This is a genomic window from Rhodospirillales bacterium, assembly GCA_020638175.1.
Classification (GTDB): Bacteria; Pseudomonadota; Alphaproteobacteria; order Micavibrionales; family Micavibrionaceae; genus JACKJA01.
In genome coordinates this window covers 1,887,607-2,000,052 of sequence record JACKJA010000002.1, presented here as the reverse complement: position 1 = coordinate 2,000,052, position 112,446 = coordinate 1,887,607, and the positions used below count along the sequence as shown (strand labels likewise).

The following is a 112,446-nucleotide window of genomic DNA, read 5'->3' as shown; positions in this document are numbered from 1 at the left end:
GCGGCGTAATAAAAAAACGGTTGGGGTGGATCACTTCGATTATGTGGCGGATGACCGGGCTGGGCAGGATGAAAATATGGAGGCGGACGAACGGCAAGAATATCTGGAACGCGCCATTCAGGATCTGCCGGATAAACAGAAAACAGCTCTTAACCTTTGTTTTTACGAGGGGCTGAGCAACAAGGAAGCGGCCGATATTATGGGGGTCAAGATCAAGGCGCTGGAATCGCTATTGATGCGGGCCAAGGCCGGGATAAAAGACCGGTTGATCCGGCAAGGCTTAAGGGAGGTTTGAAATGAACGAACAAAATAACGACAATCTGGATACGATCTTGATGCAAAGGCGTGTGCCTGTGATGGCCTCGCCGGGACTGGCAGGGCGGATCATTGCTCAGGCCGTGGCCCGGAAGCAACCGTCATGGTGGGAGGAGCTGGCCGATATGTTTGCGTTGCCACGTCCGGCTGTGGCGTTTGCGACGGCCCTTGTTCTTGTTGCCGGGCTGGCGCTGGGGTGGGAAGCCGAGGGATTTTACTGGTTAACACAGGAAGACTGGGGCAGTTTTCTGTATATAAATGAGGAATGGATATGAGCCGGACATTCAAAATCATTTTTACTCTATCAGTGGTGCTGAACTTGCTGCTTGTTGGGGCGGTCGGCAGTTTTGCCCTGAAAATGGCCGGGCGTATGCCGGGGCACGATCCGGCTTTCAAGGAAGATTTAACCCCGGAGACCCGGCATTTGATGGCCCGGACGTTCCGGGAGCGTCATGATGAAATTAAAACGCACATTAAAAAGGGACAAGACAGCCGCAAAGCCTTGATGGATGTTATGGCGGCTGAAAAGTTTGATCCGGAGGCCTATGATCGCGCGGTGGAGGATCTGATTGCCGTGAAAGGCGAAATGATGCGCGGTTTTGCCGGTACTGTGCGTGAGTTGGCCAAGGATTTGCCGGTGGAGGAGCGAAAGAAGCTTGGGCGGCATCTGGCCGATTTCGGACGTCCGGGCGGACATCGTCACCAGCAGCGTAAAATGCGCTCCGATCAACCGGTGCCGGATACCACCGGAAAAGAATAAAAAAGCTTGGAAAAAGCCTTGAAACCCTGCATGGTAGCGCTACATGAGGTTTTTACTGATATTTTGAAAGACACAAGAAGGAGAAAAATATGCTTGGTGTTGGCGATTTGATGCCCGAATTTGAAATTACCGGGGTTAAGCCCGGATTTATGGCCCACGAGGAAGGCGGCGAGTCCGCATTTGAAACAATTACGCAAGACAGCTTTGCCGGTAAGTGGAAGGTTTTCTTCTTCTACCCGAAGGACTTTACGTTCGTTTGCCCGACGGAAATCATTGAATTTGCCAATCTGGCGCCGGAATTTGAAAAACGCAACTGCGTGGTTCTGGGCGGCAGCTCTGACAACGAATTTTGCAAACTGGCATGGCGCCGCGAACACCCGGGTCTGCGGCAGCTGAACCAGTGGGCGTTTGCCGATACCAACGGTTCTCTGATTGACGGGCTGGGCGTTCGTGATTACGAAGCCGGCGTGTGTCTGCGGGCGACGTTTATTGTTGATCCGGATAATATCATCCAGCACGTTTCCGTTAATGGCCTGAATGTTGGCCGGAACCCGGAAGAAACACTGCGGATTTTGGATGCGGCGCAATCCGGCGAACTGGCGCCCTGTGCGCGTCCGCTGGGCGGGGCGACGATCGACCCGCATGCCGAAGCCGAGAAAATTAACAAGGCGGCATAATAAAGCAAGCCGATTGACGAACAAGAAAGGACGGTGTACCGAAAAGGGCACCGTCCTTTTTTATTGTGCTACGGAGGAAATAGAGAAATGGCATTAAAAAATCTGATAGACGCGCTTCCCGATTATGCGGAGGACGTGAAAACCAACCTGTCCCGGATTGTTGAGGAAGATACTCTGACACCGGCGCAGCTCTACGGTACGTTGCTGGCGACGGCGCTGGCGGCACGTAATCCGGTTGTGATCCGCGAAATCGAGGAAGAATGCCGGGCGCATTTGTCACCGGCGGATATCAAGGGCGCCAAGGCAGCGCATGCGATTATGGCCCAGAATAATACTTACTACCGGTTTTACGGCATGGTGCGTGACGATGAATATCGCGGCATGCAATCAGGGTTGCAGATGAATATCATCGCCGATCCCGGTGTCGACAAACACGATTTCGAGCTGTGGTCGCTGGCAGTTTCAATCATCAATAGCTGTAAGTATTGCGTCGATGTTCATGACAAAAAGTTACGTCACGGCACGATGGAAAAGGAACATATCTGGACGGCGGCGCGGATTGCGGCTGTGATGCATTCCGTGTCTGTCGTTCTGGCGGGGGAAACGGCACTGGTCTGATAACTAACCTTTAAAGTGCAAGGCTGTATCTGCGATTTGCCGAGGGGGTGTTCCCTCGACAAAGCGGATGATCCTGTCATCGGTCGGGGTGCCCGGCGGCAAATTACTGCCGATGATAACGTCGGCTTCGATGTCGGATGATCTGCTGAAAGCTATATGAAGCGGTTTACTGCCGGGCTCTATTCCGTTCAGGAAAACCTTATCGGGTGGCGATAGCCGGGCAATATGCTCGCATCCGGTTTCAATCAAATCATCAAGTGTTTCCAGTATGTCTGATGAGGATAGGCGGTCATTCATCATTTCGATGCGTATTCTGGGATCGCTTTCTTCAAGCATTTTCGCGGCGGCAACCAGATTTCGGTCAAAACCAATGACAGCCACCGTAAACGGTGACTGTAAGTTCTCTTGTCCATTACTAAATCGCATTTCAGCCATGATTTTTATGCATAGCACTGAAGGTGCAGAACTGGCAACTAAAATGGTAGCCAATCTGCAAAAAATTTGGGGGCTATTTGTACACAACCGGTATAAGCATCATTGGGCCGTTTTCAGGAGTTATGTGCTTTAGGGGGAGTCGCATATCCATATTTTGGGATATTTATGAAATTGCCGATTCCTGTAAATGTACGACCCGTTGCGGGAACGGTATCTTGATGCCGTGTTCCTGAAATGTGTCCCACAGGGCGAGCATCACAGCGCCGCGCATATTGGTGACACCTTTTTCGGCATCCTTGATCCAGAAACGCAGCTTGAAATTCAGGCTGCTTTCGCCAAATTCAACCAGGTGACAGACTGGCGCCGGGTCTGCTACAACGCGTTCCGGCGTTTTGGCGGCTTCCTCAGCCAGGTCTTTGACTTCATGGGGGTTGTGTTCATAGGACACGCCGAAGCTGACTTCGATCCGTACCAGCGTATTGCCGTGCGACCAGTTAACGACCTGTTGGGTGATGAAGTCTTCGTTCGGTATCAGAAACGATTTATTGTCGCGGGTGACGATTTCGGTGTAGCGGGCGCCCATATGTTCGACCCAGCCAAAAATGCCGCCCTGCAGTTCCAGAATGTCGCCGGGTTTAATGGATTTATCCATTAACAGCAACATGCCGGAAAACAGGTTGGATATGACTTTCTGCAGGCCGAAGCCGACCCCCAGACCGACCGCGCCGCCAAAGACGGCAAACAAAGACAGGTCGACGCCAGCCGCCGTGATGGCGATTAGCAAGGCCACGCCAATCAGGGTGATGCGGATGATTTTGCCGATCAGAACGCGTGAGGATACTGTCAAGCCTGTGATCCGATTGATCCGGCGCTCCGCCATGCCGGAGAGCAAAATCGCGCCGTAGACCAGAACAAAGACGGCAATCAGACCTTTGATAACGGTCAGGGCCGATAAGCGGAATTCGCCGATATTCATGCCCAGCGTGTCGAGGGCGGCTAATGTCTGGTCGAGAATGCCCAGAATTTCCAAGGCGGCCAAAATCCAGATCGTCAGGGCGATCATGTTGCGGGATAACGGATTTTTGATGAATTGCACGACGATGCGGATGGCGATCCATGCGACCAAAAGGGCCATAATCGCCTGGGCAAAGCTGACGTCCATATTGCCGGCGATGCTGGAGCTAGCGACGGATGTGGCAATCAGCAAAACCAGCAAGGCGACAATTTGCAAGACCAGCTTGGCCAGATTGTTCAGTATGGCTTTGCCGCGCCAATGAAACGGTGTTTTTTCTATGGCGGTATTCAAATAAGGCGTCAGCAGTTTGCGGGCAAAGAAACCGATCGCCAACGACAATAAAATTATGCCGCTTTGTACCATTATGGCCGGGTCGAGCAGGTAATCCTGCAGCCAGTCCAGACCGGTTTTCGTCAGAGCGTTCATGTCAATCGTTTGATTCATGACAATAACGATAACCGATTAACCCGATATAGGGTAGGGGGAAATACGCCCTTAGTTTTTCAAAGCGACCATTGCCTGCCGCGGGAAGTTTTCGGCGAAGAAATTATCGATTGCCGACTCACCACTCAGAACACGCAGGAACAACGGCCCCATCATCATGTCGATGGCGATGGTTGTATCGATATCCTTGTTGAACAGTCCGGTTTTTTTGCCTTCTTCGATTTTCTCGTAGAGGATTTCCACGCGCTCTTTCAAAAACGCTTCGTACAGCAGGTCGAGAATCTCTTCGTTCGACTGGCTTTCAGCGATAATCCCGGCGATGATACGGCCGTTCTGACCGCGAAGCTGACGCAGCAGGCTTTCCAGAAGATGAATAATGGCCGCATCTGGCGTTGCTGTTTTGGGAACGACATTCATGATTCCCGGCTGTTCCAGAAAGGCTTCCATGGCGACGGCGGCCTTGTTCGGCCACCAGCGGTAAATCGTGGTTTTCCCGACCTTGGCTTTTTTGGCGATGGCCTCGATCGACAATTCATCCATGCTCATGTGTGTCAGCAACCGGCGCGTAGCGTCCAGGATTTTCTTGCGGGCTTTCTCGGAGCGGGGACGGCCGGCTTTACCGGTGTTCTCGTCGGTTTCGTTATTGTCTGCAGACACATCCATAGCCATTTCCGCCGTCATGGTGAAAGCTCCTTTTCAAAAAGCGGTTATTTTCATACGATGCGTGTCGTTATAGTGATCCCTGCGGACGAAATCAAGAGGCTTTTCTAAAAAATTTTAATTTTGGTTCCTGATGTGCTAAATAAAGGACGCTTTAGTAAATGTTAAAGGCCTTGTGTTATGATAATAGGCTGGAAGTGCTGAAAAACAGCGAAATTTGGAAAAATTGGCAACTTGGTGTATGACTGTTTTCTGATATAGTTTTGCAAGAGCGAAAAATAGAGAAAAACCAATAACGCGGAACAAGCCGCGAAACGCTCGGTAACAAGAGGTGGCAAACGCTAGCTTATGGAAGTTTGGTTAATTTACGGCGACGATATCGAATCGATGGCTGATCTGGCCTATGAAGTGCGCCGCTTCATGACGGAAGCCCCGAAACTGGGGATTGACCTGAAGGTGTTCAAACCCTCTCAGTTCGATCTTCTGGTGGATGAGGATGATCGCGATTCTATCCTGATTGACGGCAATCCTGTGTCGCTGCCCGATTTCGTGTTCCCCTATATGGATCACAACAACCGCGGTTATTTCCCGCTGGCGATCGTCCGGCAGCTCGAGCGGCTGGGTGTGAACATCTTTAACAATGCCGCGACGATTGAAACGGTGGCGGATAAGCTTCACACGCACCAGATTTTGGCGGAAAGCGCGTTGCCAACCCCGACGACGATGCTGGCGAAATTTCCGGTGGACCTCGATTTGATCGAGCGTACGATTGGTTTCCCGGTGGTGGTAAAAACTCTGCTGGGCTGTAACGGCAGCGGCGTGTTCCTGATTGACAATGCGGATGCGTTCAAGGATCTGATGGACTTGATCGGGGAAACCAATCCGAATATCCAGATTATCTTCCAGAAGTTTATAGCCAACAGTAAAGGGCGGGATTTACGCCTGTTCGTTGTTGATGGCGAAGTTGTCGCTTCTATGGAGCGCCGGGCCAAGGACGGCGGGTTTAAAGCCAATTTCAGTATGGGCGGATCTGTCTTGGAATTTATTCCCGATGAAGAAGCCCGCGCTCTGGCGGTTAAAACGGCGGATGTCCTGAATATTCAGGTGGCCGGGATTGACCTGTTGTTTACCGATGGGGGCTATACGATTTGTGAAGCGAACACGTTCCCCGGTTTTAAAGGACTGGAAAAGGCCTGCGATATCAATATTCCGCAAAAGATTTTCGAAGCGATGCAAAAACGTCTGGAGCAGGCCGATGAAAAGCCGACCACTGTCCGCTTTGAAGATATCAAGCCGCAGGACGCTTTTCTTTCAACGTCGGCGTCACCTCAGACGGGCAAGCTTTTATAAGCCAACCTTTTAAAGAATATTTGTTATCGTCCGGCTACGCTCTGGAAGGTGCGCGGCGCCGGATCGATTTCTTTTATCATCCCGTTTTTGAACTCCAGGACGGCTAATCCCCGTTCAACCAGGCCGTCGGGACGGAACCTGAAAATCCCGTCTATCCCGGCAAAACCGTTAGGATTGGTCAGATCAGTGTGGCTGAATGATGGCCGCCCGTAAGCGGATTGACTGTTGCGGGCCAGCACGGCGGCGAGCGCCGTGGCGTCATAGGCCAGAGATGCCAGCCGGGGCGGCACCAGACCATATGTATCGCTGTAATGCCGTTCAAACTCAGCGCGGGCGCTGGGCGATGGGGCGGCAAACCATCCGTTTTTCAAGGCCGGGTCGGTGGCAAGGGCGTTATCGTCCCACAGACCCGTTCCCAGACGTTTGACGGCGTTCGGTCCCAGGTCGTAATAGCTGAGCATGCCTGCGACGGAGCGCGCCTGTTCCCCGCCGGTTGCTAACAAGATGGCGTCGAAAGGCGGGGTGATCGGGCTTTGGGCCATGTCTTCTGTTTTGGCGGCTTCCCGGGCATCATAGTTGGAGAATGTCCGCACGATGTTTGATATGTCGCTACTGTTTGCGGTATAGCGCGCGATGCTGGCCGGCGGCAGGTTCCGGCGATAGGCCATGGAGTTATAAGCGGCGATCACGGCGTTGCCGTAATTATCGCTCGGGGCCAGAATGCCGATATGGCGGTAGCCGTTTCTATAGGCGTATTCCGCGACGCGCTGGACCTGGGCAAAGGGCAAAAAGCCCATGATATAGGTATTGCCGCCCGCCAGTGTCCAGTCGGTGGAAAAAGCGACGACGTTGATATTATAGCGTCCGGCAACCGGCTTTACGGCCCGGACAGAATCGGCGAATAACGGCCCCAGGATGATCTGGGCGCCAGCATTAATGGCCGAGGCGGCGGCTTCCTGCGCGCCGGACGATGTGCCTTTGGTGTCGCGGGTAATCAGTTCCATGGAGTTGAAGCCGATGTCGAACAGTGCCAGTTGCGCGGCCTGAAGCAAAGCTTCACCCAGATCGGCGTGCTGACCGCTCAGGGGCAGCAACAGCCCGACCTTGACGGGGGCCATAACCGGGGCGCGGTCAACAGGGGGGTAACCGGCGGCGGTCTGCATGGTTGGCGGCAGGCCGCCTTCATTCGGGATTTCATAGCGGGATGACATGGCTTCCTGTTCGGTGCCAACAGGCTGCGGCGGCTGTGAGTGGGCAATCGTTTCCGCGGACAGCGAACTTGGCGCGCTCTGGGCGGTGGTCGTATGGACGTTACGATCCCACGGGTTCTGGTTAGAGACACACGCAGACAGCAGCAGGATCGTCAACAAAGAGAACAGGTGTTTCATTATGGGCCTCATCATCGCTTGCATTGGCACTACAAACCGTTTTATGCAGGAAAGATGACTCATTTACAACAGCAAGACATCGTTTTATCGCCGGGCCTGTATCTGATTGCAACTCCGATCGGCAATTTGCGGGATATGTCGCTGCGGGCGCTTGACACGCTGGCGGCGGCCGATGCCGTTTTGTGCGAGGACAGCCGGATGACCGGCAAGTTGTTGCAGATGTTTGGCCTGAAAAAGAAAATGATGGTCTATAACGATCACAGCGACGAAGCGCAGCGCGGAGGGGTGATTAAAATGCTGGCCGAGGGCCGGGCGCTGGCGCTGGTCAGTGATGCCGGTATGCCGCTGATTTCCGATCCCGGTTATAAACTGGTGCGCGATTGTCTGGATCGGGGGCTTTCTGTGACCTCCGTTCCGGGGGCGAACGCGCCCTTGACGGCGTTGCAGCTTTCGGGATTGCCGACGGACAAGTTTTCATTTCTGGGGTTTATGCCGGCAAAAACAGAAGGCCGCAAAAAAATGCTTACGGCATGGAAAAACGTGCCGGGGACGCTGGTCTTGTTTGAAAGCGGCCCGCGGCTGGCGGCTTCACTGGCTGATATGGCGGCGGTTCTGGGGGATCGTCCGGCGGCGGTGGTGCGTGAGCTGACCAAAATGCATGAAGAGGTCCGGCGGGGCGCTCTTGCGGCACTGGCGGCGGGTTATGAGGCCGAAGATGCGCCGCGCGGGGAAATCGTCGTGGTCATTGGTGAGGCGGCAGCGACAGACTGGGACGATGCGGCGCTGGATGATGAGCTGCGGGCGGCGCTGGCCACCATGCGAATCAAGGATGCGGCGGCGTTTGTCGCCGATAAAACCGGCCTACAAAAGACAAAGCTTTATGACCGGGCATTGGCCCTGCGGGATCGTGATGCCTCGTAAAACGTCCTATCAGACCGGATTGTGGGCCGAGGAGCTGTCGGCCTGGTATCTGCGTTTAAAAGGTTACCGGATTTTAAAGCGGCGCTATAAAACCCCGGTTGGGGAAATCGACCTGATCGCCCGGAAGGGGAACATGATCGTGTTTGTCGAGGTTAAAGACCGCCGGGCGCTGGACGATGCTTTACGGGCAGTTACGCCGCAGATGCGCCAAAGAATTACCCGCGCCGCCCATTATTTTGTATCGCGTCACCCGGCAGCGGATAAAGATTTGCGGTTTGATTTGATTGCCTGTGCGCCGCCTTTTTCGATTCGTCATCTGGACAATGCCTGGCAGGACGATCAATATTACAGATAACGTTTAAATGATTCTCAAAAGGCGGAGAAAATCCTATGGTTTCCAGAAATGTTCTTTCCCTTGTTTGTCTGATGCTGTTGGCGGCGATGGCGTTGCCGGGCTGTTCGCCGATTGGTCTGGCCGCCGGAACCGGTGCGGCGGTCGGTATTGCTTCGGCACAGGAGGGGGGATTGTCGAGCGCGGCTAGCGATATCCGGATCAAGACACAGATCAGCGAGCGCTGGTTTCAATATGATGTCGATACATTCAGAAAATTACACCTGACGGTCGATCAGGGCCGGGTTTTGATTACCGGGATGGTTGAAAATCCGGATAACCGTGTTGAGGCCGTTCGATTGGCGTGGCAGGTCAAAGGTGTCCAGCAGGTGATTAACGAGGTTCGCGTGGCCCAAGGAGAAGGCTTGCCGGGCTATGTGCGGGACCAGTGGATTACCACGCGGCTGCGGACGGCGTTGACTCTGGACCGCGAAGTGCAGTCGATTAACTATTCCATCGATACGGTGGACGGCGTTGTATACCTGATGGGTGCGGCGCAGAATCAAGCTGAACTCAACCGCGTGATTGAAATTGCCCGGACGCTTTCTAACGTCAAACAGGTTATCAGCTACGTCAAGATGATCGGTGAAGAACCTGTGGCGGCTGTGGAGGAAAACCTAGCTCAATGATAAGCGCGTCTTTGCCGGAGGATTGCCGCAAGGCTTTGAGCGCTTTCGGGCATGAAGAAACCCCGGCGCTTAGCCCGGCGGAGATCGCAATCTGGGCGGCTTTACCCGATCACCCGGGGCTTTCACCGGGGCGGTATTTTCACCATTTATCTGAGCTGGCCGCGGCGCTGGCCGCGGCGTATGAAGCGCTGCAGGCTGCCGGGCATGATGACGAGCCAGAAACACAGCGTTTGGCACTGAAGAGTGCGTTCATCGACGATCATGGCTATGACGTGGATGCCGCAATGCCCGGCGATTTGCAAAATTATGATCTGGTCCGGGTGATTGATCGCCGGCGGGGCAGCAGCGGAGCGCTGGCGCTTTTGTCTGCGCATGCCGCGCGGGCTCTGGGCTGGGACATGTCTGTGCTGGATATGGCGGGGGCTTTTGTTTTACGGCTGGGGCAGGGGCTTTTGTTTGCTCCCGGTGATGGCTGTAAAATCCTGCAGGCGCCTGATTTGCGGAGGCTGGTCAAGGACAGGCACGGACCGGCAGCGGAATTGTCGGCGACGTATTACAAGCCTTTATCGCCGCATGAATTGCTGGTGAGTTTTTTTAATACGCTTAAATTTCGTCAGATCGAAGAAGAGGATTATGAAGCGGCGCTGCAGACGGTCAGCCGGATGAAGCTGATGGCACCGGATGAGTACCGTTTGTGGCTTGATGAAGGTGTTTTGGCTATGCGCACCGGTCAGCCCCGGTTGGCGCAGCGGGCGTTGGAAGCCTATATCGAGCAGGCACCGGACCCCCGCGACCAGCATGATGCGAGGCTTTTGCTGCAACAAGTGGCCCTGATGCCCGATGCCTGATTTTTTCCATGTGGAAACATCGAAGATTGGGACTGGACTTGGACAGATTCGGGCTATATTGCTGTAGAAGAATCATGCTTACACAGAGGAACCTTAAGGAGTAAAGCACATGTTCTTTCGTATGTTTTTGATGACAGCAGTTGTTTTGGGCGTTAGTGCCTGTTCTTCGACCAAGGATCAAGCCGGCAGCGGCGAAATCATGGTTGATGACCGGGAGGACATTACCGCAGGTCCTCTGGACGGGACCGAAGTTTATGGCTATGAAGAGCAAAGTCTGGGCGGTCCGGCTCCCGGCACGCAACAGGATCTGGTCGTAAATATTGGCGACCGGGTGTTCTTCGGCTATGACCGTTACGATCTGAGCGCCGAAGGCCAGAACGTTCTGCAAATGCAGGCACAGTGGTTGCAGCGCTATCCCAGCGTAACCGTTACGGTTAAAGGTCACGCCGATGAGCGCGGGACCCGTGAATACAACCTGGCTCTTGGCGAACGCCGGGCCAATTCCGTTAAAAACTTCCTGGTTGCTTTAGGTGTCGATCCGCGTCGGATCAACGTCATCAGCTTCGGGAAGGAACAGCCGGCTGTGCTGGGTTCCAACGAAGCGGCCTGGGCGCAAAACCGCCGGGCAGTAACGGAAGTTGACTAAGTCTATTGTGTATGGCGGAGGGGTGATTATGAGCATTTTTATGACGCCCGTGCGCCGTACACTTTTTACGTTTGGTTTTTTGATGATGGCGGCTGTTCCCGCGTTCGCACAGGACACGGACAGCCGCCTGAATCGTTTGGAAAACGAAATCCAGACATTGAGCCGCGCTGTTTTTAAAGGGGAGCGTCCGCCGCCATCGGCTATACCTTCCTATGATGGCGGAGGATCGGCGGCACAGCAGGCTGCTACCGAGGTTCGCCTGTCCCAGATGGAACGTGAGCTGGCTGCTCTGACCGGTCGTTTGGAAGAGCAGGACTATCAAATTCGTCAATTGCAGGAAAAGCTGGACGACGCTCTGGCGCAAATGGCCCGTGCTTCCGCACCGGCTTTGACTGGCGGAAATGCCGGTGTTGTTCCTGTTCATCCGATGGGTTCCGGGGTGGTTGCCGCTCCTCCTTCTTATACTCCGCCGCAGACGCTGGGGACGTTGACGCAGCCCGTGGAGAGCGGCGCGGTGACAACTGCGGCACCGGCCAATGATCCTGACGGGATGTACGGGCAGGCTTTTGCGCTGATACAAAAAAATGATTATGCCGGGGCCGAGCAGGCGTTTCAGGCCTTCCTTGACCGTTATCCCGATCATAATCTGGCCGGGAATGCGCAATACTGGCTGGGGGAAACCTTTTATGTCCGCGGGCAGTATGACAAGGCTGCGCGGGTTTTTGCCGAAGGATACCAGAAATACCCCAAGGGCCAGAAAGGGCCGGATAATTTGCTGAAGCTTGGTTTGACACTGGCAGCGCAGGGCAAAAAAGATGATGCGTGCCTGACGTTTGGCCAGCTTTTGAAGCAATATCCCACCGGGGCCAATCCCATTCTTGAGCGGACAAAACGCGAAAAAGACAAGCTAAGCTGCCCTTAAACTTAAGGCTTCTATCATGACCAAAGGCGAACCGATCAGTCCTGACGTGCTGGATGGATTTATGCGTTCTTACGAAGGCAATTCTGTGGCGATTGCCCTGTCCGGCGGGCCGGACAGCATGGCGCTGTGCTGGCTGCTTTCGCAGTGGGCGGCCCGGAACGGCGGGCCGGATATTCACGCTTTGACGGTCGATCACGGTTTGCGGCCTGATGCGCATGAGGAAGCGGCAAAGGTGGCTGGCTGGGTTGGCGGCTGGCCGCATGTAACGCACACCATCATGAATCGCGATATGACGGGAATGGGCAAAACCCGGATTATGGAGGAAGCCCGCCATGACCGTTATGCTTTGCTGGCGTCTTACTGTCACACGCACCGGATTGGCGCGCTGTTTGTGGCGCACCATCGGGACGATCAGGCGGAAACCTTTTTATTCCGGCTGGCCAAGGGAAGCGGTCTGGATGGTTTGTCGGCCATGCGTCCGCTTCAACCTTATAACGAGGAAATAAAAATTGTGCGCCCGCTTTTGGGGTATCCCAAGGATGATCTTCTGGCGACCTGCGCGGCGCATGATGTGCCGTTTGTCAGGGACCCCAGCAATGACGACACGATGTTTGCCCGTGTGCGGCTTCGGAAGTCGGCGGCGATTTTGGCGGAAGAGGGGTTGAGTTCTAAACGTCTTTCAGTAACGGCGGCCCGGTTGGCGCGGGCGCGGGAGGCCCTTGATTTCTATGCGGCAGAGGTCATGAGGGAGGGGGTGGTGGATACAAATTCGGATCGTATCGAATTTAATTATGGCATGCTTTTGGAGGCGCCCGAGGAGATGCGGCTGCGGGTTTTGCAGATGGCGATGGAGCTGATGTATATGGCCGATCGCGGCGGTTATGGTCCCCGTATGGAAAAGCTGGAAGGGTTGGTTCAGCGTTTGTTTGCAGAGACTCCTTTCAAGCGTGAAACTCTGGCCGGTTTTATGTTTTCCCGCGACGATACCCGGAAACGGCTGATTCTTGAAAAAGAACATTCGCCGGAAGAAACCGCATAAAATTCCCTTGTTTGCTTGGACAAACGCCCTATCTTCCCTTACACTGTAAAGAGATATATTTCCGGCTTGTGGTTAGAGATAAAGGGAACACACGTGAATAATTTTGGACGGAATCTGGTTTTTTGGCTGGCGATCGCTTTGGTGCTGGCCTTTTTGTTTGGTATTTTTCAGGATGCGCAGATGCGTCAGGAACCCGGAGTTGAAGCTCTGGCTTATACCGATTTCATGGCGGAGGCTTCGGCGGGGCACATTTCGGATGTCACGGTAAAAGGCCAGGAAATCAAGGGGCATTTTACCGGCGATGGCCGTGTGTTTACTACGCTGGTTCCCGAAAATGAAAATGTTGTTGATCGCCTGACTCAAACGGGCGTGCGGATTACTGCAGAAAAAGATGAAACAGAGCAAATCAGTCTGTTTAGCGTTTTGTTGTCCTGGTTCCCGATGTTGCTGCTGATCGGTGTGTGGATTTTCTTTATGCGCCAGATGCAGGGCAAAGGCGGCGGTGGGGCTATGGGCTTTGGCAAAAGCCGCGCGCGTCTGCTTAATGAACAACATGGCCGGGTGACGTTTGATGATGTGGCCGGGATTGATGAGGCCAAACAAGAGCTGGAGGAAGTTGTTGAATTCCTGAAGGATCCTCAAAAATTCCAGCGTCTGGGCGGTAAAATTCCGAAAGGCGCGCTTCTGGTCGGTCCGCCGGGGACCGGTAAAACGCTGGTGGCTCGCGCTGTGGCGGGTGAGGCCGAAGTGCCGTTCTTTACCATTTCGGGGTCCGATTTCGTTGAAATGTTCGTCGGGGTCGGTGCCAGCCGGGTGCGCGATATGTTCGAACAAGCCAAGAAAAATGCGCCCTGTATTATCTTTATTGATGAGATCGACGCCGTTGGCCGTCATCGGGGCGCCGGTCTTGGCGGGGGTAATGATGAGCGCGAACAAACCCTTAACCAGTTGCTGGTGGAAATGGACGGGTTCGAGGCGAACGAAGGTGTGATCCTGATCGCCGCGACCAACCGTCCTGATGTTCTGGATCCGGCTTTGCTGCGTCCGGGCCGGTTTGACCGGCAGGTTGTCGTGCCTTTGCCCGATATCAAGGGCCGGGAAAAAATTCTGCAGGTTCACATGAAAAAAGTGCCTTTGGCGGCTTCGGCGAATGCCCATACGCTAGCCCGTGGGACGCCCGGTTTTTCCGGGGCTGACCTGGCTAACCTTGTGAATGAAGCGGCGCTTTTGGCGGCGCGGCGCGGCAAGCGCGTTGTCGGTATGGATGAATTCGAAGGTGCCAAAGACAAGATCATGATGGGCGCCGAGCGCAAATCCATGGTGATGACCGATGAAGAGAAAAAACTGACGGCTTATCATGAGGGGGGGCACGCGATTGTTGCCCTGCATGAGCCGGAATCCGATCCGATCCACAAGGCGACGATCATTCCGCGGGGCCGGGCACTGGGGCTGGTGATGCGCTTGCCGGAAGGTGACCGGATTTCCATGTCGATGGCCAAGCTGAAGGCTGATCTGGCTGTGGCAATGGGCGGACGGATTGCTGAAGAAATGATTTTCGGCAAGGAAAAAGTGACGACGGGAGCGTCCAGCGATATCAAGCAGGCCACCGATATCGCCCGGCGCATGGTGACCGAATGGGGGATGTCCGACAAGCTGGGGCCGCTTCATTACGGGGCGGATCAGGAAGAAGTTTTCCTGGGGCATTCCGTGGCGCACTCCAAGAACATGTCTGATGAAACGGCGTCGACGGTTGATTCTGAAGTGCGCCGGATTGTTGAAGATGCTTATGCCCGGGCCACTCAAATCCTGTCGGATAACATTGAAGAACTGCACAAGCTGGCCAAGGCTTTGCTGGAATATGAGATGCTGTCCGGGGACGAGATCAAGGATTTGCTGGCCGGCAAGCCGATTATCCGCGATGAACCGGAAGAGCCGACCGGCGGCACGCCCAAGGCCTCGGTTCCGACCGTTGGCGGCGATGAACCATCCGGCGGCGAGTTGCCGCAAGGGGCTTAGGCCGTTAGCCGGCCATAGGCAATATCCCATGTGATTGGGCCGTCCGGGTGGCGACGGTCGAATTCACGGCAGGCTTTTAATATGTCTTTGTGAGAGAGCGGCTTGTGGCCGGGACGGGCACTGTGAGTGCCGGTGTCCGCTAGGCTTCTCAGGAAGGCGCGGGCCGATCCGTATGGTATTTTGATTTTATCCCGCTGATAAATACCCGGCAAGTTGTCCTGTACATCTATCATGCCATTTTGCAGGTCGAGGCTTTCCAGTGTTTCCCGCCATTCTGGCCAGTAATCCGACCCCAGCGTTGCGTAAAAAAGCTCTCCGCCCGTGGTCAGGAATTTTCGTAGTCGTTCCAGCCCTGCGGCAGTGTTTTCGAACCACTGGACTGTCATGCTGGTGGCGATCAGGTTAAAGACCGGCTGTAAAGAGTAGGCTTTTTCCGGATATTCACCGTTGACCAGCGCAAAGGCCGTATGGGGGACGGCGGCATGTTTTGCGCGGTTGGCTTTTAGTTTTTCAGGCGATAGATCGGAAATTACCAGTGTTCCAAAATCACCATAGGTTCTTAAAATTTCTGTTGTCAGAAGCCCTGTGCCGGCCCCGATTTCAAGGATATTCGGGCGCTGTTTCTCTTTGAATTTTTTTGCCAGCCTTTGGGCGACGATACGCTGCAGATGTCCTGCCTTTTCGTAGGTCGTGGCTGCGTCCCCGAAGGTTTCGGCAATTCGGTTCTGGCGGGGGGTGGGCGGTGCGTTTGTCATGGTGCGTGATCTATAGCAGGGGAAAACAAGGTAATCAATATTTTTCATAAAAAATTGACGGCGTGGGGCGAATATATTACAGTCCTGCCATTATGCGCAAAAGACGATCCAGAAATACGCAGAATTTTGAATCGATGTTGCTCTGTCATGAGATCTATCTGGACCCGCTTATGAAGGATGGGGTGCAGCTGGATGCTTATGATTATAAGGTGCAGGAGGCTCTTTATAAAAACCGCGCTCTTCTTAAAAACAGGATTTTATGCTCGGCTCTTCTGGCCAAGGTGCAATTACCAATGGCTGATTTGTCGGGATCTGATATCGCCTATGCTGATTTCAGGCGCGCCGATTTATCGTATGCCGATGTAAGGGCCAGAAATTATACGCGGACAAATTTTCGCGGAGCGGATTTATCCCATGCCCGGCTATGTGTCCGGCCTTCCTTGTTTAAGGCTGTTTTTGATACAGAAACCTATTTTCGCAAGACCTCGCTTTACAACAGGGACGGTATGCTGCTGGCGGCGGAAGTGGCGTGGACCAAAGAAAACGGGTTGGTGCTCCGGCCTTTATCAAAATGGCAGGAGATGAAATTCAGGTTTACCGCTTTGTCTCAAAACGTACCCTTGTTACCGTTTGCCAGCGCGGAAATCCTTTTTAACCAGATAAAGGACCGCGCTCGTTTCGAAGATGCGCGGCAGGAATGGATACATGAAAAGGACAGCAGGGGTATAGGAGGACAGGCAACAGCCGGGATGACGGCAAAGGTTCACTGCTTGCGACCGCCATCATGCTAAAAACCTTTGCCTATTCCTGTCTTCACGGGTAAAACCATTTCTATGACACGTAAATATTTCGGAACGGACGGCATTCGCGGCAAAGCCAACACTTACCCCATGACGGCAGACATGGCGCTGAAGGCGGCTATGGCGACGGCGCTTGTTTTAAAACAGGAAGGCCGGGCGGGCGATCATAAAAACCGGGCGGTGATCGGTAAAGATCCCCGTTTGTCGGGTTATATGCTGGAACAGGCCATGACGGCCGGTTTCCTGGCGATGGGGATGGATGTATTTTTGACCGGGCCGTTGCCGACGCCGGCGATTGCCCGTCTGACACGGACGCTGCGGGCTGATGTCGGGGTGATGATTTCCGCCTCCCATAACAATTATCAGGATAACGGGATCAAGCTTTTCGCGGCTGACGGCTATAAGTTGCCGGACGAAATGGAGCTGGAGATCGAGCGCTGGATGGACCGGGATATGAATGCCGAACTTCCGGGGCCGGCGGCCCTGGGTAAAGCGACCCGGATTGACGATGCGCAGGGGCGTTATGTTGAATTTGTGAAACGGTCTTTTCCGCGGGAATTTACGCTGGAAGGCATGAAAATCGTAATCGACTGCGCGAACGGCGCGGCATACAAAGTGGCGCCGCAAGTGCTATGGGAACTGGAAGCGGAAATTATCCCGATCGGGGTGTCGCCGAACGGACGCAATATTAATGCCGGTTGCGGGGCGACCGATACGGCGCTGCTTCAGCAAAAAGTGGTCGAAGAGGGCGCTGATATCGGGATTGCGCTGGATGGTGATGCGGATCGCCTGATCGTCATTGATGAGAAAGGCAACCGTGTTGACGGTGACCAGATCATGGCGTTGCTGGCTGTGACCAAAAAAGAGCAAGGGTTTTTGCAGGGCGGCGCGATTGTTTCGACGGTAATGTCCAATCTTGGGCTGGAACGGTTTTTGAAGACGCAAGACCTCGATTTGATCCGCACGCCGGTTGGGGACCGCTATGTTGTGGAAACCATGCGGGAAAAAGGCTGTAATATTGGCGGAGAACAGTCCGGCCATATGATCCTGTCCGATTTTTCAACGACCGGTGATGGTTTGCTGGCCGCGTTGCAGGTTTTGGCCGTGGTTAAGGAAAAAGGGTGTCCGGCTAGCACGGTTTTGCACCTGTTTGACCCTTTACCGCAAATTTTGAATAATGTCCGGTTCGAAGCCGGCGCGCCGCTGGAAAGCGAGATCGTGAAAGCGGCGATCAGGCGGGCGGAAGAAACGCTGGCCGGCGATGGCCGTGTGCTGGTGCGAGCTTCGGGAACGGAGCCGTTAATCCGCGTTATGGCCGAGGGAGATGATCTGGCCCGTGTGGAGACGATCGTAAATGATTTGTGTTCGGTGATTGAAACCGCGGCCAAATCGGCTTAGTCTAGTATCTCTGATTGTAAGCCGTTTGGGAAAAACGGTTCTTTGTTTCCGGGAGAGAGACATTCATGACAAAGCAAATTCTATGTATCGGCCAATCGGATAGCTGCGCCGTTGCCGGCGTTCAGGCGGATCTGAAAACTATTCATGCGCTGGGCGGCTATGCCGCAACCGTATTGACGGCCGTGTCGGCCAAAAACACGCAAGGGTATCGCGATACGATGGTGTTGCCTGAGGATATTGTGTCCCGGCAAGTCGAAGCTGTTCTGGATGATCTTGATATTTCCGTGATTAAAACCGGGATGATGGCCAGCACCGGCATGATTAATCTGGTGGCGCCCTATATTGAAAAAGCCCGTACCGCCGGGGTTAAAATTGTCATTGATCCTGTGATGAATACGCGCTTTGACCGCGTGATCTTGAACAAGGAAGCCAAGGATGCCTTGAAACGCGTGATGCTGATTCATGCGGATGTCCTGATCCCCAATGTGAAAGAAGCTGAAGAGCTGACGGGGATGAGTATCCGCGATATTGACGATATGAAGCATGCCGCCGAGATGTTGACGACGCTGGGGCCGAAGGCGGTTATCTTGCGCGGCGGGGATATGATTTCGGGCGATCAGGTGATTGTTGATGTTCTGGTTGACGATGACGGGGCCGAAGTTTGCCAGTCCGATCGTAGCGCGACATCCGAAAAAGACGGTGTGGGGGCGACGTTAAGTTCCGCCATTGCCATATCGTTGGCGCAGGGAATGACCTTATCGGAATCTTATGTACGGGCGCGGACGTTTGTGAACAAGGGTATGGCTAAGGCTGAGCCCATCGGTAAAGGGTTTGGTCCGTTAAATCATTGTGTAGACGACCAATAATAATCGTTTTCTGCTCTTGATCTGGCCGGTTTTTTCGGGCAAGCCTGTCGGGTTTGAATGCGCGGGTGTGTCTTGAACGTTTTTTACAGGGGATGAAAATGGGTAACGTTGCTGTTATTGGCTCCCAGTGGGGAGATGAAGGCAAAGGAAAGATTGTTGACTGGCTGTCGAGCCGTGCCGATGTCGTGGTGCGTTTCCAAGGCGGGCATAATGCCGGCCATACGCTGGTGATCGACGGGGTGGAATACAAGCTTCATTTATTGCCTTCGGGCATCGTGCGCCCCGGAAAGATATCCGTAATCGGTAACGGCGTGGTGGTTGATCCGTGGGCGCTGCTTGACGAAATTGAAACCGTGAAGGCCAAGGGCGTTGCTATCGGTCCTGAAAATTTGCGGATTGCTGAAAATGTTAATTTGATCCTGCCGGTGCATCAGGAAATGGACGGGGCGCTAGAGGCTGCACGTGGCAAGGGGCAACTGGGGACGACCCGCCGCGGGATTGGCCCGGCTTACGAAGACAAAGTGGCGCGGCGCGGCATTCGTCTGTGCGACCTTTATCATCCTGACTTTTTACAGGAAAAAATCGAAAGCCTGATGATCCATCACAATGCGCTGTTGAAGGGGCTGGGGGCAGAGCCGGTCGATCCGGTGGAAACCTATGACCGCTTGATGGCTGTGTCTGAAAAAATTCTGCCTTATGCCGACCCGGTTTGGCGGACTCTCGACAAAGCTCGCTACGAGCGCAAGAAAATCCTGTTTGAGGGGGCGCAAGGCGTGATGCTGGATGTCGATCATGGTACCTATCCGTTCGTCACGTCGTCGAACATCGTAGCGGCGCAGGCGGCGACCGGCTCCGGCATGGGGGTTAAGGCGATCAATTATGTTCTGGGGATTACCAAAGCCTATACCACGCGCGTGGGCACCGGCCCTTTTCCGACGGAGCTGCATGATGAGGTAGGGGAACGGCTGGGCCAGCGCGGTCATGAATTTGGCACGACAACAGGCCGTAAACGCCGCTGTGGCTGGTTTGATGCTGTATTGGTGCGGCAGGCTGTCAAAGTCGGCGGTATTGACGGGATCGCCCTGACCAAGCTGGATGTGCTTGACGGGATGGATGAAATCAAGATTTGCGTCGGCTATGAGCTCGATGGCAAGCGGGTCGATTATTATCCGGCTTCCCAGATACAGCAGGCGGCTGTGACGCCGATCTATGAAACGGTGAAGGGGTGGAGCGAGACGACCTATGGCGCCCGCTCGTGGAACGATTTGCCGGCGGAAGCCGTTAAATATGTCCGCCATATCGAGGAGTTGATTGGTGCACCTGTGACGCTTTTATCCACTAGCCCGGAACGGGACGATACGATTTTGGTGCAGGATCCGTTTTTTGCCGGTTAAGTGCCGCAACAGATCATCTTAGACAGTTTCCCTTTGTGCCGGTTCAGGTTAGAATAACCTGTAAGCGTGTCTCTATGCCGAGAAGAATTCTGGAGAAAAAACGATAATGGTTGCTGAGGGGGGCCGGGACAGGTCCGATAACACAGAGGCGGAAAAAGAAAACGGATCGGATGCCGGGACAGATAAGCCGGCCTCTGACAAGAAACCGGATAAACTATCCGGGAAGCTGTCGTCTTTGTCTGTGACGGTGCTTAATAATGAAATCGAAATACAACCCTCTAACCCTTTGCCTTATCTGGATCAGGGGCCGGTAAAAGCTTATGTGGCTCGTGGTAAAGGGGGGAAAGACGGTAATTATTTCGCCCTTGTTTGTGAAAAACACCTGGTTCCGCGGGTTCGTATGGGGGTTGTTTTCGCCAATGTTCTTAATCCATCTCTGGTAAGGTTGGTGGCATCGGGCGTGGCTTATTGGCCGCCGGCCGGAGCAGAACGCTATATGTTTGTTTACTCCCGTGATATCGGGATGCCGCTTATGAAGTCGCTCAAGGAAGATGGGCTGGGCTGGAAACAGGATCAGGTCATGAGCGCCGTTATCAAGCCGATGATCGACGTGCTGCTGGATCTTCGTAACAAGGATATAACCCACGGCAATATTCGCCCCACCAATATGTTTGACGGCGGCACACAAAAGGTTGAGCGAATTATTCTGGGGGAGTGTCTGGCAACGCCGCCATCCTATGCCCAGCCTGTTGTTATGGAGACTGTGCACCGGGCGCTGGCCGATCCGTTGGGCCGCGGTATCGGAACGTTGCAGGACGATTTATATTCATTTGGTGTTTCTCTGGCCATGATCTTGCGCTCGCGTGATCCTCTGAAGGGGCTGAGTGACGAAGATATTATCCGCAGCAAAATCGAAAAAGGCAGTTATCTGGCGATTGTCGGGAAGGAAAGATTTCCGGCGGCTTTGCTCGAATTACTCAGAGGGCTTTTATACGACAATCACAGCCAGCGATGGACACTGGACGATGTTTTGACATGGCAGGATGGTCAGCGGCTCAGTCCCAAACAAAGTTCGAGAATGTCGAAGGCTTCCCGGCCGCTTGTGTTTGAGGGCGAGCACTATTTCTGGCCATCTTTGCTTGCTCACGATATGAACAAGAATCCTTCGGCGGCTGTTGAATTGATAAACTCTCAGGCCTTGGAGCAGTGGGTCGATCGTTCGCTGGAAAGCAGCATGACAAAAAACCGGCTGGAAGATGCTATAGAGAGTGCCGGGGCGTCGGGGCAGGATGCCGGGTATACCGACCGGCTTATAAGCCGCGTGTCGATTGCTTTGGATCCGGAGGCACCCATCCGTTTCAAGGGGCTGAATGTCCATCCCTACGGTATTCCCCCTGCTATGATGGGGGCGTATTGCCAGAGCCGCGATGTGCAGCCTTATATCGAGGTGATTAATCAGAAAATGGTGGCGTACTGGTTGGCGGCACAGCCTGATTTTTACAGCGAGTCTGTTACGCTGGCTAAAAAATACGATAATTGCCGGATGTTTTTGAACCAGAACAGCATAGCCTATGGCATGGAGCGCTGTTTGTATTTCCTGAATTCCGATGCGCCGTGTTTAAGTGAAAAGCTGGCCCATTATTATATTCGCAATGTCGAAGATTTAATGAATGCTTTCGAAGATATGTCTGGAAAACCCGACCGGCCATACCTGTTTATAGACCGCCATATTGCGGCCTTTTTATCAGTAAAGGAGCGAAAAGTTATCGATCCGTTCCTGATTGAGCTAAACAGCAGTAATGAAAACCTGAGGATTTTGGGAAATATTCTGTGTTTGGCATCTATCCAAAAACGCGAACGTCTTGGCGCTTTTCCAGGGATAGGGGGATGGGTTTTGGATTTGATGCCGGCTTTGCTTGAGCGTTATCATGATCGCCATTTGCGAGATTATATTCAGAAGAAAATCGAAAAACTGGCCAAGGCCGGTGATATTGTAAAGATTGCCGGTATTCTTGATAATGAAGAGGCCAAGACAGGAGATTTTTCAAGTTTCAGGCAAGCAATGCGGGAATATGACGATCTCAGGAAAGAAACGGCTAAAATCAATCATAAGCTAAAGCGCCCTGAATCTTTCGGGAAAAAGACAGGACAGGAACTTGCCGCTGTTTTCTCAGCCTTTCTGGCCGGGATTGTTATTTTAACATTTGCGTTTATCGCTTTCTTCAAAGACGGAACGTTCTGATATGGCCGTGAAACAAAAAAAAGCAGCATCAAAAGTGGCTGGTAAAAAACGAGACTGGCGCACCGGTTTGTTTGTTACGCTGGGACTGATAGCGGCGATTGTGATGTTGCCGACGACGGTGTTGCTCATGGTCGGTATGTTGCCTACGCTGGTGGCGGCTTTGTTTGGAAAATACGGGCGCGGGTCTATAGCCTTGACGGTCGGGGCTATGAATCTGGCGGGGTGCAGCCCCTTCCTGTTTCATCTGGGGCTGCACGGTCACAGTATGCAGCTGGCTTTTGAACTGATTTTAGACCCTCTTAATATTGTCGTTATCTATGGGGCGGCAGCTTTGGGGTATCTGATTAACTGGTCTTTATCGGGGATTGTCTCGACGGTGATTGTACAGCGGTCTTATGCCCGGCTGGAGGATATTAAAAAGCATCAGGAGGCTCTGGTAAAGCGCTGGGGCGAAGAGGTTACCGGTGAGTTGCCTCTTGATGAAGATGGTTTTCCTTTGTCGACAAAAAAGGAGAGTGTTGAGTCTGACGATGAAGAAGAACAGGAATAACTTGTTCTTAATTTTCCTCGAATTGTAGCGATAATATACGGATTGTTAGCGCTTTAGAGATAAACTTTCTTATGGGGAAATCCTGTGCGGGCCTGCTCGCCTTTCGTTGCAAGCAATATAAACGAAACGGGATTTGTATATTAAAGGCCCTGAATTTTAAAGGGGCGGGGGTAGCGGTAACGGACCATGTTTATAGATTTATGCAGCTTCTGGCGCGACCGTAAAGGTACGACGGCGATTGAGTTCAGTCTTCTGGCTATTCCCTTTGTGACATTTGTGATCGGTATAATTGAGCTGGCCCTGATGGGGGCATCGGCGTCCCTTTTGCAAGGGGCGATGAGCGATGCGGCTCGTTTGGTTCGAACCGGACAAGTGCAACAGACATCCGGTGATCCGCAGCAAATGTTTGCCGATGCTTTATGTGCTAAAGCGTCGGTTCTTTTGAATTGCAGTAATATACAATATAGCGTCGAGCGTCTGGATGCTTTTTCTGATGCCAATCCGGCGCCGGATGTTGATGAAGACGGTAATCTGGTGAACACGCAGTTTGATCCGGGGGCGTCGCGCGATGTGGTTTTAATTCGTGTGGCTTACGGTTACAGATTCATGACGCCCTTGATCGGGAACGTGTTTTCCAATTACGCGAATAATACACGGTTGCTGGTATCTTCGATGGTTCTTGAGACGGAACCCTATTATTTTGGAGATTAATAATAATGTTTGTGACGCCTTTTCAATTAATGGCAAAGCTCAAAAGCTGGGTACGCGATGACAGTGGTGTGGCGGCGATGGAATTTACTCTGGTTTTCCCGTTGTTAATGTTGCTTTTGATCGGTGTTTTTGACTTGGGGAACGGTATCCTTGCAAACCAGAAAACGATTATGGCCTCCCAGACTATTGCCGATTTGGTGGCCCGTAATACCGTTGTTAATTCTGATATGCTGGACGAGGCGGTGCGAGCCGGTGAATTAGCGTTGTATCCGTTTCCGATAACCGATCTTGGCATTGATATTATCAGTGTCGAGTTTGATGAGAATGATGATCCTCAGGTTGTTTGGCGCGAAACCCGCAATATGACCGGGGCTAGCGATGCCATGAATAGGGCTGTTGGATTGGGGACAGAGGGCGACGGGGCCGTCATTGTTATCGTTCGATACAATTTTGATCCGACGTTCAGTTTGTTTTCAATCGATAGTATCGGGATGGAAGAAGTATCATTTTCCCGCGGGCGGCGCTCCGCGGTTGTGCAGCTGGAAAATTAACGGGGTGGAAAAGAAGGTGCAATCATGTCTATTAGCGATCAATTAAAAAGAAAGAAAACAGCTTTAGAATTCTTTTCCCGTTTTGTACGCGATATGGGCGGGACGATTGCGATTGCCTTCGCCGTTATGTTGCCTGTGATTGTCGGGGCGGCGGGGATGTCTCTGGATCTGGCGCAGGCTCACCTTGTCGGGCAGCGGCTTGGGGGGGCGCTGGATGCCGCGGCTTTGGCGGCGACAGCGTCGGAAACCGACCCAGTTGCGATTGAGGCCAGAGTTCAGGAATTCTTCAATGCCAACTATCCGGAAGACCGAATAGGATCAACATATAATTTGGATGTTACGATTGATGGTGATGATGTGATTGTGTCGGCCTACGCCGATTACGATACGTCCTTTATCCGTATTTTGGGGATAGACAATGTTACCATCTATAAAGAAACAACAGTCCGGAAAGAAACCAAAGGGCTTGAGGTTGTTCTGGTGCTCGATAACACCGGCTCTATGAGTTCCAATAACAATATTTCAGCTTTGCGGACAGCGTCGACGAACTTTATCGGGATTTTATTCGACTCCGTTGAGGTGGCCGAAGATGTGAAAATCGGTTTGGTTCCGTATTCCAGTAGCGTGCGTATCGGGCGTTACGGTCTGGGGATGAACCCGGATGGCACTCAATACGGGGACGGTTCGAGCTTTGTGACGTTGCCGGCAGATATGAGCTATACGACCGACAAAACCAGCAGCAACTGGTATGGCTGTGTTGTCGAGCATAAAGACACTGGCTATAACAGTGCCGCAACCTATGTTTCGAATTCACGTGGCCAGCTCTGGAAAGATGGCAGTAGCTGGGACGGGCATGGCTGGGATCCTGGCAGCGGCAGTAACGACCCTTATGACGATGATGTTCTCGATAATTATAGTGGCCCGTGGGATGTGTATTCTTATGGTCGGGTTATTTCCAATGGTCAGAAGTGCAGTTCCTATTCGGGGTACAGCAACACCCGGTGCAGTGATTGTACGGGATCTTACGGGAGATGTAATTCATCATACTGCTTCTGCTGGAAATCGGACTACAGCGGTGGCACAAACTATAACTGTCCTTATGCCTACATTCAGCCCTTAACCAGCGATGAGCAAGCTTTGTATGATGTTGTTAATGATATGCAGGCCCATGGTTATACCTACGGGAATATCGGGATGACCTGGGGCTATCGTTTGTTGTCGCCGGAGGTGCCGTTTACCGAGGGCGATGACTGGGATAGTGAACGCTGGCAGAAGGTTATTGTGATGATGACCGATGGTGATAATACGATGGAAAGTACTTACTCCACCTATTGGGATACCAGAAAGCACGATATCACTGTTCCTGATATGAATGATCGTTTTGCGGAAACCTGTGAAGCTTTGAAAGATCTGGGGGTTACGATCTATACGATTACGTTTACCTCGAATATTGATGAAGGTACCAAGGATTATTACCGGAACTGTGCGTCGTCTTCATCCCAGTACTATGATGCACCGGCGCAGGAGGATTTGATCCAGGTGTTTGAGACAATCAGCCGTGAGCTGGCAAACCTCCATATCAAGAGCTAAAGAATATTCTCTTTAATCAGGGTGGGATATATAAAAGAATAAGGTGGGCTTTTGTCAGAAAAAGAGCCCGCCTTATTTTTGCCATATTTGTATTTATTTGATTATCAAAGTAAATGTACTTCATTACTTATAATCAATATTTCAAAAACAAAGTAAATATATAAGCATAAAATTTTATATAAATATAATTTATAGTATAAAAAACATCTCTTCTTAAAAATATTACGGAAAATTAAAAATTTTTAACCACTTGTTAAAAAAATAGGGTATATTCTATAGATATAACGGTTGTGGATTTCTCTTTTGGGGAGAGGGATCCTTCAAAAAAACAAACCTTATAACTTGCTGAAAACCAAACGAAGGAGATACTTCATGAAAACTTTTATTGCAAAAATTCAAGCTTATGTACAATCCGAAGACGGTGCGACCGCTATTGAATACGGTCTGATTGCTGCCGGTATTTCTCTGGCAATCGTGGCTGCTGTGTTTGCTTTCGGGGATGACCTGCAAGCGATCTTCTCCACGATGGCTTCTCAAATGAGCACCGCGGCTGCTGACGTGGCGCCGTAAGCCACAGGCTACGTTTAAAATTGCAGAAAAAACCCCGCTCTTGGTATATAAAGGGAGTGGGGTTTTTTTATTCTTGAAGACATCCTTGTCAATCGCGGAGCTGTTCCTATGATTTTTATGATCGTATTTTTGTTTTTGCTGGCGAGTGTTTCCGGGCTGGGCATTTTGTCTGGTGTATCCGATTTCAAGGGGTTGACGATTCCGAATGCTTATCCGCTTTTTATCGCGCTGGCCTTTTTTCCTGCATGGGCGGCGGTTCATTTTTCCGGAGCCGATATGCTGGCGCCTTTGCCGGTCCACTTAATCGCCGGCGGGGCAATTTTTGTGGCGACGTTCCTGATGTTTCTGGCGAGGGCGATGGGCGGGGGTGATGCCAAGTTGCTTAGTGCTTATGCCCTGTGGTTTGGGTTGAAGGGGTTGACAGTCTTTTTATTTTACACGGCATTGCTGGGTGGTGTTTTGGGGATCGTGGCCTTGTTCCTGAAATATAGAAAGCCGGTTAAGTCTCCGAAAGAGGGGGGCTGGATTGCGCGGGTGCAAGCGGGGGAAAGCAAAGTACCTTATGGTATTCCTATTGCGGCGGGGGCAATGCTGGGCTTTTTCCTGTTGGGATATGTTTCTCCGGAAAATTTAGTGCAGTTTCTTTCGCAAAATAACTAATTTTCTGATATACTATTAGATGATAGTTGTAACAACTGTCCTTAATTCTATGAATTAACTTATCTTTTTTGCCGTTCGGCAGCTCTTTTAAGAACTCTGTTTCAAAGGGAATGGATCATGAATAGGAACGTGGTGATTGTTCTGGTGGGCGGGATGCTTGTTGCCGTTTTGGTGGCGGCATTGGTGCAAGCCTCTCTGAGCGGCGGCAAGAAAAACGCGTCTGTGCAGACTGCGGCAGCTCCTAAAGTTCAAATTATAACGGCGGCCAAGGCTTTGGATGTGGGGACCGAGCTGACGGATTCAAATGTTAAATGGCAAGACTGGCCGAAGGACGCCGTTTTCCCGGGTGCGATTGTGAGAAAAGGCGAGCAGAAGCCGGGGGAGGCTGTTAGTGGTCGCTTGCGTCGGAATATGGCTGAGGGTGAGCCAATTACCGAAACGGCTCTGGTGCCGGAAAAAGAGGGCAATTTCATGGCGGCCAGTCTGGCCGAAGGAATGCGGGCCGTGGCTGTTGATGTCAAGGCTGCGGATTTGGCCGGGGGGTTTATCGGGCCGGGGGATTATGTGGACGTTATTCTGACTTATAAGTCTTCGATCCGGGCGCAAGGCGATGATGTGGTTGCGCGTAATACGATCGAGCGCAATCTTGACAAGCTTGCGACGGAAACGGTTCTTGAAAATGTAAGAGTTCTTGCCGTGGGTCGTTCGGCGGAGCGTGATGATGATGAAAATTCAAAAGTCGGTAAAACTGTAACGCTGGAACTTGACCGCAAAGGGGCGGAAGTTATGGCGCTTGCCTCTGAAATGGGAGAGGTTCGGCTAGCCTTGCGCAAGCTGGGCGACAAGACGGTGGCTGCTGCTCCGACGCCCGTGACGACGGATGCCCGTATGACTCGTGTTTTCGATGAAGTCCAAGACGAAATTGTCAAAGCGAAAAAGAGCTCTGGTAAAGACACCAATATTGTGAGAGTTTATAGTGGGGGTGCGCTCCAAGAAGTTTCTGTTAGCCAATGACGTTCTGTCATTTCTTTATTAATCTAAACCAACTTTTCTTATTAAGTGTTTGGGAAATAGTAAAATGAGTATGTTATCCACAAAGTTACCCGGAATCCGGGTGCGTCTGGCGGGGCTGCTGTTGGCGGCTGTCGTCGTTCTGTGTGGTGGCTGGCAAATCCATGGCGCGCTGGCTGCGAAAACTGATCTTGTGACTGTGGCGGCACATGCCCAGAAAAAAGATCCTACATTGATCCTGACGCAAGGCATGGCTGAGATTGTCGATGTTGATGGCGCTATTTCCGATATTATGGTTGCTAACCCGTCGATTGTTGATGTAAGCGCGCTTCAATCCAACCGCCTGTATCTGGTGGGGTTGAATCTGGGGAGTACCAATCTGATTGCGGTGGATGCCGAAGGCAATATTGTCAAACGTCTGAACGTTCATGTTAAAATCGATGACGAGGTTATCCAGAATCTCCTTAATGACCTTTTTCCCAAGGAAGATGTGACTGTCCACTCATTGACGGACCAGATCGTTTTGACGGGACGGGTTTCGACACCGTCTGTGGCGGCTGAGATATCGAATGTTGTGGCTCATTATATTGGCGAAATTCAGGATGAGGATTTTGATAGTCCTGATGAGTTGATCGTTAATATGCTGCAGGTTGACGGCGAGCATCAGGTGATGCTGAAGGTGAAAATTGTTGAGGCGTCCCGCGAGGTTTTGCGCGAATTGGGGGTTGAACCTAATTATACCGAGGCAGCCGGTGCCGGGCAGGCTGTGGCGAGTTTTGCAACAACGGCGGCGGCCGGTTTGACAGCCGATCCGTTCGGGGTCGCCAGTTTGATCTATGACCGGGCCGGGGACCGTTTTGGCGCTTTGCAGTTTATTGTGCGGGCTCTGGAGGAGGACGGGTTGATTAATACTCTGGCTGAACCTAACCTGACAGCTCTTTCCGGTGAACAGGCGGGCTTTCTGGCCGGGGGGGAATTCCCTGTGCCGGCCGGTCGTGACCAGGATGGCAATATTTTGATTGAATATCATCCATTTGGTGTGTCGCTGAATTTCCGCCCGGTTGTGATGAGCAACGATCTGATTAGTTTGCAACTGCAGACCGAGGTTTCGGCTATTTCCAACCAGAACAGCCTGAACATTCTGCAACTGAATATTCCGGGCTTTTCGGTGCGGCGTGCCGAGACAACGGTTGAAATGGCCAGCGGCGGTAGTTTGATGATTGCCGGGCTTCTTAAATCGGAAGTGACGAAGAATATGTCTGATCTGCCGGGTATCAAGGATGTGCCTGTGATCGGCGATCTTATCTCATCTGAAAGCTTTCAGCGGGAAGAATCTGAACTGGTTGTGATTGTTACGCCTTATATCGTGCGTCCCTACGCCAACAGGCAGATGGCGGATGAAAAGCCGCGCGAGATACATGATAATCCTTTGGCGCGGGCGTTTGCCGAGAATTTGAAGAAAATGTATGGCAGCAAGGTTGATTCATCTGCGTTGCTTGAAGGCGATGAAACATACGGATATATCATCGACTAGGGGTGAGAAGGAGTGAAACGCATGGTTTCTTTTATCGGTAAACGGAAAATTCTGGGGCTGGCGGTGATTGGTTTTATGGCCTTGCCAGGGCTGAGTGCGTGTTCTCTGGATACGGAAACGGCGATCAACCAAAAACATATCGAGCTTCATAATGATATCTATAACGAGACATTTCCGACGGGGAGTTTGACGCCGGACATGTTGCTGGCCATGAGCGATGATTATGAGCGCTATGGTGAGGGGCCGCTCGAAATCGTCATAACCTACGATCCTAAATCCAAGAAAAACACGGCGATGAAGGCGGCGGACGCTGTGGCAAAGCTGGCCAGCGATATGCAGAAGGCCGGTATTCGCAATGTGAACACCGACCTGATGCCTGTGGAAGGCAGCGGTGAAGAATCCCAGACCATGATCGGTTACCTGACAGTTACGGCGCAAGAACCTGAAGGATGCCAGTTTATGGGCGGGGTCGACGGCGAAACAACAAAAATCAATGCGGACTATGAGTACGGCTGCACGACGGAAATGTTGTTGGCGCGGCAAATATACCGTCCGAAAGATTTGCGTGGGAATGACGCGCGTCCGGATGCTTATGCCCGTCGTCGGGGTAATGTAACGTATCCTTATTCGTTCGGCGTTCCTAACCAACCTCTGGAAGGCTATTCGGCCTCAAATCAATAATGGTTTTTGTCAAGGATTTGGTAACGTTTTTGCGCCATGATAAGGGTCAGGAAAATTCTTTCCTGTTCCTGATATAACCAGATTGAGAAGAAAAAGAGATCATGAGCGAGGGGGATAAGTCATATACATCGGTTCTTTTGCCGGGTGCGCGCGTGGAACTGTTCAGTAACGATCCGCAGACGAAGGAGGTTTTTCTTTCTTTGTCTCAGGACTGGCGTTTTGCCCGGGTGGAGCTGGAAGCCTATGACGGCGATGTAGAGGCGGCTATACAATCTTATGCGACGGTGGAAGCACCGGATCTGGTCATTATCCAGACTGAAACGATTGATGACAGTTTTTCCGGGCGTCTGGGGGCGCTGGCGGCGAATTGTAACGAAGGAACGTCTGCCATCGTTATAGGGCCGGATAATGACGTTAATCTTTACCGGAAGCTTGTCGGGATGGGGGTTAGCGACTATCTGGTCAAGCCTGTTGAGGCTGTTACGTTTTCCAATGATATCGCTTCGACTTTGCTGGAACAGGTAGGGGCGCGGGATTCCCGGTTGATTGCCGTTTTGGGAGCCAAGGGCGGCGTAGGTGCTTCGACGGTGGCGCAAAGTGTGGCGTGGGCGCTGGCGGATGATCTGGGGCAGAAAACGTTCCTGATGGATGCGGCCGGAGGCTGGTCGACATTGAATGTCGGGATGGATTTTGATCCGTCGACAACGCTGGTCGAGGCTGGCCGGGCGGCGGCTGAAGGCAATGAAGACAGTTTGACGCGTATGATTTACAACGCCAGCGACAAGTTATTTGTCCTGAGCAGCGGCGGCGATGTCATGATGGATGACAGCGTATCTGCCGAGAATTACGAAGCGTTGATTGATTATGTGACGATAACTCATCCTTTTCTTGTTGTAGATTTGTCGGGGGCGCCTTCGGCTTTGTGCCGGACGGTGTTGACCAAGGCTCATGACATTCTTTTGATTACGTCCCCGGAGCTGGCTTCTGTGCGGGCGGCCCGGACGTTATCGCATGAGATCAAGGATCTGCGCGGGGGTTCTCACGACGATGTATCGCTGGTTTTGAACATGAAAGGGATTTCTCCCAAGCATGAGGTTTCCAAAGCGCAGATCGAGGAAGGCATTGATAAAAAGATAGCCGCGGAAATTGCTTTTTCTCCGGATGTTTTTTTGGCGGCGGAAAGTCAGGCCGAAAAATTGTCTGTAACCAAGGGTGGGGATGTTCTTATCGCCAATCTGTTGCTTTTGGTTCGCAGGATTGCCGGCGGCGCGGCTGAAAAAGAAGAAAAAGTTGATGAAAAGGGCGGTATAGGCAGTTTTTTGAACAAGCTGACGAAAAAATCGTAAGGGGGCGTTCCGATGTTTGGGAAAAAATCATCAACAGACGTTCCTCAGGCTAAAAAAGCGCCGAGAAAAGAAAAACAAACTCCTGTGCTGGAGGATGTTGGCGAAGAGAATTTTCCCGAAGATGATGCGCCGTCTGTTCCCTTGTCGGAAGAGCAGATGGCCCAGTTAAAGGCGCTGTCGGTGGGCGTGATGGATGACGATACGCCGTCTGCGGAGGATGTGGCGCCGTCGGTTCCGGTGGACGAGGTTGTTGAAGAAGCTTCGACCCCCCCTCAAAAACCGAGACCTCAAAAACGCAAGGTTGACAAGGAAGCGACGCTCCCTGACCTCGATATGGAAGAGGAAGAGGTGGAGGGCGCTCCTGCGCATGACAGTATTACATCCTTGCGTTTGCAGCGTGCGCGTAACCGTATATGGCTGGATTTACGTGACGGGATTGATCTGAAAGCGCTGGCGCGTATGGACTCGCAAGCCGCACGGGAAGAGGTCCAGTCGGCGGTCGAGGAAATTGCCCGGTTTCGGAATCTGGATGTCACGCCGGCAGAGCTTGAACAAATTGCCAAGGAATGCGGCAACGACATGCTTGGCTACGGGCCGCTTGAAACGTTGTTGGAGCGTGACGACATCGCCGATATTATGATTAACGGGCCGGATACGACCTATATCGAGGTTGGCGGTAAAATCCAGCGAACGAATGTTAAATTCCGTGATAACCAGCATTTAACGACGATTTGCCAGCGGATTGTCGGGGCAATCGGGCGGCGGGTTGATGAATCTTCGCCGATTTGCGATGCGCGTCTGGCTGATGGTTCACGGGTGAACGTGATTATTCCGCCGTTGGCGGTTGACGGGTCGTGCATGACGATCCGGAAATTTACCAAGGATAAGCTGACTCTCGAAAAACTGATGGGTTTTGGATCCATGACGCCGTCCTGCGCTAAGCTGATTATGGCGATCGGGCGTTGCCGGGTGAATGTTCTGGTGTCTGGTGGTACGGGGTCCGGTAAAACGACGATGCTGAACTGTCTGACCCGTTATATTGATACGACCGAGCGTATTATTACCTGTGAGGATGCCTGTGAGCTTCAGCTCCAGCAGCCGCACGTCGTGCGTCTTGAAACGCGGCCGCCGAACCTGGAAGGGGTCGGGGAGGTTACCATGCGTGATCTTGTGAAGAACTGCCTACGGATGCGCCCGGAGCGGATTATCGTCGGGGAGGTCCGGGGGCCGGAGGCGTTTGATTTGCTGCAGGCCATGAATACCGGTCACGACGGATCAATGGGGACGGTTCACGCCAACAACCCGCGTGAGGCTGTTTCCCGGATGGAAAACATGATTGCTATGGGCGGGTTGAATCTGCCGACGGTCGCGGTGCGCGAACAGATCGCGTCTGCGGTCAACGTTATTATTCAGGTGCAGCGCTTGCGTGACGGTTCCCGGAAAACGACCCACGTTACGGAGATTACCGGGATGGAAGGCGAAGTCGTCACCATGCAGGATCTTTTTGTTCTTGATGTCGAGGGTGAGGATGATGACGGCAAGCTGATTACCCGTCACCGCTCAACCGGTTTGCGGCCCCGCTTCTATGACAAGGCCCGTCAGTATGGCGTTGAGCAGCTTGTTCTGGATGCTATGGAAGAGGCGTTTGATTGATGACACCGCTATATATTGTCATTGTTCTTCTGATCGTCCTGGTGGTTCTGGGGATGGCGGCGGCGTTGATGATAAGCAACCAAAAACAGCAAAAAAGCAGGACTATGGCTGTTATTCGGGGGCGTGGTGCGGCCTCTGCCGATAAAATAGACCAGAAAACGGCGCAGAATAAGCGCCGCGAGGAAATCGCCCGCAAGCTTAAAGGCACCGAGGTCGATGAAAATAAAAAGAAAAAAGCCTCTATCTCCACACAACTTGAACAAGCAGGCATAAAGATCAGTGTTAAGCAATATTGGTTGTTTTCCGCCCTCAGCGGGATTGTGTTTGCGGTTTTGGGTAAACTGTTTGGGATGTCGGTTTTTGTGCTTGTTATGCTAGCTGTGATCGGGTTCCTGGGATTCCCTAAATTTGTTGTTCGTCACATGACAAAGCGCCGCCAGAAGAAGTTTTTGGAAGAGTTTGCCGATGCGCTGGAGGCCATGGTGCGTCTTTTGAAGGCGGGGATGCCTGTGACCGAAGCCATTTCCATGGCCAGCCGTGAATTCACCGGTCCGGTCGGTGAGGAAATGGAGCGTGTTTATGAGGCGCAAAAAATTGGTGTGCCATTGGCTGAAGCTACGCTGGAAGCCGCGCGCCGGATGCCTTTGACCGAAATGCAGATGTTTGCCACGGGCATTTCCATTCAGGCCCAGACCGGGGCGAGCTTATCCGAGGTTCTTTTGAATCTGGCCGGTGTGATCCGGGCACGTTTTCGCCTGAAGCGTAAGATTCAAGCTCTGTCATCTGAAGCGAAAGCTTCGGCCGGGATTATCGGTTCACTGCCTTTTCTGGTTGGAGGCGGGTTGTTTGCGATCGACCCCGAATATATCGGTTTGATGTTTGATACGCCGGTGGGCCGCGTTTTGATGATCGGTAGTGGTTTGTGGATGTGTATGGGAATTTTTATCATGAAAATCATGATTAATTTCAAGGTGTAACGTTATGGGTGGGTCATCGGATATTTTCATTATTCTGATTACATCGCTGCTGGCGGCGGTGTCCTTTATGGCGTTTTCTCTTCCGCTTTTGAATAAGTCAGAGAAAAAAGAACGTTATCGCTCTGTGATTGAAAAGCGCCGGCGTACCTTGTTTGAGCAAACGAAAAATCAAGCGCAAAACCGCGGAAAAACACAGGATGCTCTGTCGGCGCGTGATTCTGTAGCTATGTTTTTCAAGGCGCAAAAGCTTTTGGGGGAACTGGGTGAAAAAGTCCGTGACCAGATGCTTCGTGCCGGAATTCGCAGTCCTTCGGCGCCGATTAAATTTATCGTCATGCGGATAACGTTGCCCTTTGTTTTTATGGGGTTTTCGATGCTGACGATTGCGGCCAGTGACAAGGAAGTTGATGACGGAACTGTTTTTTTTGTTTTGATACTGGCGATGTTTGCGGGGTATGGCCTGCCGGGTCTGATTTTAAAAAACATGATCCAGCGCCGCGCGGATGAGATCAACATTACATTTCCCGATGCGCTCGATATGATGCTGATTTGTGTGCAGGGCGGGATCGGTCTGGAACAGACGGTTGATCGGATTGCCGATGAAATTGCCGAGCACTCACCAACCTTGGCGGAAGAGCTGGGGATTTTAAGTGCTGAAATGGCCATGTTGAACGACCGGCGGGTCGCCTTGCAGGACTTTGCCCGGCGGGTTGGGTCTGGAGCAGCGAAGTCTTTTGCGACGGCCTTGATTCAGGCCGAGCAATACGGGACATCAGTATCCAAAGCGTTGCAGGTTATGTCTCAGGAACTGCGGGAGCAGCGTATGGGGCTGGCCGAACAAAAGGCGGCGGCTTTGCCTCCTAAATTGACTGTGCCGATGATTGCTTTTTTCCTGCCGGTTTTGTTCGTGATTATTTTGGGGCCAGCGATTATTCAAGCTATGAGCAGCCTGTAGATTTTCCTTTATAGCTTTTGTCAGCCGGACAAAAAAAGAACCGTCTAACTTTACGTTAAACGGTTTGAAGGGAACAGATACCAGATTGGTCAAAATGGAGATACGATACAGATAAAATTTTTATCTTCAACGTATGTACTTGCGAAAAACCTCATCACTTATTCTTGTTTATTGTTTCTTTTATTGTCCAGCCCTTGGCCGTTTTGCCCCCGGCCCATTTTTCTCACACCCTTGGGGATTTCCCCCTTTTTGTTGCCTACTCTCGTTCGATCACCCTATATCTATAATTTACATAAAATTTTATGTAAATACAAGCCTTTTCTTCGAAAAAGTTTTAACCCGTTGAAAATAAATGATATTTTATTTTAGCTGTTGCAGCAATGTTTGGAAATCTGCCGGGGCTTCGGCTTCGAAATGCATCTCTTCTCCGCTGACAGGGTGGATAAAGGCAATGGCGCGGGCATGCAGGGCCTGCCGGGGGAATGACAGGATCGCGGCGGTATTTTCTTCGCTATAGCCGCCTTTGCGCAGATAGGCGCGGGCGGCGGTGTCCTGTGCGCCATAAAGCGGATCGCCGACCAGTGCGTGCCCGATATGCGCCATATGGACCCGGATCTGGTGCGTGCGTCCGGTTTCCAGTTTGCATTCGACCAGACAGGCCGCCGGGGCGTCTTGCGGCCCCAGACGTTCGATTGTCCGGTAATGGGTGACGGCTTCACGGCTGTTTCGGCTGGTCACCGTCATTTTTTGACGCTGGGTCAGGTGGCGCCCGATCGGCTGATCGACGGTGCCTTGGCCGGGCGGTAGCACGCCCCAGACAATCGCACTGTAAACGCGGCTCAGTGTTCGGTCAGAGAGTTGTTCCGATAAGCCCTGATGGGCTTCATCGGTTTTGGCGGCAACCATCAGGCCACTGGTGTCTTTATCCAGACGGTGGACGATCCCGGGGCGCTTGACGCCGCCGATGCCCGATAAACTATCCGCGCAGTGGTAGAGCAGGGCGTTGACCAGTGTGCCGTCATGATTCCCAGCGCCGGGATGAACGACCAGACCCGCGGGTTTATTGATGACCAGCAGGGAGTCGTCTTCATAAACGATATCCAGCGGTATGTTTTGCGGCTGCGGCGTATCATCGACCGGCGGCGGGACGGTCACGGCGATTTCGGTGTCGGCCTTGATTTTAGCAGAGGGGGTTGTGGCGCGCTGGCCGTCCAGTGTTACCTCTCCCGCCAGGATGAGAGCTTTCAGGCGCGACCGGGACAGATCCGGGCAAGTGTCGCCCAGAAATTTATCTAGCCGTGTGCCCGCGGCATCTTCGGGCACGGTGAACAGCAATGTGTCGCCGTCGTCAAAATCTTCGTCTGTATTTATGTTCATGAAAAACCTGTTATTTGACGCATGGGTCGTTATAGGGGTCGAGGGCCGTGCCGATAAAGACCCAGCCTTCCTGCACGGGCGGCGGCGGTTTGACTTCCGCTTCATCGGTTTGTTCCGCAGGTTGGCCGGTTTTGTCTTCTTCCAGAATTTCTTCGATCGGCGGCGGTTTGGCGTCGGATTCAATAGTAGCGGTCACGACACGCTCTCCATTCGGGCCGGGAACAAAATCCATGGCTTTGGCCTGCCGGCCTTCAATATAGGCTTCGTCTTCCAGTAATACACCGCGCGGCGACAGGCTGACCATACGGATGTGATCGCGGAGTTCCGGGTCATTTTCTTCTGTGCTGGCATTGAGCAACAGGTTAAAACGCCCTTCCGGGGTTACCATCAGGGCTTTGCCGCTAAAGGCAAAGTCGGCATGGCGGTAATAACGCTGCCACAGGACTTCGCCCAGCGGGTCGATCGCCATTATCCATGCGGCATTGTGTCCGTCATCCAGCGGGGTGGAGTCTCCCAGCATTACAAAGCCGTTTGTTTCGTTATCGGGGCGCTCGAAATAAGCACCATCGTTTAACACGGCGCCCGCGCCGCGCGGGTATGTCCGTTGCCACAGGATTGTGCCGTCATAGCCCAGCTTTAACACCCAGCCGCCCATGCGCCCGTCTTCCATCTGGATTTCCCCGGCGGCGATATAGCTGGCATCATCAACCGGCGACAGGCTGTGAATAGCGTTGGGAATGCCGGGCCGGTAAGCCCGTTTCCAGACAACGCCGCCCATCGGCGTCAAGCGGATCAGTAGGCCGTTGCGGTCTTCGGGGTCGGTATGCTTGCTGGCGCGTACGATCACGATAAAACCGTTACCTTCCGTTGCGGCTACCACGCCGAGCGCTTCATAATCAAAGTTGCTATCGCTCAGAAGTTTGTCTTTTGTCGGTTTTAAGTCCTTGTCGTACCAGCTAACGCGCACTTGACCGCGTTCGTTTCTGGCACCGCTTTTTATGCTGGAAACCAGAATATATCCCTTTTCCAGAGGAATCATTTTGACCGGGTTCTCACCGGGTTTGGCCGGGACGGCTTGTTCGCGCAGGGAGCGGCCCCGCCGGTTAAGCTCGGTGAGGACGATTTCGGTCGGCTGATAACTTTCCTTGTCCAGCTTGCGCCCGGCGGCCAGAATCGTACCGTTTTCCAGAGGCAGGCCGGTGGTCAGCTGGACCATATGATCCCGGTCGCCGTAGGTGGCGTCCCACACCGTTGGAAAACCAAAGCGGGGCAGCAGCAGGCTTACGATCATTTCGTAAGTGGCCTCGCATATTTGTGCGCGGGCGGTTCCCGGCATGATACCGATAGCCAGTATCAGGGAAAAAACGATGGACAGACAGGCGATTTTTATGGTGTTCATAGCATCACGTTCGTTTTTGAATTTGCCAGAGTATACTATGCCTGCAACGGAAAATACAGAGAGCCTGACGGAACGCTCGAAAATCCTGATTATCAGCGATGCGTGGCATCCGCAAGTCAATGGGGTGGTTCGAACTTATGAGCATTTGTCCGATGAATTGAAAAAAGCCGGGCATGATGTCCGGGTGATCGGGCCGGGTGACTTTCCTTACCGTATCAATATGCCGGGCTATAGCGAGATCGAGCTTACTGTGTTGCCGCGGCGGCGGTTGGCGCGTTTGATTACCGCTTATGCGCCCGATTATCTTCATATTGCCACGGAAGGGCCGTTGGGCTGGGCGGCGCGGGATTTTGCCTTGCGGAACAATATCCGATTTACGACCGCCTATCATACCCAGTTTCCGGTTTACGTGGCCAAGCGGGTGGAAAAAATCCTGCCGTTTCTCGCGCCGTGGAGCGAACAAAAAGCCACGGCTTTTATTCGAAAATTCCATCAGCCTTCGGCGGGGATGGTGATTACGACGCCCAGCATGCGCACGGTGCTGGAAGGCCAGTCTTATGACGCGCCGATGCATTGTATGGCGCGTGGCGTTCCTGTTGATCGTTTTACGCCCGGCGATGCCTCTATCTTTGATGACATGCCTCGTCCTGTGGCGCTTTATGTCGGGCGGGTGGCGATTGAAAAAAACCTCGAAGATTTTTTAAAGATGGACTGGCCCGGTTCCAAAGTTGTTGTTGGTGACGGGCCAAGCCGGGAAGCTCTGGCGCGTAAATATCCGTCCGTGCGGTTCGCCGGTAAAAAGATGGGGGATGATCTGGCGGCGCATTACCGTTCGGCGGATCTGTTTGTTTTTCCCTCGCGGACGGACACGTTTGGCATTGTGTTGCTGGAGGCTTTGGCCAGCGGCTTGCCTGTTGCCGCTTATGACGTTACGGGGCCGCGCGATATTATTACCCATCCGCATCTGGGGCATGTTCATGCCGACGATTTATCTGAAGCCGCGCGGCAGGCGATGGTGCATGCCGATAAAGCCCAGCACCGCCACGATCACGTGCGGGCGCATTACGGCTGGCCGGCGATTGCCCGGCAGTTCATGGATATCCTGACGGTGTCGGGCAAGATGCACGGTTAATCCGGCAGGGGTTCCCTGACCTTGTCGTAAAGCCCTAGAAAGGCCGGGAATTCATGTTGAACGACATAGGTCGGGATGTTTTTCAGATAATCTTCGAACCGGCCTTTGCGTTCGAATTCTTCCCGGAAGCGTGAATTGTAGAAATAATCGCCGAGCTGGTTGATGATTCCGCCGGCGATATAGATACCGCCTTTGGCGCCGATGGTCAGGGCCAAATTGCCCGCCACAGCCCCCAGAAACCCCATCATCAGGTCCAGACATTCTTCGCACACGGCGCAGCTTTTGTTTAGGGCCAGCGTGCTGATATCTTCCGGTGTGCGCGGCGGCAAATCATCACGGTTATCCAGTTGGCGGATGGCATCGTAAATATTTCCCAGTCCCTTGCCGGAACAGACCCGCTCGGCGGAAACATGCCTGTAACGATCCCGCAGTGTATGAAAAATATCAAATTCGCGTTGGGTACGGGCGGGTATGGTGACATGGCCGCCTTCGCCGGGGATGGCCTGATATTGGCTGCCGTTCCAGATCAGAGAGGCTACGCCCAGCCCCGTGCCGGGGCCGGTAATGCCGATGGGGGCGTGTTCTTTCGGCTGGCCACTGCCGATCTGGCGGATTTCGCTGTCTTGTAAATGCGGGATGCCGAGGGCCAGCGCTTCAAAATCGTTGAGCAATTCAAAGGATTCCAGTTGCAGCGCTTTGCGGGTTTGTTCGATTGAGAACGTCCAGGCGTGGTTGGTCATGGCAAACCGGTCGCCGTCGACCGGCCCGGCAATGGAAAAAGCGGCGCGGCGGATGTTTTCTTTTGAGCTTGTCTGGTCCAGATACGCTTGCGCGGCTTCAACCGGGCCGGGATAGGCGGCGCAGGACAGGACTTTTTCGGAATGGAATCCTTGTGCATTGGCAAGGGCAAAACGGGCGTTGGTCGCGCCGATATCGGCAATCAGGCCATAATTTTCGGTCATAGATATCTCCTTGCCTTTTATCAAACAGATTGGCCGTTCAAAGACAAGAGGATATATACCAAATAGTATTTGCCAGAATGTATTGTCCTGTCGTTTATTAGGGTGGGTTTTAAAAATGGTTGGGAAAGATTTGTAATGGCGAAAATCCTGATTGCCGAGGATGACAGCTCCATGCGGCATTTTCTGGGGGCGGCGTTGCGCCGGGCCGGGCACGATGTTGATGTCTGTGCTGACGGGCGCGAGGCTTTGGCGGTTTTAATGGCGGAAACAGATCACGATCTGTTGCTGACTGATATTGTTATGCCGGGGATGGACGGGATTGAACTGGCGCAAAAGGCGGCGGCGCTCAAGCCGGCTATGAGTGTTATGTTTATCACGGGGTTTGCCGCGGTGGCTATGGGCGGGCAGACACAACCCCCCAGTAATGCCCGGCTTCTTTCCAAACCTTTTCACCTCAAGGATCTGGTCGATCAGGTTGATCGTTTGCTGGCGGCTTAATGCCTCTCTCCCGGCGTGTGTGCAGGATGGTGCCAAGACTATCGTGAAAGCAATCGTATTTTTGCATTTCACTCTTGCAATCGGCGGCATTTATTATTACAGATACCTTCCCGATCACGGAAAGCCATTAAACGGGCGGTTAGCTCAGCGGGAGAGCACTACGTTGACATCGTAGGGGTCGGCAGTTCGATCCTGCCACCGCCCACCATTTTCCTAAATCCCATTTGTATATCAGATACATAACTGAACAGCTATTCTAGGTGTGCCATAAAGTGGGACATTCTCAATGGCCTTACCAAACTATATCAGCCTATCACGGCACAACGTCTATTACTTCCGCTATCCCTTACCCAAAGAGCTACACCCGCAGCACAAAAATAGCCATGTACGGCTGTCTCTACGCACAAGTAATCAAAGGGAAGCTATGGTCATAGCAAACATGCTGTCGTATCATGCGGAGACGATATTAAGAAAATTACGAACAACGCGCATGAACTACGAACAAATCAGAAGCACAGTCAAAGAGGGCTTAAACCGCCTTGTAGAAGATGGACGCACAGCACGCCTAAAATCCGGCGCGATGAACAAGAGCGAACGCAAATCCATGCAGGAATGGCTCGACCAATTCCAAAGCTATGACGTTGAGGATTATTACGAGGGCGATACAATCGTCGACGTATCAGAGCGTAAGATTACAGAGCTATTTCCTGATCTGGACTTAACACCGGAACAGCGCGAACAATTCAACAAAGAGTTTATCCGTCAGTATCCCGAAGCCCTAAAATCCCTGCTCGCCTTTAATGATAATCCACAGGATATCAAGTTTACAGGCAACACCGCCGAACAATCCCTAAAAACCAGAACGCCACTTAACGAGGCTATTGAAAAATACATCGCATGGCAGCTCAAGGGAAATAACTGGTCATCCCATACCGAAGGAGAGCGCAGGCGTTATTTCACCACATTGACAGACATACTTGGTCAAAACTTCATCACAGAGACACTCTCCAAGGCCAATGCTGTAAAAGTACAGGACATCATCGAAGCCTTACCCAAGAACTGGAAGACGAGGGCGAAAGGAAAGACCATTACGCAAGCCGTACAGATTGATGGATTAGAGAAAATATCCTCCAAAACCGTGAACGAACACACAAGCACATATGCCGCTTTCTGTTCATGGCTGGTACGAAGAGACATCATAGAAAAGAACCCGTTCGAGGGCATGAAACTGGACATCACAGAGCGTGAAAAGCCAAGAGACGACTTCTCTCCTGAACAAATGAAAACCATCCTCAATGCCATTGAGAGGGACAGCATCAAAAACGGACGGCTCAATTACCGTTATTGGGTTACGCTTATCGCGGCATACACAGGGGCACGGTTGGGAGAGGTTACACAGCTTCACGTAGAAGATATTATACAGAAGGATGGCGTATGGTGTTTTGATTTCAACGGCAATGGAGAAACAAAGCACCTCAAGAACAAAAGCTCCCAGCGCATACTACCAATTCACCAGAAGATACTGGATAGCGGCTTTATTGAATATGTCGATGACATACGATCAAAGGGCTACAAGCACCTATTCCCGAAAATCAAATACAGCAAGGCTCACAGGTACACTCAAGCGATGACCGTCTGGTTTAACACCAAATTCTTACCGGAGCTGGGACTAAAGACAGACAAACTCGTCTTCCATTCCATGCGCCACACGATTACGACACAGCTCTTGGAAGCCGGAACAAACGACTCTCTGGTTAAAATGATACGAGGCTCTAGCCTTGGTAAAGATTCAACATTCGCCCACTACGATCACAGCAAACGCCTTGGACTTATGAAAGAGGCACTGGAAAAACTGCCTTATTAGCCAGTGCGTAGCGTGGCCTATTCGATTGACGGACCTTCCTTAATTCCCTAACATCGCAACCAGAGCTCTCATGTGAGAGCTTCGGGGCTTAAGAACCCCTCATGTGCGGCATTCTAGACACTGCCGTTATCCGTGTCGCCCTCGGCTTAAGGCCGGGTGGCGATGCTATGTTCAGGCGCAAGCTAAAATCATCGCGCCGTCTCACATGAGCGGTTCTTAACACCCGGCCACCAGAGCGCAAGCTCGGTGGTCGTTTACTTATGGTACGAGAGTCTGGAATGGAATTTTTTACTTTAATCGTTTTTGCGACCGTCATTTGGTTTGTTTATAACAAACGTCAATATCTTCTAACCGCCCTTTTGTATAAATCACGTGAACTGACTGCAAATACAAAGAAAGCCGATGTATCGAGTTGGGATCAAACCCGCTGCATACAAGAAATAACTGATAACCTGATGATCCTCATAATGAAGGCAATCAGCTTAAAAGAGTATGAAATGGATGACTGGGAGTTTCTGTATTCTGTGCTGTTCAAGTATTATCTAATCATCCGAGAAAACCGAGGAAATGTCCCTGTTGTCACTATTGCCTTCATGTATGCAATTAATGAACTGGAAGCCATTGAATCCGGTACTGCCTGTAAAAATCCAAAAGTTATTAAATTTTGTGGAGTAGCTCTAACAGAGTTTATGATGCCCAAAGCTATTCCTGCTAGCCAGAAATTAATAAAACTCTATGGCGGAAAGCTATCCGAGCGCGAACAGAGAAACGCAGTGCAATTCGTAAACGAGTTTAAAACGGATATATCAAGAATAACTGAGGAGGTCACAAACTTTACAGAGCACTGGAGACACCGACAATCTCAGGATCATAACTCACAGCCTCATGAAACATACCGGACGTGACCGTTCATGGAGGGTTCACAGACGCTCAATAAGTTCAAAGGTCAAATCATACAGGAAAGCATACAATTTACCCGTGAACGGCTTTGTCCGACAATTCGTCAAAATGGACAGCAAGTCGCAGATAGTTTGTGTCCATACCTTAAACCACAGTACACACGGCTTTTTCGTCAAACGTGGACGTATAGGATAACAGGGTATAATTAGGTTAAGGAATTATAGATTTGTCACATACCCTAACTGTAATAATTACAATGGTTAGATAATGTATTCAGACTAATTTGACACGTATAGGTATACCCCGTGTATGAGTCAGTGATTAGTACCTTGTATAATACAAGATATATATAACTATGATTATATAGCTGTATTAACCACAGAGGTAATACTACTATATGTTAATCATAGATATAAGATTAATGATTAGAGAACATGGCTAAAGAGAAATCATACTTACATAGCATACGACAATCCCAAGACTATCAGCTCATGATACGAGATCATGCTGATAAGGCTGGTCAAGGATTATTAACCTTACTTGTGACAATTAACGTTGGTGCGTTTGTCACTGTAATCGAACTATTAGAAGATCACCACTGGTTACTTGTCTTGTTCACCTTGAGTACGGTATCAGCTTTGCTGGCCCGCATCGGAGTATATTATATATACAAGAAAGAGGTGATTATGTTCCAGTACCCAGATGACAATGCTAAGCTAGATCGCTTAGCCCGTAATCGTATGCGGTGGTGGAGAGGAACAGAATACACAACATGGTTATCTTTGATGTCGTTTATCCTTGGCGTTGTTCTGCTGACAGGCTTCTTCATCGCAGACTACTCCTGAAAATTCACTACAAATCCGCAAGCCACCAATTAACAATCACACGATCCGAAATGCCCCCGTAAGGGATTGTGCGCCCGTAAGCATCTATCTTTATGCGCTAGTGTTATTTCTGCGTGGCATTGGCCTGCCATTATGCCGTGGGGTATGCCTATTCGTATAAGATACCTGACGAGGGTATGACGAGAGCGTTCCTGATACGATGAAATACATTTTAGGTCACTACCTACCGGACGGGCACACCAAGCACCTGTGAACGGCTTTGTCCGGCCTGCGTCAATTCCATCCCGTAATCTGGGATCGAACCGGAGAACCATTTCCCAGAATCTTGACAAAGTGTGCCATAAGTGTGACATTCGAGGAGTATTGTTAAACAACCGCATTCGCTAGAACGCGCTGACAGCGGGGTTTAAGAAAAACATGTAGGCGGCCTGCCACCGCCCACCATTTTCCTCTTATGCTTGTTATTAATGCTGGTCTGTTAATATGACGGACTGGAAACATGTTTCGTCTGGGTATATGATGTACCCAGTTGTTCTGGGGGCGTGCTTGTCAGAGCGAATGGATGACAAGAAAGAGGAAATTCAATGTCCTATAATTTCAATGATATCAGTGTCCTGGTCGTGAACAGTACGCCGTCGACCGCTAAAATGATTACGGCGGCGCTGCGTTTGCAACAGGTTAGGGATATCTACGAGGCTTACGACAGCGGTCATGGATTTTGGCTGTTCAAAGAGCATAACCCCGATATTGTTATCACCGATATGGACAGTAAAAGAGCCGATGGTTTGCAATTGGCCCGGAATATTCGTAACCGGTTTGGTGAGTCTCCTAACTACAAGGCGCCGGTCATTCTCGTTACGCCGCATTCGGACGGATTTTCTGTTCCGGAAATCAGGGATGCCGGTGTGACGGAATTGTTGCTGGTGCCTTATTCGGTTGATTCTATTGCGCGCTGTATCGCCTATGTTCTGCATTCACCGCGCGATTTTATAGAGGTCGAAGGGTATGTCGGGCCGGATCGGCGCCGTAAGGACGATCATGATTATGAAGGACCGTGGCGCCGGCAAGAGGACAAGGATGCCGGACGGCAGGATACGGCCACTGCAGCGCCGTCTTCGCCGCCGGATGTCGGGGGGGCGGCTGTATCATGGCCGGATGCCGAGGATGCTGAAGACTTGATGCGGACTTTGTTTGAACATTATACGCGTCATCACGAGATTGTTCTCCGTAAGTTGAAATTTGCGCAGGACGCGACGCTTCAGGGGATCCGTGATGCGAAAAATGACGGCGGCGACGCAAAGGTCAGCGCCTTTACGGATTACGACCAGATGTGGCGTGAAATTATCGGTTTGTTCCTCGAAAGCGGCGTGTCGGAAAAAGATATTTTCAAAATTGAAAAATTGATGACGACGATACCGGAGGAAATTAAACGCCATTACAGCCGTTTGGCGGAGGAAGATGAAGAGTTTACAGCTTTGGTTGAAAGTTTGAACAGCAAGGCTTATGAAGCGGCGCGTGACACGGTTTCTGAACTTGAAACCCGGCCAAATCCAATGTCCGGATTGATGGCAAAGGATTATGAAGAGGGCGCGCGGCCTGCAAAATCAGCTCAGGCCTTCCAGTTTATCCCGCCGGATATGAAGACGAAATAGGCACTCTTCGAAAAAAGAAGGTGATATTTGCAGCCCATCACGGTATAATAGAAAGAGGTGGTTTGTTCAAACGTTAGCCTTTTTTTCATTTTTCCGAACGGTTTTATCATGAAACAGTCAATGAGAATTTTTGCGATTACAGTTTTGTCTGCGTGTGTAATTTTTGTCGCGGCGCAGGTGCAGGCTCAAGCTCAAGCTCAAGCTCAAGCTCAAGCTCAAGATAACACAGGCTCTGGCGACCTGATGCCGCCACAGGCCAGTGTTGAAATTCGCTTTGATCCCGATACGACTCTGGCGGCTGATGATGCGACGCATCCGCCGCTGCGTTTGTCACCGGACAAAACTGAAATTGTCCGTTTGAACGGGGCGGCCAGCAGCATCGTGATCGGTAATCCGGCGCATGCCAATATTTTGCTGGATTCACCCCAGCGGCTTCTTGTTGTGCCACGGGCGCCGGGGGCTACATATTTCACAGCTCTGGACAAGAACGGCAATGTCATCATGCAACGGCATGTCATCGTGGCCAGCCCGAAAGAAGATTATGTCCGTGTACGCCGTACATGTGCAGGAAGCGGTAACGGCGAGTGCCAAGGTACAAGCGTTTATTATTGTCCCGATATGTGCCATGAAATTTCCATCAATCCGGAAGTTGACGGAGCGAGTACCGGTAGCGGGCTTTCCGCTGGTGACGCCGAGCAGATCGGTGATGTGCCGGAAACCGAGGGAACGGAATAATTATTCTATACGACGGCCGGTTTAGCAAAAATTTATGACAGACTCAGGAGTTTCTTTCATGGTGAACAGTAGACAATCACGATCGTTTTTGTTGCTTGGCGGGGCGATTATGGTTTTGTCCGGTGTTACGGCGTGCCAGACGACGACGGCACAGCAATCGCCCTCTGCGGCGAGCCGGGGCGACCGGATCAATTCTGTTCTGGAACGTGCGGCCGATAACGCGGAAGTGCGCGGCAACAAGCAGGAAAACCTAAAACTTCTGGAGCGAGTTTATCAGCGTAATCCGGGTGATAAGGATGCAGCTTTGAAATATGGACGAGCCTTGCGTGAGGCTGATCACGTGGCGCAGGCCGCCCGAATTATTGAGCCGTTGGCACGTGATGAGAACGATCAAAATGCCGATGCCAAGATTGAATATTCATCGATTCAGGCTGCGCTGGGCAATTATGCCGGTTCGGAAGAATTTGCCCGGCAAGCTGTTTTGCTGGAGCCTGACAACGGGCAGGCCTATCATTTGTTGGGGATTGCGCTGGATGCGCAGGGGCATCACAAGCAGGCCGAAACAGCTTTCCGCAAGGGGTTGGATAACTGGGACGGCGATCCCGGTCCGATTCTTAATAATCTGGGGCTAAATCTGGCCTCCCAAGGGTTCCTCGATGAAGCGATCGAAACGTTGCGCAAGGCCAAGGCGGCTTCGCCGGGGCGGATGGAAATCGAACGGAATTTGCGGATTGTCAGCGCTCTGCAGGTGCAGCCTTCGTCGGCTGGCTGGGATGTTCCCCCTCCGGCGCCGAAACCCGATCATAAGCCGGTTATTGACGGCGGCTCTGAATAACCTTTTCGTTTTCTTATTCAGTAACTTTGTTCCAGTGTGCTGCGATATGACGGTATGCTATTGGTTCTGTTAGCTCGTAAAGCGGCAAGGGCGGATCAAGCGTTTGCCCGGTGTGGCGGCCTAACGGCGCGGCGGACAGACGTACTTCACTGCTTTCCGGGATGTATTTGATGTTTCCGATCGGCAGGCGCAGCGTCATGCCGCTGTAAAGATGTGTGTCGCCGCCAAAAATATCGGGATCAGAGTCATTGGTGGCTGTGATAAATCCTTCGACCCGGGCGCCGTTGTCAAATTGCCGGGTTAGTCCCATTGTTCCGCCCGTGTCACCGGCCAGATAGCGTCCGGCACGGGCATGTACCGTTAAATTAGTGCCCGGTATTTCGTACCAGCCTTGTATGTGACCGGTCAGGGGGTGATCGTCGGCATGCCGCAGATTGAGCGGCGTGCCCGGATCACGTTTGACGGTCTGGTACAACTCGGCGCCCAGCGCGAATGTTTTGCCAAACGGGCGGTAAAGTACTTCGCCGCCTATGCCGCTGTACATTTCCTCCAGATATCCGGCGGTAGCGGCGGCGTGGATGTCCGGACCGAAACTGTGCAGGATGGAAGCATAAAGGCGGTCCAGCGCTATTCGTTGGTGGGCGAAGTCGTTGATATCTTCACGGGTGGGAGAGGCGCGGGGACGCCGGTATCCGGCCAGTTGATCCAGATTGTTGTGGAGATTTAGCCGGAGCGCGCCGCCGGTTACGATATGTGTCAAAATTTGTTTCTGGCCTTCGGCGATCAGGGCGGAGCGATGGATAAGGCCGTTATCGTCTTCTGACAGGCTGGTCTGGTTGTCTAAAATCAGGCGTAGTTTCTTTTCCCCGGCAAAGGGGGCTTTACGGGGCGTGGATTCGGGTATGTTTTCCGGAGAGACGTTCAGGTGGGCGCTGCGCCAGATTTCCTGCGGGCTGCCTTGATGCTGTATCAGGGCTTGTTCCAGATCGCGGCGGTTCAGGGCGATGTTCGGTCCTTTCAGGCCATAGATTTCGGGCATAACCACCAGCGTTTCCGCTGTCGGGTCGGCATTGTTGGCGATATGGCGGGCGGCGTGACCGATTTGTTGTGGCAGGGGGGCATAATCAGGTCGGACGATCAGCCGGCTCCAGCTTTCGGTGTTTTTTTGTTTAATTTCTTCAAGCTGGAGTCCTTCTACGGCTGCGGCGGCTTGTGTTTCGCCGGGCAAGGCCGCTGTTGTCCTGTAGGGGTAAAGCGGTTTTGGCGGATGTTTTTTTGTGGGGCGGCCCGTCCAGTTTTGCAGGGGGGATTGCAGGTTCAATGTCCCCATGATTTTCTGCCCGCCGATCAGGGCTGCGCCGATGTGTATCCATTGCCGTGGGCTATAGCTAAATCCGGCAGACCACGGAGCCGGGGTGTGATAGCCAAAAGCGGCTTGTTCCGTTTTGTACTTGTCGGCGTTCCAGTCGGCTTTCAGTGTCAGGCCATCAATCGGCGTGGCATAGGACAGGCCTCCCAAAAAACCGACATCCTGGCCGGTAAACCAGTCATGCGGTCCGCTGGGATTGTCGCCGTCCAGAGGACGTTTTTTATCAAAGCGTGACATCAGAAACCCCAACGGGTTTTTAATGTGCCCGGCGCTGCCTAGCCGTCCCCACGCCATACCGGCGGTTAGATCCCAGTTTCCAAATTGCTTTGACAAGGCCAGATATTCCCCCGCCATGCGTTTATGACCGATGGCGGAGAGCGCGCCCAAGGCTATTTCCGGTCCGTAGGTGCTTTCTTTCATCAGGCGCAGTTTGATATCCAGTCCGGGGTATAGCCTGTCGGTTGATGCTGTTTGTGAGGAAAGGCGGGCGGTTTGCCGTAGTGTCAATGATAACGGCGTGGCTATTTGCACGTGAAGGCCGGCATGTGCGTAAGGACCCATGGCTGAAAGTGAGGCGCGGACATTACCGCTTTCTTCCATCCGGGCGCCGGGAACCGTGTTCAGGCCCATCATGCCGTACAGGGACGGGGTTGCCGATGGTTCGGCACGTGCAACAGAAATGCCGCTGAGTATGCAAAGACTGAAGATGAAAAAAACAGCGTGTGGTTGCATGATTGCGTTGCCGTGTGAAATAGGCCCGATGACAAAGAAGCCTTTTAAATACTTATAAGATTGTCGGTAATGTACGATGGTATGTCAAAGCCTTAAATGCCGGATTTTTATTTTATCAAGGCAACATTAAGTTGTATTATGGGTGAGAGGGGATAAGTCATCTGATTTAAACGGGGAGAAGGAAATGCTATGGGCAATGTTGAGCGTTCAGAAAGTGGTTGCGCTGTGTCGTCGGCCGCAGAACAACGTGAAAAAATGGAGGCACTTGGAAAACTGGCGGGCGGCATAGCCCACGATTTTAACAATATCCTGATGATTATTGATGGCCATGCGCGGGTGGTGCTGGATAAGATTCCTGCAGATGCTCCCGAACGGGTATGTCTTGAGAGCATTCGCAAGGCGGTGATGCGTGGGTCGGAACTGACTGGCCGGCTTTTGGATGTTGGCGGGCGTGGCGCGCAGGATGAGGTCATCGATGTGGCGGCGTTTGTGCAGGAGCAGGTTGATATTCTGAAGCCTTATGTTCAGGAAAGGGCACAGCTTTTTCTGGATTTTGAAGAAGGGTTGTATGTAAAGGGCGCGCGGGATTCATTGGCCCGTATTCTGATTAATCTGGTGATGAATGCTTGTGAGGCCGGACAGGAAGATGCTCAAAACACGATAAAGGTTTTTGCGAAGAAGAGGGGATCTTCTTTTGTTTGCATGCAAGTGGTCGATGATGGGGCCGGCATGGATGCAGAAACGAAGTCTCATATCTTTGATCCGTTTTATACGACGAAGGGGCCGGGTAAGGGAACCGGTCTGGGGTTGTCGATCGTGGAAGGTGTCGTAACGCGTATGGGCGGTCATATCGACGTTGAATCCGAGACGGGGCAGGGGACAACGATCAGCATTTGTCTGCCGTTGCTTACGTCATCTGAAAAAAGCTTGTTGCGGGATGGTCTGTCGTGATTTTGAGTGATTTGAAGGTTCTGGTTGTTGATGATTATGCTGAAATACGGGTTGTATTGCGTACTATGCTTAACGCTATCGGTGTTACATGTATCAACGAAGCCGATAATGGCGTCTGCGCCCTTGAATTTATTAAAACCCATTCCGATGAAGTCGATATCCTTATTTGTGACTGGAACATGCCGGGGCTTTCGGGGATGGATATTCTAAAATCCTTGCGGGATAGAGGCTCGGACATGCCGGTAATTATTATTACCGGACGAGGCGGAGGGCTGGAGTCGTGTATGGCGGCGCGTTATTCCCGTGCGACCAGCTTTATTCAAAAACCATGCTCTGTTACCCGCATGGAAGTCGAATTAAGGGCTATCCTCAGGCATATCAATGAAAACCGCCATAAGAAAACCTCTTTGCAATCCGCGTGCAGTTAACGTATATAAAGGCTGATATAAAATTTTCACTGTATCTGCGAGGACTGTTTCCTGCGGATTTGTAAAAGAGACTTGTATGGCCAAAGAAGATTTAATGGAATTTAAAGGCGTGGTTTCGGAAGTGTTACCGAACGCCATGTTCCGGGTAAAACTGGAAAACGATCACGAAATTCTCGCCCACACGGCGGGGAAAATGCGTAAAAACCGCATTCGCGTTCTGGCGGGTGACTCGGTGGTTGTGGAAATGACGCCTTACGACCTGACCAAGGGCCGGATTATTTTCCGGGAAAAATAATGCTTATTCTTGCATCCGCATCGCCCCGCCGTCTGGATTTGCTGGCGCAGGCAGGGATCGTGCCGGATGAAGTTATTCCTGCTGATATTGATGAAACGCCTTTGAAACACGAAACGCCGCGGGCGCTGGTCGAGAGGCTGGCTCGCGGGAAGGCGTTTGTTATTGCCGAAAAATATCCGGATGCGTGGGTTTTGGCGGCGGATACGACGGTGGCGGCCGGACGGCGTATTCTTGAAAAGCCGGCGGATGAAGCTGAGGCGCGCCGGTTTCTCGATTTGTTATCCGGGCGGCGGCATCGGGTGATTGGCGGTATTGCCCTGGCTTCGCCGGGGGGGAGCCTGATTTCCCGTACCAGCAGCACGACCGTGCAGTTCAAATACCTGACCGATTCCGAGAAAGCCGCCTATGTCGCGTCCCGTGACTGGGAAGGTAAAGCGGGCGGTTACGGCATTCAGGGCGCCGCCGAGGTCTTCGTCAAATCCATCAACGGGTCTTATTCCAATATCGTCGGGCTATCGCTTTATGATACAATAGCCATGTTACGTGGCGCCGGATTTATGAAAGGCTAGAAGCACTTGGATATCCTGATCGAAGAACTGAACGGCAGCCTGTGGGCGGCGGCGGTTGATAAAAAAGGCCAGTTGCAGGGGGTGGAGGTTGATCCGGCGCATGAGGAAGTGCGCTGGGGGTCGGTTTACTGGGCCAAGGTCGCCCGGATCGATGCGGCGCAGGATGCCGCGTTTGTGAATCTGGATGGCGAGAATATCGGCCTGATCCACAATGCCGATGTGCGGATCAAACAGAAAGACGGTTCTTACAAAAAAGGCGGGGATGTGGCGATCGGCAAGGTTCTTCATCCCGGCCAGATGATCGCCGTGCAGGCAAAAAGCGCCTATCTGCCCGCCGATCCGAATGGCGATCATCCGTGGCTGGAGGATAAAAATCCGCGGGTCAGCATGAATATTTCCCTGCCGGGGCGTTATCTGATCCATTTGCCGCTGGAGCATGAAAACCGGGTATCCCAGCGTATCCGCGATAAAAAACTGCGGGCGCAAATGCTGTCGATGCTGGACGCTATGGGGCAGTGCGAAGGGTGCATTTTGCGGGCGGCGTCGGCCAACATGCAGACTGATGTTCTGGTGCGTGAAGGAAAGCTTCTCAACGCGATCTGGAGCCAGTTGCAGGATTATTTTTCGGGGGAGCAGCCCGCCCTGATTATGGAGGGGCCGGACGCCATTCATCGTTTGATAAGCGATAATGCCGGCCAGACCATCGACCGGGTCGAGATCACGGTTATGGATCACTATCAGATTGTCGAGGAATGGTGCGAACTTTACGCGCCGGATCTCGTGACCAAGATTGTGCCGGTGGAACTGCCGGGGGCGCAGACCGATATGGCGCTGTTTGAGGAGCGCGAAATCACCGGTCAGATCGAGGCGCTGTTTCATCCCTATGCGCTGTTGCCGTCGGGCGGGACGCTGATTATTCAGGAAACGGCGGCTTTGACCGCGATTGACGTTAACCGGGCCGGGGACGATCGTCCGGCGCTGGCGATTAATTTGGAAGCGGCGCAGGAAATCGCCCGGCAGCTCCGCATGCGTAATATGGGCGGCGCGGTGGTAATTGATTTCCTGAAAATGAAAAAGAAACCGGAAGAGGATAGTTTGAAAAAGGCGCTGGAAGACGCGTTTAACAACGATCCTTGCACGGTGCAGGTCCATGGTTTGACCAAGCTGGGGCTGATGGAGGTAACCCGTCAGCGCCGCACGCCGCCGCTGATCGACCGGGTCGAGACCGAAGCCGTTTAAAAAACCCGCGAAAAAAGAGTAAATTCAATCTGGACAGCGCGGCTTAATTTGCCTATAAGCTTTTGTCTGACGGCTTACCCCGCCGTTTTCTTGATATGAGCGCCCAGGTAGCTCAGGGGTAGAGCAGGGGACTGAAAATCCCCGTGTCGGTGGTTCGATTCCGCCCCTGGGCACCATTTTTTCATTTAAAATCAAAAAACTACCCGTCCCTGTATTGATTGTGAAGATATCTTGCAGGATGAATGTTTCGTCACAAAACCCGTTTGACGGCGTCCTGCCAGCCGGTATAGAGCGTGTTTTGCGTGGCGGCGTCCATTTGCGGATCGTAGCGGCTGGCGCGTTGCCAGCGGGCGGCGATATCGTCCAGGTCCTGATAGATACCGCTTTGCAGCCCGGCAAGGTAAGCGGCGCCGAGCGCCGTGGTTTCTGCGACTTTCGGGATTTCCAGCGGTTTGCCGATGATGTCGGCGATGAACTGGCAGACAAAACCGTTGGCGACGAGGCCGCCGTCGGCCCGGATCACAGCCGGATCATAACCGGTGTCGGCGATCATCGCGTCGATCAGATCGCGGGTCTGGTAGCCTTGGGCCTCCAGGGCGGCGCGGGTGATGTGGGCGGCGGTGCTCTCCCGCGTCAGGCCGGAAATGGCGGCGCGGGCGTGCGGGTTCCAATAGGGCGCGCCCAGCCCGGTAAAGGCCGGCACGAAATAAACGCCGTTATTATCGCCTACAGAAGTCGCCAGCGCTTCGCTTTCGCCGGCGTCGGCGAACAGGCCCAGACCGTCACGAAGCCACTGTATGGCTGCGCCTGCGACGAAGATCGAGCCTTCGATGGCGTAAGTTGTCTTGCCGTTCAGGCGGTAGGCGGGTGTGGTCAGCAGGCGATGTTGGGATTCCCTGAATTCCGGGCCGATATTCATAAGGGCAAAACAGCCGGTGCCGTAGGTTGATTTAATCATGCCTTTGTCAAAGCAGGCCTGGCCGATGGTGGCGGCCTGCTGGTCGCCGGCGATACCGCTGATCGGCAGGGACGGCCCCAGAAGGTCGGTGGTACCAAAAGCGGCGGCGTTGTCCTTGACGTCCGGCAGGAGGGCGCGCGGGATGTTGAAGAGGCTCAGGAGTGTATCGTCCCAGTCATTATCCCGGATGTTAAAAAGCATCGTGCGAGCGGCGTTGGTGGCATCTGTGGCATGGATTTTCCCGTCGGTCAGGTTCCAGAGCAGCCAGCTATCGACGGTGCCAAAGGCAATATCTCCGGCTTCGGCGCGGGGGCGCAGGCCGTTGATGTTATCGAGCATCCATGCGATCTTGGTGGCTGAGAAATACGGGTCGAGCAGCAGGCCCGTGCGGGCGCGGATTGTGTCTTCATGCCCGGCTTTTGTAAGGGCTTCGCAGGTTTCAGCGGTGCGGCGGTCCTGCCAGACGATAGCGTTGCCGATGGGGGTGCCGGTCGTGCGGTCCCACAGGATGGTGGTTTCGCGCTGGTTGGTGATGCCGATGGCGGCGGGGGTGGTGCCGGTTTCCTTTATGATTTCCCGGCAGCACCACAGTGTGTCGTTCCAGATATCCATGGCATCCTGTTCGACCCAGCCCTTGTGCGGGTAGTGGAGCGTCAGTTCCTTTTGCTTTAGGGCCAGAATGTCGCCGTCCGCGGAAAATAAAATGGCGCGCGAGCTGGTGGTGCCCTGGTCAATGGCGAGAATGGTCGGGGCGGTCATGTAGCAGGCTCCTTCGATAGGTATTCTTCGAGATTTTTGACGGTCTGGTCACCGGCATGCATGCCGAGTTTGGACCGCCGCCAGAGGATGTCTTCCGCCGTGCGGGCGAATTCATGGTCGATCAGGTAGCGCACTTCGGCTTCGAACAAATGGTCGCCGAAATGGAATCCCATGTTCCGGCCTTCGGCGGCTCTCTCGAGGAGGATGTTCATCCGGGTGCCATAGGCCCGCGCATAGCGTTCGATAATGTCGTGCGGGCACCAGTCATAGCGCTCTTTTTGCTCTTCGACAAAGTGGTTAAAATCGGCTTCCTTGATATCCCCGCCGGGCAGGGGACTGGCGGCAGTCCAGCTTTCCGTGTCGGTCAGGCGGTTAACCATATCGGCCGCCAGATGGCGATACGTGGTTATTTTGCCGCCGAAAATACTGTAAAGACGAAGGTTATCCTTTTGTAATAAATGAATTTTATAATCGCGTGTGACGGCGGAGGCATTTTGGGTGCCGTCGTTGAATAACGGGCGGACGCCGCTAAAGCTAAATAAAATACGGTTCGAATCGATTTTATTTTTAAAGCTATTATTAACAGCCTGACATAGATATGAAATTTCGTTATCGTCAATCGTGGATTCGTATGGATCGCCGCTATAATCGACTTCGGTTGTGCCGATCAGGGTTGTGTTGTCCTGATAGGGCCATGTGAAGACAACGCGGCCATCGGGTTGTTGTAACAGATAACCGTGATCGCCCTTGTAGAGCCGGGGAATGATGATGTGGCTGCCTTTGACCAGCCGGACGTTCGGTGTGTCGGGCAGGGCCAGCCCGGCGGGGTCGAGGATCGTGCGCACCCATGGGCCGGCGGCATTGACGATGGTGCGGGCGCTGATTTCAAAATGCCGGTCCTTGAGCGTATCATGCAGGCCGATTTTCCAGTGATCCGACAGGGGAGTGATGGCTTCACAAATTGTACGGGTCAGGATTGTCGCGTGCCGTTCGGCGGCATCGACGGCGTTTAAAACCACCAGCCGGGAATCATCGACCTGACCGTCGCTATAAACGAAAGCGGTTTTGTATTTATTTTCGAGCGGTTCTGTCAGATCCGATGAGGCGCTGGCCTTGATTTTCCGGGATCCCTTGAAAGCCCGGCGGCGGGCCAGATGATCGTACAGGAATAAGCCGGCCCGGATCATCCAGGCTGGGCGCATGGTCACTTCATGCGGGATGACAAATTCCATCGGGCGGATCAGGTGCGGCGCCGTGCGCAAGAAGATTTCCCGTTCCTGCAAGGCTTCACGGACCAGTTTAAATTCGTAATGTTCAAGATAGCGCAAGCCGCCATGGATCATTTTGGAGCTGGCCGAGGATGTGGCGCACGCCAGATCGCGGGCTTCGACCAGCAGGACAGACAAACCCCGCCCCGCGGCGTCACGGGCAATGCCCGCGCCGTTGATACCGCCGCCGATGACGCACAGATCGTAATGTGCTTTGTTTGTCATGATCTCTCCCGCTGGTTTGCGGTTTTTATCATACCAGTTTCATATGGGTCTTGTGTAGTACGCAGATCAGCGTAAAGAGCCGCCGGGCGGTTTCGTGATCCATGTTGATTTTGCCTGTCAGCCGGGCCATCAGCAAGTCTGCGCCTTCGTTATGCAGACCGCGGCGGGCCATGTCTATGGTCTGGAGTTTCTGGCAGTTGCCTTCGTGGCGGCATTGCTCATAGCTGTCGATCATCAGGAAATAATCCTGGATCAAACGCCGGTAGGGGGTCAGGGACAGCAGAAGCGCCGGCAGGGGGGTTCCCTCATCATTCTTGATCTGCAGGGCGAGTTGTCCGTTTTCGATGCCGATTATAAGGCTATACGGGCCTTGGTCGTCGTTTGCCGGGTGAAACAGGTCGTGATGATGGACAAGCTCGTCGAGGGCTTTGTTCCGTTCATGGTCGAGAGCGCTGTGATTGTTTTGTCCTTCTGTGCCGGCCATGCGCACGTCTGAGAGATAAAAGGGAGATGTTTTATTCATAAAGGGACGCCATAACTCACGGATGTTTTTTATACTGTGGCAATTTGGCGTCGGCCCCGCAAGGGGAAAATATAGGGTGAAGGGGGGATATCGTGTAGACGGAGCTATACCTATACGATAGTATTAGGGGGACGGTTCGTGCTGTTCAGGGGGAAGACACAATGACTAAGAAAATTTTACTTGTAGATGATGATGAATTCATCCGGAGCATGCTGGTGAAATACCTGACGGATGCCGGCTATGTTATCGATCAGGAAAATAACGGGGCAGATGCTTTTGAGACCCTGAAATCCGATAGTAGTTATAATCTTTTGATTACCGATATCGTTATGCCGAATATGACAGGCTGTGAGTTGATGAAAGCTCTGAAGAAGGAGCAAATCCGTATTCCGATTCTGGCCATTACCGGCGGCATGGAAAACGCGGTTGAAGAATATCAGTGCGCTGCCGATTTATTCGCGGATAAAACATTGCTCAAGCCGATTGATCGATCGGTGTTTTTGCATGAAGTCGAAGAATTAATTGGGCCGGCCTGAGCGGGCTGTCTTATCCCGCCACCCGTTCGATATCCGCGCCGCAGGCTGTCAGTTTCCCAACAATATTTTCGTAGCCGCGATCCAGATGGTATACCCGGTTTACAGTGGTTTCTCCTTCGGCAACGAGTCCGGCCAGAACCAGCGCGACCGACGCGCGCAGGTCTGTCGCCATAACTTCCGCGCCGGTCAGTTTTTCAACGCCGCGCACGATGGCTGATCCGCCGTGGACCGTGATATTTGCGCCCATCCGGCATAGCTCAGGGACATGCATAAAGCGATTTTCGAAAATGGTTTCCGTGACCATGCCTGCGCCTTCGCTGAGCGCCAGCATTGTCATGAACTGGGCCTGCATATCGGTCGGGAAACCGGGATAAGGTTCGGTCATGATGTCGATGCCCTTCAGGCGGTGACCGTTGCGGGAAACGATAATGTCGTTGCCGTCTTCTTCGATGATAACGCCGGCCTCTTCCAGAGGGCCGACCAGAGCGGCAAGCAAATCCAGCCGCGTGTTTTTCAGGCGGAGTTTACCGCCCGTCAGACCGACGGCAACCATAAATGTGCCGGTTTCGATACGGTCGGCGATGACCTGATGTGTGGCGCCGTGCAGTTTTTTAACGCCGTGAATGGTGATTTTTGGTGTGCCCAGTCCTTCGATTTTCGCGCCCATGGCAATCAGGCAGTTTCCGAGATCTTCGACTTCCGGCTCACGCGCCGCGTTGGACAGGATGGTCGTGCCTTCGGCCAGTGTCGCCGCCATCATCAGGTTTTCCGTGCCTGTGTGGCTGACTTTCGGGAAGGTGTAGTGCGCGCCTTTCAGCCCGCCGGGCGCTTTGGCCTTGATATAGCCGTCCTCGATGATGATATCGGCGCCCATGGCGCGGAGGCCTTCAATGTGGAAATCAACCGGGCGTGTGCCGATGGCGCAGCCGCCGGGCAGGGATACCACGGCTTCATGGTGACGGGCCAGTAACGGTCCCAGAACCATAATGCTGGCGCGCATCTTGCGAACCAGATCATAGGGCGCTACCGGTGTTGTGATCTCCCTGGCCCGGATAATGCCGACATTATCGCTGCGCAGGGCTACGACGGCACCTATATGCTGTAAAACGCCGCCGAGGGTGCGGATATCGCCGAGCGTGACGGGCATATTGGTCAGTTGCAAAGTCTCATCGGTCAGAAGTGCCGCGCACATCAGTTTCAGGGCGGCGTTTTTGGCACCGCTGATGGCGATTGTGCCTTCCAGACGCTTGCCACCGCGAATACAGATTTTCTCCAGACCCGATGATTTGACTTCGGTACGGATTAACTCAATGGTCTGGCCGGTTACGGCTTCTTTTTCGACCTGAGGGGCTGCGGTATCTTGTGATGTCATTTGCGTTTTTACCATGTGTTTTTGTCCTTTAAAGCCGGGGCAGAGTAACGCCGCGCTGGCCCATATATTTGCCCGACCGGCTGGCATAGCTGGTCTCACACGGGCTGCTGCCCTTGAAGAACAGGAACTGTGCCACGCCTTCGTTGGCGTAAACCTTTGCCGGCAGGGGCGTGGTGTTGGAAATCTCCAGCGTGACGTGACCTTCCCAGCCCGGTTCCAGCGGCGTCACGTTAACAATCAGGCCGCAGCGCGCATAGGTGCTTTTGCCGAGGCAAATCACCAGCACATCGTCGGGGATTTTGAAATATTCTACTGTGCGGGTCAGGACGAAGCTGTTCGGCGGAATGACGCAGACATCGGTTTTGCGTTCGACGAAGCTCTGGTGCGAAAAATCCTTGGGATCGACAACGGCGTTGTCGACATTGGTGAAAATCATGAATTCATCCGAGCAGCGCGCATCATAGCCATAGGATGACAGGCCGAACGAGATATTGCCCTCGCGTTTTTGTTTTTCGACGAACGGGTCGATCATGCCGTGATTTTCAGCCATGTCCCGAATCCAGTGGTCGGGCATAATGCCGGGCAGGGCGTTGAGGGCGGTATCTGTTTCCGGCTGTTTTTCCATCACTTGCATGTGGTCTGGTTCCCGTCTTTTTGTTCGCTCTTTACGTCTTTCCGGCGGCGGAGGTTGTCACGCAGGGCGGCGGCGCGTTTTTCTGCGCGCTGTTCCGCGCGCCTCTTTGCTGTCTCGTTTTTTTCCGAGGCCTGCGCCATTGTCTTTGATCCGAATCTTTATTAATTTCCGAAAAGCCGTGCGACTATATAAAAAACAGGCGTGACATGCCAGAAATTTTATTGTAGGTTGCCGATCGCTTTGGGGAAAACCCTTATCCCAGCGCTGTCGTAGCTCAGAGGTAGAGCACTCCCTTGGTAAGGGAGAGGTCGAGAGTTCAATTCTCTCCGACAGCACCATGCTTCGCTTTTCAGGCTGTTTTCTTACAAATAAACTGGGTGACAAAGGCTTTGCCGGTGTGGCATGTGCCTTCATGGACGTCGCGTTCTTTTTCGCACTGGTGCAGGATATCCTGATTTTTAAAGACGGATAGAAGCTCATCGAGGGCAACCATCCATGACGGGTCTTGCGGGCCGCCGGTGCCGTATTTGATCTGTTCGGGGTTGTAAGCCTCCATGATAAACACGCCGTCCGGTTTAAGCGCCTTTAAAGCCTTGGGCAAAGTCCGGCGGCGCGTTTCCGGATCGGTATGGGCGAAGATCGAGACAATCGCATCCCATTTGTTTTCCCCGAAATCGAAATCATTGACGTCGGTGACGATATACTCGATTGAAACGCCGTTATCGGCGGCAAGACGTTCGGCCTTTTCCTTTCCGGCGGATGAGATATCCACGGCGCAAACAGTCAGTCCGTGTCCGGCCAGAAACACGGCATTGCGGCCCTCGCCTTCGCCGAGGCACAAGACGCGCCCGGTTTTGGGGAGGTGGCTTATCGAGGCTTTCAGAAAATCATTGGGCTGCGTGCCATAAACGTATTCCGGCTGGCTGTAGCGTTCATCCCAGAAGGGTTTCATGGTCATCGCTAAAACCATTTCAGTTTTTTGAACAGGGCGATCTGGCCGGCGACGAGGGCGATCAGCAAGCCCATGAATATCCAGAAAGCATAGGGGTTGTCGGCGCCGGGAATGCCGCCGACATTGATGCCGAGCAGGCCGGTCAAAAAGCCGAGCGGCAGGAAAATGGCCGCGACGACCGAAAGCACATACATATTCCTGTTCAGGCGGTCCGATAGCGCATTGGCCAGTTCATCCTTGACGATCTGGGCGCGTTCACGGATGGCGTCGAGATCTTCGATGTAGCGGATAATACGGTCGAGGCTTTCCTGCAGGTGCCGCTTATGGCCCTGATTTAGCCATGGTTGCTCGGAGGTGCGTAAGTAAGCGATAACATCGCGCTGGGGGGCGATATAGCGGCGGAAAATAATCGCGCGTTTGCGGATGGTTATAATGTCCTGCCGTTCGCTGACTTCCGGGTCTTCCATGACCTGTTCCTCGATATTATCGAGTTTTTCATCCAGTTCTGTGAAGATGGGTTCCATACGCTCCAGCAGACGGGCGGCCAGTGTGGCGACCAGTTCACCGCCATCCTTTGGCCCTTTCCCGTTTTTCAGGCGGTCTTGGATGTCGGCAACGGTTTTCAGGTTACGGCGCTGGACGCTGATAATCCGGTGGGCATCCACCCACATCCGGATAGAGATCATGTCTTCCGGGTCGGCATCGTCGTTCAGGTTTACCCCGCGCAGAATCATCAGGGCGCCGTCATCGAATTCCAGTATCCGGGGTCGGGTTTCTTCGGCCAGCAGGGCATCGACAATGATTTTGTCCAGATAGCTGATCTCTGTTTCGATCCATGCGCGTGCCGCGGGATCGCGGGCATCCAGATGGACCCAGGCCAGCGTGTCGGCGCGGACGGTGTCTGTGACAGACTGACCGGTTAGAAGCTGGCCGCTGCCGTTGCCATCGATGGTGCTGGCGAACAGGATGCCGTTGGTTTCGCTCATAAGATATGTGCCCTTATTTTTTTCTCCTTCCTATAATTGGGGTACGGAGTAGTTTTGTCTATTGTAAAAATTTGCTGCGATGCAGAAAACTTCTTGCAATATATTATCAAAATATGGCAGGGTGTAACAAAGGGCGGCTTTCCGCCTTTTTGTTTCCACAACCTCTGAAAGACAAGAAAGGAGTGACCTATGACCACGCGATTTAATATTCCATCCGCGAATTATGCGGTCATTCCCGGACTCTTGCCGCGCCATTAGAGGTGTAAGCATACGGTCCGGGCATGATAGCCGGGCCGTTTTTGCAAAACGACAAAAGAGACTTTTTCCCTTTTTTCACTTTGTTATTCGTCCCGGCTTTTGAAACACCAAAGCAGGAAAACGAACAATGAAAAAAAATAAAAAACTAGAAATCACATATGGCGATGTGTGGCGTTTCTCAATGGACTATTGGGGACGTTACCCGGTTTTGATGATCGCTGCTGTCGTGTTCATGATGACATCCGTGGTGGCGGATGTGATTGTGCCTGTCTATACCGGGCAGATTATGGATCACCTGACGCAGGGGGATGCGGCGGCTACGACCAAGAGTTTTGTCGTCTTTATGGCGCTGTCCCTTGTGCATACGGTGTTTTGGTCGCTGGCATTTTATACATGGAACGTTGCGGCTTTGAGAAACCTGAAGCATATCCTTGAGGAGTTATCACACAAGGTGATCCGCTTTTCGACGGACTGGCATGCCAATGCCTTTGCCGGTGGGACGGTGCGGAAAATTACCCGGGCCATGTGGGCGTTTGACCGCTTCGAGGATACCCTGTTCATGGGATTACTGCCGGCGGCTATTATTATGCTCGGTATGTCGGTGATGCTGCTGATCAAGGTGCCTTTGGTCGGGCTGTATGCCACGGTGACCATGTTGATCTATGTCGGGATGAGTATCTATATGTCGGTTGCGATTCTGGCGCCGAAATTTACGCGTTCGGCGGCAAAGGATACAGCGATCGGTGCGATGCTGGCTGATGTCATGACCGGTGTGCCGACGGTTAAGGCGTTCGGTGCCGAGGGGCGTGAGGATGAACGTTTTCAGGCCCTGACCGGTCGTTGGTATCAAATTTTCCTGAATGCTTGTCAGACTGGGCAGACGACTGACTTGTTGCGATCAATCGTTCGTAACTTCATGGTGGCCGGGATGGTCGGTATGTCAATCTGGATGTGGCGTGAGGGCACAGCAACGCCCGGTGACATTGTTTTGGCTCTGACCAGCGGTATGTTCATGGGCGGTTATCTGCGGGAGGTTGGTCGTCATATTGCTGAACTGCAGAAGGCGATCAGCGAGATGGAGGACGGTATCACTTTTTGGCTCAGGAAGGATGATATCGTTGACAAGCCTGAAGCCAGGCTGTTTGTGCGCGGTAAAGGGCGGATCACGTTCGATAACGTTCGTTTTACCTATGACGGGCAGAATGACCCGCTTTATGACGGGTTCTCTCTGGCGATTGCGGAAGGCGAGCATGTCGCGCTGGTCGGGCATTCCGGTTCGGGCAAGTCGACGTTCATCAAGCTGGTGCAGCGTTTATACGATGTGCAGGGCGGTGAAATTCGGATCGACGGGCAGGATATTGCCGATGTAACGCAGGACTCGCTGCGGCGGGCGATTGCGCTGGTGCCGCAGGAGCCGATCTTGTTCCATCGCTCGCTGGCCGAGAATATTGCCTACGGTAAGCCGGGCGCGAGTATGGGTGAAATCCGCAAAGCGGCTCAGAAAGCTTATGCCCACGACTTTATCAGCGCGTTGCCGCAAGGCTATGACACGCTGGTCGGGGAGCGCGGCGTGAAGCTTTCTGGTGGTGAGCGGCAGCGTGTGGCGATTGCCCGGGCTATTCTGGCCGATGCGCCGATCCTGATCCTTGACGAGGCAACCTCGGCGCTGGATTCGGTTTCGGAGCATTATATCCAGAAAGCGCTGGCGGAACTGATGCGTGGGCGGACGACGATTACGGTTGCCCACCGCCTGGCGACGATCAAATCCGTCGACCGTATTCTGGTCTTCGATCAGGGACGGGTGGTGGAGCAGGGGGCGCACGAAGAATTGTCGGTCCGCGAAGGATATCTCTATCGGCAGCTCTATGAAATGCAGGCGCTCGATTTGATCGGTGGATAATAATGATAAGAACGGGAGGGGCTGATGTCCCTCCTGTTTACTTTTGGGGACTCCAGCCGCGATACCAAGGGCCGAGGGGAACGATTTCGGCGTCGTGGCCGTTATCGTAAAACCAACTGTCGACGGCATATCGTTCACCGGTTTCCGTGTCTGTGATGACGGCGGTCTGGTGCGGCCAGAGTTTGCCTTTGAACATTGTCGTGACGGGGGTGCGCGATACCGGGGGGGATACGGTGTGATGATACAGCCATCCCTGTTTTTCCAGCAAGGCCAGATAGATCGTTGTGTTAATGCTCTCATCCACGCAGTCGTGCTGAGCTGCGCCGGCCCCGACGCCGGCGAAGGTGCCGGCCTTATCGGCGCTGGTACCGTTCAGGGCGCCGACTTTTCGTTCGAACAGGCCGATGGCCCGGCCGATGGCAGCGCGTTCTGTTTCTGCGTCATTTACTGTCGTGAAAAAATTCCCGATTTCCTGCCAGTCTTGTTCGAACAGCGAAAGGGTATCGGTTTTCTTGCAGCCATAAGCCCGGCAATGGGGGAAGGAGTCGGGTATGGGGGCGGCGAGTCCTTTTTTGTCGAGGTAAGGCTGGTAATTGCTGCCGGTGGTCTGGCAAGCGGTCAGGGTGCAGCAGGCTATGGCTATGAGGGGTAAAAAACGTCTCATTTTTCGATCTCCAGCACGATCGGGGTGTGATCCGAAGGTTTGTCGAGGGCGCGCGGGGCTGTGTCGATCATGCAATTTACAAGGCGGTCTGTGATCGGCGGAGAGAGCAGGAAATGGTCGATCCTGATCCCGTGGTTTTTCGGCCAGCACCCGGCCTGATAATCCCAGAATGTGTACTGGGCATCTTGTTGGTTAAACACCCGGAAGGCATCGGTTAGCCCCAGATTGAGCAGGCTTTTGAATTTTTGCCGGGTTTCGATTTTGAACAGGGCGTCGTCTTCCCATGCTTTGGGATCGTAACAATCGCGGGGGTCCGGGATGACATTGAAATCGCCGCCGATCAGGAACGGAATGCGTTCGGATCGCAGGGTTTCCAGCCGGGCTTTCAATCTGTCCATCCATGACAGCTTGTAGGTATATTTTTCGGTATCAACCGGGTTACCGTTGGGCAGATATATATTAATTATCCGCAGACCATTGATCTCGGTTTCCAGATAGCGGGCCTGTTCATCGTTATCGTTATCGGGCAAGGATTCGTGAATAACTTTAATGGGGGTTTTCGAGAAAATGGCAACGCCGTTATAGGTTTTCTGGGTGACGGCAGCGCTTTCGTAACCGATGACCTTGAAATCGTCTGCCGGGAAATCGACGCCTTTAAGCTCTTGCACCATCAACACATCGGGTTGATGGTCCGTCAGCCATTTTGTGACGTGATCCTTGCGGGCTTTGAGTGAGTTAATATTCCAGCTGGCAATTTTCATGCGGGACAGAATAACAGGATACAGTCGGGTAACAAGCCTTTACCTGTTCAAGATATCATCACGGGTTCTGTCCAAGACGCTCAGGATGTTTTGTCGAACTTCAGGCGGGATGTTGTGATCGTCTATGGCTTCCCCGAATTTTTGCAGGGTTAGATCGAACAAATTATCGTTCAGGGCCAGATTTTTATGGGCGGCACGCAGGTCGTCAGCCGAATATTTTCCCGGGCCTTCTATCGCGATGCCCAACATCGTGCAGAACATTGTGCGCTGTTTTTCCATGTCTATTTTATTAAAAAAATGAGATGTTCGTTCGTCAGTCAGCATTTTATCGTAAAAATTTTTGACGATACTCTTCACAATATTCTTCCCTCCCATTTGACCAGAAAGGTTTTGCGGGCAGCATCCGTTTTGGTTATCCTGCATAATCAGTGTCTCTCCTGATGGGTGATAAATAGTACCAAGTCAGTCTAAGATAGGGGCGCTTATAAAAGCAATGGTTGTTTTTGACGGGCTTATCTTTGCCTACAAACGTATGTGCCAGGGAAAATTCATGGATCAAACCTCTTATAATTACTGTGCTTTGCCGCTGGCGGCATATGCTTGCCGCCCGGATCAAAGTCAGGGGCGTTTGTATGCAGAGGCGGAAAGTGTGCACCGGACCTGTTTCCAGCGGGATCGTGACCGGATTATTCATTGCAGCGCTTTTCGCCGCTTAAAAAACAAGACGCAGGTCTTTGTCGCGCACGAAGGCGATGATTACCGGACGCGCCTGACTCATACGCTGGAGGTTGCCCAGATTGCCCGCTCTTTGGCGCGGGCCTTGATGGTGAACGAGGATCTGGCCGAAACAGTGGCGCTGGCTCATGATCTGGGGCACCCGCCGTTCGCCCATGCCGGGGAAGAGGGGCTGAAAGCAGCGATGACCAAGGTGGGAGGCTTCGACCATAACGATCAATCCTTACGTGTTCTGGTTCATCTGGAACGTAAGTACCCGGACTGGCCGGGGCTGAATTTGACGTGGGAAACGCTGGAAGGCGTGGTCAAGCATAACGGGCCGGTGACCGGTAAATTGCCGGTGACGTTGACGGGTTTGCAGAAACAAACGGATTTGCGGCTTAAGACCTATGCCACAATAGAAGCGCAAGTGGCGGCGCTCGCCGACGATATTGCCTATAACAACCATGATGTCGAAGACGGTCTGGCGGCGGGGTTGTTTGATCTGGCCGATCTGGAGTCCCTGTCGTTATTGTCACGGGTTATGGCAGACGTACGGGCTAAGTGGCCTGATTTGTCCCGTCACCTGTTTATACAGGAAATGATCCGCGAGATGATCGGCGCGATGGTCGAGGATGTGTTAAACGAAGCAAAAAGGCGTCTTGAAGCCCTTAATCCGCAAAACCCGGATGATGTACGTCATGCCGGTAAACCGATGGTGGCGTTTTCTGATTCCATGCTGGTTCAGGTAAACGATCTGCGGGCATTTTTGTTTGATCGCATGTATCGTCATCACAAGGTTCACCGCATGTATCGGGCCGGATACAGGATTGTGCATGATATTTATCAGGCGTTTATCGATGATTACCGCCTTCTTCCTGATCGCTGGCGGGCGCCGGAAGGGGCCGGAAAAACCGAACAGGCCCGCCTGATCGCCGATTATATTGCGAACATGACCGATCGTCAGGCGATCCTTGAACATGACCGCCTGTTTCATTTTCACAGTGTTTTCCAGTGAATAACTGCAACGGTTTGCTTGCGTTTTATCGGAATTTTTCCTAGATTTTCCGTATGGCACATTATGATGAACTTGATGATCCGTATTACAATCGCGGGCCGATGCACAAGCGGCGCGCGATCCGTGATCGTGGACCTGTACTGACGGCAGCGATTTTTGCCGTTTTGCTGGTGGTTTTGGTGAGCGTCCTTTGGTACAGCTACCCGCGTGAAGCAGAAAAGCAGGAGTTGATGGCCGTGCCGGTTATTCATGCCGATGCTACACCTGTCCGGGCTGTGCCGCAGGATCCCGGTGGTATGGATGTGCCTTATCGGGACAGCACGGTTTTTGAAGCGCTGCGTTCCAGTCAGAATAATAATGACTCTGCCCGGATTGAAAATTTGCTGGCGGAGTCCGAATCGGAGCAGCCTGTCGACCGCGAAGAGTTGTTTGCCGGCCTGAAAACCGAGCTGAAAGTCGACAAAGATAACAATGTAAGCTTGACAATAGAAACGCCTAAGAAAGCGCCAAAAGCTGTTGAGCCGGAACCTGCGGTTAATGAAGCTCATGAAACGGCCGCATTGCCGATGCCGGCGACCAGCCCGGTAAAAACGGCGGCGATGTCGTCAAGCGAGGCCGCAAAGGCCGCAAAAATTGAACCGGCGGCCGGGGATGCGACGCGGCCTGTGACGGGCAGCGGGACGCATATGGTCCAGCTTGGCAGTCTGCGCTCGGATGATGCGGCGCGCGCCGAATGGAAAAAATTGCAAGCCCAGTTTCCTGGTCAGTTGAGTTCTCTTGATTTGCGGGTTCAAAAAGCCGATCTGGGGGGGCGCGGTGTATTCTACCGGGTGCAGGGCGGCACTGTAAGCGAGGCGCAAGCACGGTCTATCTGTGCGGCTATGGAAGCAAAACGGCCCGGAGGCTGTCTTGTTGTCAAGCGTTGAGGAAGACCGCGTTCCGCGCGCGATGATATGCGGTCTGTCCGGCCTTGTTGTTACTCCTGAAGAGCGTGATTTTTTCCGGGATGCCGATCCGCTCGGCTTTATCCTGTTTGCCCGTAATTGTGACAATCCGGATCAGGTGAAGGCTTTATGTGCGTCTTTACATGAGGCTGTCGGGCGTGAAGCGCCGATCCTGATCGATCAGGAAGGTGGGCGGGTTCAGCGTCTTAAGGCCCCGCACGGGCATGATTACCCGGCGGCTCATAGCTTTGGGAGAATGTTCCTTCGTGATTTTGCCAAGGGGCGGGATGCCTTAAGGGATAGTTCAATGGCGCTGGCAAGGGAGCTGGCCGAAAATGGTGTAACCGTCAACTGCGCGCCGGTTATGGATGTGTTGTTTCCTGAAACCCATGATGTGATTGGTGATCGGGCCTATGATTCCGATCCGGAAGTTGTGGCTGCCTTGGGCTCTGTGGTTTGCGCGGCGTTTCTGGAGCAAGGTATTATACCGATTATCAAGCATTTGCCGGGACATGGGCGTGCCTGCAGTGATTCTCATGAGGATTTGCCTGTGGTGGATGCGTCGCTGGAGGATTTAAAGAATACAGATTTCAAGGCGTTTCGGGATGTCATGAACAAATCCTTTTCTGAAGCGCTGTGGGGGATGACCGCGCATGTCGTATACAAGGCCGTCGACGACCGCTTGCCGACGTCATGTTCCCGAAAAGTCATTTACGATGTCATCCGCGAGGATATTAATTTCGACGGGTTATTGCTGAGCGATGATGTGTCGATGGGCGCGCTGGGCGATTGCGGTGATATCGGGGCACGCACCGACATGGTTTTGCGAGCGGGGTGCGACATCGTTTTGCACTGCAATGGTGATATGGCCGAGATGAAGGCGGTGGCCGCCAACGCTGAAAAGATGACAAAGGCCGCTGTTATGCGCTATAACCGCTCGGTTTCATGGGTTAAGAGGAAGGTTCAGCATGGCTGAGGCCGCCGTTTTTGAAGAAGATCCGCCGCGGCGTGAGGTTGAAACTCACGGCGCTGATGCGCTGTTGCTTGATATTGACGGCTTTGAAGGGCCGATTGATGTGCTGCTGGTGATGGCGCGGGATCAGAAGGTTGATCTGACCAAAATCTCGATTCTGGCGCTGGCACGCCAATATCTGGCCTTTATCGACCGGGCGCAGGAATTGCGGCTGGAACTGGCGGCTGAATATCTGGTGATGGCTGCGTGGCTGGCGTACCTGAAATCCCGTCTGCTTTTGCCGCGCCAGGACGATGACGAGGAAATTGACGCCGAGACGATGGCCGAGGCGCTGCAATTCCAGCTCAGGCGTTTGGAGGCTATGCAAAAGGCGGCCGAGGACCTGTTTGCCTTGCCGCAACTGGGGCAGGATATTTTCCCGCGCGGTATGCCGGAAGGGCTCAGCACCAAAACCGATACGGTTTACGAGGCATCACTTTATGAGCTGTTGCAGGCTTATGGCGCGATCCAGCGGCGCGGTGAGGATAATAATTACGAATTGCCGGTTTTTCATCTGATGAGCATGGAAACGGCGCTGGAGCGTATGACGACGATGCTGGGTAAACTGCCGCGCAAAGGGCCGTGGAGCGTATGGGCGACGTTGCAAAGCTTTATTCCGGAGGGCGTTAAAGATCGTCTTTACGGACGGTCGTCGATGGCTTCGGTCTTTACGGCCAGCCTTGAAATGGCTAAACAAGGTAAAATCGAAATCAAACAGGATGGTTTGTTCCGTCCGGTTTATCTCCGCGGAAGAATGGAAGAACAATAGAATGACGACAATAAAATCAGTGTGTGTGTATTGCGGATCATCGAACAAGGTTGATGATGTTTACAAACAAGCGGCCGGTGATATGGGGCGACTTATAGCGCAGCGTGGCTGGGCGGCTGTTTATGGCGGCGCAGCCGGTGGGTTGATGGGGCTGATGGCCGATGCGGCGCTGGGCGGCGGCGCGGATGTGATTGGCGTTGTGCCGGAATTCCTGACCAAGATTATGGACGGAAAAGAAACAGAGCATCAGGAATTGACCGAATTGCATATTGTCGAGAGCATGCATGAGCGCAAGCAAAAGCTGGTGGATTTGTCTGATGCGTTTGTGATTTTGCCAGGTGGATTTGGGACGCTGGATGAACTTTTTGAGGTTATGACCTGGCGGCAACTTGGCGTCCATGCTAAGCCGATTGTCGTGGCAAATATCAATGGTTATTGGGATCCGTTGCAGCCCTTGATTGATAGGATCGTTGATTCTCATTTTGCGCGCGATAGCGACCGGACACAGTTTTCTATGGCGGCTACGATTGATGATATTCCCGATTTGCTTTTGAACGCGCCGGAGCCGGATAAAGACCTGCGATCGAAATGGATTTAACGGATGAGTGATCAGGAACAGGATATACGTCTTCTGGAAGCAATGCTGTTTGCATCGGCGGAGCCTCTGACGCTGGCAGCGATGCGGGAGCGTCTGCCCGAAAATGTCGATCTGGGCGGGATGTTGATGGCGCTGCAAAAACATTATGAAGGCCGCGGCGTTAATCTGGTGGATATGGACGGCAGCTGGGCGTTTCGGACGGCTGTTGATCTGGGCGATGCGCTGGCGGTTCACAAGGAAGTGCAACGGAAGTTGTCGCGCGCGGCGATGGAAACGCTGGCGATTGTGGCCTATCATCAGCCGGTGACACGGGCGGAGATTGAGAATATTCGCGGTGTGGCGACGCATAAAGGGACGCTGGATGCCCTGATGGAGGCCGGATGGGTCAAGCCGGGCCGCCGCCGCGAAACACCGGGTCGCCCCTTGACATGGGTGAGCACAACGGCTTTCCTTGACCAGTTCGGGCTGGAGTCGATGAGCGATCTGCCGGGGCTGGATGAGTTGAAGGCTTCGGGGCTTTTGGACCGCCGTCCGGCGATTGAGACTGTGCCGGGGACCGGCGAGCTGTTTGAAGACGTAGAAGACGAAGTTGTTGAGCAAAACGATAGCGAAGAGGAATTAGCGTAATGGCACCGGGTATCTGGCAAATTTTATTGATTGTATTGGTGATCCTGCTTTTGTTTGGGGCAGGCAAGTTGCCGCGGATTATGGGCGATCTGGCCAAGGGCGTCACGGCCTTTAAAAAAGGGCTGAAGGATGAGGATGCCGCCGCACCGCAAGTTGAGGACAAGAAAGACAAAGCTGATTAATTTCAGGTCAGCCGATTATGATGAATTTCAGCCTCGTTGAATTGCTGCTTATTGTTGCTGTGGCCGTTTTGGTCATCGGGCCGAAAGAGATTCCGGGGCTTCTCTATGGCTTGGGGCGGATTGTCCGGCGGCTGCAATATATCCGCTATGCTTTTTCCCGGCAATTTGATGATTTTATGAAGCTTCATGATCTCGATGATTTGCGCCGTGGCGTGAATTTTGAGGAAAAGCCGGTCGATAAAAACGGCGAAGTGGTGCAAGAAAAAAAGCCTGCCGACAGCGCACGGGACGACAATCATGATTGACGAGACAGCCGTGAACGAGCATGAAAAGCAGCCGTTGGCTGAACATTTAACGGAACTTCGGCGACGGGTGTTGTGGTCGTTTGCGGCGCTGATCGCCGGGACGGCTTTGTGTTTTGTGTTTGTCGAGGATATTTACGGATTTCTGGTGGCGCCGTTGGCCAAGGCCATGGGGCCGGACAGCACACAGCGTCTGATCTATACCGGCCTGACCGAGGCGTTTTTTACCTATATCAAAGTTTCATTTTTCGCCGGGCTGTTTTTGACCTTCCCGGTGCTGGCGATGCAGATCTGGAAATTTATTGCGCCGGGTTTGTACAAGGAAGAACGAAAGGCATTCTTGCCGTTTTTGATTGCGACACCGGTATTGTTTTTTGCTGGCGGGGCCATGGTTTACTATGTCGTTATGCCGCTGGCGTGGAAATTTTTTCTTGGTTTTCAAAGCACGGCGGTCGAGACTGTTTTGCCAATCCAGCTTGAGGCACGGGTCGGGGAATATCTCGATCTGGTGATGGTCTTGATTTTTGCGTTCGGGCTGTGTTTCCAGCTTCCCGTCCTGTTAACCCTGCTGGGCCGGGCCGGGATGGTCACGGCCGAAGGTCTGGCGCGCAAGCGTAAATACGCGATTGTCGTGACGTTTGTTATTGCGGCCTTTTTAACTCCCCCCGATGTGATTTCTCAGGTACTATTGGCGTTGCCGATTATGGCTCTGTATGAAATTTCCATCATCCTGGTGCGCAAAGCCCAAAAACATGTCGATATCACCGCTTGAGCAATATCAACAACGCATAGACGATCAACGGATTACCCCTGATCGGTATCAGGAGCGGGCCGTGAGGGCATTGCAGAGCCTTTACGAAGATGTCATCGCGAGCGAAGCGAAACGATCTGGTAATGATGGATTGCTTCGTCGCCTTCGGCTTCTCGCAATGACGGATAAGGGCAATGAGAATATAAAAGGTGTTTACCTGCATGGCGGGGTCGGGCGCGGGAAATCCATGATCATGGATATGTTTTTTGAAGCGCTGCCCGATAGCCTGAAAAAGCGGCGGGTGCATTTTCATGAATTTTTGATCGAGCTTCACGACGGGCTTCACAGGCGGCGCGGTGACGGGGTAGAGGCGATTTTGCCGGATTTTGCCAAGGAGGTGGCACGGGATGCGCGGGTTTTGTGCTTTGATGAATTTCATGTCACGGATGTGGCGGACGCCATGATTTTGGGGCGGCTGTTTACGGCGTTGTTTTCGCAAGGTGTGATTGTTGTGGCGACGTCGAACTGGGAGCCTGACCGGCTTTACGAAGGTGGATTGCAGCGCGATTTGTTCCTGCCGTTTATCAAGTTGCTTAAGGAGCGTCTTGACGTCATTGCCATGGACGGGGAGACCGATTACCGCCTTGAAACCTTGCAACAGGACGGTGTTTATTTCTGGCCGCTGGGGAAACCGGCGCGCCAGCATGCCGACCGGGCTTTCAAAGACCTGACGGAAGGGGCGAAAACCTACAAGGAAATCCTGAGCGTCAAGGGACGGGATTTGAAGGTGCGGGTTGTGGCCAAGGGCGTGGCGCGTTTTTCCTTTGCGGAGCTATGTGAGCGTCCGATGGGGGCGGAGGATTATCTGCATATCGCGCAGTCCTATCACACGGTTTTTCTCGAGGGAATTCCTCGTCTTGGTTATGACAGGCGTAATGAAACCAAACGGTTAATGACCCTTGTTGATGCGCTGTATGATCGGGGAACGAAACTGGTGGTGACGGCGGCGGCCTCGGCTGATAAACTCTATGACGGGCATGATTATGCGTTTGAGTTTGACCGGACGGTCAGCCGTCTGATCGAGATGCAGAGCAAGGATTACCTAGAAAGAAAATTATAAACGATGCGTTTCGTATATATATTTTTAATAGCTGTTTTGTTGTTGTCTGCCGGTTTGTTATCGGCAATCGCGCAGGAAGATGATGATTACGGGGCGCAGGCCCAGGCATTAACCCGGACATTTTCCGGGGAGCTGAAAGAGGCGTTGATGACGGCGTTGACAGATGAGGGGCCTGTTCAGGCGCTGGAGGTTTGTCACGAGCGCGCCGCCCCCATTGCCATGGGAGCCGCTGCCGATACCGGGTGGACGCTGCGCCGTACGGCGCTCAAAACCCGTAACCCGGATAACAAGCCCAATGGCTGGGAAGGGCAGGTTCTTGAAAAATTTGAACAGCAAAAAGCGGCGGGTGTACCGGTCGAAGATCTGGAAATGATCGGGCTGGACGGCAATCTGGTGCGCTATATGAAGGCGATTCCCACCGCAGATATGTGCCTGATCTGCCATGGTTCGGATATTGCGCCGGAAATTACCGAAAGCCTGATGAAACTTTATCCGGAAGATGAAGCAACGGGGTTTGCTGTTGGTGATATCCGCGGGGCGTTTACCTTAAGTAAACCGATTGCTGTGTTTTACGAGTGAGGAAAAACGAATGTGGGGCGTGTTTAAAAATCTATTGGGGGGCACACCTCCGAAACAGCAAAAACCTGATCCGGTGCGGTATGACCGGGAAAAGGGGATCGCGCTGTCACCGGATTTAAAGGGTCGGATGAATCTGGCGGGCAATTCGAAGACCCATCAGGAAATCCTTTACTATCTTGCCGAACACGACCCCGATCCCGCCGTCCGTAAGGCGGTGGCGGCCAATAAATCGACACCGGTGCAAGCTTCGGCCATTCTGGCCGGGGATGCGAATGAGGATGTGCGGCTGGCGCTGGCTGGCCGGCTGGTTAAATTGCTGCCGGAGCTATCCGAAGATACGCATAGCCAGCTTTACGCCCATGCGGTGCAGGCGCTTGGGCGGCTGGCGCTGGATGAGGTTCTTAAAATCCGCAAGGCACTATCCAGTACTCTGAAGGATTGCGCTCATGCGCCGCCCAAGGTGGCCGCGCAGCTTGCCCGTGATATCGAACGCGAGGTCTCCGAGCCGGTTTTGCGGTTTTGCACGGCGCTGGCCGATGAGGATTTGCTGGATATCATTAAAACGCATCCGGCGGCGTGGGCGGTGACGGCGATTGCCGCCCGGAAAATGGTTAGCTCTCAGGTTTCCGAAGCTGTGATCGAAAGTGATAACCGTCCGGCGGGTAAAATACTGATCGGGAACAAAGGGGCGCAGATCGGGCCGCCTCTTTTGAAAACGATCATCGAAAAGGCTCGCGACTATCCGGAATGGCAAGGTGGCGTGGCGCTCAGGAAAAACCTGCCGCCGGAACTGGCAAAGGAACTGGCGCAATTTGCCGATGAATCTGTGCGGGCGTTGCTGGGCAAGCGCAAGGATTTCGACCGGGAAACGGCCCGGGAAATCGCGGAAGTTTTCCGACGGCGTCTGGAATTCGCCGGGGCGCAGGCCGGTGATGCCGGAGAGGACCCCATGGCGCGGGCGGTGGCGCTTGATCAGGAAGGGCGCTTGACCGAAGAGGCCGTATCCGATGCGCTGGCGCTGCGGGATCGCCGCCTTGTTTACGCGATGATTGCTTTGCGCGCTAAAGTACCCTTGGAAGCGGTCGAAAAGATATTTGGTATGAAGGCGCCCAAGGCGGTGGTGGCGTTGTCCTGGAAGGCTGATTTATCCATGCGACTGGCGTTGCAGTTGCAAAAGGATCTCGCCCAGGTTTCCCACAAGGAGCTGATCTATCCGCGCGGCGGCACGGATTACCCGCTCAGCGAAGACGAGCTTCGCTGGCAGCTTGAATTTCTGGGGCTGTGAAGCGGAAACAGCTTATCTTAAACCTTGTAGCACATCATATCGGGGGATAACGGCTTTTTGGTGGTCAGGCATGGGGGACCGCCCGGCTTCAATTCTTTTTTTAACTGGTCGACGTTCACCGGTCCGCGCAGCCGCCAGCTATCACGGGGGTTAATCTCTTTCTTGTTCCATTTTTTAGGATCGTTGAAAGGAACAAACCCTGTTGTCTTTAGGGTTTCCACTGGGTTATCGTTGTCGGATTGCGCAATGCAGCCAAATCGCCAGCGCCCATCATCGCAGGCAAAGGACGAATTTGCCAGTAATGCAAGTCCGCCAAGGGCTATTGCTATAGATGTTTTTTGTTTGTTCATGATCGTTGCTCCCTGTTGTTTTTTTGTTTAGATGAAAATCCTAAAACTCTGTTTTTTGTTATGCAAACATTTTTTTAGATAAAAGCGCTCTTCCAAGCGTATCGCGGAAATGATAGATTCGGAGGCATCGAATTTTTCAATCATACACAGAATAACGAAGGGATTTATTACCATGCCACGCAGGAACAAAATCGGGTTGGTCGGCGCCGGGATGATCGGCGGAACGCTCACGCATCTGGCGGGCCTTAAGGAACTGGGCGATATTGCCGTTGTCGATATTGCCGAAGGTGTGCCGCAAGGCAAGGCGCTGGACATTTCCGAATCGGCGCCGGTTGAGGGCTTTGACGCGGCGATTGTCGGTAGCAACGATTACGCGGCGATTGAGGGCTCTGATGTGGTGATTGTGACGGCGGGTATTCCCCGTAAACCGGGAATGAGCCGCGATGACCTGATCGGTATCAACACGGGCATCATCAAAACTGTCGGTGAGAACATCAAAAAATATGCGCCGGATGCGTTTGTCATCGTGATTACCAACCCGCTTGATGTGATGGTCGAGGTTATGCAACGGGCAACGGGCTTTGCGGCGAACAAGGTTGTCGGGATGGCCGGGGTGCTGGATAGCGCCCGGTTCCGGTGTTTTCTGGCCGAGGAATTCGATGTGTCCGTCGAAGATGTTACGGCCTTTGTTCTAGGCGGCCACGGCGATACGATGGTACCGCTGGTGCGGTATTCAACCGTGGCGGGGATTCCGCTGCCTGATCTCGTGAAAATGGGCTGGAGCACACAGGAAAAAATCGACCAGATCGTCCAGCGTACCCGTGATGGCGGGATCGAGATTGTGAATTTGCTGAAAACCGGATCGGCTTTCTATGCTCCGGCTTCCAGTGCGATTGCCATGGCGGAGAGTTACCTGAAAGACAAGCGCCGGGTGTTCCCGTGTGCGGCGAAGCTGTCCGGTGAATACGGCGTTGACGGTCTGTATATCGGCGTGCCGACGGTGATCGGTGCGAACGGGGTCGAGAAAATTATCGAGGTGTCCCTGAGTGCCGAAGAACAATCCATGTTCGACAAGTCCGTCGCAGCGGTGAATGATTTGCTGGCGGCGCTGGATAAAGCGGCCTAGGCCGTCAGGTTGAAATTATCGTCATTGCGTGCGGCAGGGGCCCGGCCCGGTGTTTCCGGTTCGGCCACTTGTCCGACTTTCGGTCCTTCGACCGCGTCGTTGAAGGCGACGCTTGTTGTGTGGTCATGTGTACCGCCATCGCGGTAATCCGCTGCAACGCGCGCGTTAAAGGCTTTTGATCTTATATCGTATCCCCCAGCGATTTGCTGAGAGTCGGCGATCAGCCCGTCGCGTACGGCGGGGTCGGATAAGTTCTTGCCCCATGCTTTTTGCGGATCGACGGTATAGGCGGCGTCGCCTTTTTGAATCCAGATTTCATGATGCAAGTGGGCGCCTGTTCCGATGCCGCTGTTGCCTGTGTAGGCGAAGGTTTCTCCCTGCCGTACGATATCGCCGGTTTTGACGGTATCGCGATCCAGGTGTGCATACATGCTGTAAACGCCTTCACCATGGTGCAGGACCACAATATTGCCATAGCCGTTTGAGTGGCCGGCATAAGCGACCTGTGCATCTTCGGTGGCGTGTAGCTCTGTGCCTTTCGGCGTGGCCATATCAATGCCCCGGTGCATGGCGGAGCCACCTCTGGTCGGATGATGGTCGCGCACGTGGTATGAGTCGGAAATCCGGATATCATCAACAGGCTTGCCGACCAGTATGCCGTTGTGATCGCGGTTATCGGCAATGGCGGTCCATTCCTTGTTGCTGGTGATTTCTTCCCTCAGGTGGGGCAGCCGTATAGCGGCGATGTTTTCGTGGCCTGTGGCGTTGTAGCGCTCCTGACGGTGATCGAACATTTTATCCAGATTGCCGCCCGTTTCTGTCAACATCCGTTTACCGTAGCCTTGTCCCTGATTGACATAGGCGTCGAAGGCGACAAGGGCTTCGTTGTGATCCAGTGCGATGCCTGCTTTTTCAGCATCGTTCATCATTTTGTCCCAGTAGCGCTCTTTGTAAAAACCAATCGCGTCTTTAGCGGTCAGATTAGCGACGTCAACGTCCGGGTTGGCGTTACTGTTGATGCCGAATTTTGCGATTCCACCATTCGGTTCGTTCAGGTTTAATCCGCCTTCTTCCTTCAGTACGTATTTTATAGCGCGATCAAAATCAGGATCGCCGGAAGGTGGTACATTGCCCAGCGGCGACGTGACGAGTTCGCCGGCCCGGCTGAAATCAAATCCTTTGCCAAAATCGAAATTTTCTTTCCAGTTGGCGGATTCTGCTGTGTGCCACTGTTTGAAGGCGGCTTTGCCCTGTTCATCATCACCAAAGCCCATGATCGAGGCAAAAATGCCGGTCAGGGGGCCGTTATCCATTTCCTCTTCGCCCATCATGCCGGTCAGAGCCATAAACAGCATCGCGATGAGCTGTTGCAAGGGGCCGAGTTGTTTGAAGCTTGTTTGCCCGCCGGCGGGCGCCGCGGCGTCGTTCAGGGCGGTTTTGGCGGAAAGAGGAGCGACAACCTCAATCACAGGCGGTTTGCCTGCGCTTTCAATTTCGGGAGCTTGTTGCTTTTGGTCACTCATTAAAGCTCTTTCTTAACCTTTTTACCGCGATTGCCCCTATTATGACGGGAAATCGTTAACAAGATTTTAAGAAAGATAAAATTTTATGTTAATTATATCTTGTGATGCGGTTTATACCATGCCGGGGGCGATCGGGGCCGGCGCAGTCGGTGCTGTTGTGTCTTTTTCCAGTTCGGGGTTCGTAACATCCAGATTTTGAACGTTGTCGGCAACGAGGAATGGGTCGTTTGCGGCCCCGGCAGCGGGATTGAATGTGTGCATTAGCGGTGTTTCCGGCGGGGTGCCCTTTAGGTCTGACGGTACGGCGGATACGGTCCGGTCGGCGCTGAAGGTAATATTGTCGGCGTTGTTGTCGACAAGGGCGCCGTTATCCAGTAAATTCGTGGTGCCGGTGTCATCCCATGCGTAATTGTCCCAGCTCCAGTCCGGGTCTTCGTTGACGAATTCGCTGCCGTAAGTGTCTTCAAGGTAGGTATCCCACTCTTCACCGTATTCGGATGTAATCAAATCATTGATTTGATCGGGAGTTTTGATTTCCCCGTTTTCCATTTTCTGTTTAATTTCGGCTTTCAGCGTTTCCGCCTTTTCGAGGTCTGCCTCCATTTTTTCCAGTTTGGCTTCCATTTGCTTGATTTCTTTTTCAAGCTTGGCGTTGCCACCTTCCGTGGCGGTCAGTTCTTCGCGCTTGGCATCCAGTTTGTCGCTCAATGATTCATAGCGTTCTTTGAAGACTTCATATTTGGCTTTTGCCGTTTCCAGTTTTTGTTCGGCGTTAGCCTTTTGATCGAGTTTGGAATCCGTATTTTCGATGTTGTCAAACTGGGATTCCATGGCTGTGTTGACTTTTTGTTCGGCGGCGGCCAGTTCTTCATAGGACCGTATGCCGTTGGGGTCATCCGCCAGATTGGCTTCTGCTTCTTGTTGTTGCTGTTCGCTAAGTTTTGCACCTGTTTCGTCGACCAGAACCGTCTGACCGTTTTCCTGTTTCGTATAAATGGCCTGGCCGTCGGAGAGTTTTAAGGTGCTTTCTTCGATTTCCTTCATTTCCGCCACCGCGTTGGTGACGGCGTCGTTTTTCTCTATTTCTGCGCTGTTTGTCTGACCCAGTTCCTTATTGACCTGTTCCAGATCAGCCACTGCATCTTTTACTTCAAGGGCGGCCTGATCCATATCCTGTTTGGCTTGTTCGACCTGCGGTTCGAGTTCCGCGATCTCGGTTCGCAGGATTTCTGCTTTTTCCTGTCCGGCGGCGAGCGCAGTGCGGGCCGTTTCCAGTTCTGCTTTGGTTGTTTCAATATCCTTTTTAAGACCCTCGATCTTTTTGTCGAGGAAGGTCATCGCGGAATCGTAGGTTTGCTGGATGGTCATATTGGCCATGTTGTTCAAGGCGACTTGCTGAGCGAACCGTTTGTTGGATGTGCTGTAATCACTGTCATCGCCGTCTTCTTTGCTATCGTCGTAGGCGGCCCGGCGTCCTGCGGCTCCGGCGCCCAGATGCAGAGCATCAAAGGCATGATCGTCATAGCTATGGACTTCATTTTCTCCGGCATTTTCAATATCCATGCTGACATTTTCCATCCCGACAATTTGCGTGACGCTCATGTAATATGGCTCGTTGGCGGCTTTGCCAAAGGCATCGACGGGGGATATGCCGGATTCTACGACTGATGGATCACGATCGTATTCACTGTGTGGGCCGTCTTTATTATCCTTGTCGGTTTCTTTGTTTTGGGCGTTGTTTGCCTGTGCCTGCATTTGTTCCGGCGACAGCCCGGTAGCCGCGGCGGTGATCGGGGCCGCATTTTGCGGCGTTGCCAGATTTGCGGCGGGATCATCAGCGCGGGAGAGTTCAGCCAGATTCCGTTCGTAGGCCTGCATAAACCGGCGCTGGATTTCTGGTGGCAGGGTTCCCAGTTTGTCCTTGATAATGTCTGGGTCAGAGAGAATGATTTGCCGGGCGCCGGTCGTCAGGTCGAGGGATGTGGCACCGATTTGTCCGGCGATCCCCAGATTTTCCTGCAACGTTTTGAGCATGGCGATTTGTTCTGGCGAACTCGAATCGAGGGATGCCAAGCGGCCATTTGCCAGATTGTCGAGGAAGTCGGTGATGCCAAATCCGCGTGGTTCGGCAAAGCCGCTACGCCCGTCAGCACTACTGTAGCCTGCCGCGGCGTTTCTTAATTTTGCTTCATTCGGATCGTTACCAAGCGCCAAAATTGTCCCTCGAAAAGTTTATAGTTTTGTTCACGCTGCCCCTATTCTCGCGGAAAATAGTTAAAATTTTATCAAAATCGCGGGGGGATACCGGGGTAAAAGGCCGTTTCCAAAGCGTGCGCGACATGGTAAACAAGGGAGTAACTGATTCCCGGCGCGGCGGCGCTGAGAGCTAACTTTTTGAAAATATTAGGGGTTTTTCTATGAATATCCATGAATATCAGGCCAAATCGTTGCTGAAAAAATATGGGGTGACAGTGCCGCGCGGTTTCCCGGCTTTTTCTGCGGATGAGGCTGTGAAAGCGGCGCAAGAGCTGGGTGGGCCTGTGTGGGTGGTGAAATCCCAAATTCATGCCGGGGGCCGCGGGGCAGGGCATTTTGCAAACGATCCGGACGGCAAGGGCGGCGTTCGTGTTGTCAAATCTGTGGATGATGTTAAGGCTGCCGCCGAAGCGATGCTGGGGAACGTCCTTGTGACCAAGCAAACCGGGCCGGAAGGCAAAGAAGTCCAGCGTCTTTATGTCGAGGAAGGCGCTGATATCGCGAAAGAGCTGTATTTGAGCGTTCTGCTCGACCGGGCGACCAGCCGCGTGACTTTCATGGCTTCGACCGAAGGCGGTATGGAGATCGAGGAAGTTGCCGAAGAGCACCCGGAAAAAATCATCAAGGTGAATGTTGATCCGGCAACCGGCATGATGCCTTTCCACGCACGTCGTCTGGCGTTCGGGTTGGGGCTGTCCGGCGATAGCCTGAAACAGGCGGTTAAATTCATGATGGCGATGTACAAGGCGTTTATCGACCTTGATGCTTCGATCGTCGAAATAAACCCGCTGGTTGTCACGGGCAGCGGCGATGTGATTGCGCTGGATGCTAAAATGAATTTTGATGACAATGCGCTTTACCGTCAGGCCGAAGTGTCTGAAATGCGCGATGCGTCCGAAGAAGATGAAAAAGAACAGGAAGCCCACAAATACGACCTGTCTTACGTGGCGCTGGACGGTAATATCGGCTGTATGGTTAATGGCGCCGGGCTGGCGATGTCGACCATGGATATTATCAAGCTGTATGGCGGTGAGCCGGCGAACTTCCTGGATGTCGGGGGTGGCGCAAACAAGGAAAAAGTAACGGCCGCGTTCAAAATTATCCTGTCCGATCCGAAGGTCAAAGGTGTTCTGGTTAACATCTTTGGCGGGATTATGAAGTGCGACATTATTGCCGAGGGCGTGATTGCCGCTGCCAAGGAAGTGAAGCTTTCCGTGCCGCTGGTCGTGCGTCTCGAAGGTACCAATGTCGAGAAAGGCAAGGAAATCCTCGCCGGATCCGGTTTGCCGATTATCGCGGCGGATAATCTTGCCGATGCGGCTGAAAAAGTCGTGAAAGCAACAAAGCAGGCGATGGCGGCTTGAAACACAAGGAGACTGTAATGAAAAAGCTTTTCTTGACGATTCCTGTCGTCGCTTTTGGTCTGGCACCATTATCTGGCTGGGCGATGAGCGACAAAGACCCGGCCATGAAAAATATGGCTCATGAAATGGTGCATGAGGTGGATGGTTTTACGAATCAGGAAAAAGAGATCATCGTTGAGGTCTTTGACGAAATAGCTCGTCAGGCCTTAGGTGTCGAAGATGAAAAGCCCCATGGTAAAGCCGGCCATGGCAAGGGTAAATCCATGCCGCCGGGGTTGGCAAAACGCGATGAATTACCGCCGGGATTACAGCAGCATATCGAGAAAAACGGTGTTTTGCCGCCGGGGTTGGAGGGGCGCGAAATTCCCGATGAACTCAAGCGCCGCTTGCCCGCACGTAAAGATGGTACGGAAGTCAGGCAGGTTGGGGACGACATTGTCTTGATAGAAAAGGCAACGCGCCGGGTTCTGGATATCCTGACCGGGGTGGCAAAGGACTAAGGTTTCCTTTTGTTATAAAATTATAAAATAACGCCTCTGTCGGACATTTCTTGACAGGGGCTTTGTTTTTTTGCAGGGTGTCGCCCAAGATGTTTTCATAAAATAATAAAAAGGAGCAGATCCATGACCGATGATGCCATTCATAAAGATAACAAGAAATGGAACGACTTTCTGAATAAACAATTTAAACAAGAGGGCGATGCGCCAGCCCAGCCTGCAGATGCGAATCAAGGGACAGCGCAACCTGATGCTGTTCATCAGCCGGCTCCTGTTCAAAAACCAGAATAATATTTTTCTTTATAGGAAAAAACGCCGTCGTTTCCGGGGGCGTTTTTTTGTGGCTAGCCCGGTCTTTGCGGCTCTATTTGCTGGGCGACTTGCATGTCGATACTCTGGGTCGGCGGTTCGATTTGCCGGGCGATATTCTGGTGAATCTGTTTGAAAGAACAGGGCTTCTGAGCGCCTTTGCTGTTGGTATAATAAAAGATGGCCTCATTACTTTTAGCCTGTTCGGGCAAGTAATCTTTGGCAGCATGATGGGCTGTTTTCGGGTTATGTAACAGCTTCAGGAATTTGCTGCCGCCGCCAACACTCAGGAAATGGCCACCAATATATTTGTCAGTATCGTCGAGCTGGCGGGCGATGGCTTTCGGGAGCGCTTTTTTTACGCGGGCAAAATTCTCGTTCATGTGAAAGCCGCCAAGGATTGCCGCTACTTCCGGGTCGTTGCGCAGTTCCAGAAGGGCGGCCTTGGTTTTCGGGTTTGTAACTGTATATTTCCAGTGTGTGCTCTTCCCGTATTTTATCTGGTCGTAGAGCTTTTTATGCTCTTTCGGTAACTGCCCTTTGTATTTGTAAGCAAATTCCAGAAAGGTTTCCGGCTGGAATTGCGCCAGTCCGCAAGGGCCGTTCACATTGTTACAGCTGTCGGGGGTTAGCCCGCTTTCCCTTGCATAGACACGGTAGAGAAATTCCTCACTGTTGCCGGTGGTTCTGGCGGCTTTTGCCACGGCTTTTTGAACGGCGGATGAGACGGCGAATGTATCCCGGTGTGGCCCCAGCCCGGTTGTGAACCCCGGCAGCCTGACCTTGCCATTTTTGACCAGATTTCCTGACCTGGCGGCCGATGTATGGGGGAGACGGTCTATTTTCCCGATATTGAGGAAATCGGGAATAATTTCTGATGTCGGCGGTTGAGTCTCGTCGGCGTTATTTCCCGCCAGTTTTCCAAAAAAATCATGTAACGGCTGACCCAATAGGCCGCCGCCGACAACCAAAACGATGGGGGCCAGCACATTCCCGATTTTTCCAGCGGCTTCTCGAAACGCAGATTGGCCGCTTGGGCGTTTTTTTTCGCTCATAAAACGTGTCTATCTTTTTGCAGTCTACTTTCGTAAATCTGCCTTTATTATGAAAGGGATGTCTTAAAAAGAGATTTACGCGCCGGGATCAGGAATAAGGAATAGAGGGGTTGTAGGCGACCCGTGTTGGTTCCTCTTTTCTGATGAGGCTGGCGGCATTAATGGCTTGGCCGTTTTTCCGCACTTCAAAATGCAGGTGCGGGCCGGAAGCATCGCCTGAGCTTCCAACTTTGCCGATTATGTCTCCGGCTTTGACGGTTTGACCGGGCTGGATGTTTCCATAGCGACTCAGGTGCGCATAGAGCGTTTCCGTCCGTCCGTTATGACCGAGGGCGGCTTTTACAAAATCCTGATCGCAGGAAATAATAACCGTTCTGCCATAGCCGCCCATGGCGCTTTTCCGGGTAACGACTCCATCGCAGGCCGCTTTTACCGGGGTTCCTGCGGGGGCGGCGTAATCCGTTCCGTCATGGCGTTTCCATTTTTTATAGATGGGATGAAGGCGTCTGGAGGTAAAGCCGGAGCTGATGCGGTATTTCTCTATGTTTGTCAGCGGCGGATACAGTTTTTGTGGCTGTGTGACTGGTTTTGGGGCTGCATAGCTAACCTGAACCTGAGCCGGTTCGACTTTCGTTGTGTGCCGTTCGGGCTTGGTCGCTGGTTTAACCATGGTGACCGTCTGAACTTTATAGGCTGGTGCCGGTTTTGCCGTCGGTTTCGGTGCGGTGAATGTTTCTATGACCGGCACCGCGCTGGCGGTTTTATTCGGGAGCGGGATGTCCAGAGGCTGTGAAACGGTTTGCTTTGCCGTGTGCACGGGTTCCATTTTGGCATTCACAGGACTTGTATTGGAAAAGATCGCCATCCCGACAGCCGTTGAAAGCAAAAGAGCCGACAGGGCTATGCGGGGTTTTTTGCTGAAAGATCCAAAATCAATGTTTTGTAATTGATGGCGCAAACGGTTGCTGAAAGAGGAAACCGGGGCTGTGAGCTTTTTAATTTGGGCGTGGCCGATATCCAGCCCTTTTTGCAGGGTGGCGCGGGTGTTGAAATCAAATGTTGGGCGCTTGACGGTGAAGCGCGGGCGTTCCGGGATTATTTTGCTGACGGAATCCCATACTTTTCTCGTGTTTTCTTTCAGAGCGGCGTAGCCGTGCGGTTTTGTGTGGACCATCCATTGTGATTGGGCACGGGCCATGATGGCCGGTGAAATCTCTTTGCTTAGCGCGGCCTCGTTCAGGACTTTTAGCCCCTGTTCCCGTGCGGCCAGCAAGGTCAGGGCTTTTTTCTCCTGATTGGTGCCGCGAATGATCAGACCTTTTGTATGGGCCTTTGGATTTGTCGCAAACAAGGCGATGCTGTCCTGAGCCATTTGTGCGGTGAAGGGGCCATTTTTATCGGCCTTGACGCTTTTATCACTGACGGTGAAATAACGTCCGTTCATCTTAAAGACGGCTGATTCGATCTTTGTCTTGGTCTGATTGCCGCGCGGGGCATAATTGATATTCGTGAGCATGCTGTCGCGCAGAGGGGCCGTGATCTTGTCGTTACCCAGCAGATGCGGCAAGCCGTATATCCGCGCCAGTGTTTTCTCTGTGCTGAGGTTCCGGATGACGGGTTCCGGTTTTGCGGCTGTCTGGAAGTTTTCAAGAAGACGCGCTCCTGTTTTTTTCAAGCGGCCAAAAGCCTCTACAAGAGGATCGATGAGTTGTATGTCCGGGGCGAAATCACCCGCATTCGCCGTTATTGCTGTCATGTGAACCTTTGGTTCTTACTCTCGTTTTGTACACACCGCCGTTTTGTTACCATAAACTAATCTGTTTTTGCAAACTTTACAGGTTAAAAAGTGAACAAAAATTCGCTGGTTGATTTGTCTGGCGGATTCTTTAACATTCATCCTGTCCTTTAGGGGCGATTCTTATTTTCTAATTTTAAAGCGGAGTAGGGCATGTCTGTTCTGGTTAACAAAGAAACCAAAGTGATTTGTCAGGGGATTACCGGCGCGCACGGGACCTTCCACACCGAACAGGCGATTGCCTACGGCACCAAGGTTGTCGGCGGTGTGACGCCGGGCAAGGGCGGTAGCGAGCATCTGGGCGTTCCGGTGTTTGACACCGTGGCAGAAGCCCGCGAGAGAACCGGGGCGAATGCGACCGCGATCTATGTGCCGCCTCCGTTTGCCGCCGATGCTATCCTCGAAGCCGTTGATGCGGAAATCGAGCTGATTGTCTGCATTACCGAAGGGATACCGGTTATGGACATGGTGCGTGTTAAGCGCGGTCTGGAAGGCTCCAGCTCCCGCCTGATCGGGCCGAACTGTCCGGGTGTGATTACGCCGGATGAGTGCAAGATCGGCATTATGCCGGGGCATATCCACCAAAAAGGCAAGGTCGGCATTGTTTCCCGGTCCGGGACACTGACCTATGAAGCTGTGGCGCAGACCACCGCGCCGGGGCTGGGGCAGTCCACCTGTATCGGGATTGGCGGTGACCCTGTGAACGGCACGAACTTTATCGACTGCCTTGAAATGTTCCTGGCCGACGATGCGACTGAATCCATCCTGATGATCGGGGAAATCGGCGGTACGGCAGAAGAAGAAGCTGCCGAATTTTATAAATCCGTCAAAAATAAAAAGCCGATTGCCGGGTTCATTGCCGGGGTGACGGCGCCTCCGGGTAAACGGATGGGCCATGCCGGGGCGATTATTTCCGGTGGTGACGATACGGCGCCCGCCAAGATGGAAGCTATGCGCCGTGCCGGATTTGTCGTTTCGGACTCGCCGGCGGCCCTTGGCGATGCCATGTTAAAAGCGATGGCGGCGTAACCTGCTTAAAGGAATGAGAAATGGGTAGAGGCGTTGACGAGCAAAGACCTGTAAGATTTCGGATCGACAATTTGTCGTCGGAAGATCGGTTGTTGCTGGTTAGCTTGCCTTATAAAGTCGCCATATGGGTCAGCCATGCCGCCGACGAAGGGGGCGAGGATGATGATAAAAAGGAAATGCGGGCGATGGAACGCTTGCTGTCCGATTTATCATCGGAAGTCCATGTTCCCCCCTTTATCCGCCAGATATGCCAGGGAACCCTTGATAGCCGTGATCTCTGGGATGCGTGGGCCGATGATGCTCTGCACGTTCCCGAAGAAGCTGCCCGGGCTGTGGCGTTGTTGACCCCGATCCTGTCTGAAACGGATATCAAAAAATTCCGGTTTGTTTTGCGTAAAATCGCTATTCGTGTGGCGGAAGCGCACGGCGAATTCAATATGTATGACGATGACGAGTCGGGATCGATCTGGGGCGGTTTCGTAACCAAGCTGAAAGATGTTGTTACGGAGCTGGTTGGGGCTGATGATCCAAGCCCGGAAAATATCAGTCCTGCCGAGAAGGAAGCAATCAACAAGCTGTTGGTGGCTTTGCGGACCGATCAGGAAAAGGCGTCAAAAACAAAATAAAAACCGGGGATAATCGTTTTGGATTATTTGAAGCCGTTCACAGATGAACAACGCGATTTGATTATAAAACTGCCTTATCGCGTGGGGTTATGGGTTAGTCTGTGCGACCAGGCGGGCGGACAAGAGGCTGAGCAAGCTGAAAGGCAGATGCTCGAATCCTTGTTGACCGGATTTGCTGAGGATTGCTGTAAATCGGAAATCGTTGAGTCTGTTTTGCAGGGAACACTGGAGCGTAAGGAAAAATGGCATGAATGGCAGGCGGGTCTCGATCAGGTTTGTCAGGAATGTGACCGTGCGATCGGGGTTATGTCCCTTCATATATCGGCGCGGGAAATCTTTTTTTTCAAAAGCAGCTTGATGGATATCGCCTTGAATGTGGCGCTGGCGTACCGGGAAATGGACCCGGAGGGCAGTTTCTTTTACAGAGTTTCTTTATTTTTCCGCTATTACATGGACAGAACGCTGGCAGTTGTCAGGCACCGGCCTGTGCGCACATTTGATGAATACCTGAGTATTAGCCGTGAGGAGCGCGAGGCGCTTGATAAACTGTCGATTGTTTTGAATATCAATCTGGGAATGGATGCGGCGGCCTGATATCAAGGTGCAAGGAGGGGCTATGGCTTTTCTGGAGAAATTTAATAAAGACGAACAGGATTTTCTGGTTGCTTTGCCGTACCGGGTCGGGCTTTGGATGAGCGCGCAGGATGATACCGGCAGCGCTGTGGCCGCCGGTCAGGAGTGTTTGGCGCTGAAAAAGGTTTTGGAGCAACATTCCCGCGGTATGTTTGGTTCGGCGTTTGTGCATGAAATCCTGACGGAGACGTGGACGCGGCAGCATGACTGGCCTGTTTGGGAAACGCAGGCCGAAGCGGTGCCTGTTGATTGTCAAAAGGCCGGCGCGCTGATTAAGGCCAAGCTGGGGGAAAAGGATGTTGATGCTTATAAACAGACGGTCTTGTCGATCGCTTACCGTGTGGCGGCGGCGTTTCGTGAGTATGACGAAGATGTACCGTTCGGGCGACGGCTGGGCCGTTATGTCCGCATTTTTTTAGATAAAGTAACCGGCTTTATCCGCGGCGAGCAATATGAGTCTGAAACTCTTTTGAATATATCTTATGAGGAGGACGTTGCGTTGGCGAAACTGACAAAATCCTTCGAAGAAGGCATTTAACTCTCTTGCCTAAAAGGGTAGGATAGAGTAATTCGATTTGGCGGTGCCGTGTCCGGCACTTTTCTCTTTTCAGAAGGCAAAGAGCAAAACAATGTCTGATTTACCAAACCAAAGCTTCCTGACCGGCACCAATGCTGAATATATAGCCCATCTTTACAGTCAATACCGGATGAATGCCGAAAAAGTGGACCCCAGCTGGCGACACTTTTTTGATGATATGAGCGACGATGAAGTGTCGCTTCTTAAGGAATTGCACGGGGCAAGCTGGACGCCGGAAGAAGCACGCCGTGATCGCCGTGGTTTTGGCGCGCGCGGCCGTGGCGGGGATGTCGATGGGGATGTCGTGGCGCAGGCGGCTGTGCGGTCCGGTGATAAAAGAGACGGCGAAGCAGCCCTGACTTCCGAAGAAGTACGGCGTGCGACGATGGATTCCGTGCAAGCGCTGATGATGATCCGGACTTATCGTGTGCGGGGTCATTTGCTGGCCAATCTGGATCCGCTGGATCTGAAGGAAAAGAAACATTATCCGGAACTTGATCCGGCTTATTACGGCTTTGCCGAATCCGATTATGAGCGCCCGATTTTCCTGAACGGTGTTCTGGGCATGGAATATGCCACGCTTCATGAAATTCTGGATGCGCTCAAGGCAACGTATTGCGGCACGATCGGGGTGGAATTTATGCATCTGGTCGACCCGGATGAGAAATCATGGGTGCAGCGCCGGATCGAGCAACCACACAATCGTACCGATTTTACCGTTAACGGAAAGCGGGCGATTTTACAGCGCTTGATTGCTGCGGAAGTCTTTGAAACATTCCTGCACAAAAAATATCCCGGTACCAAGCGTTTTGGTCTGGATGGCGGGGAGACCCTGGTTCCGGCGATTGAGCAGATTATGAAGCGCGGCGGGCAGTTGGGCCTTAAGGAAATCGTCCTGGGGATGGCACACCGCGGTCGTTTGAATATGCTGACCAATGTGATGGGTAAGCCGTTTACAGCGGTGTTCTCCGAATTTCAGGGGATGTCTTCGACGCCGGACGATGTTCTGGGTTCCGGGGATGTGAAGTATCACTTGGGCACATCATCGGACCGGGACTTTGACGGGAATAAAATCCATTTGTCGCTGACCGCTAACCCGTCGCACCTTGAAGCCGTCGATCCGGTTGTGATCGGGAAAGTGCGCGCCAAACAGGTGCAGCGCAACGATCTTGAAGCCAAGCAAGTCATGCCGATTTTGCTGCATGGGGACGCGGCGTTTGCCGGACAGGGAATCGTTGCGGAAACGCTGATGATCTCTGACTTGCCGGGGTATCGTGTCGGTGGGACGATCCATATCGTGATTAACAACCAGATCGGCTTTACGACCCGGCCGCAATTTTCCCGATCCGGTCCCTATCCGACGGATGTGGCGAAAATGCTGGCGGCGCCGATTTTCCATGTGAATGGCGATGACCCGGAGGCTGTCGTCCATGTGGCGCGGATCGCAACGGAATTCCGGCAGAAATTCAAAAAAGATGTGGTCATCGACATGATTTGTTATCGCCGTCATGGTCACAACGAAGGGGATGAGCCGGCCTTTACCCAGCCGCTGATGTACAAGAAAATTCGTTCGCACGCGACAACCCGGACGCAATACGCAAACCAGTTGATATCCGAAGGGACCATTTCTGCCGAAGAAGCCAAAGAGATGGTGGATGAATTCACCAACTATCTGGAAGAGGCGTTTGAAGCGACCAAGAGTTACAAGCCGAACAAGGCTGATTATCTGGAAGGGGCGTGGAAAGGGCTGAGTGTTGCCGAGGATGGTGACAGACGCGGGAAAACGTCGATCACCAAAAACGAGCTTAAGGCACTGGGGGAACGGCTGGTTTTTGTGCCGAAAGGCTTTAACCTTAATCCCAAACTGGTTCGCCAGATGGAAGCCAAGGTCGCTATGTTCCAAACCGGCGAAGGGTTCGACTGGGCAACGGCAGAAGCTCTGGCGTTTGGCTCTTTGGTTGATGAAGGGCGGCCTGTGCGGCTGTCCGGTCAGGATTGCGGGCGGGGGACGTTCTCGCAGCGTCATGCCATTCTCTACGATCAGGAAACCGAGGATAAATACCTGCCGCTTCAGAATATAAGTCCCGATCAGGCCAAGTTCGAAGTGCATGACAGCCCGCTATCGGAATTTGCCGTGCTGGGTTTTGAATACGGTTTTACACTGGCCGAGCCGAATGCTCTGGTTTTGTGGGAGGCCCAGTTTGGTGACTTTGCCAACGGGGCGCAGGTCATTATCGACCAGTTCATTTCATCCGGGGAAGGCAAATGGCTGCGGATGTCGGGGCTGGTGATGTTGTTGCCGCACGGCTATGAAGGGCAGGGGCCGGAGCATTCCTCCGCCCGTCTGGAGCGTTATCTGCAATCGTGCGGTGATGATAACTGGCAGGTTTGCAACTGTACGACGCCGGCGAACTATTTCCATGTTCTGCGTCGTCAGATGCACCGTAATTTCCGCAAGCCGCTTGTCTTGATGACGCCGAAATCGTTGTTGCGGCATAAATTATGTGTGTCCTCGGCCAGTGATTTTATCGGTTCTTCGACCTTCCACCGTGTTCTGAAAGACGATGATACCGGGAAGCTGGCGGCTGATAAGAGCATCAAGCGTGTCGTGCTGTGTACGGGCAAGGTTTACTACGATATTCTGGAAGAGCGGCGGACGCGGAAGCTGAAAGATACGGTCATTTTGCGTCTGGAACAGCTCTACCCGTTCCCTTACGGAGCGCTGGAGGAAGAGTTGAAGAAATATCCGAATGCCAAGGTGGTATGGTGTCAGGAAGAACCCCGCAATATGGGGGCCTGGACCTTTGTTAATGAACGGATTGAGGAAACGTTGCTGCGTTGCAAGCATAAAGCCGGACGCCCGGTTTATGCCGGACGGCCAGATGCCGCGTCTCCTGCGACCGGGATGAACAAGCGCCACCAGCTTGAACAGATGCGGCTGGTCGATGAAGCGTTGACCCTCTAAAAGATTGCGTTAAACTGTGTGACAATTTTAAAACCCTAAGAATCAGGATGAAAACATGACCCAGATTGTTGTTCCCGCCCTTGGTGAATCAGTTTCCGAAGCCACTGTGGCTAACTGGCTCAAGAAAGAAGGTGAAGCGGTGGTGACCGATGAACCGATTGTTGAGCTGGAAACCGACAAGGTTACGTTGGAAGTTAATGCGCCGGCGGACGGGGTCATCAGCAAGATTGCCGCAGCAGAAGGCAGCAATGTTGAGGTTGGCGCACTTTTGGGCGAGATCAGCGAGGGCAGTGCGGCGAACGATACCGCGGCAGCAACCAAGGCCGAAGCGGCAGCAGCCCCCAAGCATGAACGTCTGGATGATGATAAACCGGCCGCCAAGAATGATGATCTGGGCTTGTCACCGGCGGTGCGTAAACTGGTGGACGAACACAATATTGATCCTTCCCGTATCAAGGGCACCGGCAAAGGCGGACGTTTGTTGAAGGAAGATGTCCTGAATTTTATCGAGAACAAAGCGCCTGTTGCGGAGGCGCGTCCGACCGAGATCGTATCGACGCATCCGGTTCAGGAAAGCGCCCCGCGTGAGCTGGGGCCGCGGGAAGAGCGCGTGCGGATGACCCGCCTGCGCCAGCGTATTTCAGAGCGCCTGAAAGAAGCACAGAATACCGCGGCAATCCTGACGACCTTTAACGAAGTTGATATGGGCGCTGTCATGGATTTGCGTAAGGAATATAAAGAGCATTTTGAGAAAAAACACGGTGTGAAGCTCGGCTTTATGTCGTTCTTCGTTAAGGCTTGCGTTAATGCGCTTAAAGAAATCCCGGCGGTGAATGCGGAAATTGACGGGGATGAGATTATTTACAAAAATTATTATGATCTCGGCGTGGCGGTCAGTACGCCGCAAGGGCTGGTCGTCCCGGTTGTCCGTGATTGTGATAGCAAATCAATGGCGCAGATCGAAAAAGACATCAACGATGTCGGCGCCCGCGCCCGCGAAGGTAAAATCCAGATCGACGAAATGACCGGCGGGACCTTCACCATCACCAATGGCGGGGTGTTTGGGTCGCTTGTCTCCACGCCGATCCTGAATACGCCGCAATCCGGTATTCTCGGGATGCATAAAATCCAGCAGCGTCCGGTCGTAATGCCTGACGGCTCGATCCAGGCGCGCCCGATGATGTATCTGGCGCTGTCCTACGATCACCGGATTATTGACGGACGCGAGGCTGTGTCCTTCCTCGTCCGGATCAAGGATGCGATCGAGGATCCGCAGCGTTTGTTGCTGGAAATTTAATTTCAGGTAATACCGAAATCGGAAGGTCTTTGTCTTCCGATGTCTGAGACGACATCGGCGATCCTTAGTTTGTCTATTTTGGCGGCGAGAGATTTAAGTTCTTTAACGCTTCCTTTTTCAAAATCAGAGCTTCTTACGAAGAATCGTTTTGTATCGTAAGTGTCCCCGCTTTTCAGGGGCATGTTTTGAATTACAAAACGGCCATGGACCTTCTGGCCGATGATTTCCAAGTGGCAGCCGGAACTTTCGTTTTTTTCGTATCTAGCGGTAACGGTTTCTCCCGCAATATTCAGGGTCATATTGCATTTCCGGCCACATTGATAAAAGGCATTGCTAATTTTTCGCTCAACGTGTTTGCGTATTTTTGCGAGGGAATCGGTTATGCGTTTGGCTAAAAAGCCGGCTTTTGCCCGTTCTTCGTCACTGGCGTGGAAGACGTTATCGCCGTGGAAAATTTCGAAGCTATTACCGGATTGTCCGTTTTTTCTGGGGTTGTTTGCCGTTCCCATGGGGTCTGTTACCCCAAAAAACTCATGGGTCGGTGACGTTTCTTCGTAAGTCATGGTTGTCCCTTCATTTGCCCGGATAGTATATATGTAAAATTTACTTTAGCAAGTTTTTTCGGATTTGGTTGACAGGTACATGTGATGAGTCTTATAGAAATTATAACGAAAACGATAAACATAGAGAGGTGTGTTATGACTGATGAACCCAAAAGAACATTTGATCGTGTCCATAGCGATACTGATAATATTATTCATGGGACGCGTCGTGTTGATAGTGAAGGGAAATCGGCGGTTGTGGAACTTTTGAATAGAACAGTTCAGGTTCACCGGGAAGCTCTCGCGAGGAACGGAAATAAACTGAAACTGTAGCCTACCCTGAAGCTGATAAAATTTCTTTCTCTTCCAGTAAGGACAGAGCAACGAGCGCGTGCTGGTCACGCGCTTTTGTTTTGTCGGCGATGTGGATTTGTGTCAGGCCTGCGCCGATCGTGTTGACCAGCTCACGGCTGGTGGGAACGTGGGTGCAGTGCAGGCTGCCGTCGATAATCTTTAATCCATGGCGGGGGGCGGCCATGAGAATGCGATTGACCGGTTCCAGTTTGAAGGAATATTTGCCTTGCGGGTTTTCCAGTTCGGGCAGGTCGGCCTTCATCGTGTAGCCCAGTGCCGGATGTCCGCGTGCCCCAAGACCGCAGATATTTCCGTCCTCATCCTTTGCCAGCGCGCAGGCGAATTTATGGCCTTTTAAGGTTTGTGTGGCTTTTTCGAGCAGGCTCTCAAAATCCTGTGCCGGGATGATTTCCACCGGGTGTTCGTTGGGGGGGATGTAATTCGCAGGCGGCTCAAAGGTCGGGACGAGGCGCTGTTCTTTCCGCCATAGCTCATAGACCGCGATGCCGGCTTTCTCACAAATGCGCATCGACATGTTGGCAAAGGCGTGGGGGCGGCGCTCGATAAAATCCTTCTGGAAACCTTTGTGATCGATGTAGATCGTTTTAATTCCCGCTTCGGCGATATTCTTGGCGCAGTTCGGGCAAAACGGATCGGTGATGCAAAGCGCGGCTCCCTCGGTATAGGGAGCTTGCAGGATGCAGGCTGTTTCGGCGTGGATGGTGCCGCTGGCGTTTCCTATGCGGGTTTCTGTGCCAATTTTTTCGCGGATGATGTCGGGCCAGTAATTGGTGGTGGAGATGCTGAATTCCCGGCCATGCTTATCACAGCCAAACAATGTCGCGGCGATCTTGTTTGTCGGGTGTGGGCTGGAATTTACGATATCTACGGCCCGCTGCATCTGTTCAAAGGGAGAAAAATGTGATTTCATCATCTCTTATTTATAAGGGAGATCGCGATGCAGAGCCATGACTATTATATGAAACGTGCCTATGAATTGGCGCTTAAGGGATATAACGAAGGCGGCTGTCCGATCGGCGGCGTTTTGGTTGATAATGAAACGGGAGAAATTCTGGGGGAAGGGCACAACGCGCTGGTCCAGGAAGGTAATCCGATTATCCATGGCGAAATGGCAGCGATGCGTGATGCGGGGCGGATGGCAACGCGGCGAAATACCACAATGTATACGACGCTCAGCCCGTGCATGATGTGTACGGGTACGATCCTGCAGTTCAAAATCAGCCGTGTCGTTGTGGGTGATACGGTTAATTCCTATGGCAACGAAGAGCTTTTGAAGGAGCGCGGAGTTGAGGTCATCATTCTGGATAACCCCGACTGTATCGCGCTCGTTAAAAAATTCCGGGAAGAAAAACCGGAACTATGGCTCGAGGATTGGGGTGGTGACTAGTGCAGAACCAGTTTTCGCGCTGGCGAAGGTGTGATCCGCGTTGGAAAACCTGGTGTTCCTGCCCCTAATGCATCCAAAACAGCATCGTTTGTTTCTATTTCACTTTCGGTGAAGACGACGTGTTCTTGCATTTCTTTCCAGAGCTCTGGATATGCCTTTAGAACGTCGCGTAATGTGTCGTAGGCACGTGCAACGGTTCCATTGCTGTAGAGTTCATCATTACGGAAGATGAAGGATTTTTTCTCAAGCTCATTGTTTTCACGCGCGAGCATGTACATACCAAAAAACTCCTGTAATGTCCCTGCGCCGCCGCCTTCGAACAAGAAAACATCGCTGTCTTCGTAAAGGCGATCCATGCGCTGGTAGATATCATCGTATACCAGCAGTTCTTCGTCATTCAACGTCGGGCAACGTCCTTCGATTGCCATGACGGGTACGGCCTGCACGCCTTGGATTGGGATAAATCGTCCTTCTGCTTGCATGGCTTTGATTGTTTTTCCGGTTTGTCCCATTACGCCTTTTTCGCCACCGCCAAATGTTACACGGAAATGCAGACCGGCTTCCTCGGATTTGTTAGCGGCCAAGCGCAGTGTTTTATCCAGTTTGTTTAAGCTGGCAACGTTCTCTGTCGAGGCGGAACCAAGTACGCAAAGTGTTTTTATATTTGAAGGTGTATACTTCCATGCGTCCCCGGTTTGCGTGTTCCGAGGAATGTTATCATGCGCTGGTAACGGCTGACGTAAGGGCCGGTAATATTTCAAATGTTCTGAAATTTCATAAGGACTGGTATTCATCATGGCCATAAAGCGGCTGCGTTGACCAATAAATCCTAGCTTTTGACCGGAATTGTATAGTTGTTGCGCGCAATGTGGCGCATCATTCGTTCTTTCGCTGTACAGGGCGATTGGTGCGTTGAGTACTGGCGCTGTTTCCATCTGTTTATCGACCATGAGGGACGTAAACATAAATTGCGTAAGTAGGAAGTTTTGTGTTTTTTCTTCGCCTGACAAATGCGCGTCGGAGCTAAATATGAAGCCTTCACGTTGTCCAGAGAAAGCATGATTGGCCAGTTCCGACAGGGACGAATATTTCTTTAATGCCTGAGGTTTTGTTGATACCTGAAAATGATCCAAATGATCTTTTGTTTCCGGCCCCATTCCTTGCGGGGCCGTTTCAAAGACGAGGGATGCGCTTGAGCGTTTTTTTGCTGGGTTTGTTGATACGTGTGTCGAAGATTTTAATGTTTCGGTCAGGGCTTGTGATAGGGGGTCTTCGGACAAGAGCCTATCCATATAATCGCCTTCAGACATATGTGATTTTGGCGTGTCTACATCAGTAAAGCCTAAGAAATCATCTGTGGTCTGTGCACCTGTGACGTGTTCACGGTGAAGCGCCATATTTGTCGTTTTTGATATTTCGCGCGAAATGAAAGTGTTGAAGTTCAATTCATCAATGTTTGGATTTTTATCTAGTTTATTTCGTATCTTATACAACGGAATACTTTCCAGCACGGTGGCATGGTCTTTTATGCCCGGTACGGTGCCAACTTCATCACAGACGGCAATCAGATCTTTCATTAGATGTTCGATGCCGTTTTTTGCCAGTATGAGAGGTTTGAGCTGTGGCCCCGGCCACGGAATGTCTGGCCGCATCAAGTGTTGGACATCAGCAAACCTTGAGTGGTTGTAAAGGGTTTCTGCTAATTCTAAAGGTGTAAGGCCGCCGCGGCGTTTGTCCGTGATGTGGAAGCCTGTGTCTGTCATAACAAAGCGCATATTTTGCAAGCGCACTTTATGACCCAGATCACCCTCCAGCTTTTTCAGGCGTTTGTTTAATTCTGGTGACGGTGTGTTTTGGAAGGCTTTGATACCTTCTATTCCTTTTTCCCAGGCATTGTCTGTGTAGGAAAAGCTTATTTCTTCGGCATCTGGGACAGGAAAGAGACGGTTTGCCAAGATGATAACTTCATTGCCGTCGCCATAGCGTTCATTCAAGGCATGGAAAAGTAAGAATTTTTCAATATTACCGCTAAGAACAACTTTTACATCGCGTGCCATATTCACCCTGCTTTTTTATATTGGAGCACCTTGTTGTCTGTATATGAAAAATAAAAAAAACATGCAAGGAAAAAAACTTTTCCTCCGCAAAAAGTTTTTTTTCGTTACAATGCTGTGGCAAAGAATTGATCGCTTAACAGAAAGTATGAGAGCAATGTCTTCAAAATCCTATGATCTGATTGTTATTGGTGCCGGACCTGGCGGGTATGTATGTGCGATCCGCGCGGCGCAATTAGGTATGAAAGTGGCCTGCGTTGAAAAACGTAAGACGCTTGGCGGGACGTGCTTGAATGTCGGGTGCATACCTTCGAAGGCGCTTTTGCATGCGTCGCATGAATACGAAAAGATTTCTCACGATTTTCCGCAGTTCGGGATCAAGGTTGATGGGGCGAAAGTCGATTTGAAAACCATGATGAAGCACAAGGATAGCGTGATTTCTGCGAACACGCAGGGCATCGAATTTTTGTTCAAGAAAAACAAAATCGACTGGCTGCAGGGCGAAGGCAAGATCACCAAGGCTGGTGAAGTGCAGGTCGGTAAGGACAAATACGCGGCCAAGAATATCGTGATTGCCACGGGATCGGATGTGGCCGGGCTGCCGGGCATTGAAATCGACGAAAAACAGATTGTGTCATCCACCGGGGCGCTGGAGCTGGGTAAGGTTCCCAAGACGCTGACCGTTATCGGCGGCGGTGTGATTGGTCTGGAACTGGGGGCTGTGTGGCGGCGTCTGGGGGCTGAGGTTACCGTGATTGAATTCATGGACCAGATTTTACCGGGTATGGACGGTGAAATTCGCAAAGAAGCCAATAAGCTTTTCACCAAGCAAGGGATTGAATTTAAGCTGTCTAGCAAAGTGACAGGTGCCAAAACATCCAAGGCTGGCGTTGAGTTGACCGTGGAGCCGGCGGCGGGTGGCAAGGCCGAGAAAATTAAATCGGAAATCGTTTTATGCTGCGTTGGCCGAAAGGCTTATACTGATGGATTGGGGCTGGATAAGGCCGGTGTGGCTATGGATGAGCGTGGCCGTGTCAAGACCGACGGGCATTTCAAAACCAATGTTGATGGTATCTATGCGATCGGTGATGTGATCGCCGGGCCGATGCTGGCGCATAAGGCCGAAGATGAGGGCGTTGTTCTGGCTGAGATTCTAGATGGGCAGAGCGGTCATATCGATTACAACCTGATCCCCGGCGTGGTTTATACGGCACCGGAAATTGCCAGTGTTGGAAAAACTGAGGAACAGCTTAAAGACGCAGGCGTTAAATATAATGTCGGAAAATTCCCGTTCATGGCCAATGGCCGGGCGCGGGCGATGAATGCCGTTGACGGTTTTGTCAAAATTCTGGCCGATGCCAGGACCGACCGGGTTTTGGGCGTTCATATGATCGGGCCGGAAGTTGGAACGCTGATTGCCGAAGTTGTGTTGGCTATGGAGTTTAGTGCATCATCCGAGGATATTGCCCGAACATGCCATGCCCACCCGACGTTGGAAGAGGTCGTTAAAGAAGCGGCTTTGGCGGTTGATAAACGCCCCATCCATATTTGATTATAGAAAATATATTTGCTTTTTTCTGAATCATTATGCTATAGCATCCCGTCCAAATCGGGAGGTTAGGTTATGATGATTTCTGTTGCTGAGCGCGGTGTTCATATTCATGGCTATCGTTTTACGGTTGCCGGTAATCAAGAAGAAAAAGCGCAGGGGCAGACAAATATAGAAGATTTTGCCTTGGTCGTGGCGATGCGTGATGGCCGGGTGGCTGATGCCATTTTAGTCGATACACGTTCTATTTACGCCCATGATCCACTTGTATCCCCGTCGGAATCCGGAAAAGTTTCCATAGATATCGTTATCTTTCGTGCCAAAAAGAAAATGGTTGAGGCGTTGCGCGGGCAAGAAGCAGCCGAGATATTACGCCGTACATTTCAGTTTCAGACGATTGAGGACAAGGATTTAAGAGTCAGGGATTGGCCGAATGAAGATACACAGGAGTCTGCTCGTTTTCAGACTCCTGTTATCAAAGTATCTCTGGATAATGAGTTGTTTCCTGCCGCGGTTGTTCTGGACTTCAGTCCCAAGACCGGGGTTTTGCAAGAATATTCTTACTATTCTCATCCCGAACAGAGATTCCATTCGAAAAAGCGCGGCGATGTTCATAATCGCCCTCAGGCAGAGCTTTTGAGAGAGCCGTGTTAAAAGCATAAGCTATTACTGTATGCCGTTCTTTTATCGTTGGCCAGCCCAAACGGGCATAGTTTTTAAAAAATTAATTTTTACTTCAGTTTCGCTTGTCTTTGTGCATTTCCTGGGATAATCCATGAATAAGCAGGGCGCGACAGCGGTGCCGCGTTGTGCTGTGTTTAACTTACTTTATAGAGGGTGTTTACAATGGAAAAGGAAGACGACCAGCGTTTGTTGCCAACCGGCGCTGAAACCGATGGCGGTGTGCCTGAAGAAGCTGTGGTATTTCATGCTGCGGCTGTTGGAAAAAAAGAGGTGACAACAGCTGATGTGGCTGCGCATTCTGAACCTGCGGCAATGACCGTGAGTGCTGTTCTCGGTTATAATTAATCCCGTTTAATCATTACTAAAAAAACGGCGCTTTCCTTTTGGAGGCGCCGTTTTTTATTGGGGCTTGCTGTTTTTTCAGGAGAAGATTAGGGTGTGATTATAGCAATAGAGAATAGGGGACGATTATGAGCAGTGATGATTTTGATAATAATGGAGATTATGGCGGGGATTTTGCCTATGAGGGATTGTTGGCGATACAGGCCATAAAAGTCGGTTTAATTACCAAAGAAGCATCCGATACCCGCTTTAATGGTTTGCCCAGTTTAACAAAAATCTGGCTTAATACGCCGTCGGGGTGGGTTGGTCAGGCCGATAAGAGTTTGACTCTTGTCCGGTGCAAACCAGAGTCTCTGATTTGCCGGTGATGATAGCTGGGAGTAAGAATTCATAATCACCCTTGATTTACCGTATTTGTAAGCATAGGCTTTTATTCGTCTCAGTTATAAAAAATAAAAAGAGGTGTGCTTATGAATCCATTTGATCCCTTTAATCTTTATCCTGCATGGCTCAGAATGATGGGGATGGCATTTAACAATGCGGCCGATGTCGTCGAAAGAACAAATGATCCCGCAGCTTGAAATCCCTCCGATGTCGCGCATGGAATTCAAGATCATGTGTGAATTGCCTGTCGGGTCGATGAGCGTTAGTCATATCGAAGACCGTCAACCGAGCCAGCACGGCACTTACCGTGCGGAAAAAGCACCGGTTATCCCCTTTAAGAAAAAATTTCCCTAAGCACGGGGGTGGGCGTTTTTGTAAACGCGCATGAGTTCCGATCCGTCAATTTCGGTATAGCGCTGGGTAGTGCTGAGCGAGGCATGGCCCAGCATTTCCTGAATTTCCCGTAAGTTTGCGCCGTTTTGCAACAGGTGTGTGGCGAAGCTGTGGCGCAGGGCATGCGGCGTGGCCGTTTCCGGCAAGCCGAGAACGCCGCGCAAATCGCGCAAGGCTTTTTGGGCGACGCCCTGATTGAGGCGTTTGCCGCGGGCGCCGCGAAACAGGGGTTGGTCGGTTTCCACGGAGAACGGCAGGGTGGTGATATAAGCGCGCAGGGTTTTCTCAACAATATCGAGAACCGGCACTTGCCGTTCTTTCCGGCCTTTCCCCATGACACGGAGGAATCCGTCGCGGGGCATATCGCCAATGTTCAAAGAGAGAGCCTCGTCAATCCGCAAGCCGCAGCCGTAAAGCAAGGTGAAAAGTGCCTTGTCGCGGGCATCGGTCCAGTCATCGCCTTCCGTGTTATCCAGCAAGCGAATGGCCTGAGCTTCCTGTAGCGGTTTGGGTAAATGGTGCGGCAGCTTTGGTGTGCGGACCGTCGATATCGCGGCATTATGCATGATACCCTGTTTATCCAGCCAGTGCAGGAGATTTTTGACGCCAGACAAGGCGCGGGCGCGGGTGGCGGCGCTGGCGCCGTCCATCGCCCGGCGGGAAAGCCATGCCCGGAAATCCCGGATAGAGGTATCGGACAGGTCGTTCAGGGATGGCGGTTTTCCGTGATGCTGGCACAGGAATGATATGAATTGTCCGACATCACCGCTATAGGCGCGCAATGTATGGCGAGAGACGTTTTTTTCGTAGCGCAGATAATCGAGCCATTTCAGAAGGCAATCGGATAAATCCGGGGCGCACTGTGCCAGCGTTTCATCGGTTATCCCGGCAGATCCAGCCATAGACGGAACATCCTTTCGACGATGCGGGCGAGAAACTGGACCTGATCTGTGGCCTGTCCGGCTTCGAACATCTGCGGGTCACGACTGCCAAAGGCCAACATGGCCGGCGGGGTTTGCATCGAGATATCAATACGGACAAGAGCCTGCGAGGCGACCAGCCCGGCGCCGCCGCCAAAAATGCCCTCGATTCCGCTGGTGTTAGCTTCCAGTTTTACGGGCCGGCCCTCCATCAGGTGGTCGATGGAGCCGACCGGGATGACGCGTACGCCGGATGTGTGAATATGCGGTACGTCGTGACCGTCGGTTTCGACGATCAGCGCGATAATGTCGACATCCAGCATCGTCGCCAGATCCATGGTGATGGTCTGGACGAATTCATCAAAGCTGCGGGCCTCGGTCAGGCGCAGGATGGCTTCGTGGATGCGGGCTTGATTGTTCATATTGGCCCGCGATGTTTCAACGATTTCCCGGGCTTCGTTCAAGATATCATCGCGATCCTCGCGGGCGCGGCGGGCCATGTAGTATTGGAAATCGGCAACTTTGCGTCCCTGCCGCTGCTCCGGCGGTTCCATCGTATCCAGAATTTCCGGATTAAGGCGGAAAAAATCAGGATGGCGTTTGAGCCATTCTGTCACGGATTCGGCGGTTATTGTTTCGGGGGCATTGTTGTCGGTTTCGGGCATCATGGTTTTGCGAACGGTTGGAGAATCAAATATTAAGCGTCAGTATACCATAAAAACGAAAACCGTCATTACCCGCTTTATGCGGGTAATCCATGGTAAACGTTGCTGATGGATTGCCCGAAAAAATCGGGCAATGACGGATTTGAGGTGCTTACAAAATGCTTTGCCCGGTTTCTGCCCAGTCTTTCACAAAGGCCGCCAAACCGCTATCGGTCAACGGATGTTTGTAAAGCTGGCGAATGACGCCCGGCGGGATGGTGGCAACGTCGGCCCCCATTTTGGCCGCTTCCAGCAAATGCATCGGGCTGCGGATTGAGGCAACCAGCACTTCGGTATCCCAGTTCGGGTAATTTTCGTAGATTGTGCAAATCTCGGCAATCAGGTTCATGCCATCCTGTCCGATATCATCCAGACGGCCTACGAACGGAGAGATAAACGCGGCCCCCGCTTTGGCGGCCAGAATGGCCTGGTTAGCGCTGAAGCACAGGGTAACGTTGACCAGTGTTCCTTCGTCGGACAGCTCTTTACAGACTTTCAGTCCATCAACCGTCAGCGGCACTTTGATCGCGACGTTATCGGCAATGGCGCGCAGCTTGTCGGCTTCTTTGCGCATCGTTTCGTAATCGGTGGAGGCCACTTCGGCGCTGACCGGGCCTTCAACGATGGAGCAGATTTCTCGGATGGTCGGGATGAAGTCTCGGCCTGATTTTTTAATCAGGGACGGGTTTGTCGTTACGCCGTCCAGCATTCCGGTTTCGGCCAGGTCCTTGATCTCATCTATTTCTGCGGTGTCTACGAAGAACTTCATTTCATTACCTATATGTATGTTGGATAAAAGCTGTGCTAATACCTATCAGATGGCCGATCTTTTTCAAGAGGATGATTGTAAGAAAATCGTTTCTGTCCTTGTCCCGTACCCGGTGGACAAGGCTTATAGCTATGGCGTGCCGGAGGGAATGACGGTGCAGTCCGGCGATTATGTAACGGTGCCGCTTGGCGGGCGGGCCGTTCCGGGGGTGGTCTGGGACGATGAGCCTGATTCCGTGTCCCCGAAGAAACTCAAGAACCTGATTGCTCTTTATGAGGATGCACGGGCGATGCCGCTCGTGCACCGGAAATTTATCGACTGGAGCGCGCATTACAATATGGCGCCGCGCGGGGCTGTGTTGAAAATGGCTTTGTCCGCGCCCAAGGGGCTGGAAGAGGGCAAAGGCGGCACGGGGTACAGGCTTAAAATTATGACGGAGGAAGAGCAGGCATATTTATCTCTTTCCCCGAAACAGCGCAAAGTCATGGAAATGCTGTCGGGGGGGAATCCCCGCACGGCGGCGGCGCTGGCGAAAAAAGCCGGATGTACGCCGGGTGTGATTAAAACGCTGGCGAAGAACGGGGTTCTGGAGGAAGTGACTATTCCTGAAATTCCGCCGTGCAGCCATCCCGATCACGAACGGCATGGTCCGCAATTATCAGAGGCACAAGCGATGGCGGCGGAAGAGTTGACCGCTTATATAGAGGCGGGCGGTTACCATGCGGCGTTGCTGGACGGTGTAACGGGTGCGGGGAAAACGGAAACTTATTTTGAAGCGGTGGCGGCGGCGCTGCAGCAAGATAAACAGGTTTTAATTCTTCTGCCGGAGATTGCCCTGTCCAATGCGTTTCTCGACCGGTTTGAAAGCCGGTTTGGCTGTGCGCCAGCGTTGTGGCACTCCCAACTTACCCCGGCGCAGCGGCGTAAAACGTGGCGCGGGGTTATGACGGGGCAGAGCAAAGTCGTGGTTGGCGCGCGGTCGGCGTTATTTTTACCCTATGCTGATCTGGGGCTGATTATTGTCGATGAAGAGCACGACCCGGCTTACAAGCAGGAAGATAATGTCATTTATCATGCCCGCGATATGGCGATTGTCCGCGCGCATGTCGGTAAAATCCCGATTGTTCTGGTATCGGCGACTCCTTCGCTGGAAACGATGGTCAATGTCTGGGACGGGCGTTATCAGCTTTTGCATCTGCCCGACCGTCATGGCGGCGCCAGTATGCCCGATGTGCATGTGATTGATATGCGCGAGGACAAACCAGAGCGCCAGCATTTTATTGCGCCAACCCTGATGGCGGCGCTGGCGGCAAATTTTGAGTGCGGGGAGCAAAGCTTGCTGTTCCTGAACCGCCGGGGATATGCGCCGCTGACAATTTGCCGAGGATGTGGTCACCGGATGGCCTGTCCGCGCTGTACGGCGTGGCTGGTCGAGCACCGGGCGACCGGGCGGCTGCACTGTCATCACTGCGATTACGCGATGCCCATGCCGGATACCTGTCCGGATTGCGGGGAGCGCGAAAGTCTGGCGGCCTGCGGGCCCGGTGTTGAACGGATTTTTGAGGAAGTCACAGCGTATTTCCCGCAAGCCCGCGTTAAAATTCTGGCCAGCGATACGGCGCAGACGCATGAAGAGCTTAAACAAATGCTGGCCGATATTCGGGATCATAAAGTCGATATCATTATAGGCACCCAGATTATCGCCAAAGGACATCACTTTCCGAACTTGACGCTGGTCGGGGTTGTGGATGCCGATCTTGGCCTGCAGGGCGGCGATTTGCGGGCGGCGGAGCGGACTTATCAGCTTCTCCATCAAGTGGCGGGCCGGGCCGGGCGCGAGCAACTCAAGGGCCATGTGTTCCTGCAAACGTGGTTTCCCGATAACAAGGTTATGAAAGCGCTGGCCAGCGGTGACCGGGATGAATTTTTAGAGGCGGAAGCTGCTGAGCGCGAAGAAGCCCATATGCCGCCGTTTTCCCGTCTTGCCGGGATCGTGGTGTCGGGCAAGAACGAGGATCAGGTGATTGGGGTTTCCAATGCCTTGGGTAAATCCGCGCCGCAGGGGGCGACGATCCAGACGCTCGGTCCCGCTGACGCCCCGTTTTACCGGCTGCGTGGTAATTTTCGGCGCCGGTTGCTGGTCCGGGCGGACAAGAATATTGATCTCCAGAAAACGCTCGCGGCGTGGGTTTCTCAAATCAAAATCCCGTCTACCGTTCGTATTTATCTCGACATCGACCCCCAGAGCTTTTTATGAGATCATTATTGTATGAAGACCCCTTTACCCAAAGAACTGACTTCCTATGATTTCCTGAAAATGTTCGCGGTCCTTTTGATGATCGTCGATCATGTGGGGGCATTTTATTTTCCCGATCAGGCATGGTTCCGGGTTGCGGGGCGTCTGTGTGTGCCGGTCTGGTTCTTTTTGATCGGCTATGCGCGCAGCCGTGATCTGGGGCCGCGGCTGTGGGTCGGTTTTTTGCTTCTGATTGTTGTTAAGCTGTTTGCGGGGATGGCCCTGTTTCCTGTCAATATTCTGGGTACAATCATTGTCGTGCGGTTATTGCTGGATGCGGTTATGAAGGTTGCGTTGTGGCATGCTTTTGTGTTCTGGGGTGTGGGGCTTTTGTTGCTGGCGCTGGTGCCGGTGACGGGGACATTTTTTGAATACGGGACACTGGCAGTGATTTTGGCCATGTTTGGCTATTTGTTACGCCATTCCGAACAAAGGCAGGCTTACATATATCCCTATATTATTTTTTGTGTGGCGGCTTTTATGGTCGCCCAGTTGATGTATTTTGATTTTTCGACGAGCGAATTTATCGTCCTGTTTGCGGGGACGATTCTGGTTATGGTGACGCTATACCACTTCAAGCCTGTTTCCTTTTCGCGCTTAACGATGGTTTTGCCGGGTTTTGTTGTTTCCGTGATCCAGTTTTTCGGGCGGCGGACGCTGGAGATTTATGTTGTTCATCTGGCTTTGATTATGTTGTCCATGCTTTGGCTGGCCCCGGATTATTACCGAATTTTGGGCTGGAAATGGTTTTATTAAGAGTTAAGACGAACGGTTTTCTATGGTAAAATAATCGTTATGAGTAAATCTATTCCCAAAGACCTTACTTCCTATGATTTCCTGAAAATGTTCGCGGTTCTTTTGATGATCGTCGATCATGTGGGATATTACTTTTTTCCGGACGATATGTGGTGGCGGGTGGCCGGGCGACTGTGTGTCCCGATGTGGTTTTTTCTGATTGGCTATGCGCGTAGCCGCGATTTGGGACCAAAATTATGGATAGGGGCGCTGGTGCTGGCGGCGTTCAACCCGGTGGCGGGGATACCGATTTTCCCGTTGAATATTCTGGCGACGATGATTTGTATCCGGTTGCTGATTGATCCGGTGATGGATCATGCCCGGAAAAATCCCAGTTATCTCTGGGCGCTGGGGGTTATAATGGTTCTTCTGGCTTTGCCAACCAACGGGTTTAGCGAATACGGGACGTTGGGGTTGCTGGTGGCGCTTTTTGGTTACCTGATGCGGCATCGTGACGAAGAGCTATGGAAGCCATTAGAAAAGCATGTTGATCCTTTTCTGGCGTTTATTCTGGTCGGGTTTTTGGTGATCCAGCTATTAACCTTCGGTTTTTCCGGGGCGCAGCTTCAGGTCTTTGTCGTCGAAATGGTGATTGTTTTTGGCGTTCTTTATTTTTTCAAGCCGCAAACCTATCCGCGGCTAACCGAAAAAATGCCGGGGCCGGTGGCGGGGATTATCCGTTTGTTCGGGCGCCGCACACTGGAAATCTATGTGCTTCATCTTATGCTGTTCAAGGTTCTGGGCATGTTTCTCGATCCGGTGCGATTTCCCCTTTTCCAGTTTCATTTATTTCCGCAATGGTAGGTCGGGAAAAAAGCACCAAAAAATCCCTTTCGGACCTTGCGTTTGGCCATATCCTGTGTTAAATCAACGCCAACTTTAGTTGCATGGCAATATAACCGGGAAAAACACGCGTGGGATCACAAAAATCTGATACGGGCCTTGTCGCAACCCGCTACGCGGCGGCGCTAATTGACGTTGCTGAAAAAGACGGCGTATTGGCCAAGGTCGAGAAAGATATGGCTGAGCTGGCAGCTATGGCGGAATCCTCGGATTCTTTGCAAAGCGTGATTCGCAATCCCTTGATTGGGGGGCGGCAACAAAAAGATGCTTTGATGCTTCTGGCGCAAAGCGCCAAATTTCAGAAACAAACGACTAATTTTTTGGGCATGATCGCTGATAACAGCCGCTTGCCCATTCTGGGCGCTGTGATTAAGGCTTTTTCTGCCGAGGTGACGCGGCGTCGCGGTGAAATCCGGGCGCAGGTGCAAACGGCCAGCCTTTTGAGCGCGGCGCAGGAAAAAGCGCTGGGCGCGGAGCTGGGCAAGGCGACGGGGGCCAACGTAACTTTGGATATTACCGTGAATGAAGATTTGCTGGGGGGGATGATCGTTACGGTCGGCTCCCTGATGATTGATGATTCAGTCCGGAACAAGCTTGACCGGCTGGGCCGCGCGATGAAAACACAAACGAATGAAAATCAACAGATGAAAGAGGTTGGATAAATGCAACTCCAGGCAGCAGAAATTTCTGAAATTCTGAAAAAACAAATCGCTGATTTTGGCGCGCAGGCTGATGTCGCCGAGATCGGGCAGGTGCTCTCCGTTGGTGACGGTGTGGCCCGCGTTTACGGCCTTGACCAGGTTCGTGCCGGTGAGATGGTTGAATTCCCGGGCGGCATCAAAGGGATGGCCCTGAACCTTGAAACCGACAATGTCGGTATCGTTATCTTCGGTGATGACCGCGATATTAAAGAAGGCGACATCGTTAAGCGGACCGGCGAGATTGTGCAGGTTCCGGTCGGCAAAGAGCTGCTGGGCCGCGTGGTTGACGCGCTGGGGAACCCGATTGACGGCAAAGGCCCGATCAAGGCGAAAGAGCACCGTCTTGTCGAGACAAAAGCGCCGGGTATTATCCCGCGGAAATCCGTGCACGAGCCGATGCAATCCGGTGTGAAAGCGATTGACGCGCTGGTGCCGGTTGGCCGTGGCCAGCGGGAGCTGGTGATCGGTGACCGTCAGACCGGTAAAACCGCCGTTTGCGTTGATACGATCATTAACCAGAAAAACTTTAACGGCTCTAAAGACGAAAAAGAGCATCTCTATTGCATTTATGTCGCTGTCGGCCAAAAACGCTCGACCGTGGCGCAGCTGGTGAAAGAATTGGAAGAGCAGGGCGCGATGGAATATTCCGTCGTCGTTGCCGCGACCGCATCCGATCCGGCCCCGATGCAGTTCCTGGCGCCGTATTGCGGGGCGGCGATCGGTGAATGGTTCCGTGATAACGGCCTGCACGCGCTGGCGATTTATGACGACCTGTCCAAGCAGGCTGTGGCGTACCGCCAGATGTCCTTGCTGCTGCGTCGCCCGCCGGGTCGTGAAGCCTATCCTGGGGATGTGTTCTACATTCACTCTCGTCTGCTGGAGCGTGCGGCAAAAATGAATGATGAAATGGGCGCAGGGTCCCTGACCGCGCTGCCGATCGTTGAAACACAGGCCGGTGACGTGTCTGCGTACATTCCGACGAACGTGATTTCCATTACCGACGGCCAGATCTTCCTTGAAACCGGCCTGTTCTTTAAAGGGATCCGTCCGGCGATTAACGTTGGTCTGTCCGTGTCCCGTGTGGGATCTGCGGCGCAGATCAAGGCGATGAAACAGGTTGCCGGGTCGATCAAGCTTGAGCTGGCCCAGTTCCGTGAAATGGAAGCCTTCGCGCAGTTCGCCTCTGATCTTGATGCGTCGACCCAGAAGCTTCTGGCTCGTGGGGCGCGTCTGACGCAGCTCCTGAAGCAGCCGCAATACTCGCCGCTGCCGGTGGAGGAGCAGGTTGCCGTGATTTACGCCGGGACACGTGGTTATCTGGACGGGGTTGCCGTTGATCAGGTCAACGAATATGAAGCGCGTCTTTTGGAAGACCTGCGGGCGAACGGCAAAGATATCCTGAAGGGGATCCGTACGCAAAAGGCCCTGGACGACAAGCTGGAAAGCCAGTTGTCTTCGTTCCTCGAAGCCTTCACCAAGGGCTTTGCCGGGACGGATGCCAAGGCAGCGTAAGGGAATAGTATAAATGTGCAAGACCATATTTGGCTTTGATCCGGCGGTATTCAACACATTGGGTGATGTGTTTGAAAATAGTGCGGATGTGCCGGCCGGCCATACGATTATTGGTGAGGCCGAGGGGCTGATTGCTACGTTGCCGACGACCATTATTTGCGGCGGACAGCCTGTTGACGGGTATAAGTCTCCCGTTTTTAACGAGTCATATGGCCAGTGTCTTGCCCGTTTGGATGAAACGAAAATAGGAATGGGGGGCGTATGCCCAGTCTGAAGGATTATCGTGACCGTATTGCTTCCGTGAAATCGACGCGGAAAATTACGTCTGCCATGAAAATGGTGGCGGCATCCAAGTTGAAAAAAGCGCAGGAAGCTGCCGAGGCCAGCCAGCCTTATGCGCAGGCGATGGCCCGGATGATGGCGCGCGTTGCCGAAGGTGTCGTTGTTGGCCCGAATTCGCCGAAGCTGTTGATCGGAACGGGGCGGGATGATGTGCATTTGCTGGTCGTTATGACGTCTGATCGCGGCTTATGTGGCGGTTTTAACGGAAATCTGATCCGTAGTGCCCGCAAGGAAATTTCCAGTCTGCTGAATGCCGGTAAAACGGTTAAAATCCTGTGCGTCGGGCGCAAAGGCCGTGATGTTCTGAAGCGCGAATTTGAATCTCATATCGTGCAGAGCTTCACCCAGATCGGCGGCAAGGATAAGATCAGTTTTGCCGAGTCCGATCAGGTTACGCAGTATATTCTGGAGCAATTCGAAGCCGGGGCGTTTGATGTTTGTACGCTGCTTTATAACGAATTCAAGAACGTTCTGGTGCAGAAGCCTTCGGCGCATCAGTTGATCCCGTTTGATGTGGCAAGAAAAGCCGATGATGCGAAGACGGAAGAGAAGAAAGAGGGGATGATTTGTCCTTATCGCTTTGAACCGGAAGAAGAAATATTGCTGGCTCAGCTCTTGCCGAAAAATTTGGCGGTACAGCTCTACCGGGCGCTGTTGGATAGTGCAGCGGGTGAGCAGGCAGCGCGGATGACGGCGATGGATAACGCAACCCGCAATGCCGGGGATATGATTGGTAATCTGACGCTGCAGTATAACCGTGCGCGGCAGGCTTATATCACCAAGGAACTGATTGAGATCATTTCCGGGGCGGAGGCTGTGTAGCAATATGACGGACGGATACGATAGATACATAACGAATGTAAGGGACGCTTTTGGCGCAGTTAACGATATTATGCATCGCGGCATGGTTTGTGAATTGCCTGTGGCCGAAGGGGTTTTAATGGGGCTTGTTGAAGAAGCTCCGGAAGGTCTGGTATTGAAGCCGAAAGATATCAGTCTGATTGCAGAAATTTATGAACATCTGGCTTTTGATGAAGAGGATCAGCCATCCCATCCGGTTTGGCAGCAGGCTCTACCAAGCTCGCATCACAGATTATAGATATTGAGAAATTGACAGAATAAAAGATTTTAAAAAGAGGAAACTGAAAACATGGCTAAGAAACAATCCAAAGGAACGATTTCGCAGGTGCTGGGCGCGGTTGTCGATGTGAAGTTTGCTGATGGCAACGTCCCGGCGATTTTGAATGCGATTCAGACCGAAAACGAAGGTAAAACGCTGGTTTTGGAAGTCGCGCAGCATCTGGGTGAGAACATGGTGCGTTGCATCGCCATGGATACGACCGATGGTCTGGTGCGTGGCACCGAAGTCGTCGATACGGGCGAAGCTATTTCTGTGCCGGTCGGGCCGGAAACGCTGGGCCGGATTTTCGATGTGATCGGGAATGCGATTGATGAAATGCCGCAGCCGAAAACTAAACAGAGATTTCCTATTCACCGTCCGGCGCCTGCTTTTGTGGATCAGTCTGCAGAAGCCGAGCAGCTGGTTACAGGAATCAAGGTTGTCGACCTTCTTTGCCCGTACCTGAAGGGTGGTAAAATCGGCCTGTTCGGCGGTGCCGGTGTTGGTAAGACCGTGACGATCATGGAACTGATTAACAACATCGCGAAAGGCCACGGCGGCGTGTCTGTGTTCGCCGGTGTTGGTGAACGGACCCGTGAAGGGAACGATTTGTACCACGAAATGATCGAATCCGGCGTTCTGGTTCCGGGTGAAAGTGACAAATCAAAAGTGGCGCTGGTATACGGCCAGATGAACGAACCGCCGGGCGCGCGGGCGCGTGTCGGTCTGACCGGTCTGACGGCTGCCGAATATTTCCGGGACGAAGAAGGCCAGGACGTTCTGTTCTTCATGGATAACGTGTTCCGTTTCACTCAGGCTGGCGCCGAAGTGTCCGCTCTGCTGGGCCGTATCCCGTCTGCCGTTGGTTACCAGCCGACCCTGTCGACCGATATGGGCGCGATGCAGGAACGGATTACCTCGACCAACAAAGGCTCGATCACCTCGGTTCAGGCCGTTTACGTGCCTGCCGATGACTTGACCGACCCGGCCCCGGCAACGACCTTCTCGCACCTTGACGCGACGACCGTTCTTAGCCGTCAGATTGCCGAGCTGGGGATTTACCCGGCTGTTGACCCGCTCGATTCCACCTCACGGATCCTTGATCCGCGCGTGATCGGGGACGAGCATTATAAATGTGCGGCTGACGTTCAGAAAACGCTGCAGACCTACAAAGCGCTGCAGGACATTATCGCTATCCTCGGGATGGACGAACTGTCAGAAGAAGACAAGCTTATCGTGGCCCGTGCCCGTAAGATCCAGCGCTTCTTATCACAGCCGTTCCACGTTGCCGAAGTCTTCACCGGGACACCGGGCGTCTTCGTTAACCTGGCCGACACGATCAAAGGCTTCCGCGCGATTGTTGACGGTAAATACGACCACTTGCCGGAAAGTGCGTTTTACATGGTCGGTACGATCGAGGAAGCCGAAGCCAAAGCCAAGAAAATGGCGGCTGATGCTGCTTAGTTTGCACTAATACAGGTTGAAAGTTATGGATACAGCAACGACATTTCACTTTGAACTGGTATCACCGGAACGGAAACTTATGTCCGAACCGGTGACGATGGCCGTGATTCCCGGTGAAGAGGGGAATGTCGGTGTGCTGCCCAATCACAGCGCGCTGGTCGTTTCAATCCGCCCGGGCGTGGTTGAGGTTTATGATAAAGCCGGTGATGCGCCGAAACGGATTTTTATTGCGGGCGGGTTTGCCGATATTTCGGCGGAGAACTGCACGGTTCTGGCCGAAGAAGCTGTCGATGTTGCGGCGCTGAGCGAAGCTGAGCTTGATAAATCCATTCGTAATTTGACCGAAGATATGGGATTGGCGTCCGGTGATATCGACAAGGCGCGCATCGAACGTAAACTGGTGATTGCAAAATCCAAGCTGAGTGCCGTTACCGGGCAAATTGTCCTTTAACGACCTGTTTCAAGCGGTTTCATCCCTATCAGGCTGTTTGTTGTCCAAACTCCTCTGGCGTTTATAACGCGCTCCGGCGTAAGGCTTTCTTCCGTTACTTTTCGGTCTTTCATTATTTTGCTGCGCATGATGCCGTTGATTACGCCGTCGGATAGCGGCGGTGTATAGAGCCGGTCGTTTTCTTCGATAAAGATGTTTCCGTTAACGGCGCAGCATACGTACCCGGCGTTGTTCATCATCAGGGCGGTGTCTGCGCCCTTTTCACGGGCTTCGTTCAGGGCCAGAATGTTATCGCCATAATTCAGGGATTTTATGTGCGATAGCGGGGAGCCTTCGTTGCGGCGCACGGTTTGTGCAATGATCGCGGTTAATGGTTTGTCCGGCGGCGGCGCATAAGCGCCAGCGGTTATCAGGACCGTTGGCTGTTCGCGGTCCGGCAAGGATAATCCGCGCGGGCCGGGGCCGCGTGTGATCGTGATGCGCAGGGCGGCGGTTTCGTTTTGTAGCTCGTTTTTTTGCAGAAGGATTGCTATGGCGGTCTCAATCTCGTTCTTCGTAAAAGAGGGCTGGATTTTTAAAACTGCAGCATGATCGAACAGGCGGTCAATGTGCTTTGCAGC

117 protein-coding genes and 3 tRNA genes (2 of these 120 cut by a window edge) are annotated in these 112,446 nt (G+C 52.6%); 88 read left to right on the top strand and 32 right to left on the bottom strand.

Annotation, left to right across the window (positions count from 1 at the left end):
• The 5 genes from H6868_10050 to H6868_10030 form a co-directional block, all read left to right on the top strand.
• A protein-coding gene (locus H6868_10050; protein MCB9989654.1) for a sigma-70 family RNA polymerase sigma factor crosses the window boundary here: on the top strand, positions 1 to 295 show its 3' portion. It extends 278 nt beyond the left edge of the window; 295 of the gene's 573 nt are visible here — the last part of the coding sequence; the start codon falls outside the window, past its left edge; it ends in the stop codon at positions 293 to 295.
• A 1-nt stretch (position 296) separates the two neighbouring features.
• On the top strand, positions 297 to 590 hold the full coding sequence (locus tag H6868_10045) for a hypothetical protein (GenBank protein MCB9989653.1): 294 nt from the start codon (positions 297 to 299) through the stop codon (positions 588 to 590).
• Positions 587 to 1,075: a periplasmic heavy metal sensor gene (locus H6868_10040; protein MCB9989652.1), complete on the top strand. Its 489-nt coding sequence runs from the start codon at positions 587 to 589 to the stop codon at positions 1,073 to 1,075. The genes H6868_10045 and H6868_10040 overlap by 4 nt, the downstream gene beginning before the upstream one ends.
• Before the next feature lie 89 nt (positions 1,076 to 1,164).
• Positions 1,165 to 1,752 (top strand): peroxiredoxin, encoded by a 588-nt coding sequence (locus H6868_10035; protein ID MCB9989651.1) that lies wholly within the window; start codon positions 1,165 to 1,167, stop codon positions 1,750 to 1,752.
• 87 nt (positions 1,753 to 1,839) lie between these two features.
• The gene (locus H6868_10030; GenBank protein MCB9989650.1) at positions 1,840 to 2,370 is read left to right on the top strand and encodes a carboxymuconolactone decarboxylase family protein; all 531 of its coding nucleotides are present in this window, start codon (positions 1,840 to 1,842) and stop codon (positions 2,368 to 2,370) included.
• A 3-nt stretch (positions 2,371 to 2,373) separates the two neighbouring features.
• On the opposite strand, the gene H6868_10025 is transcribed toward H6868_10030, so the two are convergent.
• From H6868_10025 to H6868_10015, 3 genes are all read right to left on the bottom strand, one after another.
• Positions 2,374 to 2,805, bottom strand: coding sequence for a hypothetical protein (locus tag H6868_10025; GenBank protein MCB9989649.1), 432 nt, complete (start codon positions 2,803 to 2,805; stop codon positions 2,374 to 2,376).
• Between the two features lie 163 nt (positions 2,806 to 2,968).
• Positions 2,969 to 4,264: a mechanosensitive ion channel gene (locus H6868_10020; GenBank protein MCB9989648.1), complete on the bottom strand. Its 1,296-nt coding sequence runs from the start codon at positions 4,262 to 4,264 to the stop codon at positions 2,969 to 2,971.
• Between the two features lie 51 nt (positions 4,265 to 4,315).
• Entirely contained in the window at positions 4,316 to 4,945 is a 630-nt protein-coding gene (locus tag H6868_10015) for a TetR/AcrR family transcriptional regulator (protein ID MCB9989647.1), read from the bottom strand.
• 327 nt (positions 4,946 to 5,272) lie between these two features.
• Here H6868_10015 and H6868_10010 point away from each other — a divergent pair, with 327 nt between their 5' ends.
• Positions 5,273 to 6,274, top strand: a complete 1,002-nt coding sequence (locus H6868_10010; GenBank protein MCB9989646.1) for a RimK family alpha-L-glutamate ligase — start codon at positions 5,273 to 5,275, stop codon at positions 6,272 to 6,274.
• Between the two features lie 23 nt (positions 6,275 to 6,297).
• On the opposite strand, the gene H6868_10005 is transcribed toward H6868_10010, so the two are convergent.
• Complete coding sequence (locus H6868_10005) at positions 6,298 to 7,677, bottom strand: penicillin-binding protein activator (protein MCB9989645.1); 1,380 nt, start codon at positions 7,675 to 7,677, stop codon at positions 6,298 to 6,300.
• Positions 7,678 to 7,716: 39 nt separating this feature from the next.
• Here H6868_10005 and rsmI point away from each other — a divergent pair, with 39 nt between their 5' ends.
• The 8 genes from rsmI to H6868_09965 all read left to right on the top strand — a co-directional run bounded on the left by rsmI (position 7,717) and on the right by H6868_09965 (position 15,074).
• Entirely contained in the window at positions 7,717 to 8,583 is an 867-nt protein-coding gene (gene rsmI / locus H6868_10000; GenBank protein MCB9989644.1) for a 16S rRNA (cytidine(1402)-2'-O)-methyltransferase, read from the top strand.
• Positions 8,573 to 8,938 carry a YraN family protein gene (locus H6868_09995; protein MCB9989643.1) on the top strand — a complete coding sequence of 122 codons (366 nt, stop codon included), beginning with the start codon at positions 8,573 to 8,575 and terminating at the stop codon, positions 8,936 to 8,938. The genes rsmI and H6868_09995 overlap by 11 nt, the downstream gene beginning before the upstream one ends.
• A 35-nt stretch (positions 8,939 to 8,973) precedes the next feature.
• On the top strand, positions 8,974 to 9,603 hold the full coding sequence (locus H6868_09990; protein ID MCB9989642.1) for a BON domain-containing protein: 630 nt from the start codon (positions 8,974 to 8,976) through the stop codon (positions 9,601 to 9,603).
• Positions 9,600 to 10,451 (top strand): tetratricopeptide repeat protein, encoded by an 852-nt coding sequence (locus H6868_09985; GenBank protein MCB9989641.1) that lies wholly within the window; start codon positions 9,600 to 9,602, stop codon positions 10,449 to 10,451. The genes H6868_09990 and H6868_09985 overlap by 4 nt, the downstream gene beginning before the upstream one ends.
• Positions 10,452 to 10,560: 109 nt before the next feature.
• Positions 10,561 to 11,097, top strand: a complete 537-nt coding sequence (pal, locus tag H6868_09980; GenBank protein MCB9989640.1) for a peptidoglycan-associated lipoprotein Pal — start codon at positions 10,561 to 10,563, stop codon at positions 11,095 to 11,097.
• A gap of 28 nt (positions 11,098 to 11,125) precedes the next feature.
• Entirely contained in the window at positions 11,126 to 12,019 is an 894-nt protein-coding gene (gene ybgF, locus H6868_09975) for a tol-pal system protein YbgF (protein MCB9989639.1), read from the top strand.
• 16 nt (positions 12,020 to 12,035) lie between these two features.
• Positions 12,036 to 13,058 (top strand): tRNA lysidine(34) synthetase TilS, encoded by a 1,023-nt coding sequence (tilS, locus tag H6868_09970; GenBank protein MCB9989638.1) that lies wholly within the window; start codon positions 12,036 to 12,038, stop codon positions 13,056 to 13,058.
• A 180-nt stretch (positions 13,059 to 13,238) separates the two neighbouring features.
• A complete protein-coding gene (locus H6868_09965) occupies positions 13,239 to 15,074 on the top strand; it encodes an ATP-dependent zinc metalloprotease FtsH (GenBank protein ID MCB9989637.1) in 1,836 nt (611 codons plus the stop codon).
• Here H6868_09965 and H6868_09960 read toward each other — a convergent pair.
• Positions 15,071 to 15,829 (bottom strand): methyltransferase domain-containing protein, encoded by a 759-nt coding sequence (locus H6868_09960; GenBank protein MCB9989636.1) that lies wholly within the window; start codon positions 15,827 to 15,829, stop codon positions 15,071 to 15,073. The two genes, H6868_09965 and H6868_09960, sit on opposite strands and share 4 nt — an antisense overlap.
• A gap of 92 nt (positions 15,830 to 15,921) precedes the next feature.
• Here H6868_09960 and H6868_09955 point away from each other — a divergent pair, with 92 nt between their 5' ends.
• From H6868_09955 to H6868_09870, 18 genes are all read left to right on the top strand, one after another.
• Positions 15,922 to 16,620 (top strand): pentapeptide repeat-containing protein, encoded by a 699-nt coding sequence (locus H6868_09955; protein MCB9989635.1) that lies wholly within the window; start codon positions 15,922 to 15,924, stop codon positions 16,618 to 16,620.
• A gap of 42 nt (positions 16,621 to 16,662) precedes the next feature.
• Complete coding sequence (locus tag H6868_09950) at positions 16,663 to 18,027, top strand: phosphoglucosamine mutase (protein MCB9989634.1); 1,365 nt, start codon at positions 16,663 to 16,665, stop codon at positions 18,025 to 18,027.
• 65 nt (positions 18,028 to 18,092) lie between these two features.
• Positions 18,093 to 18,893, top strand: a complete 801-nt coding sequence (thiD, locus tag H6868_09945; protein MCB9989633.1) for a bifunctional hydroxymethylpyrimidine kinase/phosphomethylpyrimidine kinase — start codon at positions 18,093 to 18,095, stop codon at positions 18,891 to 18,893.
• A 98-nt stretch (positions 18,894 to 18,991) separates the two neighbouring features.
• On the top strand, positions 18,992 to 20,287 hold the full coding sequence (locus tag H6868_09940; GenBank protein ID MCB9989632.1) for an adenylosuccinate synthase: 1,296 nt from the start codon (positions 18,992 to 18,994) through the stop codon (positions 20,285 to 20,287).
• 106 nt (positions 20,288 to 20,393) lie between these two features.
• On the top strand, positions 20,394 to 22,529 hold the full coding sequence (locus H6868_09935; GenBank protein ID MCB9989631.1) for a hypothetical protein: 2,136 nt from the start codon (positions 20,394 to 20,396) through the stop codon (positions 22,527 to 22,529).
• Position 22,530: 1 nt separating this feature from the next.
• Positions 22,531 to 23,079, top strand: a complete 549-nt coding sequence (locus H6868_09930) for a hypothetical protein (protein ID MCB9989630.1) — start codon at positions 22,531 to 22,533, stop codon at positions 23,077 to 23,079.
• Positions 23,080 to 23,265: 186 nt separating this feature from the next.
• Positions 23,266 to 23,790 carry a pilus assembly protein gene (locus H6868_09925; protein ID MCB9989629.1) on the top strand — a complete coding sequence of 175 codons (525 nt, stop codon included), beginning with the start codon at positions 23,266 to 23,268 and terminating at the stop codon, positions 23,788 to 23,790.
• Positions 23,791 to 23,819: 29 nt separating this feature from the next.
• Positions 23,820 to 24,341, top strand: coding sequence for a pilus assembly protein (locus tag H6868_09920; protein MCB9989628.1), 522 nt, complete (start codon positions 23,820 to 23,822; stop codon positions 24,339 to 24,341).
• Between the two features lie 24 nt (positions 24,342 to 24,365).
• Complete coding sequence (locus tag H6868_09915) at positions 24,366 to 25,931, top strand: pilus assembly protein (GenBank protein ID MCB9989627.1); 1,566 nt, start codon at positions 24,366 to 24,368, stop codon at positions 25,929 to 25,931.
• Positions 25,932 to 26,303: 372 nt separating this feature from the next.
• Positions 26,304 to 26,501, top strand: coding sequence for a Flp family type IVb pilin (locus H6868_09910; GenBank protein MCB9989626.1), 198 nt, complete (start codon positions 26,304 to 26,306; stop codon positions 26,499 to 26,501).
• 108 nt (positions 26,502 to 26,609) lie between these two features.
• Positions 26,610 to 27,161: a prepilin peptidase gene (locus H6868_09905; protein MCB9989625.1), complete on the top strand. Its 552-nt coding sequence runs from the start codon at positions 26,610 to 26,612 to the stop codon at positions 27,159 to 27,161.
• Positions 27,162 to 27,278: 117 nt separating this feature from the next.
• Positions 27,279 to 28,175 carry a Flp pilus assembly protein CpaB gene (gene cpaB / locus H6868_09900; protein MCB9989624.1) on the top strand — a complete coding sequence of 299 codons (897 nt, stop codon included), beginning with the start codon at positions 27,279 to 27,281 and terminating at the stop codon, positions 28,173 to 28,175.
• 64 nt (positions 28,176 to 28,239) lie between these two features.
• Complete coding sequence (locus tag H6868_09895; GenBank protein ID MCB9989623.1) at positions 28,240 to 29,706, top strand: type II and III secretion system protein family protein; 1,467 nt, start codon at positions 28,240 to 28,242, stop codon at positions 29,704 to 29,706.
• A gap of 21 nt (positions 29,707 to 29,727) precedes the next feature.
• The gene (locus H6868_09890) at positions 29,728 to 30,387 is read left to right on the top strand and encodes a hypothetical protein (GenBank protein ID MCB9989622.1); all 660 of its coding nucleotides are present in this window, start codon (positions 29,728 to 29,730) and stop codon (positions 30,385 to 30,387) included.
• Positions 30,388 to 30,488: 101 nt separating this feature from the next.
• Entirely contained in the window at positions 30,489 to 31,733 is a 1,245-nt protein-coding gene (locus H6868_09885) for an AAA family ATPase (protein ID MCB9989621.1), read from the top strand.
• A 459-nt stretch (positions 31,734 to 32,192) separates the two neighbouring features.
• Positions 32,193 to 33,386: a CpaF family protein gene (locus tag H6868_09880; GenBank protein ID MCB9989620.1), complete on the top strand. Its 1,194-nt coding sequence runs from the start codon at positions 32,193 to 32,195 to the stop codon at positions 33,384 to 33,386.
• Positions 33,386 to 34,363 carry a type II secretion system F family protein gene (locus H6868_09875; protein ID MCB9989619.1) on the top strand — a complete coding sequence of 326 codons (978 nt, stop codon included), beginning with the start codon at positions 33,386 to 33,388 and terminating at the stop codon, positions 34,361 to 34,363. Before H6868_09880 ends, H6868_09875 begins: the two co-directional genes overlap by 1 nt.
• Positions 34,364 to 34,367: 4 nt before the next feature.
• A complete protein-coding gene (locus H6868_09870) occupies positions 34,368 to 35,318 on the top strand; it encodes a type II secretion system F family protein (GenBank protein ID MCB9989618.1) in 951 nt (316 codons plus the stop codon).
• A gap of 360 nt (positions 35,319 to 35,678) precedes the next feature.
• Here the strand turns inward: H6868_09870 and H6868_09865 are convergent, their stop codons facing one another.
• Both H6868_09865 and H6868_09860 read right to left on the bottom strand, forming a co-directional pair.
• On the bottom strand, positions 35,679 to 36,695 hold the full coding sequence (locus H6868_09865) for an RluA family pseudouridine synthase (GenBank protein MCB9989617.1): 1,017 nt from the start codon (positions 36,693 to 36,695) through the stop codon (positions 35,679 to 35,681).
• A gap of 10 nt (positions 36,696 to 36,705) precedes the next feature.
• The gene (locus H6868_09860; protein ID MCB9989616.1) at positions 36,706 to 38,094 is read right to left on the bottom strand and encodes a hypothetical protein; all 1,389 of its coding nucleotides are present in this window, start codon (positions 38,092 to 38,094) and stop codon (positions 36,706 to 36,708) included.
• Between the two features lie 37 nt (positions 38,095 to 38,131).
• On the opposite strand from H6868_09860, the gene H6868_09855 reads away from it, so the two are divergent.
• The gene (locus H6868_09855; protein ID MCB9989615.1) at positions 38,132 to 39,226 is read left to right on the top strand and encodes a glycosyltransferase family 1 protein; all 1,095 of its coding nucleotides are present in this window, start codon (positions 38,132 to 38,134) and stop codon (positions 39,224 to 39,226) included.
• On the opposite strand, the gene glk is transcribed toward H6868_09855, so the two are convergent.
• A complete protein-coding gene (gene glk / locus H6868_09850; protein ID MCB9989614.1) occupies positions 39,223 to 40,188 on the bottom strand; it encodes a glucokinase in 966 nt (321 codons plus the stop codon). The two genes, H6868_09855 and glk, sit on opposite strands and share 4 nt — an antisense overlap.
• Before the next feature lie 135 nt (positions 40,189 to 40,323).
• On the opposite strand from glk, the gene H6868_09845 reads away from it, so the two are divergent.
• The 8 genes from H6868_09845 (at position 40,324) to H6868_09810 (ending at position 47,517) form a co-directional block, all read left to right on the top strand.
• The gene (locus H6868_09845) at positions 40,324 to 40,686 is read left to right on the top strand and encodes a response regulator (GenBank protein MCB9989613.1); all 363 of its coding nucleotides are present in this window, start codon (positions 40,324 to 40,326) and stop codon (positions 40,684 to 40,686) included.
• A 133-nt stretch (positions 40,687 to 40,819) separates the two neighbouring features.
• Positions 40,820 to 40,894: transfer RNA gene (locus H6868_09840), tRNA-Val, on the top strand.
• 282 nt (positions 40,895 to 41,176) lie between these two features.
• Positions 41,177 to 42,550 carry a site-specific integrase gene (locus H6868_09835; GenBank protein MCB9989612.1) on the top strand — a complete coding sequence of 458 codons (1,374 nt, stop codon included), beginning with the start codon at positions 41,177 to 41,179 and terminating at the stop codon, positions 42,548 to 42,550.
• A gap of 278 nt (positions 42,551 to 42,828) precedes the next feature.
• Positions 42,829 to 43,455, top strand: a complete 627-nt coding sequence (locus tag H6868_09830; protein MCB9989611.1) for a hypothetical protein — start codon at positions 42,829 to 42,831, stop codon at positions 43,453 to 43,455.
• A gap of 429 nt (positions 43,456 to 43,884) precedes the next feature.
• A complete protein-coding gene (locus tag H6868_09825) occupies positions 43,885 to 44,295 on the top strand; it encodes a hypothetical protein (protein MCB9989610.1) in 411 nt (136 codons plus the stop codon).
• A 584-nt stretch (positions 44,296 to 44,879) separates the two neighbouring features.
• Positions 44,880 to 45,947 (top strand): response regulator, encoded by a 1,068-nt coding sequence (locus tag H6868_09820; GenBank protein ID MCB9989609.1) that lies wholly within the window; start codon positions 44,880 to 44,882, stop codon positions 45,945 to 45,947.
• Between the two features lie 108 nt (positions 45,948 to 46,055).
• A complete protein-coding gene (locus H6868_09815; GenBank protein MCB9989608.1) occupies positions 46,056 to 46,682 on the top strand; it encodes a pilus assembly protein N-terminal domain-containing protein in 627 nt (208 codons plus the stop codon).
• Positions 46,683 to 46,740: 58 nt separating this feature from the next.
• A complete protein-coding gene (locus H6868_09810) occupies positions 46,741 to 47,517 on the top strand; it encodes a tetratricopeptide repeat protein (GenBank protein ID MCB9989607.1) in 777 nt (258 codons plus the stop codon).
• 13 nt (positions 47,518 to 47,530) lie between these two features.
• Here the strand turns inward: H6868_09810 and H6868_09805 are convergent, their stop codons facing one another.
• Entirely contained in the window at positions 47,531 to 49,618 is a 2,088-nt protein-coding gene (locus H6868_09805; protein ID MCB9989606.1) for a YjbH domain-containing protein, read from the bottom strand.
• 189 nt (positions 49,619 to 49,807) lie between these two features.
• Between H6868_09805 and H6868_09800 the strand changes: the two genes are divergently transcribed.
• The 6 genes from H6868_09800 to H6868_09775 all read left to right on the top strand — a co-directional run bounded on the left by H6868_09800 (position 49,808) and on the right by H6868_09775 (position 53,276).
• Entirely contained in the window at positions 49,808 to 50,569 is a 762-nt protein-coding gene (locus H6868_09800) for a HAMP domain-containing histidine kinase (protein ID MCB9989605.1), read from the top strand.
• The gene (locus H6868_09795; GenBank protein ID MCB9989604.1) at positions 50,566 to 50,997 is read left to right on the top strand and encodes a response regulator; all 432 of its coding nucleotides are present in this window, start codon (positions 50,566 to 50,568) and stop codon (positions 50,995 to 50,997) included. Before H6868_09800 ends, H6868_09795 begins: the two co-directional genes overlap by 4 nt.
• 76 nt (positions 50,998 to 51,073) lie before the next feature.
• Positions 51,074 to 51,292, top strand: coding sequence for a translation initiation factor IF-1 (infA, locus tag H6868_09790; GenBank protein ID MCB9989603.1), 219 nt, complete (start codon positions 51,074 to 51,076; stop codon positions 51,290 to 51,292).
• Positions 51,292 to 51,861 (top strand): septum formation protein Maf, encoded by a 570-nt coding sequence (maf, locus tag H6868_09785; GenBank protein MCB9989602.1) that lies wholly within the window; start codon positions 51,292 to 51,294, stop codon positions 51,859 to 51,861. Before infA ends, maf begins: the two co-directional genes overlap by 1 nt.
• A 6-nt stretch (positions 51,862 to 51,867) precedes the next feature.
• Positions 51,868 to 53,100: a ribonuclease E/G gene (locus tag H6868_09780; GenBank protein ID MCB9989601.1), complete on the top strand. Its 1,233-nt coding sequence runs from the start codon at positions 51,868 to 51,870 to the stop codon at positions 53,098 to 53,100.
• 101 nt (positions 53,101 to 53,201) lie between these two features.
• A tRNA-Phe gene (locus H6868_09775) sits at positions 53,202 to 53,276 on the top strand.
• Positions 53,277 to 53,350: 74 nt separating this feature from the next.
• Here H6868_09775 and glpK read toward each other — a convergent pair.
• From glpK to H6868_09760, 3 genes are read right to left on the bottom strand one after another with little or no spacing between them, the layout of a single operon-like run.
• Positions 53,351 to 54,817 carry a glycerol kinase GlpK gene (glpK, locus tag H6868_09770; protein MCB9989600.1) on the bottom strand — a complete coding sequence of 489 codons (1,467 nt, stop codon included), beginning with the start codon at positions 54,815 to 54,817 and terminating at the stop codon, positions 53,351 to 53,353.
• A complete protein-coding gene (glpD, locus tag H6868_09765) occupies positions 54,814 to 56,310 on the bottom strand; it encodes a glycerol-3-phosphate dehydrogenase (GenBank protein MCB9989599.1) in 1,497 nt (498 codons plus the stop codon). Before glpD ends, glpK begins: the two co-directional genes overlap by 4 nt.
• Positions 56,311 to 56,338: 28 nt before the next feature.
• Positions 56,339 to 56,833 carry a UPF0262 family protein gene (locus tag H6868_09760; protein MCB9989598.1) on the bottom strand — a complete coding sequence of 165 codons (495 nt, stop codon included), beginning with the start codon at positions 56,831 to 56,833 and terminating at the stop codon, positions 56,339 to 56,341.
• A gap of 161 nt (positions 56,834 to 56,994) precedes the next feature.
• Here H6868_09760 and H6868_09755 point away from each other — a divergent pair, with 161 nt between their 5' ends.
• On the top strand, positions 56,995 to 57,369 hold the full coding sequence (locus H6868_09755; GenBank protein MCB9989597.1) for a response regulator: 375 nt from the start codon (positions 56,995 to 56,997) through the stop codon (positions 57,367 to 57,369).
• 10 nt (positions 57,370 to 57,379) lie between these two features.
• Here the strand turns inward: H6868_09755 and murA are convergent, their stop codons facing one another.
• The 3 genes from murA to H6868_09740 all read right to left on the bottom strand — a co-directional run bounded on the left by murA (position 57,380) and on the right by H6868_09740 (position 59,515).
• Positions 57,380 to 58,645: a UDP-N-acetylglucosamine 1-carboxyvinyltransferase gene (murA, locus tag H6868_09750; protein MCB9989596.1), complete on the bottom strand. Its 1,266-nt coding sequence runs from the start codon at positions 58,643 to 58,645 to the stop codon at positions 57,380 to 57,382.
• A 124-nt stretch (positions 58,646 to 58,769) separates the two neighbouring features.
• A complete protein-coding gene (locus H6868_09745; GenBank protein ID MCB9989595.1) occupies positions 58,770 to 59,315 on the bottom strand; it encodes a dCTP deaminase in 546 nt (181 codons plus the stop codon).
• A 50-nt stretch (positions 59,316 to 59,365) separates the two neighbouring features.
• Positions 59,366 to 59,515 carry a hypothetical protein gene (locus tag H6868_09740; GenBank protein ID MCB9989594.1) on the bottom strand — a complete coding sequence of 50 codons (150 nt, stop codon included), beginning with the start codon at positions 59,513 to 59,515 and terminating at the stop codon, positions 59,366 to 59,368.
• 123 nt (positions 59,516 to 59,638) lie between these two features.
• On the opposite strand from H6868_09740, the gene H6868_09735 reads away from it, so the two are divergent.
• A tRNA-Thr gene (locus H6868_09735) sits at positions 59,639 to 59,713 on the top strand.
• A gap of 11 nt (positions 59,714 to 59,724) precedes the next feature.
• Here the strand turns inward: H6868_09735 and H6868_09730 are convergent.
• Both H6868_09730 and H6868_09725 read right to left on the bottom strand, forming a co-directional pair.
• Positions 59,725 to 60,333: a class I SAM-dependent methyltransferase gene (locus H6868_09730; protein MCB9989593.1), complete on the bottom strand. Its 609-nt coding sequence runs from the start codon at positions 60,331 to 60,333 to the stop codon at positions 59,725 to 59,727.
• A 2-nt stretch (positions 60,334 to 60,335) separates the two neighbouring features.
• A complete protein-coding gene (locus tag H6868_09725; protein ID MCB9989592.1) occupies positions 60,336 to 61,313 on the bottom strand; it encodes a zinc transporter ZntB in 978 nt (325 codons plus the stop codon).
• 385 nt (positions 61,314 to 61,698) lie between these two features.
• Here H6868_09725 and H6868_09720 point away from each other — a divergent pair, with 385 nt between their 5' ends.
• On the top strand, positions 61,699 to 63,471 hold the full coding sequence (locus H6868_09720) for an ABC transporter ATP-binding protein (protein MCB9989591.1): 1,773 nt from the start codon (positions 61,699 to 61,701) through the stop codon (positions 63,469 to 63,471).
• Positions 63,472 to 63,508: 37 nt separating this feature from the next.
• On the opposite strand, the gene H6868_09715 is transcribed toward H6868_09720, so the two are convergent.
• From H6868_09715 to H6868_09705, 3 genes are read right to left on the bottom strand one after another with little or no spacing between them, the layout of a single operon-like run.
• A complete protein-coding gene (locus H6868_09715; protein ID MCB9989590.1) occupies positions 63,509 to 64,135 on the bottom strand; it encodes a hypothetical protein in 627 nt (208 codons plus the stop codon).
• Positions 64,132 to 64,896 carry an exodeoxyribonuclease III gene (gene xth / locus H6868_09710; protein MCB9989589.1) on the bottom strand — a complete coding sequence of 255 codons (765 nt, stop codon included), beginning with the start codon at positions 64,894 to 64,896 and terminating at the stop codon, positions 64,132 to 64,134. The genes H6868_09715 and xth overlap by 4 nt, the downstream gene beginning before the upstream one ends.
• 39 nt (positions 64,897 to 64,935) lie before the next feature.
• Positions 64,936 to 65,253 carry a group 1 truncated hemoglobin gene (locus H6868_09705; protein MCB9989588.1) on the bottom strand — a complete coding sequence of 106 codons (318 nt, stop codon included), beginning with the start codon at positions 65,251 to 65,253 and terminating at the stop codon, positions 64,936 to 64,938.
• Positions 65,254 to 65,446: 193 nt separating this feature from the next.
• Between H6868_09705 and H6868_09700 the strand changes: the two genes are divergently transcribed.
• From H6868_09700 to H6868_09645, 12 genes are read left to right on the top strand one after another with little or no spacing between them, the layout of a single operon-like run.
• Positions 65,447 to 66,628: a deoxyguanosinetriphosphate triphosphohydrolase gene (locus H6868_09700; protein MCB9989587.1), complete on the top strand. Its 1,182-nt coding sequence runs from the start codon at positions 65,447 to 65,449 to the stop codon at positions 66,626 to 66,628.
• Between the two features lie 53 nt (positions 66,629 to 66,681).
• On the top strand, positions 66,682 to 67,554 hold the full coding sequence (locus tag H6868_09695) for an SPOR domain-containing protein (protein ID MCB9989586.1): 873 nt from the start codon (positions 66,682 to 66,684) through the stop codon (positions 67,552 to 67,554).
• 22 nt (positions 67,555 to 67,576) lie between these two features.
• Positions 67,577 to 68,548, top strand: coding sequence for a beta-N-acetylhexosaminidase (nagZ, locus tag H6868_09690; protein ID MCB9989585.1), 972 nt, complete (start codon positions 67,577 to 67,579; stop codon positions 68,546 to 68,548).
• Positions 68,541 to 69,353 (top strand): segregation/condensation protein A, encoded by an 813-nt coding sequence (locus H6868_09685; protein ID MCB9989584.1) that lies wholly within the window; start codon positions 68,541 to 68,543, stop codon positions 69,351 to 69,353. Before nagZ ends, H6868_09685 begins: the two co-directional genes overlap by 8 nt.
• A 1-nt stretch (position 69,354) precedes the next feature.
• Positions 69,355 to 69,951: a TIGR00730 family Rossman fold protein gene (locus tag H6868_09680; protein MCB9989583.1), complete on the top strand. Its 597-nt coding sequence runs from the start codon at positions 69,355 to 69,357 to the stop codon at positions 69,949 to 69,951.
• 3 nt (positions 69,952 to 69,954) lie between these two features.
• The gene (gene scpB, locus H6868_09675; protein ID MCB9989582.1) at positions 69,955 to 70,578 is read left to right on the top strand and encodes an SMC-Scp complex subunit ScpB; all 624 of its coding nucleotides are present in this window, start codon (positions 69,955 to 69,957) and stop codon (positions 70,576 to 70,578) included.
• A complete protein-coding gene (gene tatA, locus H6868_09670) occupies positions 70,578 to 70,760 on the top strand; it encodes a twin-arginine translocase TatA/TatE family subunit (protein ID MCB9989581.1) in 183 nt (60 codons plus the stop codon). Before scpB ends, tatA begins: the two co-directional genes overlap by 1 nt.
• Before the next feature lie 17 nt (positions 70,761 to 70,777).
• Positions 70,778 to 71,065 (top strand): twin-arginine translocase TatA/TatE family subunit, encoded by a 288-nt coding sequence (locus H6868_09665; GenBank protein ID MCB9989580.1) that lies wholly within the window; start codon positions 70,778 to 70,780, stop codon positions 71,063 to 71,065.
• Positions 71,058 to 71,834 carry a twin-arginine translocase subunit TatC gene (gene tatC / locus H6868_09660; GenBank protein ID MCB9989579.1) on the top strand — a complete coding sequence of 259 codons (777 nt, stop codon included), beginning with the start codon at positions 71,058 to 71,060 and terminating at the stop codon, positions 71,832 to 71,834. Before H6868_09665 ends, tatC begins: the two co-directional genes overlap by 8 nt.
• Positions 71,815 to 72,933: a cell division protein ZapE gene (locus H6868_09655; protein MCB9989578.1), complete on the top strand. Its 1,119-nt coding sequence runs from the start codon at positions 71,815 to 71,817 to the stop codon at positions 72,931 to 72,933. The genes tatC and H6868_09655 overlap by 20 nt, the downstream gene beginning before the upstream one ends.
• Before the next feature lie 3 nt (positions 72,934 to 72,936).
• The gene (locus H6868_09650; GenBank protein ID MCB9989577.1) at positions 72,937 to 73,512 is read left to right on the top strand and encodes a DUF3365 domain-containing protein; all 576 of its coding nucleotides are present in this window, start codon (positions 72,937 to 72,939) and stop codon (positions 73,510 to 73,512) included.
• A gap of 10 nt (positions 73,513 to 73,522) precedes the next feature.
• Complete coding sequence (locus tag H6868_09645) at positions 73,523 to 74,797, top strand: DUF2336 domain-containing protein (GenBank protein ID MCB9989576.1); 1,275 nt, start codon at positions 73,523 to 73,525, stop codon at positions 74,795 to 74,797.
• Positions 74,798 to 74,814: 17 nt separating this feature from the next.
• Here the strand turns inward: H6868_09645 and H6868_09640 are convergent, their stop codons facing one another.
• Positions 74,815 to 75,147, bottom strand: coding sequence for a hypothetical protein (locus H6868_09640; protein ID MCB9989575.1), 333 nt, complete (start codon positions 75,145 to 75,147; stop codon positions 74,815 to 74,817).
• Between the two features lie 172 nt (positions 75,148 to 75,319).
• On the opposite strand from H6868_09640, the gene mdh reads away from it, so the two are divergent.
• Positions 75,320 to 76,273, top strand: a complete 954-nt coding sequence (gene mdh / locus H6868_09635; protein ID MCB9989574.1) for a malate dehydrogenase — start codon at positions 75,320 to 75,322, stop codon at positions 76,271 to 76,273.
• On the opposite strand, the gene H6868_09630 is transcribed toward mdh, so the two are convergent.
• Positions 76,270 to 77,796, bottom strand: coding sequence for a M23 family metallopeptidase (locus tag H6868_09630; GenBank protein MCB9989573.1), 1,527 nt, complete (start codon positions 77,794 to 77,796; stop codon positions 76,270 to 76,272). The genes mdh and H6868_09630 overlap by 4 nt on opposite strands.
• A 111-nt stretch (positions 77,797 to 77,907) precedes the next feature.
• Positions 77,908 to 80,010, bottom strand: a complete 2,103-nt coding sequence (locus H6868_09625; protein ID MCB9989572.1) for a hypothetical protein — start codon at positions 80,008 to 80,010, stop codon at positions 77,908 to 77,910.
• 203 nt (positions 80,011 to 80,213) lie between these two features.
• Between H6868_09625 and sucC the strand changes: the two genes are divergently transcribed.
• From sucC to H6868_09610, 3 genes are all read left to right on the top strand, one after another.
• The gene (sucC, locus tag H6868_09620) at positions 80,214 to 81,416 is read left to right on the top strand and encodes an ADP-forming succinate--CoA ligase subunit beta (protein ID MCB9989571.1); all 1,203 of its coding nucleotides are present in this window, start codon (positions 80,214 to 80,216) and stop codon (positions 81,414 to 81,416) included.
• Between the two features lie 17 nt (positions 81,417 to 81,433).
• Entirely contained in the window at positions 81,434 to 81,916 is a 483-nt protein-coding gene (locus H6868_09615) for a hypothetical protein (protein MCB9989570.1), read from the top strand.
• A gap of 123 nt (positions 81,917 to 82,039) precedes the next feature.
• Positions 82,040 to 82,204 (top strand): hypothetical protein, encoded by a 165-nt coding sequence (locus tag H6868_09610; protein ID MCB9989569.1) that lies wholly within the window; start codon positions 82,040 to 82,042, stop codon positions 82,202 to 82,204.
• A 53-nt stretch (positions 82,205 to 82,257) separates the two neighbouring features.
• On the opposite strand, the gene H6868_09605 is transcribed toward H6868_09610, so the two are convergent.
• Positions 82,258 to 83,277 carry a hypothetical protein gene (locus H6868_09605; GenBank protein MCB9989568.1) on the bottom strand — a complete coding sequence of 340 codons (1,020 nt, stop codon included), beginning with the start codon at positions 83,275 to 83,277 and terminating at the stop codon, positions 82,258 to 82,260.
• Positions 83,278 to 83,365: 88 nt separating this feature from the next.
• Positions 83,366 to 85,033 (bottom strand): peptidoglycan DD-metalloendopeptidase family protein, encoded by a 1,668-nt coding sequence (locus H6868_09600; GenBank protein ID MCB9989567.1) that lies wholly within the window; start codon positions 85,031 to 85,033, stop codon positions 83,366 to 83,368.
• A 192-nt stretch (positions 85,034 to 85,225) separates the two neighbouring features.
• Here H6868_09600 and sucD point away from each other — a divergent pair, with 192 nt between their 5' ends.
• The 6 genes from sucD (at position 85,226) to odhB (ending at position 92,199) form a co-directional block, all read left to right on the top strand.
• The gene (gene sucD / locus H6868_09595; protein ID MCB9989566.1) at positions 85,226 to 86,101 is read left to right on the top strand and encodes a succinate--CoA ligase subunit alpha; all 876 of its coding nucleotides are present in this window, start codon (positions 85,226 to 85,228) and stop codon (positions 86,099 to 86,101) included.
• A 20-nt stretch (positions 86,102 to 86,121) separates the two neighbouring features.
• Positions 86,122 to 86,727: a hypothetical protein gene (locus tag H6868_09590; GenBank protein MCB9989565.1), complete on the top strand. Its 606-nt coding sequence runs from the start codon at positions 86,122 to 86,124 to the stop codon at positions 86,725 to 86,727.
• Between the two features lie 18 nt (positions 86,728 to 86,745).
• Positions 86,746 to 87,321, top strand: a complete 576-nt coding sequence (locus H6868_09585; GenBank protein ID MCB9989564.1) for a hypothetical protein — start codon at positions 86,746 to 86,748, stop codon at positions 87,319 to 87,321.
• Between the two features lie 22 nt (positions 87,322 to 87,343).
• Complete coding sequence (locus tag H6868_09580; GenBank protein ID MCB9989563.1) at positions 87,344 to 87,898, top strand: hypothetical protein; 555 nt, start codon at positions 87,344 to 87,346, stop codon at positions 87,896 to 87,898.
• Between the two features lie 91 nt (positions 87,899 to 87,989).
• A complete protein-coding gene (locus tag H6868_09575) occupies positions 87,990 to 90,902 on the top strand; it encodes a 2-oxoglutarate dehydrogenase E1 component (GenBank protein ID MCB9989562.1) in 2,913 nt (970 codons plus the stop codon).
• A gap of 55 nt (positions 90,903 to 90,957) precedes the next feature.
• Positions 90,958 to 92,199, top strand: coding sequence for a 2-oxoglutarate dehydrogenase complex dihydrolipoyllysine-residue succinyltransferase (odhB, locus tag H6868_09570; protein ID MCB9989561.1), 1,242 nt, complete (start codon positions 90,958 to 90,960; stop codon positions 92,197 to 92,199).
• A 2-nt stretch (positions 92,200 to 92,201) separates the two neighbouring features.
• Here odhB and H6868_09565 read toward each other — a convergent pair whose 3' ends face one another.
• Both H6868_09565 and H6868_09560 read right to left on the bottom strand, forming a co-directional pair.
• Positions 92,202 to 92,762 (bottom strand): hypothetical protein, encoded by a 561-nt coding sequence (locus H6868_09565; GenBank protein MCB9989560.1) that lies wholly within the window; start codon positions 92,760 to 92,762, stop codon positions 92,202 to 92,204.
• Positions 92,763 to 93,075: 313 nt separating this feature from the next.
• Positions 93,076 to 94,026 (bottom strand): deoxycytidylate deaminase, encoded by a 951-nt coding sequence (locus tag H6868_09560; GenBank protein ID MCB9989559.1) that lies wholly within the window; start codon positions 94,024 to 94,026, stop codon positions 93,076 to 93,078.
• Positions 94,027 to 94,053: 27 nt separating this feature from the next.
• Between H6868_09560 and H6868_09555 the strand changes: the two genes are divergently transcribed.
• Positions 94,054 to 94,503 carry a nucleoside deaminase gene (locus H6868_09555; protein MCB9989558.1) on the top strand — a complete coding sequence of 150 codons (450 nt, stop codon included), beginning with the start codon at positions 94,054 to 94,056 and terminating at the stop codon, positions 94,501 to 94,503.
• Here H6868_09555 and H6868_09550 read toward each other — a convergent pair.
• A complete protein-coding gene (locus H6868_09550) occupies positions 94,500 to 96,560 on the bottom strand; it encodes an LOG family protein (protein ID MCB9989557.1) in 2,061 nt (686 codons plus the stop codon). The genes H6868_09555 and H6868_09550 overlap by 4 nt on opposite strands.
• A 154-nt stretch (positions 96,561 to 96,714) precedes the next feature.
• Here H6868_09550 and H6868_09545 point away from each other — a divergent pair, with 154 nt between their 5' ends.
• The 5 genes from H6868_09545 (at position 96,715) to H6868_09525 (ending at position 99,870) form a co-directional block, all read left to right on the top strand.
• Positions 96,715 to 98,109 (top strand): dihydrolipoyl dehydrogenase, encoded by a 1,395-nt coding sequence (locus tag H6868_09545; protein MCB9989556.1) that lies wholly within the window; start codon positions 96,715 to 96,717, stop codon positions 98,107 to 98,109.
• 72 nt (positions 98,110 to 98,181) lie between these two features.
• A complete protein-coding gene (locus H6868_09540; GenBank protein ID MCB9989555.1) occupies positions 98,182 to 98,760 on the top strand; it encodes a hypothetical protein in 579 nt (192 codons plus the stop codon).
• A gap of 192 nt (positions 98,761 to 98,952) precedes the next feature.
• Positions 98,953 to 99,135, top strand: coding sequence for a hypothetical protein (locus H6868_09535; protein MCB9989554.1), 183 nt, complete (start codon positions 98,953 to 98,955; stop codon positions 99,133 to 99,135).
• Between the two features lie 125 nt (positions 99,136 to 99,260).
• Positions 99,261 to 99,500 carry a hypothetical protein gene (locus H6868_09530; GenBank protein MCB9989553.1) on the top strand — a complete coding sequence of 80 codons (240 nt, stop codon included), beginning with the start codon at positions 99,261 to 99,263 and terminating at the stop codon, positions 99,498 to 99,500.
• 169 nt (positions 99,501 to 99,669) lie between these two features.
• The gene (locus H6868_09525; GenBank protein MCB9989552.1) at positions 99,670 to 99,870 is read left to right on the top strand and encodes a hypothetical protein; all 201 of its coding nucleotides are present in this window, start codon (positions 99,670 to 99,672) and stop codon (positions 99,868 to 99,870) included.
• Here H6868_09525 and H6868_09520 read toward each other — a convergent pair.
• From H6868_09520 to fsa, 3 genes are all read right to left on the bottom strand, one after another.
• On the bottom strand, positions 99,867 to 100,811 hold the full coding sequence (locus tag H6868_09520; GenBank protein ID MCB9989551.1) for a tyrosine recombinase XerC: 945 nt from the start codon (positions 100,809 to 100,811) through the stop codon (positions 99,867 to 99,869). The genes H6868_09525 and H6868_09520 overlap by 4 nt on opposite strands.
• A complete protein-coding gene (locus tag H6868_09515; GenBank protein ID MCB9989550.1) occupies positions 100,790 to 101,497 on the bottom strand; it encodes a DUF484 family protein in 708 nt (235 codons plus the stop codon). The genes H6868_09520 and H6868_09515 overlap by 22 nt, the downstream gene beginning before the upstream one ends.
• A 148-nt stretch (positions 101,498 to 101,645) precedes the next feature.
• Positions 101,646 to 102,302, bottom strand: a complete 657-nt coding sequence (gene fsa, locus H6868_09510; GenBank protein MCB9989549.1) for a fructose-6-phosphate aldolase — start codon at positions 102,300 to 102,302, stop codon at positions 101,646 to 101,648.
• A 49-nt stretch (positions 102,303 to 102,351) separates the two neighbouring features.
• On the opposite strand from fsa, the gene H6868_09505 reads away from it, so the two are divergent.
• The 10 genes from H6868_09505 to atpC all read left to right on the top strand — a co-directional run bounded on the left by H6868_09505 (position 102,352) and on the right by atpC (position 111,826).
• Positions 102,352 to 104,559 (top strand): primosomal protein N', encoded by a 2,208-nt coding sequence (locus H6868_09505; GenBank protein MCB9989548.1) that lies wholly within the window; start codon positions 102,352 to 102,354, stop codon positions 104,557 to 104,559.
• Positions 104,560 to 104,571: 12 nt separating this feature from the next.
• Positions 104,572 to 105,354: a hypothetical protein gene (locus H6868_09500; protein MCB9989547.1), complete on the top strand. Its 783-nt coding sequence runs from the start codon at positions 104,572 to 104,574 to the stop codon at positions 105,352 to 105,354.
• Between the two features lie 39 nt (positions 105,355 to 105,393).
• Positions 105,394 to 106,197 (top strand): hypothetical protein, encoded by an 804-nt coding sequence (locus tag H6868_09495; GenBank protein ID MCB9989546.1) that lies wholly within the window; start codon positions 105,394 to 105,396, stop codon positions 106,195 to 106,197.
• 110 nt (positions 106,198 to 106,307) lie between these two features.
• Positions 106,308 to 106,898 (top strand): ATP synthase F1 subunit delta, encoded by a 591-nt coding sequence (atpH, locus tag H6868_09490; protein MCB9989545.1) that lies wholly within the window; start codon positions 106,308 to 106,310, stop codon positions 106,896 to 106,898.
• Complete coding sequence (gene atpA / locus H6868_09485; protein MCB9989544.1) at positions 106,899 to 108,449, top strand: F0F1 ATP synthase subunit alpha; 1,551 nt, start codon at positions 106,899 to 106,901, stop codon at positions 108,447 to 108,449.
• Between the two features lie 13 nt (positions 108,450 to 108,462).
• Positions 108,463 to 108,723, top strand: a complete 261-nt coding sequence (locus H6868_09480) for a hypothetical protein (protein MCB9989543.1) — start codon at positions 108,463 to 108,465, stop codon at positions 108,721 to 108,723.
• Positions 108,711 to 109,613, top strand: a complete 903-nt coding sequence (locus H6868_09475) for a F0F1 ATP synthase subunit gamma (protein MCB9989542.1) — start codon at positions 108,711 to 108,713, stop codon at positions 109,611 to 109,613. Before H6868_09480 ends, H6868_09475 begins: the two co-directional genes overlap by 13 nt.
• Before the next feature lie 4 nt (positions 109,614 to 109,617).
• Positions 109,618 to 109,890 (top strand): hypothetical protein, encoded by a 273-nt coding sequence (locus H6868_09470; protein MCB9989541.1) that lies wholly within the window; start codon positions 109,618 to 109,620, stop codon positions 109,888 to 109,890.
• A gap of 51 nt (positions 109,891 to 109,941) precedes the next feature.
• A complete protein-coding gene (atpD, locus tag H6868_09465; GenBank protein MCB9989540.1) occupies positions 109,942 to 111,375 on the top strand; it encodes a F0F1 ATP synthase subunit beta in 1,434 nt (477 codons plus the stop codon).
• 25 nt (positions 111,376 to 111,400) lie between these two features.
• Entirely contained in the window at positions 111,401 to 111,826 is a 426-nt protein-coding gene (gene atpC / locus H6868_09460; protein MCB9989539.1) for an ATP synthase F1 subunit epsilon, read from the top strand.
• Here atpC and H6868_09455 read toward each other — a convergent pair.
• Positions 111,823 to 112,446, bottom strand: the 3' portion of a protein-coding gene (locus H6868_09455) for an aminotransferase class IV (GenBank protein MCB9989538.1). 132 nt of this gene lie beyond the right edge of the window; 624 of the gene's 756 nt are visible here — the last part of the coding sequence; the start codon falls outside the window, past its right edge; its stop codon occupies positions 111,823 to 111,825. The genes atpC and H6868_09455 overlap by 4 nt on opposite strands.

What these genes read in the sequence shown, in the direction of transcription:
- H6868_10025 (MCB9989649.1), bottom strand. Translation starts at nt 2,805, where the DNA reads ATGGCTGAAATGCGATTTAGTAATGGACAAGAGAACTTACAGTCACCG.
- H6868_09810 (MCB9989607.1), top strand. Translation starts at nt 46,741, where the DNA reads ATGGTGAACAGTAGACAATCACGATCGTTTTTGTTGCTTGGCGGGGCG.
- H6868_09610 (MCB9989569.1), top strand. Translation starts at nt 82,040, where the DNA reads ATGACCGATGATGCCATTCATAAAGATAACAAGAAATGGAACGACTTT.
- H6868_09910 (MCB9989626.1), top strand. Translation starts at nt 26,304, where the DNA reads ATGAAAACTTTTATTGCAAAAATTCAAGCTTATGTACAATCCGAAGAC.
- H6868_09575 (MCB9989562.1), top strand. Translation starts at nt 87,990, where the DNA reads ATGTCTGATTTACCAAACCAAAGCTTCCTGACCGGCACCAATGCTGAA.
- thiD (MCB9989633.1), top strand. Translation starts at nt 18,093, where the DNA reads ATGACAAAGCAAATTCTATGTATCGGCCAATCGGATAGCTGCGCCGTT.
- pal (MCB9989640.1), top strand. Translation starts at nt 10,561, where the DNA reads ATGTTCTTTCGTATGTTTTTGATGACAGCAGTTGTTTTGGGCGTTAGT.
- H6868_09895 (MCB9989623.1), top strand. Translation starts at nt 28,240, where the DNA reads ATGAGTATGTTATCCACAAAGTTACCCGGAATCCGGGTGCGTCTGGCG.
- H6868_10015 (MCB9989647.1), bottom strand. Translation starts at nt 4,945, where the DNA reads ATGACGGCGGAAATGGCTATGGATGTGTCTGCAGACAATAACGAAACC.
- H6868_09560 (MCB9989559.1), bottom strand. Translation starts at nt 94,026, where the DNA reads ATGAAATCACATTTTTCTCCCTTTGAACAGATGCAGCGGGCCGTAGAT.
- H6868_09760 (MCB9989598.1), bottom strand. Translation starts at nt 56,833, where the DNA reads ATGAATAAAACATCTCCCTTTTATCTCTCAGACGTGCGCATGGCCGGC.
- H6868_09515 (MCB9989550.1), bottom strand. Translation starts at nt 101,497, where the DNA reads ATGATGCCCGAAACCGACAACAATGCCCCCGAAACAATAACCGCCGAA.
- H6868_10030 (MCB9989650.1), top strand. Translation starts at nt 1,840, where the DNA reads ATGGCATTAAAAAATCTGATAGACGCGCTTCCCGATTATGCGGAGGAC.
- H6868_09960 (MCB9989636.1), bottom strand. Translation starts at nt 15,829, where the DNA reads ATGACAAACGCACCGCCCACCCCCCGCCAGAACCGAATTGCCGAAACC.
- H6868_09740 (MCB9989594.1), bottom strand. Translation starts at nt 59,515, where the DNA reads ATGGCGCAGGCCTCGGAAAAAAACGAGACAGCAAAGAGGCGCGCGGAA.
- H6868_09870 (MCB9989618.1), top strand. Translation starts at nt 34,368, where the DNA reads ATGGGTGGGTCATCGGATATTTTCATTATTCTGATTACATCGCTGCTG.
- H6868_09495 (MCB9989546.1), top strand. Translation starts at nt 105,394, where the DNA reads ATGAGTAAATCTATTCCCAAAGACCTTACTTCCTATGATTTCCTGAAA.
- H6868_10045 (MCB9989653.1), top strand. Translation starts at nt 297, where the DNA reads ATGAACGAACAAAATAACGACAATCTGGATACGATCTTGATGCAAAGG.
- fsa (MCB9989549.1), bottom strand. Translation starts at nt 102,302, where the DNA reads ATGAAGTTCTTCGTAGACACCGCAGAAATAGATGAGATCAAGGACCTG.
- sucC (MCB9989571.1), top strand. Translation starts at nt 80,214, where the DNA reads ATGAATATCCATGAATATCAGGCCAAATCGTTGCTGAAAAAATATGGG.
- H6868_09800 (MCB9989605.1), top strand. Translation starts at nt 49,808, where the DNA reads ATGGGCAATGTTGAGCGTTCAGAAAGTGGTTGCGCTGTGTCGTCGGCC.
- H6868_09865 (MCB9989617.1), bottom strand. Translation starts at nt 36,695, where the DNA reads ATGAACATAAATACAGACGAAGATTTTGACGACGGCGACACATTGCTG.
- H6868_09820 (MCB9989609.1), top strand. Translation starts at nt 44,880, where the DNA reads ATGTCCTATAATTTCAATGATATCAGTGTCCTGGTCGTGAACAGTACG.
- H6868_09915 (MCB9989627.1), top strand. Translation starts at nt 24,366, where the DNA reads ATGTCTATTAGCGATCAATTAAAAAGAAAGAAAACAGCTTTAGAATTC.
- H6868_09725 (MCB9989592.1), bottom strand. Translation starts at nt 61,313, where the DNA reads ATGAGCGAAACCAACGGCATCCTGTTCGCCAGCACCATCGATGGCAAC.
- H6868_09875 (MCB9989619.1), top strand. Translation starts at nt 33,386, where the DNA reads ATGACACCGCTATATATTGTCATTGTTCTTCTGATCGTCCTGGTGGTT.
- H6868_10010 (MCB9989646.1), top strand. Translation starts at nt 5,273, where the DNA reads ATGGAAGTTTGGTTAATTTACGGCGACGATATCGAATCGATGGCTGAT.
- H6868_09990 (MCB9989642.1), top strand. Translation starts at nt 8,974, where the DNA reads ATGGTTTCCAGAAATGTTCTTTCCCTTGTTTGTCTGATGCTGTTGGCG.
- H6868_10040 (MCB9989652.1), top strand. Translation starts at nt 587, where the DNA reads ATGAGCCGGACATTCAAAATCATTTTTACTCTATCAGTGGTGCTGAAC.
- H6868_09815 (MCB9989608.1), top strand. Translation starts at nt 46,056, where the DNA reads ATGAAACAGTCAATGAGAATTTTTGCGATTACAGTTTTGTCTGCGTGT.
- H6868_09835 (MCB9989612.1), top strand. Translation starts at nt 41,177, where the DNA reads ATGAACTACGAACAAATCAGAAGCACAGTCAAAGAGGGCTTAAACCGC.
- tatC (MCB9989579.1), top strand. Translation starts at nt 71,058, where the DNA reads ATGATTGACGAGACAGCCGTGAACGAGCATGAAAAGCAGCCGTTGGCT.
- H6868_09805 (MCB9989606.1), bottom strand. Translation starts at nt 49,618, where the DNA reads ATGCAACCACACGCTGTTTTTTTCATCTTCAGTCTTTGCATACTCAGC.
- H6868_09715 (MCB9989590.1), bottom strand. Translation starts at nt 64,135, where the DNA reads ATGAGACGTTTTTTACCCCTCATAGCCATAGCCTGCTGCACCCTGACC.
- H6868_09505 (MCB9989548.1), top strand. Translation starts at nt 102,352, where the DNA reads ATGGCCGATCTTTTTCAAGAGGATGATTGTAAGAAAATCGTTTCTGTC.
- H6868_09940 (MCB9989632.1), top strand. Translation starts at nt 18,992, where the DNA reads ATGGGTAACGTTGCTGTTATTGGCTCCCAGTGGGGAGATGAAGGCAAA.
- infA (MCB9989603.1), top strand. Translation starts at nt 51,074, where the DNA reads ATGGCCAAAGAAGATTTAATGGAATTTAAAGGCGTGGTTTCGGAAGTG.
- H6868_09555 (MCB9989558.1), top strand. Translation starts at nt 94,054, where the DNA reads ATGCAGAGCCATGACTATTATATGAAACGTGCCTATGAATTGGCGCTT.
- H6868_09665 (MCB9989580.1), top strand. Translation starts at nt 70,778, where the DNA reads ATGATGAATTTCAGCCTCGTTGAATTGCTGCTTATTGTTGCTGTGGCC.
- H6868_09545 (MCB9989556.1), top strand. Translation starts at nt 96,715, where the DNA reads ATGTCTTCAAAATCCTATGATCTGATTGTTATTGGTGCCGGACCTGGC.
- H6868_10005 (MCB9989645.1), bottom strand. Translation starts at nt 7,677, where the DNA reads ATGATGAGGCCCATAATGAAACACCTGTTCTCTTTGTTGACGATCCTG.
- H6868_09845 (MCB9989613.1), top strand. Translation starts at nt 40,324, where the DNA reads ATGGCGAAAATCCTGATTGCCGAGGATGACAGCTCCATGCGGCATTTT.
- glk (MCB9989614.1), bottom strand. Translation starts at nt 40,188, where the DNA reads ATGACCGAAAATTATGGCCTGATTGCCGATATCGGCGCGACCAACGCC.
- H6868_09520 (MCB9989551.1), bottom strand. Translation starts at nt 100,811, where the DNA reads ATGGCTGGATCTGCCGGGATAACCGATGAAACGCTGGCACAGTGCGCC.
- H6868_09550 (MCB9989557.1), bottom strand. Translation starts at nt 96,560, where the DNA reads ATGGCACGCGATGTAAAAGTTGTTCTTAGCGGTAATATTGAAAAATTC.
- nagZ (MCB9989585.1), top strand. Translation starts at nt 67,577, where the DNA reads ATGATATGCGGTCTGTCCGGCCTTGTTGTTACTCCTGAAGAGCGTGAT.
- H6868_09695 (MCB9989586.1), top strand. Translation starts at nt 66,682, where the DNA reads ATGGCACATTATGATGAACTTGATGATCCGTATTACAATCGCGGGCCG.
- H6868_10020 (MCB9989648.1), bottom strand. Translation starts at nt 4,264, where the DNA reads ATGAATCAAACGATTGACATGAACGCTCTGACGAAAACCGGTCTGGAC.
- scpB (MCB9989582.1), top strand. Translation starts at nt 69,955, where the DNA reads ATGAGTGATCAGGAACAGGATATACGTCTTCTGGAAGCAATGCTGTTT.
- rsmI (MCB9989644.1), top strand. Translation starts at nt 7,717, where the DNA reads ATGACTCATTTACAACAGCAAGACATCGTTTTATCGCCGGGCCTGTAT.
- H6868_09880 (MCB9989620.1), top strand. Translation starts at nt 32,193, where the DNA reads ATGGACTCGCAAGCCGCACGGGAAGAGGTCCAGTCGGCGGTCGAGGAA.
- H6868_09565 (MCB9989560.1), bottom strand. Translation starts at nt 92,762, where the DNA reads ATGACTTACGAAGAAACGTCACCGACCCATGAGTTTTTTGGGGTAACA.
- H6868_09965 (MCB9989637.1), top strand. Translation starts at nt 13,239, where the DNA reads ATGCGTCAGGAACCCGGAGTTGAAGCTCTGGCTTATACCGATTTCATG.
- H6868_09580 (MCB9989563.1), top strand. Translation starts at nt 87,344, where the DNA reads ATGGCTTTTCTGGAGAAATTTAATAAAGACGAACAGGATTTTCTGGTT.
- H6868_09995 (MCB9989643.1), top strand. Translation starts at nt 8,573, where the DNA reads ATGCCTCGTAAAACGTCCTATCAGACCGGATTGTGGGCCGAGGAGCTG.
- H6868_09890 (MCB9989622.1), top strand. Translation starts at nt 29,728, where the DNA reads ATGGTTTCTTTTATCGGTAAACGGAAAATTCTGGGGCTGGCGGTGATT.
- odhB (MCB9989561.1), top strand. Translation starts at nt 90,958, where the DNA reads ATGACCCAGATTGTTGTTCCCGCCCTTGGTGAATCAGTTTCCGAAGCC.
- H6868_09590 (MCB9989565.1), top strand. Translation starts at nt 86,122, where the DNA reads ATGGGTAGAGGCGTTGACGAGCAAAGACCTGTAAGATTTCGGATCGAC.
- tilS (MCB9989638.1), top strand. Translation starts at nt 12,036, where the DNA reads ATGACCAAAGGCGAACCGATCAGTCCTGACGTGCTGGATGGATTTATG.
- glpK (MCB9989600.1), bottom strand. Translation starts at nt 54,817, where the DNA reads ATGACCGCCCCGACCATTCTCGCCATTGACCAGGGCACCACCAGCTCG.
- H6868_09615 (MCB9989570.1), top strand. Translation starts at nt 81,434, where the DNA reads ATGAAAAAGCTTTTCTTGACGATTCCTGTCGTCGCTTTTGGTCTGGCA.
- ybgF (MCB9989639.1), top strand. Translation starts at nt 11,126, where the DNA reads ATGAGCATTTTTATGACGCCCGTGCGCCGTACACTTTTTACGTTTGGT.
- H6868_09525 (MCB9989552.1), top strand. Translation starts at nt 99,670, where the DNA reads ATGCGGCCGATGTCGTCGAAAGAACAAATGATCCCGCAGCTTGAAATC.
- H6868_09985 (MCB9989641.1), top strand. Translation starts at nt 9,600, where the DNA reads ATGATAAGCGCGTCTTTGCCGGAGGATTGCCGCAAGGCTTTGAGCGCT.
- maf (MCB9989602.1), top strand. Translation starts at nt 51,292, where the DNA reads ATGCTTATTCTTGCATCCGCATCGCCCCGCCGTCTGGATTTGCTGGCG.
- H6868_09680 (MCB9989583.1), top strand. Translation starts at nt 69,355, where the DNA reads ATGACGACAATAAAATCAGTGTGTGTGTATTGCGGATCATCGAACAAG.
- H6868_09655 (MCB9989578.1), top strand. Translation starts at nt 71,815, where the DNA reads ATGTCGATATCACCGCTTGAGCAATATCAACAACGCATAGACGATCAA.
- H6868_09830 (MCB9989611.1), top strand. Translation starts at nt 42,829, where the DNA reads ATGGAATTTTTTACTTTAATCGTTTTTGCGACCGTCATTTGGTTTGTT.
- H6868_09480 (MCB9989543.1), top strand. Translation starts at nt 108,463, where the DNA reads ATGTGCAAGACCATATTTGGCTTTGATCCGGCGGTATTCAACACATTG.
- atpD (MCB9989540.1), top strand. Translation starts at nt 109,942, where the DNA reads ATGGCTAAGAAACAATCCAAAGGAACGATTTCGCAGGTGCTGGGCGCG.
- H6868_09645 (MCB9989576.1), top strand. Translation starts at nt 73,523, where the DNA reads ATGTGGGGCGTGTTTAAAAATCTATTGGGGGGCACACCTCCGAAACAG.
- H6868_09755 (MCB9989597.1), top strand. Translation starts at nt 56,995, where the DNA reads ATGACTAAGAAAATTTTACTTGTAGATGATGATGAATTCATCCGGAGC.
- H6868_10035 (MCB9989651.1), top strand. Translation starts at nt 1,165, where the DNA reads ATGCTTGGTGTTGGCGATTTGATGCCCGAATTTGAAATTACCGGGGTT.
- tatA (MCB9989581.1), top strand. Translation starts at nt 70,578, where the DNA reads ATGGCACCGGGTATCTGGCAAATTTTATTGATTGTATTGGTGATCCTG.
- H6868_09630 (MCB9989573.1), bottom strand. Translation starts at nt 77,796, where the DNA reads ATGAGTGACCAAAAGCAACAAGCTCCCGAAATTGAAAGCGCAGGCAAA.
- H6868_09950 (MCB9989634.1), top strand. Translation starts at nt 16,663, where the DNA reads ATGACACGTAAATATTTCGGAACGGACGGCATTCGCGGCAAAGCCAAC.
- atpC (MCB9989539.1), top strand. Translation starts at nt 111,401, where the DNA reads ATGGATACAGCAACGACATTTCACTTTGAACTGGTATCACCGGAACGG.
- H6868_09885 (MCB9989621.1), top strand. Translation starts at nt 30,489, where the DNA reads ATGAGCGAGGGGGATAAGTCATATACATCGGTTCTTTTGCCGGGTGCG.
- H6868_09920 (MCB9989628.1), top strand. Translation starts at nt 23,820, where the DNA reads ATGGCAAAGCTCAAAAGCTGGGTACGCGATGACAGTGGTGTGGCGGCG.
- xth (MCB9989589.1), bottom strand. Translation starts at nt 64,896, where the DNA reads ATGAAAATTGCCAGCTGGAATATTAACTCACTCAAAGCCCGCAAGGAT.
- H6868_09730 (MCB9989593.1), bottom strand. Translation starts at nt 60,333, where the DNA reads ATGACCATGAAACCCTTCTGGGATGAACGCTACAGCCAGCCGGAATAC.
- H6868_09745 (MCB9989595.1), bottom strand. Translation starts at nt 59,315, where the DNA reads ATGCCCGACCACTGGATTCGGGACATGGCTGAAAATCACGGCATGATC.
- H6868_09930 (MCB9989630.1), top strand. Translation starts at nt 22,531, where the DNA reads ATGGCCGTGAAACAAAAAAAAGCAGCATCAAAAGTGGCTGGTAAAAAA.
- H6868_09650 (MCB9989577.1), top strand. Translation starts at nt 72,937, where the DNA reads ATGCGTTTCGTATATATATTTTTAATAGCTGTTTTGTTGTTGTCTGCC.
- H6868_09720 (MCB9989591.1), top strand. Translation starts at nt 61,699, where the DNA reads ATGAAAAAAAATAAAAAACTAGAAATCACATATGGCGATGTGTGGCGT.
- H6868_09905 (MCB9989625.1), top strand. Translation starts at nt 26,610, where the DNA reads ATGATTTTTATGATCGTATTTTTGTTTTTGCTGGCGAGTGTTTCCGGG.
- H6868_09825 (MCB9989610.1), top strand. Translation starts at nt 43,885, where the DNA reads ATGGCTAAAGAGAAATCATACTTACATAGCATACGACAATCCCAAGAC.
- H6868_09860 (MCB9989616.1), bottom strand. Translation starts at nt 38,094, where the DNA reads ATGAACACCATAAAAATCGCCTGTCTGTCCATCGTTTTTTCCCTGATA.
- H6868_09470 (MCB9989541.1), top strand. Translation starts at nt 109,618, where the DNA reads ATGACGGACGGATACGATAGATACATAACGAATGTAAGGGACGCTTTT.
- H6868_09535 (MCB9989554.1), top strand. Translation starts at nt 98,953, where the DNA reads ATGGAAAAGGAAGACGACCAGCGTTTGTTGCCAACCGGCGCTGAAACC.
- H6868_09640 (MCB9989575.1), bottom strand. Translation starts at nt 75,147, where the DNA reads ATGAACAAACAAAAAACATCTATAGCAATAGCCCTTGGCGGACTTGCA.
- H6868_09925 (MCB9989629.1), top strand. Translation starts at nt 23,266, where the DNA reads ATGTTTATAGATTTATGCAGCTTCTGGCGCGACCGTAAAGGTACGACG.
- H6868_09605 (MCB9989568.1), bottom strand. Translation starts at nt 83,277, where the DNA reads ATGAGCGAAAAAAAACGCCCAAGCGGCCAATCTGCGTTTCGAGAAGCC.
- H6868_09600 (MCB9989567.1), bottom strand. Translation starts at nt 85,033, where the DNA reads ATGACAGCAATAACGGCGAATGCGGGTGATTTCGCCCCGGACATACAA.
- mdh (MCB9989574.1), top strand. Translation starts at nt 75,320, where the DNA reads ATGCCACGCAGGAACAAAATCGGGTTGGTCGGCGCCGGGATGATCGGC.
- H6868_09540 (MCB9989555.1), top strand. Translation starts at nt 98,182, where the DNA reads ATGATGATTTCTGTTGCTGAGCGCGGTGTTCATATTCATGGCTATCGT.
- H6868_09700 (MCB9989587.1), top strand. Translation starts at nt 65,447, where the DNA reads ATGGATCAAACCTCTTATAATTACTGTGCTTTGCCGCTGGCGGCATAT.
- cpaB (MCB9989624.1), top strand. Translation starts at nt 27,279, where the DNA reads ATGAATAGGAACGTGGTGATTGTTCTGGTGGGCGGGATGCTTGTTGCC.
- H6868_09955 (MCB9989635.1), top strand. Translation starts at nt 15,922, where the DNA reads ATGCGCAAAAGACGATCCAGAAATACGCAGAATTTTGAATCGATGTTG.
- H6868_09685 (MCB9989584.1), top strand. Translation starts at nt 68,541, where the DNA reads ATGGCTGAGGCCGCCGTTTTTGAAGAAGATCCGCCGCGGCGTGAGGTT.
- H6868_09935 (MCB9989631.1), top strand. Translation starts at nt 20,394, where the DNA reads ATGGTTGCTGAGGGGGGCCGGGACAGGTCCGATAACACAGAGGCGGAA.
- glpD (MCB9989599.1), bottom strand. Translation starts at nt 56,310, where the DNA reads ATGACAAACAAAGCACATTACGATCTGTGCGTCATCGGCGGCGGTATC.
- H6868_09475 (MCB9989542.1), top strand. Translation starts at nt 108,711, where the DNA reads ATGCCCAGTCTGAAGGATTATCGTGACCGTATTGCTTCCGTGAAATCG.
- H6868_09500 (MCB9989547.1), top strand. Translation starts at nt 104,572, where the DNA reads ATGAAGACCCCTTTACCCAAAGAACTGACTTCCTATGATTTCCTGAAA.
- sucD (MCB9989566.1), top strand. Translation starts at nt 85,226, where the DNA reads ATGTCTGTTCTGGTTAACAAAGAAACCAAAGTGATTTGTCAGGGGATT.
- H6868_09530 (MCB9989553.1), top strand. Translation starts at nt 99,261, where the DNA reads ATGAGCAGTGATGATTTTGATAATAATGGAGATTATGGCGGGGATTTT.
- H6868_09855 (MCB9989615.1), top strand. Translation starts at nt 38,132, where the DNA reads ATGCCTGCAACGGAAAATACAGAGAGCCTGACGGAACGCTCGAAAATC.
- atpA (MCB9989544.1), top strand. Translation starts at nt 106,899, where the DNA reads ATGCAACTCCAGGCAGCAGAAATTTCTGAAATTCTGAAAAAACAAATC.